Here is a 115,343-nt window from a genome sequence, read left to right on the forward strand (position 1 = left end):
AATCACGGCCTGGATCGACGATCACTTCGACGAAGAAGTCGCATTTCTACAGCAGGTGGTGCAGCAGCCGACGGATACGCCGCCCGGCAACAACGCACCGCATGCGGAACTGGTAGCGCAACTGCTGCAGGCATATGGCTGGCAGGCGGAAAAACATGCCGTGCCAGCGGACCAGGTGGCGGCGTATGGCATGCAGAGCATCACCAACCTGATCGTGCGCCGGCCGTATGCGGCGGGCGGGCCGACGGTGGCGCTGAATGCGCATGGCGATGTGGTACCGCCCGGCGACAACTGGACCTATCCGCCGTATGGCGGCCAGATCGACGACGGCTATATCTACGGCCGCGCGACGGCCGTCTCGAAGGGCGACTTCGCCACCTATGTGTTTGCCGCGCGCGCGCTCGAAGCGCTGGGCGTTCCACTAAAGGGCCAACTGGAACTTCACTTCACCTATGACGAGGAATTCGGCGGTTTGCTGGGGCCGGGATGGCTGCTGGAACAGCAACTGACGAAGCCCGATTTTGTCATCGCCGCCGGTTTCAGCTATGGCATCGTCACCGCGCACAACGCCTGCCTTCAGCTGGAAATCACCGTGCACGGCAAGTCTGGTCACGGCTCCATGCCGGAGACGGGACATGACGCGCTGCAGGCGGCCAACAAGATCCTCAACGCCATCTATGGCCAGTTGCCGGAGCTGAAAAAGATCAAGTCCAAAGTGGCAGGCATCGATTCGCCGACCATGCTGGTGGGACGCATCGACGGCGGCACGAATACCAATGTGGTGCCGGGCAAGGTCGTCATGAAGATGGACCGTCGCATGATTCCAGAAGAAGATCCGGTGGCGGTAGAAGCGCAGGTGCGTGCGCTGATCGAAGACGCCGTGCGCGGCGAAGCGGGCATCCGCATCGAGATCCGCCGCCTGCTGCTGTCGCATGCGCTGCGGCCCTTGCCCGGCTCAGAGCAACTGGTCGAGAGCCTGCAAAAGAATGCGCAATCCATCCTGGGCGAAACCATCCCCTCCGTCGGCACGCCGCTGTATGCGGATGCGCGCCTGTACGGCGAACGGGGCATCCCCGCCGTACTGTATGGCGCTGGCCCGCGCACAGTGCCCGAGTCGAACGCAAAGAAGGCCGATGAGCGCCTGGCGCTGGACGATTTGCGCAAGGCCAGCAAGATCGTCGCCCTGACCCTGCTTGACTTCTTGGGCGAAAAATAGGGCAGGGCGCTTTGGCTTACAATGGGGCGAACACTCAAACTGTGAAGAATAGCCCCCATTGATTGAAGAGCCAAATTGAATACCCGTTTTCTCGAAGCGTTTGTCTGGGCTGCGCGGCTGGGCAGCTTTCGCACGGCGGCCGACAAGCTGCACATCACGCAGGCGGCCATTTCGAACCGCATCGCCTCGCTGGAGCAGGACTTCGGCACGCGCTTGTTCGACCGCGACGCGCGTGAAATCCGCCTGACTTTCGCCGGGCGCAACCTGCTTGTGTATGCCGAGCGCATGCTGGAACTGTGCCGCGACATGTATGCGGCCAATTCCTCGCCCGCGCAGATCACGGGTGAAGTACGCATCGGCGTCATTGAAACCATCGTGCATACCTGGCTGATTCCCTTCCTGCAGCGGGTGCAGGAACGCTATCCCGGCATCGAGATTCAATTGACCTCCGAATCGACGCGCCGCCTGCACGAACAGCTGCAGCAGGGCGAGCTCGATATCGCGCTGCAGACGGACATGCTGACGGGCGACCATATCCGCAGCTCGGGTAGCGGCGCCATCGCCATGGGCTGGGCTGGCAGGGCAGCCGATTGGCCCGATACGGGTGCGCCGTTCACGGTGGCGCAACTGGCGCAGCACCCCATCATCACCATGAACCGTGGCTCGCAGCCGCATTCCGCATTGAAGGCGCTGTGCCAGGACGAGGGCGTGCAGCTGGGCCGTGTCCATTGTGTCAGCTCGATTTCCGCCATCGTGCGCCTGGTAAAGGCCGGTTTCGGTATCGCCGTGCTGCCCCTGGCGCCCCTGCGCGAGGAAATTGAGCAGGGCAACATCGCCCTGATTCCCTGCGTGAGCAGCCTGGCGCCGCAGCGCATTGTCATCAGCTACAGCGAAGACATCACCACGGAGGCGATCCAGCTGGTGGCCATGCTGGCGTGCGAGGAGGCGGCCAGGTTCACCCTGGCGCTGGGCGAGGAGTATGGCGCCGGGACGCGGGCGTGACAATTAAGTTGCCGTTATCACCGCGACCCACAAGAAAAACTTATCAGTCGCGTTCAGAATAACCCGTTTGCCAAGTGATGGCGCGCCACCTATTCTGGGTTGGCACTCCTCTTACAACGCAGAACGGAACCATCATGACGACGTCCACCACCACCTTGCCAGGCATGCTGTTCGTCTGGACCAGCACAGACCCGGAACACGAACTCGATTTCAACCGCTGGTACGACCGCGAGCACGTGGAAGAGCGCGTGCGCATTCCCGGCTTCGTCAGCGGCACGCGCTACCAGAGTGTGCGCGGGCCCCGCAAATACCTGGGCCTGTACCGCACTGTGTCGCTAGCCGCTTTCCAGACAGCCGACTACTTCAAGGCCTTTGGCCAGCAGACCCCATGGTCGGTGGCGAATCTGCAGCGCATGGTGGATCCGATGCGCCGCGTCTGCGCCATCGAGGCGGAAACGGGCATGGGCACGGGCGCCTGGCTGGCCGTGCTGCGCCTGGGGGCGCCAGCCATCGGCCAGGACGCGCAAGCCGTGGCGGGCATGGCGGCGCTGGGCGCGACATTGCTGCAGATCGATGGCGTCATTGCCACCCGCTTGCTGACGCCCGACGCCGATCTGTCCGGTCCCCTGCCAGCGGAACGGAAGGAAGGCCGCGTGCTCGATCCGATCTTGCTGATCGATGCATCTTCCGAAAGCGCCGCCATGGCGGCGTCCAATGCAGCCAGCTCGGCGCTGGGCCTCGACGGGGAAGATGCGGCCATCCTGCAGCTGTCCTGGCAGTTGCGCGAGGCCGATTTGCACGCCGCCTGACGCGCAAGCGCGCATCTTGCCGGCACTGATAACACGAGACACGGGCCACGGCGCAGGGCAAAGCATCCTGCACCGGGCCTGCAATAAAACTGACGAGAGAGGTAGGCTATGACGACACACACCACGGCGCAGACCCATGCACACGCCAGCACTGCGGTACCGGGCGAAAAACCCAAGACGGGCCGCCTGGCCACGGCCAGCATGGTCGGCACGACCCTGGAATGGTATGACTTCACCGTCTACAACACCATGGCCGCGCTGATCTTCAACCATCTGTTCTTCCCTTCATTCGATCCGCTGACAGGTACCATCCTGGCCTTTTCCACGTATGCGGTTGGCTATATCTCGCGTCCCATCGGTGGCGTGATCTTTGGCCACCTGGGCGACAAGCTTGGACGTCGCTGGGTGCTGGTGGTGACCCTGATGCTGATGGGCGTGACGACGGGCCTGATGGGCCTCTTGCCCACGTATGCGACGGCCGGCATCTGGAGTCCGGTCCTGCTGGTGGCGCTGCGCTTCGTTCAGGGAATCGCGCTCGGTGGCGAATGGGCGGGTGCCGTACTGATCTCCGTCGAACACGGTGCGCCGGACAAGCGGGGCCGCAACGCGTCGTGGACGCAGGTGGGGCCATCGTTCGGCACCTTGCTGGCGACCGGCTGCATCGGCCTGATTACCTATCTGCTGCCGCATGAAGCGTTCATGGACTGGGGCTGGCGCATGCCGTTCATCGCCAGCCTGCTGCTGGTGGCCTTTGGCATGTGGATACGCAGCGGCATCGAGGAAACTCCGCTGTTCAAGGAACTCGACCAGCAGGACGCCAAGGCCGAAGCGCCGATCGGCGACGTGCTGCGCCTCTACTGGCGCCGTCTGCTGATCGCCGGCGGCGTGCGTATCGGCTCTGACGTGCTGTATGCGCTGGTGGTGGTGTTTACCCTGACGTATGTGACCACCGTGCTGCACCTGTCTTCGACCCTGGCTTTGAGCGCCATCATGATCGGCACTGCCTGTAATGCGCTGTCGGTGCCGCTGTTTGGCGCCCTGTCGGACAAGATTGGCCGCCGCCCCGTGTATGCGCTGGGCGCCATCCTGGGGCTGGTGTGGGCGTTTGCCTTCTTCACCCTGCTGGATACTGCCAGCCCTGCCGCCATCGTCACGGCTGTCGTCGTGGGCCTGATCATTCACGCCATCATGTACGGCCCGCAGGCGGCCTTCGTCATCGAGCAATTCCCTACCAAGGTGCGCTATGCGGGTTCCTCGCTGGCCTATACCCTGGCCGGCGTCATAGGCGGCGGTTTCGCGCCGCTCGTTATCGCCAGCCTGTACCGCTCTTATAACAGCACCATGGCCGTCTCGCTGTATGTGGCGGTGGCGCTCCTGATCACCGGCGCGGCAGTCTTTGCGGCGCGCGAAACGGGCCGCGGCCCCCTTGAGGAATAACATCATGACGACATTGAGTTTTCAACTGGCAGGCCACGGCCCCGTTACCTTCGACATCGATCAACTCATCATCGCCGGCTGGACGGGCCGCGACATGGCGATGGTCGAGCACCATATCGCCGAACTGGAAGCCATCGGCGTGGCACGCCCGAAAAGCGTGCCGACGTTTTACCGCGTGGCGGCGGCGCTGCTGTCGAGCGATTCCGCCATCGAAGTGCCGGGCCTGGACTCGTCCGGCGAGGCCGAATTCGTGCTGTTTTCCACGCAATACGGCCTGCTGGTAGGGATCGGCTCCGACCATACGGACCGCAAAGTGGAAAGCTATGGCGTGACGGTGTCGAAGCAGATGTGCGGCAAGCCCGTGGGCGATACCCTGTGGCGCTATGCCGACGTGGCCGGCCACTGGGACCAGTTGCAGATGCGTTCCTGGCGCGAGCGCGCAGGCGTACCGGCCCTGTACCAGGACGGCCCCGTGACGCGCATGCTGTCGCCGGAAGACCTGATCTTGCGCTACACGGGGCAAACGACCCTGCCCGTGGGCAGCGCCATGTTCTGCGGCACGCAGCCGATCATCGGCGAGATGGGCCATGGCGACGCGTTCGCGCTGGAGCTGTATGATCCAGCCTTGCAGCGCCGCCTGCAGCACCGCTATGCCGTGCAAACCCTGCCCGTGGAAGGATAAGACAATGAGCAAGCTGAGCAAGACCATCCGCGAACTGGCGGCCGACCTGGCCGCAGGCCGCATCACCAGCGTGGAACTGACGCAGCGCATGCTGGCGCGCGCCGAGGCGCACCAGGCCCAGGGCGGCCATGCCTATGTCAGCCTCGATGGCGAACAGGCGCTGGCCGAGGCGCGCGCCAGCGATGCGGCGCGCGCGGCCGGTATCGTTGCCTCGCCCCTGGCCGGCGTGCCCATCTCGATCAAGGACCTGTTCGACGTCAAGGGGCAAGTCAGCAGCGCCGCCTCGCTGGCGCTGGCCGATGCGCCGCCCGCCGATGCGGATGCGGGCGCCGTGGCACGCCTGCGCGCGGCCGGCGCCATCCTGCTGGGCCGCACCAACATGAGTGAATTCGCGTTTTCCGGCCTGGGCTTGAATCCCCATTACGGCACGCCGCGCAACCCGCATGACCGCGCACGCGTGGCGGGCGGCTCCACCTCGGGCGGCGCCGTGACGGTGGCCTTGGCGATGGCGGCCGGCGCGCTGGGCACGGACACGGGCGGCTCGATCCGCATCCCGTCCGCTTTTTGCGGCCTGACCGGTTTCAAGCCGACGGCGGCTTCCGTATCGCTGGCTGGCACGGTACCGCTGTCGCGCTCCCTCGATTCGGCCGGCCCCATCGCCCACAGTGTCGATTGCTGCGCCATCCTGTATGCGGCCTTGTCCGGCCAAAATATCTCCGATGGCGCGCCAGCCCTGAAAGGCTTGCGCTTCGGTTTTACGACTGATTACGTAGGCGCGAATGTCGAGCCGCAGGTGCAGCAGGCTTTTGAGCGCGCGCTGGAGAAGTTGCGCGCGGCCGGAGCGCAGGTGGAACAGTTCGATTTCCCGGAATTGCTGGAGCTTCCGACGATCAATGGCGGCGGTGGCCTGGTGGCGGCCGAAGCGTGGCACTGGCACAGGGTGTTGCTTGAAGAGAAGGGCGCGCAGTACGACCAGCGCGTGGCGGCGCGCATCCGCCGCGGCCAGCAGCAGGGCGCGTCTGACTACATCGATTTGCTCGATGCGCGCGCGCGCCTGATCTCCGTTGCAGAGCGGCGCCTGGCGCCATACGATGCCTGGCTGATGCCCAGCGTGGCCATCGTGGCTCCGCAGGTCGAGCCGCTGGACGCGGACGATGCCACCTTCTTCGCCACGAATGGCCTGGTGCTGCGCAATGCCAGCGTGATCAACTTCCTCGACGGCTGCGCCTTGTCCCTGCCTTGCCATGCGGATGGCGAACTGCCTGTGGGCCTGGGTATTTGTGCCCTGGCGGGCGCCGATGACAAGGTGCTGAAAATCGGTCGCGCCGTCGAGACGCTGCTGCAGGGGAGGGGAAAAGAATAGTGCTGCAGTGCAGGAAAATGCCAATTCTGTCATGATTGCTGGCATTATCATGAGATAGTCGCGCTTGCGCGCCGGCAAACTTCACACTGTGCACCGATACGACCTGATTAGCTGTCATGACTGCGGTGTGCTGTACCGCAAACGTCCGCTGCGTCCACGCGAGAAGGCGCGCTGCATCCGTTGCCGCTCGGTGCTATACCGGGGCGCCCACGCGCGGGGCGCATCGGCCGAATTGACCAAGGTGGTGGCCCTGACCCTGGGCGCCGCCCTGGTCTTCCTGATCGCGCAGTTTTTCCCCATCGTCGAACTCGACGTCAATGGCCTGACCTCCAGCGCCACCTTGCTCGGCTCCATCCGCGTGCTGTGGTCCGAGCAGATGCAGGTGGTGGCAACGATGGTCTTCCTGTTTACCATCCTCTTCCCTGCCATCGAACTGGGCTCCCTGCTGTATGTGGCGCTGGGCCTGCGCGGCGGCGTCAAGGTGCCGGGCTTTAACCGCGTGCTGCGCGCCGTGCAGACGGCGCGCGAATGGGGCATGACGGAGGTGCTGATGATCGGCATCCTCATTACCGTCGTCAAGATGACCAGTCTTGCCACCGTGCTGCCGCAACCGGGGCTATTCGCGTTTGGCGCGCTGACCCTGCTGCTGGCCATCGTCGTCTCATTTGACCCCAAGGCCCTGTGGAACCTGGGCGACGATCTGACGCGGCAAGCGCTGCCCGGCATCCGCTACAAGGCTTTCGCGCCGGGCGCGAAGGTGCTGCCCTGCCATGCCTGTGGCCTGGTGGCGCCGCCGCTGGGCAAGGGCAGGCATCTGGCGTGCGTGCGTTGCGGCACTGCCCTGCATGTGCGCAAACCGGACAGCATCAACCGCACCTGGGCCCTGCTGATCGCCGCCATGATCCTCTACATTCCCGCCAACCTGCTGCCCGTGATGGTGACGTATTCCCTGTTTGGCGCACAAAACGACACCATCATGAGCGGCGTGGTGCTGTTCTGGACCAGCGGTTCGAAAGGCCTGGCCATCATCATTTTCATCGCCAGCGTGGTCGTGCCCATGCTCAAGCTGGGCGTGCTGGCGCTGCTGGCCTTCACCGCGCAGCGGCGCTCGCGCTGGCGGCCGCGCCAGCGCACAATCTTGTACCGCATGGTCGAATTCATCGGCCGCTGGTCCATGCTTGACATCTTTGTCGTCACCCTGACGGTGGCGCTGGTGCGCTTCAAGTCGCTGGCCGTGATCACTGCCGGACCCGGCGCGCTGGCCTTTGGCGCCGTGGTGGTGCTGACCATGCTGGCGGCGATGCAGTTCGACCCGCGCCTGATCTGGGACCCCGTCGACGGGCAGGTGCCTGGTGAGGAAGAACCCGTGGTGGTGGCAAATACCGGAAACAATACAGTGATTGGAGAACAGCATGTCTGACAAAGAAGCAGGCGACCTTGCCGAAACGGGTGGCCGTCCATTGCCTGAACCCGATGTGGAACAGGGCAGCCGCTGGCTGCCGTCGCTGGTATGGCTCATTCCGCTGCTGGCCGCGCTGATCGGCGCCGGCCTGGCAGCCAAGTCCATCCTCGACCAGGGACCCACGGTGACAGTCAGCTTCAAGAGTGCAGAAGGACTGGAGCCAGGCAAGACCAAGGTCAAGTACAAGGATGTCGATATCGGCCAGGTGCGCGCCATTACCCTGGGCGACGACTTGAGCAAGGTGCTGGTGACGATCGACATGAGCAAGGAAGCACGCCGCTTTGCTACAGACGATTCGCGCTTCTGGGTGGTACGCCCGCAGATCGGCGCCAGCGGCGTGACAGGGCTGGGCACCTTGCTGTCGGGCGCCTACATCGGCGTCGACACGGGCAAGTCGGAGCAGAAGAAGGAGAACTTCGTCGGCATGGAGAGCCCTCCCGCCGTCGCAGGTGACCAGAAGGGCAAGCTGTACACCCTGCATGCGGACAGCCTCGGCTCTGTCGATGTCGGTTCGCCCCTGTTCTTCCACCGCCTGCGCGTGGGCAAGGTGGTCAGCTTCGCTCTGGACAAGGATGGCAACGGCATCACCATGTCGGTCTTCGTGAATGCGCCGTACGATCAATTCGTCGGCAAGAATGCGCGCTGGTGGCATGCCAGCGGCGTCGACGTGCGCCTCGATTCCAACGGTTTCAAGTTGAATACGCAGTCCTTGGCCGCCATGCTGGTGGGCGGCATCGCCTTCGAGGCGGAAAATGGCCGCAGGCCCCAAGAACCGGCGCCGGCCGGTACCAACTACCGTTTGGCAGCCGACGAGGCCAGCGCCATGCGCGAGCCCGATGGTGAAGCCATTACCACCGTATTCTATTTCGACCAGTCCCTGCGCGGCTTGCAGCCTGGCGCCACGGTGGACTTCCGCGGCATCGTGCTGGGTGAAGTGCGCTCGGTCGGCATCGAGTTCGATCCCGTGAAGAAGAACTTCCGCATGCCGGTCACCGTCAATCTGTATCCGGCGCGCCTGGGCATGCGCTTCAAGGCGGCCGTCGACGATGCGGAAGGCTCGGCCGGCCACCAGGTGCTCGAACGTATGGTCAGCCGCGGCTTGCGCGCCCAGCTGCGCACGGGCAACCTGCTCACCAGCCAGCTGTACATCGCGCTGGACTTCTTCCCGAAAGCGCCGAAGGTCGCGCTGGACTTGAATAGGTATCCGCTGGAAGTGCCCACCGTGCCCAATACCCTGGATGAGCTGCAGACGCAGATCGCCAGCATCGCCCGCAAGCTCGATCAGGTGCCGTACGCGGAGATCGGCAACAATTTGAACGCCACCATCAAGCAGGCCAATACCCTGTTCAAGCAGCTCGATGGCCAGGTGGTGCCGGAAATGCGCGATACCCTGACGGCGGCGAAACAAACCTTCGGCACGGCCGAACAAGTGCTGCAAAAGGATTCGCCGCTGCAGTCTGACGTGCGCCAGGCCTTGCAGCAGCTAACGCAAACCCTGCAATCGCTCAATGCCCTGTCGGATTACCTGGAACGGCATCCAGAGTCGCTGATCCGCGGTAAAAAAGGAGATGAAAAATGATGAAGCCTGTCCTTGTAAGCTTCGCCGCGCTGCTGGCGACCGTCCTGCTGGGTGCCTGCTCCACGCCCCAGTCCGAGCATTTCTATACGCTCGGCGGCGGCGTCGACGCGCTGCCGGCCAAACCCGTCAAATACTATGTCGAGGTGCTGGCCGTCAGCGTGCCGCAACAGGTGAGCCGCAATCAGTTCGTCGTGACGGCGCCATCGGGGCGCATCGAATTGCTGGAGCAGCAGCGCTGGGCGGGACCGCTGGCCGGGGAGATCGGCCAAGCCCTGTCGACGGCCGTGACCAGCGACCTGGGCGCCATTGATGTGTTCCGCACGCCGCATCCCGACAACCTGCCCGTGTATCGCATCAGCACCAATGTGCAGCGCTTCGAGTCCGTGATGGGCCGGTATGCGCTGATCGATGCCGTGTGGAGCGTGCGCCAGCTGGCCAGCAACAAGGTGGTCACTTGCCGCACGGTCGCCAATGAAAAGGTGGGTGAAGGCTACGATGAACTGGTGCTGGGTCACCGCCGTGCAGTCGGCCGCATCGCCACGGATGCGGCGGGCGTGGTGCGTGCTTTTGACAACGGCAACGCTGCCTGCCCGGCCGCGTGAGCCGCTTTCCGCTACCCAGTCCCGGCGGCCGCTGCTAAAATACGGCCATGGGAATGACCTTGTTCACGCGCCGCTTTGCCGCCTGGATCGCCTGCTTTGCGATCCTGCTGGCGGCGCTCGCGCCATCGATTTCCCAGGCTGTCGCCAACGCCAAGCAGGAATCCGGCTCCGGCTGGGCGGAAATCTGCTCAGTTGCCGGCATCCGTTTCGTCCAGGTCGACGATGATGGCGCCGCCGATGGCAAGTCCGGCGGCAAGGTCATGCAGATGGAGCATTGCGCCTTTTGTTCCACGCATGCGGGTTCCGTGGGCTTGCCGCCCAGTCCCGTGCTGCCGCTGCCCGTCGCCAGCGGCACGGCCATTTTTCCGGCCCTGTACTACCAGTCGCCGTCCCCGCTGTTCATCTGGTCTACCGCGCAATCGCGCGCGCCGCCCGCCCTCATTTAAGTCTTTGCATTTTTAGTGCTTGCCCTGCGCGCCTTCCAGTGCGACGGGCAGCATCCGCACACTTAAACGAGAATCACATGAACAAGAAATTATTGGTGCTGGCCATGGCCATCACCTTGGCCTACCCCTGCGCGCAGGCGCAATCCGATCACGCCATCGACACCGTCGTCGTTTCCGGCTCACGCGCGCAATCGTGGCTGTCCGAGACGCCGCAGGCCATCGGCGTCGTCAACGCCGCTGTCCTGGAGCGCGACAAGCCCAAGACCATGGGCGATATCCTCAACCGCATCGCCGGCGTGTACTGGAATGACTTGGGCAACGAGCAGCACAGCATGAGCATCCGCCAGCCCATAGGCACGAATGCCGTCTACCAGTACCTGGAAGACGGCATTCCCATCCGCCCGTTGGGCGTCTTCAATCACAACTCGCTCAACGAGATGAACATGGCGGGGGCCAGCGGCGTGGAAGTGGTGAAGGGCGCGGCCTCCTCGCTGTACGGCAGCAATGCCGTCGGTGGCGCCGTCAATTTCCTGACGGCTGGCGCCAGCGCCACGCCGACGGCCAAGGTGGGCGTGCGGCGCGACAACGTGGGCGGCTTCACCCGCTACGACACCTCCGCCAGCGATACCTGGGGCCCGCTGGGACTGCGCTTTTCCCATTACAGTTCGCGCCGTTCGCGCGACAACTGGCAAGAGTACAGCTACGGCGACAAGGATTCGTTTTCGCTGCGTGCCGACTATGCGCTCAGCCCCACCTCGCAGCTGCGCGCCACCATCGTCCACACGGATCTCGATGCGGCCATGACGGGCAGCCTGTTTGAAGACGACTACCGCAATGCCCCGGGCAAGAGCCTGAACACTTTCACTTACCGCAAGGACAAGACCACGCGCATGAATCTGGCGTGGGAGGGCGAGACGACGGCCCATGGCACGAGCACCGTCACCGTGTTTACGCGCAAGAACGACCATGGGCAGATTCCCGCGTATTCCATAGGCAGTTGCGCGGGCATGCTGTGCAAGGGCGTCATCAACAACAACCATGTCGATTCGCTGGGGCTGGACTTGAAACATCAGCAGGAATTCACGTGGCTGCGTTCGCGCCTGGTCGCCGGCGTATACGTGGACAAGAGCGATAATCCATTTGTCAGCGACAATCTGTCCATTGTGCGCGATACCGCCACGGGCCGCTATCTGCGCTATACGCTGGCCAATGCAAGCAATCCCCAGGGCGTGCGCGACTATCAGACGGACATCCTGAACACGGCCCTCTTCGCGCAGTGGGAGTTTTCTCCGCTGGCGGGTACGCGCGTGGTGCTGGGTGGACGCTCGGATGCCATCCGCTACGATTACCACAACAAGCTGGCGCCGGGCGGCAGCGTCAATTACGGCGCGCCCGACGAGTCGCGCAGCTTTTCGCACCTCAGCCCGAAGCTGGGCGCTACCTACGCCATCGGCCAGGCGGGCAGCGCGTATGCGAACGTCAGCCAGGGCTTTACCCCGCCCGAGGTCAGTCAGCTGTATGGCAAGACGGGCATCGCCGACCTGCAGCCGTCGGTCTACAACAACTATGAACTGGGCTTGCGCTGGGCCTTCCTGCAGGGCCGCTTGAAACTCGACGCGGCGCTGTACCGGCTCGACGGGCGCGACACCATCGTCAGCTATACACTCTCGCCGGGCAATAGCGAAAACCGCAATGCGGGCCGTACGCGCAGCGAAGGCCTGGAGCTGGGTCTGAACTACGACAGCGGTCCCTTCGACGTGCGCTTCGCCACGGCCATTTCGCGCCACCGCTACCTGCGCTACCAGGTGTCCGCCAGCCTCGATTACAGCGGGCGGACCATGCCGCAGGCGCCGCGCGACATCACCTCGTTCGAGATCGGCTACAAGCCCGTGGCCGGAGCCAGGTTGGCGCTCGAAGCCGTGCACCAGGGCCGCTACTGGATGAACAATGCCAACACGGTGGAGTACAAGGGCCACGCGCTGCTGAACCTGCGTGCCAGCTACCAGCTTGCGCGCGGGCTGGAAGCGTGGGCGCAGGTGCGCAACCTGGCCGATAAACGCTATGCCGATTCGGCCAGTAGCAGTTATGCGGGCACGGGCAGTTACGTGGCCAATACGCAGAACCAGTACACGCCCGGTGCGCCGCGCAGCGTGATGCTGGGCCTGGGCTACACCTTCAATGCACTGTGAGGATGGCCATGGACGACGCAAAATTTCTTATCGCTCGGCGTAAAAGCCTGTACTGGCGCATCCACTTCTGGGCTGCGCTGATCGCCTCGCCGTTTGCGCTGCTGGCCACCCTGACGGGCATTCTGTATGTGTTCACGCCGCAGATCGAGGCAAGGCTATACCAGCAACTTGACCATGTGGCGCCGCAAGCGTCCATGCTGCCGCTGGACGCCGCCGTGGCGGCAGCGGAAAAGGCGGCGCCGCGTGGCTGGACAGTGCAGCACGTGGTGCCCCCTTTTCAACAGGACGACGCGGTGCAGGTGGCGTTTGCGCCGCCCGGTGGCGCGCAGGATGAACATGCGGGCCATGGCGGCCATGCCGCGCCGGTCAAGCCGAAGTTCGGCCTGCCCGCGCAAGCCATCGTCGTGTATGTGAATCCGTATGATGCGCGCGTGCTGGGCAGCCTGGCCAGCAGTGAACGCTTCGGCAACTGGGCCAAGAAACTGCATTCTCGCCTGCTGCAAAACGATGGCTGGCGCTGGATGATCGAGCTGGCGGCCAGCTGGCTGATGGTGATGCTGGTGACGGGTGTGGTGCTGTGGTGGCCAAGCGGCGCGCAATCGGGCTTGCCCAAGCGGGGCGCGCGGGGCCGCAATGGCTGGCGCCAGTGGCATGCTTTTCTCGGCGTGGCGCTGGGCGTCATCAGCTTCGTCATCCTGACGACCGGGCTTACATGGAGCCAGCAGGCGGGGGGGCGCATCCGCATGCTGCGCGATATCAGCGGCCAGGCGCCGCCGCCCGTGCCGCGCGGTCTTCATTCAAGCGAAGATGCGGCCGGTGGTCCGCTCGACTGGCAAGGCGCCTGGCAAGTGGCGCGCAGTCACGCACCCGCCATTGCCGTGCAGCTGACGGCGCCGGCCAGCCAGGACGATGTGTGGCGCGCCACCATGGCCGACCGCAGCCAGCCCACCTTGCGCTTCGACCTGCAATTCGATGCCTATAGCGGCAAGCCGCTGTATTACGCCGGCTGGGATGCGCAGACGGCGTTCGGCAAGGCCACCGCCATCGGCATCCCGTTTCACCGGGGTGAATTCGGCTGGTGGAACCAGGCGCTGTTGCTCCTGTTTGGCGCCAGCGTGCTGTTCTCGCTGGTATCGGGCTGGGTGATGTTCTTCAAGCGGCGCCTGCCAGGCTCGCTGGGCTTGCCGAAGCTGCTGCCGGGCGCCTGGACCTCGCCCTCCGCGCTGGCCTGGCTGGCGGCGGCCGCCATGTGTGCGCTGATGCCATTGCTGCTCATTTCCGCGTGCATGCTGATGCTGCTGGAACTGCTCCTGGCAAAATGCGGTGCGCGTATCGGCAGGATGCGATTGCGCTAGAATAAGGGGCGCGGCCAGGCTCGTTGCCAAGGGCCGCCCCCTTGTACTGGTTGACGCATGTTATTCATCGACTTTCCCGCCTTGTCCGCACTGGCCGCCGCTTCGGCAGGTGTCACTCAAAAATGCAGCTGCTGCACGGTGCCGCTGGACGCCTGGCAGCGCCTTCCCACCTCGCTGGAGCTCGACCGTTTCGAGGAGGTCGGCACCCTGCGCGAAGACCCGTACGAGGAACCCACCTTCGCTGAATACCATCCCGATGGCACGCGCTACGATAGCGTCGACGCGCCCATCGCGCCGCGCTACTATCCCGCGAACCTGAGCCAGGTGGCCCGCTGCCTGAATTGCGGCCGCCACTACCTGCGCTACAACGAGGCGGGCGGCTATTTTACGGAGCTGCGCATCCGCGCGCTGCGCCCGGAATTGCTGGCCGACGTGCCGCTATAAGCGGTGAGGGCTACAGGCTTTCCTTGACGTGCGCGATGCCGTGTTCATCGTAGATGGAATACACGGCGGCGAGGATGTTTTCCAGTTCCGGCGAGCGGTCCATATGCCGCATGCTGAACAGGATGGGCGAGAACGCATGCTTGTCTTCCAGCTTGCGGTACACCACGTTCCTGTGATGCATGGCCTGCACGCTTTCCGGCACGATGGAAATGCCCTGGCCGGCTGCCACCAATCCCATGGAAATCTGCAGTTCGCGCACTTCCGTGACGGGGCCGGGCGTGACATTGCCCACACTGAACATGGTCAGCACCTGGTCGGCAAAGCTGGGGCGGGGCGCTTTCGGATACACGAGCAGGGTTTCATGGACCAGGTCAGTCAGGCGCAATCCGCCTTCTCCCTGGGCCAGCCGGTGCCCGGGCGGCAGGGCCACCACCAGCCGCTCTTCGCGCAGCAGGATGCGGCGGATGCTGGGGTCCTCGCTTTTCAATCGTCCGAAACCTACGTCGATGCGGCCTTCCTTCAGTGCCTTGAGCTGCTCCACCGTGGTCATTTCGTGCAGGGTCACGTCCACTTCTGGATGGCGCTCGCAATAGCGGTGCACGATATCGGGCAATTCCCCATACAGGGTCGAGGCAACAAAACCGATCGACAGGGTGCGTTCCAGCTTGCCCACGCGCTGCGTCATCGCCTTCAGGTCGCGCACCTGGTCGAGCAGCGGGCGCGCATGGGCGAGGAAAAACTCGCCCGCTTCCGTCAGCCGCAAGGGCCGCGAGCCTTTTTCGATCAGCTCCACGCCCAGGGTTTCTTCCAGTTGCTGCATCTGCCGGCTGAGCGGCGGCTGCGCGATATGCAGGCGCGCGGCGGCCCGCGTGAAGTTCCTTTCCTCTGCCACCGCCACGAAGTAGCGCAAGTGCCGTAATTCCATCTTCATACCTTTCAGGTATAGGTTTGATACCAACTCGGTGTTGGACGTGGGGACATTCGGGGCATATCGTGTCACCACTCCACAGAATTATACGGAATAAATATGATTCAAAATATCGAGACCTACCTGGTCGATGTGCCAACCATTCGTCCGCACCGGATGTCCGTCGCCATCATGAACACCCAGACCTTGGTGCTGGTGCGGCTGCGCTGCGCCGACGGCATCACCGGCTGGGGCGAAGCGACTACCATCGGCGGCTTGAGCTATGGCGGCGAAAGCCCGGAAAGCATCAAGACGAATATCGATACCTATATTGCGCCCCTGCTGGTCGGCATGGAAGCGAGCGAAGTCGCCAAGGCCATGGCCAAGGTGCGCAAGGTCATCCAGGGCAACCGTTTCGCCAAGTGCGCGATCGAGACGGCGCTGCTGGACGCACAGGCGCGCCGCCTGGATGTGCCGATGTCGGAATTGCTGGGCGGCCGGGTGCGCGATGCGCTGCCCGTGGCCTGGGTGCTGGCCAGCGGCGATACCGTGCGCGATATCGCCGAAGCGGAAAAAATGCTGGACTTGCGCCGCCACAGCATCTTCAAGCTGAAGATTGGCCTGCGCGACGTGATGGATGACGTGGCCCACGTACTGGAGATCAAGCGTGCGCTGGGCGAACGTGCCAGCGTGCGCGTCGATGTCAATCAGGCCTGGAGCGAGACGGACGCCGTGCGCGGCATCGCCGCGCTGGAAGCGGGCGGCATTGACCTGATCGAGCAGCCCGTCAAAGCGGGCAACCGCGCCGCGCTGGCGCGCCTGACGCAGCGCTTCGACGTGGCCATCATGGCGGACGAAGCCTTGCATGGTCCCGCCGACGCGCTGGCCCTGGCCCAGGCCGATGCGGCCGACGTGTATGCGGTGAAAATCACCCAGTCGGGCGGCTTGCTGCCCGCGCTGGAAGTGGCCACCGTGGCGCGCCTGGCTGGTGTCGGCCTGTATGGCGGCACCATGCTCGAAGGCGGCATCGGCACGGCCGCCACGGCCCACGTCTGCTCCACGTTCGCCGAACTGGCCTGGGGCACGGAACTGTTCGGGCCCCTGCTGCTGACGCAGGAAGTCTTGCGCGAACCGCTCGTGTACCGCGACTTCATGCTGCAAGTGCCGACTGGCCCGGGCCTGGGCGTCGAGATCGATATGGACAAGCTGCATGCCTTGCAGCGCCAATAGAGGAGAAAGCATGTTATTCCATGTACGCATGAACGTGAACCTGCCGTTGACGATGCCGGCCGAGCAGGCGGCGCAGCTAAAGCAGACGGAAAAGGAATTGGCGCAGCGCCTGCAGCAGGAGGGCAAATGGCGCCACTTGTGGCGCATCGCCGGGCAGTACGCCAACGTCAGCGTCTTTGACGTCGACAGCGTGGACGAGCTGCATCATTTACTGACCTCGCTCCCCCTGTTCCCCTACATGCAGATTGACGTGATGCCGCTGTGCCGCCATCCCTCGTCGGTCCGCGACGACGATTCCTGAACCGTACGCAGTACCTTCATCAAGGAGACATCTCATGCAACATTCCGACATTGATACCCTCGTCAAGAAGTGGATCGTGGAAGCGGCCGACCGGCCGGCCAACCCGCGCGTGCAGCAAGTGGTGCTGCGCCTTCTGGGCGACTTGTGCAAGGCCATCGATGACCTGGACCTGACGCCCAGCGAAGTATGGAGCGGCGTGTCCTATCTGTCGGCCGCCGGCGCGTCGAGTGAACTGGGCCTGCTGGCTGCTGGCTTGGGCCTCGAACACTTCCTCGACCTGCGGGCCGACGAAGCCGAAGCGAAAGCAGGCCTGGCCGGCGCCACGCCACGCACCATCGAAGGGCCGCTGTACGTGGCCGGGGCGCCGCGCAGCACGGGCTTTGCCCGGCTGGACGATGGCAGCGAGAGCGCGCACGCCGAAGTGCTCTTCATGCAGGGCACCGTGTTTGACGCCGACGGCAAGCCCGCTCCCGGCGCACTGGTCGAGGTCTGGCATGCTAACTTGCTGGGCAATTACTCCTTCTTCGATCACACGCAATCGCCGTTCAACCTGCGCCGCAGCATCCTCGCGGACCAGGATGGGCGCTACCAGTTCCGCAGCATTCTGCCGGTCGGTTACGGTTGCCCGCCCGAGGGCACCACGCAGCAGCTGCTCGATCTGCTGGGCCGGCACGGCCAGCGTCCTGCGCACATCCATTTCTTCATCAGTGCGGCGGGCCACCGCAAGCTGACGACGCAAATCAATATCGATGGCGACCATTACCTGTGGGACGACTTCGCCTTTGCCACGCGTGCAGGCCTGGTGCCACCCATCACGCGCATCGAGGACCCGGCGCAACTGGCGGCCCTGCAGCTGGAGCAGCCATTTTCCTCGATCGATTTTGATTTCCACCTGAGCCGAGACAGTGCGGCGCTGCCATCGGCCGAGGTTGAACGGCCACGTGCCGCAGCCTGAGGGAGACGCCATGTCCGAGTTTTTTACATCCGACGGTAGCGTCCTGCATTACCGCACCGATGGTGACCGCGCCCGGCCCTGCCTGATCCTGTCGAACTCCCTCGGCACGGACCTGTCCATGTGGCAGGCGCAGGTGACCGCGCTGGCTGGCGACTTCTTTGTCGTGCGCTATGACACGCGCTGCCATGGCCAGTCCACCGGCGCCGCGCCGTTCGGCATCGACCGGCTGGGGCTGGACGTGGTGGCGCTGCTCGACCACCTCGATATCGCCCGTGCGGCCTTCTGCGGCATTTCCATGGGCGGCTTGACGGGGCAGTGGCTGGGCATCCACCAGCAGCAGCGCCTGACGCAACTCGTGCTGGCGAATACGGCGGCGCGCATCGGTTCTGCTGACGTCTGGCTAGCGCGCGCGGAGCAAGTCCGGCGCGATGGCATGGCTGCGGTAGCCGATGGCGCCCCCGCACGCTGGTTCACGCCGCAGTTTCTCCAGCGCGAGCCGGACACGGTGGCGCGCATGATCGCCACTTTGCGCGGCCAGGATGCAGGCGGCTATGCGGCCTGCTGCGAGGCGCTGGCGCAAGCCGACTTGCGCGCCTCCGTTGGCACGATCACGGTGCCGACCCTGGTGATCGCCGGCGAGCACGATCCCGTGACGACGCTGGACGATGCGCGCTGGCTGCAGCAGCAGGTGGCAGGCAGCCGCCTGGCGAGCGTGCCCGCGTCGCATATCTCGAGTGTCGAGGCGGCGCAGGCTTTCACGGCGCAGCTGCGCGGCTTTTTAGTGCCGTAGGCAGGCCAGAATTTCGCTTTGCCCCTGAGCACCGCCGCCGGCCGGTCCGGCATGCGGCAGGGGGCTTTTTTGAAAAATAATAAGAAAAAAGCAGACTTGGAGTAGACGAATGGAAAACAGATTAATCATCATCGCGGCGGTCACGGTGGGCTATTTCGCCCTCATGTCGTACATTACCTACAGCGTGCGCAAGCACGCCAACAGCGCAGAGGGCATGACGGCGGGCGGGCGCAACTATCCCGCCTACCTGATCGGCGCGCTGCTGCTGTCCGAATTCATCGGCAGTTCCGTCAGCATCGGCACGGCGCAAAAAGGCTATGAGCTGGGCATTTCCGCCGCCTGGAACCTGGTGGCGCTGTCGCTGGGCTTCCTGCTGCTGGCCATCGTGCTGGTCAAAAAATACAAGGAAAGCGGGCAGTCGACGATTTCCGGCATCCTGGCGCAAACGTATGGCGAACCCGTGCGCTATGCCGCATCGGTACTCACCATCGTCGCGCTGGGCATCGTTGCCGTCGCCCTGTACGCGAGCGGCGGCGCCGTGCTGGCGGCCGTGTTGCATATCAATAAAACGGTCGCCATATTGCTGGTGGGCGCCATCACCGTGATTTATGTCAGCCTGGGCGGCATGCGCTCGGTGGTGTACACCAATTTCGCCCACTCCATCGTCAAATACCTGGGCGTGATCCTGGCGCTGGCGTATGCGCTGGAAGCGAGCGGCGGCATCGGCGCGTTGCAGGCGCAACTGCCGGCCAAGATGTTCAACTGGGTCGAGATCGGCTGGGGCCAGATCATCGCCTGGATGATAGGCGGCATCGGCTCCATCTTCGCCACGCAGTACGTGATCCAGGCCCTGGTCAGCACGGACAACCCGGCCGTGGCCAAGCGCGCCTGCTATTACGTGTCCTCGCTGATGATACCGTTTGGCCTGATGGCGGCCCTGATCGGCATGTGCAGCGCCGTGCTGTATCCGGGCATGAAGTCGATCGACGCCTTCCCGACATTAATTGCCCACATGCCGGCGTTTTCCGCCAGCATCATGATCGTGGGCCTGGCCGGCGCCCTGTTCGGCGGTATTTCCGCCACCACCCTGGCATCGGCCACCCTGGCCATGAAGGATTTTTATGATCCCTGGTACAACAAGTCGAAGAACGACGCGAAATCGCTGATGTTCCTGCGCATCGCCATCGTCGTGGCAGGCTTGCTGCCGCTGGTGCTGGCGCTGTATGCGGAAAAACTGCTGATGATCGCCTTCCTGGGCAAGGCCCTGCGCGCCACCCTGGCCGTGCTGGTGCTGATGGCCTTCTATGCGCCTAAATTCGGCACGCCGCGCGGCGCCTTCATTGGCGTGATCGTGTCGGTGATCGCCACCATAGGCTGGTTCCTGGCGGGCAATCCGTATGGCGTGGACAGTTCCTACCTGGCGCTGGCTGGCCCGCTGCTGACCATGGGCATCAGCCATTTGTTCAAGCCGGCGCAAACTTTGGCGAAGCCGGCATCGTCGCCGCGGCTGTAGCTTGCCCCAACCCTCAGACCAGCCCCGTCATGTAATAGATGGCAATGACGAGGAATACGGCCACCGTCTTGATGACGGTGATGCCGAAAATATCGCGGTAGGACTGGCGGTGCGTGAGGCCCGTGACGGCCAGCAGGGTGATCACGGCGCCATTGTGCGGCAAGGTATCCATGCCGCCGCTGGCCATCGCCACTACGCGGTGCATGACTTCGAGCGGAATGTGTGCCTGCTGCGCGGCCTGGATAAAACTGTCCGACATGGCGGCCAGCGCGATGCTCATGCCGCCCGAGGCCGAACCGGTAATGCCGGCCAGCGTCGTCACGGAAACGGCCGCGTTGACGAGGGGATCGGGCACGCTGCGCAAGGTGTTGCTGACGGCAAGAAAACCGGGCAGTGCCGCGATGACGCCGCCAAAGCCATACTCGGACGCCGTATTCATGGCGGCCAGCAAGGCGCCGCCCACGGCCGCCTTGGTGCCTTCTGCAAAGGCGGCGCGGATGCGCCCGAAGGCCGTCACGCACACGAGCAAGATGCCCAGCAACAAGGCGCCTTCCACGGCCCAGATGCCGGTGACGGAGGCTATCGACGTCGACACGGGCGCGTGCAAGCCTGGCAGGGCGTCGGCGGTGAGGACGTAACTGGCGCCATACCAGTGCGGGATCAGCCGGGTCAGCGCGTAATTGGCCACGCCGACGAGCAGCAGCGGCGCCACCGACAGGAGCGGATGGGGCAGGTCGCCCGAGCCGGCCTTGGCCTGTTCAGCCTCGGCGCCGTAGCCTTCGCCCGTCGCCATGACGGAACGGCGGCGCCACTCCAGGAAGGCCAGACCCATCATCACCGTCAGCACGGAACCTATCGTGCCCAGCCACGGTGCGGCCCAGCCGGTCGTGTTGAAGAAGGTGGTGGGGATGATGTTCTGGATTTGCGGCGTGCCAGGTAAAGTGTCCATGGTGAAGGAAAACGCGCCCAGGGCGATGGCACCCGGCATCAGCCGCTTGGGGATATTGCTCTGGCGGTACAGTTCGGCCGCGAACGGATAGACGGCAAACACCACCACGAACAGCGATACGCCGCCATAAGTCAGCGCCGCGCACACGGCAACGATGACGGCATTCGCGCGGGAACTGCCGATATAGCGAATGGCGGCCACGACGATCGACTGGGAAAAACCTGACAGTTCAATCAGCTTGCCAAACACGGCGCCCAGCAGAAAGACGGGGAAATACAGCTTGATGAAGCCCACCATCTTTTCCATAAAGATACCGCTGAAGACGGCCGGTACGGCAGACGGATCGGTGAGCAGCACGGCACCCAGTGCGGCGACTGGTGCAAACAGGATCACGCTGTAGCCGCGGTAGGCGGCCAGCATGAGGAAGGCCAGTGCGGCCAGAACTATCAGGAAAGACATCGGTCAGGCCCTTGCGCGATGGAAGTGTTTAATTAATCAATTGTTCAATTAATATCATACTTCTCGGCAACACGCCAACGCGTGGGTCAAGGATTGCGCGTTGTCGGCAGGTGTGCAGGCGCAGGCAGGGAATGTGGGGGCAGGCTAGTCGGGGTGAGAGGATTCGAACCTCCGCCCTCTGCGTCCCGAACGCAGCGCTCTACCAGGCTGAGCCACACCCCGCTTTTCTTTATTACAGCAGATGGCGGGGCGGGTTTCAAGCGACTGCATCAAGGCCTATTTCTTTTCCTGCTGGGCCTTTTTGATGTCCGCTTCGCTGACTTTTTTTGCCGGTGCATTTGTCGCCGGCGAAGTGGGGTTTTTCCGCGTGGCGTTGGCTTGCGCCATGACGGCGGCGCAGTCCGTGTCGGGGGCTTTGTCGACGTTGACCAACGGCAGCAGGGCGGCCAGCGGTGTGACGATGGTGGCCAGGGCCACGGCGGCGCCGGCCTTCAGGGCGAGCGGGCCTTTTTGCGGGCCTACGTCCGGGTTCTTGAACGTGCCTTTCGCGTACAGCGGCGTGCGCAGGGTGATGATGCGGGCGCCCTTGGTGCGCGGGCGCACGTCGAGGTCCAGGGTTTCGTGGGCCAGGTTGACGTTGCCCGTGACATTCACCACGGCCGTGTCCGTATCCAGCACGAAGCGTCGCACATCGGCCTGGCCATTCGTGACGGCGAAATCGCTGGCCAGGCAGTTCAGGTGCACCTGCTTGTCGCCGAAGATTTTCACGAAGACGGCATTGGCCAGGTTCAGGCCAGCCAGTTCCAGCATGAATTGGCTGACGGAGCCTTCGCTGACGGTGGCTGCCAGTTCCCCATTCGCGCTGGCCAGCATGGCCGAGACGGAATTGCCGTGGCCCGTGAGGGCCGCGTCGCCATACACTTCGCCGAAACTCGCTTGCATTGATTGCAGCTTGGGAAACAGTTCGCGAATTTTGAGGTGGCGCGCCGTCACCTTGGCTTGCGCGGCGATGGTCTTTTGACGGCCGTCGAGGGTGATATTCGAGGTGATGTCGCCACCGGCCATGCCGAAATTGAGCGGCGTCAAACTCAGCACCTTGTCTTTCATGTGGATATTGGCGACGACGTCGTTGAATGGAATGTCATGCGTGCGCACCAGTTTCTTGCCGGTAAATTTTACGTCGGCGTCGAGCGCATTCCATTTGGCCGTGTTGAACTGCTCCACGGGCAAGGCTTTATTGTCCGGTTGCACGGGTGCCTTGCCGCGCGCCTGTTTCTGCGCATTGCTGTCGGCGCCGATGGTGGGACCCAGGTCTTCCAGGCGCAACTGCTGCGACATCACTTCGCCGCGCAGCAAGGGGCGGGGCTGGCGCGGCAGATACTGCAGGGTGCCCGCCAGGTCGCTCTGGCCCACCTTGCCCTTGAAGTTCTGATATGTCCAGTTCCAGGTGGCGCCGTCCTTCTTGCCCAGCAATCGACCCTTGGTGGCATAGTCCGGCGTTTCCGGCAGCAGCACGCCCGTCAGCGGATACAGGTCGGCCATGCTGGCGCCGGCCAGGCTCAGCTGCAAATCGATGCCGGACAGAGAGCGCGGGTCCGTCAGGGTGCCATCGATGCTGGCCTTGTTCTTGCCCAGCACGGCGTGCGCCTGCACGGGATAGACCGTATTGTTGTCGGTCAGGGACAGCACGGCGCCCGCCTTCCCGCCGCCCGTCACGGGCGCCTTGCGGTAGCTGCCGCCCAAGGTGAAGTCGATGCCGTATTTTTCCACGGGCGCGCTGCCTGGCGCGTCACCCGGCGTGGCATCGGGCGCCGTCGAGCTGACCTTGGCGCGCACGTCAAGGGCGATGCCATCGTCCAGGTAACGGATGACGCCGTCGCCAAAGGCCATGCGCTGGATTTCCACCTCCCATGGCGATGGGCCGTTATCCTTCAAGGTCCAGCTATTGCTGCCATCGGCGCGCCGTTGCAGGGCAATGTTTGGCGCGTCGAGCGCCAGGTCCGTCAGCACCACCTTGTGCTGCAACAGGGCCAGCGGATGAATGCTCACGTCGATGCGTTTCGCGCTGGCCAGTTGCGGGCCGGCCGTGGCCCAATCCGGGTTGCTCATGCGCACGTCCTGCGCGCTGATGACAGGGCGGGGCACATAGCGGCGCCAGCCCGGCTCCGTCTTCAGGCCCTGCCGCCATTGCACCTGCAGATCGCCGCCGATGACGAATTCGCGGCCCGTGCTTTCCGATACCTTCTGGTTGATGTAGGGGCGGGCGCGATTCCAGTCGAAAGTCAGCACGAAGATGACGACGATGGCGATGAGGGCCAGCAGGGCGGCCAGGCTCCAGCCTAGGATTTTGAGCGGGGTTGAGCGTGTCATGGTGAGCCAATCGCAATGATTTTTTCATCAAGGTAGACCGATAGGCCATCACAGTCGGTGCGCTGGGTTACGTAAGGTACATAGCTAAGGCGTGTTGCTTGAAATGATTCCATAATTCGATTATTATTGAATTATGGAAAATGAAAAGACAATAGCTGACCGGCCGATACCGCTGACGAGTGCTTCCGCCATCGTGGCCCTGGCGGCGCTGGCGCAGGAATCGCGGCTGGCCGTGTTCCGCCTGCTGGTACAGACGGGGCCGGAAGGCATGGCTGCCACAAAAATCGCCGAAGCGCTGGCCATCGCGCCATCGTCACTGTCGTTTCACTTGAAGGAATTGGCGCACGCCGATCTGGTGACGGCGAGCAAGGCGGGCCGCTCCATCATCTACGCCGCCAACTATGCGGGCATGAACGGCTTGCTGGCCTTTTTGACCGAGAACTGCTGTGCCGGCAGCCCTTGCTGCCTGCCGGACAGCGGCAATGTACCCAACGAAAGCACACCATGACCATCACGATCTATCACAATACGGCTTGCGGCACCTCGCGCAACACCCTGGCCCTGATCCGCAACACGGGCGTCGAACCCGTCATCATCGATTACGTCAAGAACCCTCCATCGCGCGAGGAGCTGGTTGACCTGATCAAGCGTGCGGGTCTGTCCGTGCGCGCGGTGATGCGCGACAAGGGCGCCCTGTACGACGAGCTGGGCCTGGCCAATCCGGAGCTGAGCGATGCGGCCCTGCTGGACGCCATGCAAGCCCACCCTATTTTGATCAACCGTCCCATCGTCGTCACGGAACTGGGCGTGCGTCTGTGCCGGCCATCGGAAAAAGTGCTGGACATCCTGCCGCTGCCGCAGCAAGGCGCCTTTGCCAAGGAAGATGGCCAGGCCGTGGTGGGCGCCGACGGCAAGCCGGTGGCCTGAGATGGACGATTTGCCCAATGAGCTGGCCAATGATTTGCCCAACATCAGCGCCGCGCACCTGGATCTGCCCAGCCTGGACAAATTGGCGCCGCTCAACGTTTCCACGCATGCGCCGCGCATGTTGCTGCTGTACGGTTCCTTGCGCGAGCGCTCGTACAGCAAGCTGCTGACGCTGGAAGCGGAGCGCATCCTGCGCCATTTCGGGGCCGAGACGCGCGTGTTCGACCCGCACGGCTTGCCCATGGTCGATAGCGTGTCGCCCGAGCACCCGAAGGTGCAGGAATTGCGCGCGCTGTCGCTATGGTCGGAAGGCCAAGTGTGGTGCAGCCCCGAACGCCATGGCGCCGTCACTGGCGTGTTCAAATCGCAGATTGACTGGTTGCCGCTGGAAACGGGCAGTGTGCGCCCTACACAGGGCCGTACCCTGGCCGTCATGCAAGTGTCGGGTGGTTCGCAATCGTTCAATGCCGTCAACGGCTTGCGCGTGCTGGGACGCTGGATGCGCATGGTGACTATCCCGAACCAGTCTTCGGTCGCCAAGGCGTATCAGGAATTCGACGATGACGGCCGCATGAAGCCGTCGCCGTATTACGAGCGCCTGGTCGACGTGATGGAGGAGCTCTATAAATTTACCTTGCTGGTGCGCGACCGCCGCGATTATCTGGGCAGCCGATACAGCGAACGGCTGGAAGCGGAGCCGGCCATCGTGCAGGAATTGGCGGGCGCGGCCATGGAGCATGAGCGCAAGTAGGGACGCCATAAAAAAACGGCGCCAGTGGCGCCGTTTTGTATTGCACGTCGTAAGACGCGATCAGTGATTGCGGTCCACGGCAAACGAACACAGTTGCAGCATGGATTGCTTGTAGGCGCTGTCCGGCCAGCCAGCGATGGCATTGGCGGCGCGCTGGCCGGCGATTTCCGCCTGCTGGCGCGTGTAGTCGAGGGCGCCGCTGCTGGTGATGGCGGCCAGGATGGCGTCGAAATGCTGTTCGTCACCCTGTTCGATGCAGCTGCGCACCAGTTCGCGTTGCTCTGGCGTACCGTTTTCCATCAGCCAGATCAGCGGCATGGTCGGCTTGCCTTCGCGCAAGTCGTCGCCCACGTTCTTGCCGATTTCGGCGGCGTCGCCTGCATAGTCGAGTACGTCGTCGATCAGCTGGAAAGCCGTGCCCAGCGAGCGGCCGTATTCTGCTGCCGCTTCGATATCGTCTTCGCTGGCGCCGGCGATCAGGGCGCCCAGTTGCGCCGACGCTTCGAACAGCTTGGCTGTCTTCGAGCGGATGACATTCAGGTAGCTCTCTTGCGTCACGTCCGGGTCGTGCATGTTCAGCAACTGCAGCACTTCGCCTTCCGCGATCACGTTGGTGGCGTCGGAGAGGATTTGCATGACGCGCATATTATTCAGCGACACCATCAGCTGGAACGAGCGCGAGTGCAGGAAGTCGCCCACCAGTACCGAGGCGGCATTGCCGAACAGGGCGTTGGCCGTCTGGCGTCCGCGGCGCATCGACGATTCATCGACGACGTCGTCGTGCAGCAGGGTGGCGGTATGGATGAATTCAACCACCGCCGCCAGTTCATGGTGCGCAGTGCCGCGATAGGCGTGGGCATTGGCCACCAGCAAAATCAGCACGGGACGGATGCGTTTGCCACCTGCACTGATGATGTATTCAGCGATCTGGTTGATCAGAATCACATCGGAGTGCAGTTTTTGGCGGATCACCGTATTGACTGCGTCCATATCGGCGGCAATCGTTTGCACGATGGTGTTTTGGTTAACGTGTTTGTTAGCGTCAGACAAGGCGAACCTGCATTAGATTGTGGGTGCGGCGATTATACGACATGGCTTGCGCGCGCGTGATGTTTGCCTATGACTGTGGAGCAATTGTTTGACCTTGTTGGCACTGGCGCACGCTTTTCCGTCCGCCTGGCGCAAGCCTGACATGGTGGTCAGGTTGTCGACATACCACGATCATCGGTCTTTGTGAATAGTTTTTGACGCAATTTCTCAGTCCGTGTATAATCGCTGGTTCCCCCTGTTGTGCATGGCTTGCTTTTCATGGCAGTGGGACAAATTCTTTCAACATTTGATGAGGTTTCAAATCATGTACGCGGTCATAAAAACCGGTGGCAAACAATACAAAGTTGTCGCTGGCGAAAAACTTAAAGTAGAACAGATACCGGCAGACATTGGTTCCGAAATCACCATCGATCAAGTTCTCGCAGTAGGCGCGGGCGACACCATTAAATTTGGTGCGCCATTGGTCGAAGGTGCAACGGTACTGGTTACGGTTGTGGCGCATGGTCGCCATGATAAGGTCAAAATTTTCAAGATGCGTCGTCGTAAGCATTACCAAAAGCATCAAGGCCATCGCCAGAATTTTACCGAAATCCAAATCGTTTCGATCAACGGCTAATCGCCGCTGTTTGAATTAATCAGCTATCAAGGAGTCTTAAATGGCACATAAAAAAGGCGGCGGCACAACGCGAAACGGCCGTGATTCAGAATCAAAACGTCTGGGCGTTAAAGTCTACGGCGGCCAAGCTATCAATGCTGGCGGCATCATCATTCGTCAACGCGGCACCCCAGTGCGCGCTGGCGAAGGCGTAGGCATGGGCAAAGACCACACCTTGTTCGCGTTGATCGCGGGCAAAGTGAAGTTCGTTGTCAAAGGTGCTGGCTCGAAGCAATTCGTGACCGTTGTACCTAACGCAGCAGTACCAGCGTAATTCATCGCGGAGCGCCAGTTCGCTCCGCTGTGATCGCATGATGTAAGGCGCAAGCCTTCAATCGAAAGGCTCTGCCCAAGGTAGAGCCTTTTTAGTTTTATGGCGGCAAAATTATGAAGTTTATCGACGAAGCAAAAATCGAAGTCATCGCGGGCGATGGCGGCAACGGCTGCGCCTCTTTCTGCCGTGAAAAATTCAGGCCTTTCGGCGGTCCCGATGGCGGCGATGGCGGCAAGGGCGGCACCATTTGGGCAGTCGCCGACCGCAATATCAACACGCTCGTCGATTTCCGCTTCTCCAAAATGCACAAGGCTCGTAATGGCGAGCCTGGCCGTGGCGCAGATTGCTATGGCAAGGGCGCGGATGACATCCACCTGCGCATGCCTGTCGGCACCTTGATCATCGACAACGCGAGCGGCGAAATTCTGGCCGATTTGACCGAACACGGCCAGATCGAAATGCTGGCCAAGGGCGGCGAGGGCGGCTGGGGTAATATCCACTTCAAGTCCTCGACCAACCGCGCGCCACGCCAAAAAGGCGAGGGCAAGGAAGGCGAACGCCGCGAACTGCGCCTGGAACTGAAAGTACTGGCCGATGTGGGCCTGCTGGGCATGCCGAACGCCGGCAAGTCGACGTTTATTTCGGCCGTCTCTAACGCGCGCCCGAAAATTGCCGATTACCCATTTACCACCCTGCACCCGAACTTGGGTGTAGTGCGCGTGTCGCACGAGAAGAGCTTTGTGATCGCCGACATTCCCGGCTTGATCGAAGGCGCTTCCGAAGGCGCGGGCCTGGGCCATCAATTCCTGCGTCACTTGCAGCGCACGGGTCTGCTGTTGCACATCGTCGACCTGGCGCCGTTTGAAACCAACGTCGATCCTGTCAAGGAAGCCAAGGCGCTGGTCAAGGAACTGAAGAAATACGACGAGTCGCTGGTCGACAAGCCGCGCTGGCTGGTGTTGAACAAGCTCGACATGGTGCCGGAAGAAGACCGCAAGAAGCTGGTGAAGGACTTCCTCAAGCGTTTCGCCTGGAAAGGTCCCGTCTTCGAGATTTCCGCGCTGAACCATCAGGGTTGCCCGGAACTGGTGAATGCGATTTATCAACATCTGGAAGCGAAGAAACACAGCGAAAGCCGTGCCGAAGAAACGCAGATGACCGAAGAAGCACGCGGTATCTCGTCGATCGACCCGGATGATCCGCGTTTCAAGATCATCGACTAAGGCTGTATCCTGATGTCAGTACAGGCGGTCGCTGTCGCGTCCTCGCGCAAGCAAGCGTGGCAGCGCCGTGTATTGCATCTGATCGCGTATGCTTACGGGCTGAGCGCGGTCGCCTGCCTGCTGTTCGCCGATGAAATGGCGGCCGGCATGGGCATCTTCCTCAATGGCGTCAATGGCTACAGCCAGTTCTACGCCTCCCATGTCGGTGTCTGGGGCGCTACCGCGCTCCTGGCGCTGTTCGCAGCACGGCAGGGCGAACCGCCCATCCTCGGCGATATCACTGCAATGTTGGTCCTGGCGCAGCCCGCTGGCCGTTTGTACGCGGCCATCAGCTTCGGCTTGCCCCAGGGTTTTGTGTTGTTCATGTGCGCAATCGAGCTGCTGGCGGGGTTGGCCTTGCTGTGGCTGCGTCTTGCGCGCTGACGTCTATTAAGTGAAGAGCGCCGCCCCATGGATTCCGTGATTCAAAAAGCTACCCGCATTATCATCAAAGTCGGCTCTTCGCTGGTCACCAACGATGGCCGCGGACTCGATCATGTCGCCATTGCCCGCTGGGCTGCGCAGATTTCCGGCTTGCGCGCGATGGGCAAGGAAGTCGTGCTGGTCAGCTCCGGCGCCATCGCCGAAGGCATGTTACGCCTCGGTTTCGAGCAGCGCCCCACCGATATCCACGAATTGCAGGCGTGCGCCGCCGTCGGCCAGATGGGCCTGGCGCAAATCTATGAGAGCAGCTTCCGCGCCCACAGCCTCGGCACGGCGCAGGTGCTGCTGACCCACGCCGACCTGGCCGACCGCGAGCGCTATCTGAACGCCCGCTCCACCCTGACGACCCTGCTGCGCCTGGGCGTGGTGCCGATCATCAATGAAAACGACACTGTCGTCACCGATGAAATCAAGTTCGGCGACAACGATACCTTGGGCGCCCTGGTGGCCAACCTGATCGAGGCCGATGCCCTGGTCATCCTGACGGACCAGCACGGTCTGTTTTCGGCTGACCCGCGCAAGGACCCGAACGCTTACCTGATCACGCAGGGCATCGCCGGCGATCCGGCTCTGGAAGCGATGGCTGGCGGCGCCGGCAGCAGCCTGGGTCGTGGCGGCATGCTGACGAAAATCCTCGCTGCCAAGCGCGCCGCCAAGTCGGGTGCCCACACCATCATCGCCTGGGGCCGCGATAGCAACGTACTCAGCCGTCTAGCCCATGGCGAAGCGATCGGTACGGAGTTGCTGGCACAAACGGGGCAATTGACAGCGCGTAAGCAGTGGATGGCCGACCATCTGCATACGGCTGGTGCCGTCGTGCTGGACGCGGGCGCCGTGCAAAAGCTGCGCCAGGAAGGCAAGTCCCTGCTGCCGATCGGCGTGACGGGCGTGAACGGCGAATTCGGCCGCGGCGCCGTGATCACCTGCGTCGATGCAGCCGGCGTGCCCGTGGCGCGCGGCCTGTCCAACTACACGAGCGGCGAAGCGCGCCGCATCATGCGCAAGCCCTCCACCGAGATCGAGTCCATACTCGGCTACATGGAAGGCCATGAGCTGATTCATCGTGACAATATGGTCTTGCTATAGGTCGGATTAGGCCCGAAGGGCCGTAATCCGACAACACCCCAGGCAGCAACAATGTGTCGGGTTACGCCCTGCGGGCTAACCCGACCCACGCAGCAACGACATCGGCCTACACTCGGGCCGTTTTTTTTACCTATACCACGGCAGGCATCGGTGACTTGCTCTTGTAATCGCACAGGTCTGCAATCATGCAGTTCCAGCATTGCGGTTTGCGCGCCGTGCACGTGTAGCGGCCGTGCAGGATGAGCCAGTGGTGGGCGTCGTGCAGAAATTCCTTGGGTATGAATTTCAGCAGTTTTTGCTCGACGATATCGACGTTCTTGCCTGGTGCGATGCCTGTGCGGTTCGAGACGCGGAAGATATGCGTGTCGACCGCCATGGTTGGTTCGCCAAATGCCGTGTTCATGACCACATTTGCCGTCTTGCGGCCCACGCCGGGCAAGGCTTCCAGCGAGGCGCGGTCGCGCGGCACTTCGCCGCCGTGCTGATCGAGCAAGATCTGGCAGGTGGCGATGACGTTCTTGGCCTTGGTGCGGAACAGGCCGATGGTGCGGATATAGCTGGCCAGTTCGTCGACGCCCAGCGCCAGTATCCTGGCTGGCGTATTGGCGACCGGATACAGCAAGCGTGTTGCCTTGTTGACGGACACGTCCGTCGCCTGCGCCGACAGCAGCACGGCGATCAGCAGCTCGAACGGCGTTGTGTATTCGAGTTCCGTTTTCGGCGAAGGATTGGCAGCGCGGAAGCGCGTAAAGATTTCCAGGCGTTTGGCGGCGTTCATGCGTCTTTTTTCGGCGTGTTGGAGGCGGGCGGTTCGGTCTGGGCAGCGGCGCTGGCGGCGGCCTTGGCGCGCGCGCGCTCCATGGCGGCGGCGATGATGGCGCGCTTGCGCTCTTTTTCCGCTACTTCATCGGGCGTGACGGGCAATTCCTGCGTCACTTCCTGCATCTTGGCGACGGCCTTGGCGGCCAGGCGCGCGTCGTTGGCCTCGGCTTCGCGGCGCAGCCGCTGCGCGCGGAAATCGTGGCGCGTGCGGGCGTCGTCGGCGTCCATCTGGCTCCAGGCATCCCAGCCTGTGGCGTCGCCGCTGACGGGATACATCACGATGCAGTCGACGGGGCAGGGTGCCACGCACAGGTCGCAGCCCGTGCACAGGTCCGTGACGACCGTATGCATCTGCTTGGCGGCGCCGACGATGGCGTCCACGGGACAGGCCTGGATGCACAGGGTACAGCCGATACACAGCGATTCATCGATGTAAGCGACAGATCGCGGGCGTTCGAGGCCATTGACGGGATTGAGCGGAATGACTTTTTTGCCCAACAAGCCGGCCAGGCGTACGATGCCTTGTACGCCGCCCGGTGGGCACTGGTTGATGTCGGCGTTGCCGGCGGCAATCGCTTCCGCATACGGGCGGCAGCCGTTGTAGCCGCATTTGGTGCATTGCGTTTGCGGCAGCAAATCTTCGATCTGGTCGGCAAGTGAGGGAGAGGCGGGATGCGGCACGGTCATCTTCAATACGGTAAAACGTCATTATCGGCCATCTGGGCCGCATATAAGTAAAAACCTGTGTCGTGTAAGGGGATAGTGCGCCCCGGCTGGCTGTTGCAGGCGCGCCGCAATCGTATTTTATTTCCCTTGGGAATGTCAAAGTGCAAATAAACAACTTTGCAATTTCTTTTTTTTATGGGAGCATGATTTTTATCAAGGCAATGATAAAAAAAGCCGACCGCCAGACCTGTTGCCGCCCCCTACACTGTGAGGCGCACCAGGCCATAGGAGCAAAACATGCGTTTCCTCCGGACAGTTGGTTTGCCCTTCTGTTTGTTCATGCACTCTACGCTTGCCGTTGCGCACGGGCAGGCTAGCTCCCCCATGGCGGCGCCTGGCGCTGCCAGCTCGCGCATCGTTCGCTTCGCGGCGGAAGACTGGCCGCCCTTCATTTCCCATGGCCTGCCAGCCGATGGCATGTCGGGCGCCATGGTCAGCGCCGTCTTTGAGCGGCTTGGCTATACGGTCAGATATGAATATTTTCCCTGGAAGCGCGCCATGCAGTTTGGCCTTGCCAGTCCCCGATACGCCGGTTTCCTGGCCGTCTGGCGCACGCCCGAACGGGAAAAACTCTGTCACTTTTCTGTTCCTGTTGGTAACACGCAGGGCGTGCTGGCCTATCTGAAGGAGGATGGCGCGCCGGGTGCTACCCTGGCCGAGCTGGGCAAGCTGCGCATCGGCACCGTGGCCGGTTATTCGAATGGCGAGCAGTTCGATGGCATGGTGGCGCGCGGCGAGCTGAAGACGGAAGAGGGTTTGAACGACGCCACGAATCTGAAGAAACTGTTCATCAAGCGTTACCGCGTGATCGTCATCGAGCGCCACGTCCTGCAGCATTTGCTGATGGGACGCAACTTCAGCAAGGCCGAGCGCGAGCGTATCGCCATCATCGATACCGTGTTCAAGGAGCGCCCCGTGCATGTGTGCTTCAAGCGCGATGAGGAAGGTGGTGCACAGCAAAAACGCTTCAACGAGGCGGCGCGCGATATCGATACGGCCCGGCTGGAACGCGATTACTGGAAGCGGCTCGACCAGAGCCTGGCGAGCGCCCCAGCGACGCCCTGACACGGCGCGCCGCTGTTGTTAGTTGCCAAAACGAAATATCTAAATACGAAACCATTCGTTCTTGTTTGTTTATCCATCCTTTAGTCTGCAGCCACAGTGTTGACGACTTTGAAAGGATGTTTTCGTATGTTGGAACTGATAGCCAAGCAAGACCCCGCACCACGCCTGCGGCAACTGGCGCACGCCGTCTCGGTGGCCGTTCTGGCGCTGGCAGCGCCCGGCGCAAGCTATGCGCAGGCGGTGCCGGACGACGCTGGCGCGCTGGCTGGCGCCCCGCTCGACGCCGTCATCGTCACGGGCGCGCGTGGCACGGGGCGCACCGTGGCCAACAGCGCCGCGCCCATCGACGTGATCAGCGCGCAGCAGTTGCTGGCGACGGGAAAATTGAATCTGCTCGACGCGCTGGACACGGCCTTGCCGTCGTTTAACTTGCCGGCCCGCGTGCAGCCCGACCTGGGCAGCATCGTGCGCGCCGGCCAGCTGCGCAACCTCGACCCATCGCATACGCTGGTGTTGGTCAATGGCAAGCGCCGCCATACGACGGCCATCGTCAATGAGGATGGCTTTCCCGGTTCCGTCGCCACCGACCTGGCCTTGATACCCACGAGTGCCATTGCCAGCGTGGAAATCCTGCGCGACGGCGCCTCGGCCATCTACGGTTCCGACGCGATTGCCGGCGTCATCAACATCATCCTGAAATCCGATGACAAGGGCAGCTTCAGCGCGCAGCTCGGTTCCACCGACGATGGCGATGGCACGAACGGGTCCGTGCGCATCGATGGCGGCACGCGCCTGGGCGAGCATGGCTTTGCCCACTTCGGTGCCGAAGTCCAGCGCCAGGGCATCGCTGTGCGCAATTTCGGACTGAATCCCACTTATCTGTCGTATCCGGCCGTGCGCAACAGCGATGGCCAGCTGGTGAAATTGGGACCGAACAACAGCTTGCCGGCCGGCGCCTCGCCGAACCCGGCTGAAGCGAAACGCAACAGCAATCCGTGGCGCAATACGGGCGTGCCGCAGACCTCGACTGCGTCGCTCAGCGCCAACCTCGGCTATGACGTGTCGAGCGAGGTGCAACTGTACGGCTTCGGCACGTATGCCCACCGTAATGCCCGTTCGGCACAGAATTTCCGCCTGCCCAATACCATTTTCAATAACAACAAGGGCTTGCTGTCCGTGTATCCCGACGGATTCACACCCTATGAAACGACGAGCGAAAACGATGTTGCGCTGACGGGCGGTATCAAGGGCGAAACGGCGGGCTGGAGTTGGGATGTCAGCAGCACCTACGGCCGCGACGATATCGATGTGGGCGTGGAGCACTCGGCCAATTACTCGCTCAATTATCCCGGTGGCAAGACCGATTTTGACATCGGCAATCAGCGCTACAGCCGCTCGACCACCAACGCCGACGTGCGCCGTCCCGTGCCGCTGGGGCTGAGCGAGCCGGCGGACCTCAGCGTCGGCCTCGAGTATTCGCATGAAACGCAGCAACGCAGCCCGGGCGAGCCCGCTTCCTGGCAGGGCAGCGGCTCGTCGGCGCTGGCCGGCTACCTGCCTGTCGATGCGTCCGACACGGCGCGGCACAGCTATGCGGCGTATATCGGACTGGGGGCCAAGCTGACGCCGCAATTGCTGCTCGACACGGCCCTGCGTGCCGAAAAGTATTCGGATTTCGGCAGCAAGACCACGGGCCGCTTGTCCGCCCGTTATGACGTCACGCCCGCTGTCGCCGTGCGCGGCACCGTCAGCAACGGTTTCCACGCGCCCAGCCTGGTGACGCAATCGTATTCGAATACGTCCGATCATGCGGGCGTGCCGTACACCCTGGCGCAGCCGAATTCTGCCGCCGCGCGGGCCCTGGGCGCGCAGCCGTTGAAACCGGAAAAATCGACGAATCTGTCGGCTGGCCTGACTTTCAATCCTACGCCCACCCTGCGCTTTGCCGTTGATGCGTATCAAATCAAGGTCAGCGACCGCCTGGGCGTGTCGTCGAACATCGGCATCGACCGCAGCTCGGGCGTGGCGCTTGACGGCAGTGGCCGCCCGCTGACGGCGGCGCAAGCGAGTGTTATTGAAAACCTGCTGCGCTCGGCAGGCTTGACGGTGGGCAATGGTCTGGTGGCGCATTATTTTGCCAATGTGGGCGACACGCGCACGCGCGGCATCGATTTCACGGCGGAAGATGTCTTGCGCTTGGCCGATGGCAAGCTGCGCTGGACGGCGGCCGCAAATATCAACCACACGAGCCTGGTGGGCAAGGCCGACCTTCCCGCCGTACTGCAAGGCTTGCCGAACATCGGCACCCTGAGCAAATCGGCCGAGTACGACTTGCTGTACCGGGCACCGCGCGACAAGGAAATTCTCACCGTGGCGTATGAAAAAGCGGGCTGGGCCCTAAACGTGCGCGAGACGCGCTACGGCAAGCTCAAGCGCCTGAACGCCATCACGGGCGGTGATTATCAGCTGAAGGCTGCCTTCGTGACGGATGTCAGCGTCGGCTACGACATCAGCAAGCGTATCAACGTGACGGTGGGCGCCAACAATGTCTTCGACCAGAGGCCCAGCCAGGTACCGCGCGAAGCGCGCAGCGCGTCGAATCTGGCGCAGTACACGGGCGCATACGACAACTCGGGACCATTGGGCGTTCTCGGTGCGTATTACTACGCCCGCGCCAGCGTGGCTTTCTGATTTTCCACATCCCCCTACCTACCATCAAGAACAGGAAATCTTCTATGTCTGACAATAATCAACACGCGGCCATTGATCTGGAATGGGCCAATCTCCTCTCGCCGCAACGCCGCACGGTCTTGCGCGGCGGTGGCCTGGTGGCGGCGCTGGCCGCTTCGGGACTGGCTGGTTCGGCACTGGCGCAGGATGGCGCAGTCAAACGCGTAAAAGACGTTAAACCAGCGGCGCCCGGCAAGAGTCCGTGGGGCGAGCATACGGATACGGCACCCACGCCGCGTCCCGCCAGCGTGCGTCCCGGCGAGGAAACCTTGCCGTCAACACCGCGTGCCTATACGGATATCGAGAGTTATCACGCGCATATCTATTTTGATGAAGACAGCTATCAGAAGGCGGCGCTGATACGCAAGTGGGCGGCCGAGCGCTTCCAGATCGAATTGGGCGACTGGAACCTGGAGCCACGCGGCCCACACGTGACGCCCTCGTTTTACTTTGGCTTCACCAATGATCTATTGCCCGTGATTGTGCCGTGGCTGCAGTTGAACAGCCTGGGCCTGACGATATTGATCCACCCGAATACGGAAGATCCGCGCGCCGACCATTTGTATTACGCGCTGTGGGTGAACCGTTCGCAGCCCGTGAATGCCTATGCGATGAAGAAGCCGGGGCCGGGTGAGCCGAGAGTCGAGCAAATCTTCGTCAATACGCGCCCGACAGTGAAAATCGAGCGCGCATGAGCTGGGCATAAAAAAAACGGCACGCCAGGGTAGCCTGGCGTGCCGTTTTGCTTGAAACAAAGCCTATCAGCCGTGTTTCTGGATGAATTCACCGATTTTCGGGCAAATGATCTCGCGCCAGCGGCGGCCCGAGAAGATGCCGTAGTGGCCGCATTTCGGCGCCACGAAGTCTTGCTGCATCTCGGCAGGGATACCGGAACACAAGTCATGCGCCGCCTGCGTCTGGCCGGCGCCGGAAATATCGTCCAGTTCGCCTTCCACGGTGAACAGCGCCACATTCGTGATGTCTTGCGGACGCACCAGCTGGCCGCCCACTTTCCACGTGCCCATCGGCAGGCTGAATTCCTGGAAAACCGTTTTAATAGTTTCCAGGTAGTACTCGGCCGGCATGTCCAGCACGGCGTTGTACTCGTTGTAGAACTGGCGGTGGCCTTCCGCCGGTTCGTCGTCGCCCGTCACCAGGTGCATGTAGAACTCGCGGTGGCTTTGTGCATGGCGGCCCGGGTTCATGGCGATGAAACCGGCATGCTGCAGGAAGCCTGGATACACCTTGCGGCCAAAGCCGGGATAGTTCGGCGGCACCGCGTAGATCACGGTGTTTTCAAACCACGAGAATTTCTTTTCCGTCGCCAGGTTGTTTACCTGCGTAGGCGAGCGGCGCGGATCGATGGGGCCGCCCATCATGGTCATGGTTTTCGGCATGTGCGGATCTTTGGCCGTCGCCATCAGCGAGATGGCAGCCAGCACAGGCACGGTCGGTTGACAGACGGAAATCACATGCAGGTCCGGCGCCAGCAGACGGATGAACTCTTGCACATAATAAATGTAGTCGTCCAGGTGGAACGGGCCCTCCGTCAGCGGTACCATGCGCGCGTCCGTCCAGTCGGTGACGTAGACATCGTGCTCGGCCAGCAAGCCACGCACGGTATCGCGCAGCAGGGTCGAGTGGTGACCGGACAGGGGGGCAACCAGCAAAACTTTAGGCTGTTGCAAGCCAGTGGCTTCTTTTTTGAAGTGAATCAGGCGGCAAAACGGTTTTGTGACGACAACGTGTTCGCTGATGTCGACGCTCTCACCCTGGACGAGCACGGATTTGATGTCGAATTGCGGTTTTTCGTAGTCTTTGCCAAGGCGGTACATCAGCTCGTAGCCGGCTGCGATGCGTTGCGAAAACGGAGTGTGGGCCAGTGGGGAAACCGGGTTGGTAAATAACTTGGAGGACATGTCTGCCCATTGCATCACCGGAGTGAGGAAAGAGCGTTGCAGTTCGTGCAGTTGGTAAAGCATATAGAGTCCTTGTTTAATTCCAAGCGCCAATATCGGCTCAAATATCATAATCCAATTCTACGATATTTGTTGAGGACAAAATGTGCTTTACCACGCATAGGATCACAGTTTGCGCAATGATGTGACAGCGCGCCACACTTGCGTGGATAGACCTGCAACGATGTTTTAAAAGCAAAAAAAGCAGCGTTTCCGCTGCTTTTTGTACATTTATTTGCCGCTATGCCCCTGCGGGGAGGGCGATCCCAGCCGGAACGACCGCCGCAACTGCCGTGTGCTTAGCGCACCAGCATGTCGAGCTTGTCCTTGACGTCCTTGTATTGCTCGGCTTCCGGCAAGGCAGCCTTCGTCTTGGTGATCGAAGGCCAGTTGCGGGCCAGATCGACGTTGATCTTGATGAAGGCTTGCTGGTCGCCCGGCACGTCTTCTTCCGCGAAAATCGCGTTCACCGGGCACTCTGCCACGCAGACGGCGCAGTCAATACATTCGTCCGGATCGATTGCCAGGAAGTTCGGGCCTTCCCGGAAACAATCTACCGGGCAGACATCGACGCAGTCGGTGTAGCGACAGGCGATGCAGGATTCGGTGACAACGTGGGTCATAACAGTCCTATCAATTTGGGGGAGGTGCTGTAGCGCCTGCAGGAACTTCGGCGGCGCATACTAAAGCAAAGCATTGTATTTTAAGGCAATTCGCTATTTCTCACAAATCCCGCTTATATACAATACATATAAGCAAATTCATTTTTACGCGTTGCCGTTGCCGCGCAGAGAGCGCATTTCAGCGACTATCCGGGACGTTGCCATGAAGAACGCGGCAAGAAAGCGACAGTCGCCCGATACGGCAGGGTGCAGGGCGTGCGGCGTGCTGTCTTGCCGTGTGGTGTTTTTGTTTTGCTCAAATCAAAACCGACACAAAATACATGCCAGAAAAATCAGGCGCCGGCACGTATTTTCGTCAGCAACTGTTGCCAACGTGCGTTTTCAGCGCTGCCATCCTCGGTAAACGTGATGGTGCGGCGCGCGGTAGGCGCCTCGACGGTGATCTGCCAATGGGGGATATCGGCGCCCAGCTGTTCGCCCGTGCCCTGCGGGTGCGTGAAAAAGCCGCTGCTGGCCAGTGCCGCTTCCAGCCCGGGGCCGGCCGGATGGGCTTGCGTATCGATGTCGTACTGTTCACTCAGGCCGGCAAAGCCGCCGCTGCTGCGGGCTGAAATTTTCATGGTACTCCTTGCTATCGATGGTGGTAGGACGCGCTATGGCCTGCCGCTAGTCCGGCAGGCCTGAAGCGGGCGTGCTGGTGCGCTGCCGGGCTGTCTATCGGTGGCCGTAACTGCGGCACCAGGCGGCCAGCGCGTCGCGCTCCGCTTCGAGCAATTGATCCGACTCGCTGTATTGCGCATGGTTCATGGTACCGCAGCAGGCGCGCCTGTCTTGCACTGCGCCCACTTCGTCGACGATATCGGGGGCAAAGCTCGTCTGGCCATCTTCTGTCATGGCATAGGCCTTGAACACTTCGCGCACGGTAAAGCTGTTGCGGATGAAATCGAGGTAGGCGCCATTGCCGTCGGCCCCGGCGATTGTCAGCATGTGGCCAGCCACGTCGGCAAACGTGGCGGCCTGCTCGGGCGACGCCACCAGGGCGCGCAGGACCAGGCTGCGCAGGTAGTCGCCGCAGCGGTGCAGCACGGCCGCATCGTCTTCCAGCTGGGGCTGGCGTTCGTGGGCAAAGATGTCGGCCAGGATGTCGTAGATGGCGCCCGTAAACACTTGCGAGATGGCGTGCACTTCCGTGCCTGCTTCCGACAATTTGATGTCATTGTCGGCATTGCGCAAGCCGTTCGGCCGGCCCAGGGCCAGGCCGAACTGCTCCGCCAGGTCGGCGAGAAATGTCTTGTCGTGCAGATCGGACTTGGTTTGCGCGATCACGGCTTCGACCTGGTCCAGCTGCGACAGGGCCAGGAAGATGGCCGTCAGGTCGCCGAACGATTCGTGCAAGCCGCCCGTTTGCGGTGGATTGTTGCTGAGGAGCCAATTGGGCTTGAGGCCATCGAGCACGGCGTGCCCCGTTTCATGCGAGACGATGTCGAGCGAGCGGCAGGTGTAGACGCGCTCGGTGGCGCCGCTGGGGATGAAGTCGCCGAACTTGAGGGCCTTGTCGCTGCGGCTGTAATACGCATTCATGACATTGGGTAAACCGTGCGGAAATACGCGCAGGGGCGCCGTGTTGCTGGCGCTATTCCATTGCCAGGGCAGCGGCGGCGCCGTGTCGTTGCGGGCCAGCGCGCGCTGGTACATGGTGAGCGTCATGCGCACGATGGCAAACGTGTGTACGGCATCGAACTGGTCGGTGTTGGGCGAGACGATGAAGTCGCCAAAGGCATTCGGGCTGACCTGCGCGATGCCCGGTTCGCCAAACGTGATGCGCGCGTCGCGCGGGCCTTGCAGGATCAGACCTGGCAGGAAGGACTTGCGCGTGCCCAGGTCGCTGACGGACGGGTCTTGCTTCCAGATCAGCACGCGCGAACCGACGGGCACGGCGGCCAGGTTGCGGACCGTTGCCTCGCTCAGGCGGGGCGGGCCTGGCTGCAGGGTCAGTTGCGCATTCTTGCGGTGCTGGCGGTACGGCGCCGAGGGGGTAGGGACATAGCCGACGGGCAAGGACACGCATTTGCTCAGTACGGCGTCGGCCGGCACGATGACTTTCTGGTCCATGGTAGCTCTCCAAGACACGCGCAACTGGAACTGGAATAGTCGTCCCGCTTCGGCGCGTCCGGTTTGATCCCGCGCAAACGATGCGCGGGAAGGACGGGCTTTTTTAGCCGTCCGGCGCCAGCTGCCGCCATGCCCGCCGTATGGCGGCTGGTATGATGCTGGCCGTATTGCCCGTTTTTATAATAAAAGGATCGTTTGATGGCGGATATAAATATAGTTCAGCAACATAAGCTGACAGCAGCAAAGGCGCGCGAAGCGGCACAGCAAGTGGCCGACAAGCTGGCCCAGGAATATGACCTGGTGTGTGCCTGGGATGGCGATGTGCTGCGCTTCGAGCGCAGCGGCGTCGATGGCTCGCTGACCCTGGAAAAAGAGCAGGCGCAACTGCAAATCAAGCTGGGCTTCATGCTCAGCGCCTTTGCTTCCACCATCGAAGGCAAGATTGCCGAGAAGATGCGCAAGGTGTTTACCGAGTCAGTTTGATGGCGTTTCACCCGCTTGTCTGGCGCCAAATTTGGTGCTAGGGAGCGTCTCGCAGTGATGGGCGAAAAGACGATGAAAACACGTCTCTTTTCGCCTTTTTTACGTCTGACTGTACGTTAGCGAACATTGCTATCACATTTCTACTTGGAAAGCTATTGGACTTTAGTGCCTTTTTGCGTTATACTTGAGTCATATTTACAACAGCTACACCGCGTTTCACCTTCTGCTTCGCAGTACTCTCCGCTCGCTGAGTGGTGAATAATTCTTCGGGTTTTACACCCGCATCCAGTTAAAAGTAGCTTGGTCGATTTTTTCGGTCAAATACATTTGGTGCCATGTATTTGCATGGCGCTAGCGTTGTTAAAAGTCCTGAACCACAGCCTCTTTTAGCACGCACACGGCACCCCGGCATCGGCTTTGGCCATCCGCTGGTCACACGCGTGTCACCCCCTGTTTACTGTCGCTCCCGTGCGCTTTTGCGCCGTGGCGTAGCCGACGCAACAGGGTTTGCTGATTCCCGCCGCAAGCTAGCAGCTTGCTGGGTTTCATTCCATTCGTCAAATCGAGGGAGAACCACATCGTGGCAAAACAAATCATTATCGACCATGTGTTCAAAGTGTTCGGCGACAAGCCAGAAGAAGCACTTGAACTCGTCCGTCAGGGCGCCAGCAAGCAGGATATTCTGGCCAAGACCGACTGCACCATCGGCGTTTTCGACGCCACCTTTACCATTGAGGCAGGCGAGATCTTCGTCATCATGGGCCTGTCCGGTTCGGGCAAGTCGACCCTGGTGCGCATGCTGAATCGCCTGATCGAGCCGACCGCCGGCCGCATTTTGATCGACGGCAACGACATCAATACCTTGCCGGACGCCCAGTTGCGCGCCCTGCGCCGCAAGGACATCAGCATGGTGTTCCAGTCGTTCGCGCTGCTGCCGCAAATTACCGTGCTAGACAACACTGCCTTCGGCATGGAACTGGCCGGCATGCCCAAGGCCGAGCGCCATGCGCTGGCCCAGCAAGCGCTGGAGCAGGTGGGCCTGGACGGCTACGGCGCCAGCTATCCTGACGAATTGTCGGGCGGCATGCAGCAGCGCGTGGGCCTGGCCCGTGCGCTGGCCTGCGATCCATCGATTTTGCTGATGGATGAAGCGTTTTCCGCCCTTGATCCGATTATTCGTACGGAAATGCAATCGGAACTGCTGCGTTTGCAGCAAATCAAGCGCCGCACCATCGTCTTCATTTCGCATGACCTCGACGAAGCCATGCGCATCGGCGACCGCGTTGCCATCATGAAGGACGGTCACGTGGTGCAAGTGGGCACGCCGGAAGAAATCCTGCGCAAACCGGCCAACGATTATGTGCGTAACTTCGTGCGCGGCGTCGATGCGGCGGCCGTCTTCAAGGCCAGCGATATCGCCCGCAAGAGCCAGATCGTGGTGTCGGAGTCGCCGAGCCGCGGCTCGCGCGCCGCGCTGTCGATGCTGGAAGAGCAGGATCGCGCCTTTGCGTATGTCGTCAATCCGCAGCGCAAGTTCCTCGGCGTCGTTTCGGCCGATTCCTTGCGCAGTGCGCTCGACGGCCATGTCGGCCCGCTGGGTCTGGCGCATGCCTATCTGCCCGACGTGCAGACCATCAATGCAGATGAGCCAGTCGCCGGCCTCTTTGGCCAGGTGGCGCAACTGCCTTACGCCGTCCCTGTGGTGGCCAATGACGGCAGCTTCCGCGGCGCCATCAGCAAGACAACTCTGCTGAAGTTCCTCGACCGCGATACGCCAGCCATTGCCGAGCCACAACAACAGAAAGGACAAGCATGAACCCAAGCACCGTTTCCACAGTAGAACCTGTTGTTGAACAGGCCGCCCACATCAATCCCTGGGCGCTGACGCCGCCCACCGACGCCAGCACCGCGTGGCTCGATGCCGCCGCGCCTGCCGTGCAGCCGGAACAGGCGAGCGGCTTTCACCTGACGCAGATTTTCGACGGCTCGCTGCCGCTGGAAAGCTGGATCAACCAGGGCCTGGGCTGGGTCGTGGCGCATTTCCGCCCCTTTTTCCAGGCCGTGCGTGCGCCGATCGACAGCGTGTTGTCCGGCGTGGAAGGCGTGCTGCTGGCCGCTCCGTCGCTGACGGTGATCGCCATCATCGGTTTGCTGGCATGGCAATTTACCAGCCGCACCCTGGCCATCGGCACCGTGCTGGCATTGCTGCTCGTCTCGATGCTGGGCATCTGGCCGGAAGCCATGACCACCCTGTCGCTGGTACTCACGTCGTTGGCGTTCTGTCTGGCCATCGGTTTGCCGTTGGGCATTTTCCTCGCCAGCAGCGACCGCGCGCAGAATATCCTGCGCCCCCTGCTCGACGCCATGCAGACGACGCCCGCCTTTGTTTATCTGGTGCCGGTGGTGATGCTGTTTGGTATCGGCAATGCGCCAGGCGTGATCGTGACGATCATCTTTGCCTTGCCGCCGCTGGTGCGCCTGACCAACCTGGGTATCCGCCAGGTGCGTCCTGACCTGATCGAAGCGGCCCGCGCGTATGGCGCCTCGCCGTGGCAGTTGCTGACCCGCGTGCAGTTTCCGCTGGCCATGCCGTCCATCATGGCCGGTATCAATCAGTCGCTGATGCTGTCGCTGTCGATGGTCGTGATCGCCTCGATGATCGCCGTCGGTGGTCTGGGTCAGATGGTACTGCGCGGTATTGGGCGCCTGGACATGGGTCTGGCAACCGTGGGTGGTCTGGGCATCGTGCTGCTGGCCATCACCCTGGACCGTTTGACGCAAGCGATGGGCCAGCCGCGCCGTGGCGTGCGCCACTGGTATCAGACGGGGCCTGCCGGTTTCGTGCTGCGCCTGGTGCGCGGCAACGCTGCCAAGGCTGAAGCGAATGCCGCACAGCAAGCCACGCTTGCCAACGCACAATAAGAAAGAGAAAGGATACACATGCATCAAATTGACAATTTTAAAGTGACGCAAAAATCGCAACGCAAGTTCCAGTTGTTTTCCGCCCTGGCGATCGCCGCCCTGGCCCTGACCACCAGCCTGGCCATGGCGCAGACGCCGGCCGTGGCTGCCGATGCGCTGCCCGGCAAGGGCGTCAAGGTGCAGCCGCTGCAAAGCTCGATCGCGGAAGAAACCTTCCAGACCATGCTGGTCGACAAAGCCCTGGAAAAGCTGGGCTATGAAGTGCAGCCGATCAAGGAAGTGGAGTACCCGACCGCGCATATCGCCATCGCCAATGGCGACGCCACCTTCATGGCCGTGCACTGGGACCCCATGCACAAGGATTTTTATAACAATGCGGGCGGCGACGCCAAGCTGTTGCGCACGGGCCAGTATGCCGGTCCGGCTGCGCAAGGTTATCTGATCGATAAGGCGACTGCGGAAAAGTACAACATCACGAATATCGACCAGTTGCGCGATCCCACCCTGGCCAAGCTGTTCGACCATGATGGCGACGGCAAGGCCGACTTGACGGGTTGTAATCCAGGCTGGGGCTGCGAAGCGCTGATCGAGAACCACATGGATGCGTACAAATTGCGCAAGACGGTGACGCACGTGCAGGGCAGCTATGCGGCCCTGATCGCCGATACCCTGGGCCGCTACAAGCGTGGCGAGCCGATCCTCTACTACACGTGGACGCCGTACTGGGTCAGTGGCGTTCTGGTGCCGGGCAAGGACGTGGTCTGGCTGAAAGTGCCATTCTCGGCCAATCCGGACAAGGTGAATACCCGCCTCGACGATGGCAGCGATTACGGTTTTGCCGTCAACACGGCGCGCATCGTGTCCAACAAGGCCTGGGCGGAGAAAAATCCGGCCGCAGCCAAGCTGTTCGAGGTGATGCAACTGCCGGTGGCCGATATCAATGCGCAGAACGAGCGCATGCGCCGCGGCGAAAACACGCAGGCCGATATCGCGCGCCATACGGCTGGCTGGATCAAGTTCCACCAGCAGACGTTTGACGGCTGGATCGCGCAAGCGCTGGCGGCGGCAAAAAAGTAAGTTTGCAGCTGGGATAGGCGTAAAAAAAAGTGGCTACCGATTTGGTAGCCACTTTTGCGTTAACGGCCTGTTTTGGTGGTTTTTGGTGAGTTTTCAGCCGTTTTCGGCCAGTTTCAGGTGCAAAATGGGGAAAGGCTTGCCGAACGGGTCGAGTTCGGAACGGCTATCCTCGATAAAGCCCAGATGGCGATAAAAGCCATGGCCTTGCGTGTTGTGCTCGTTGACATCGACGGCCGTGGCTCCCAGGCTGGCGATCGCGTACTGGAGCAGCGCGCGGCCGGCGCCGCTGCCGCGCTGGTCGGGATGCACGAACAGCATCTCGATCTTGGCGTGTTCGACGCACAGGAAGGCATAGGCGACGCCGTCATCGGCGCGCAGCACGTGCAGCAGGCGTTCGGCTGTCACTCTGGCCAGCTCGTCGCTCACGAAGGGCATCAGGAAGGCGATATCGCTGTCGTCGAGGAAATCGTGGGTGGCGCGTACGGACAGGTGCCAGACGTCGAACAATCGGGACAGGTCGGCGGCATGTGCCAGGGAAACCCTGGAAATTGGTGATGGTGTCATGCAGAAATTATACTGCCCCGGCAGGTGCCGGGGCAGGGGAGGGAAGATCAGTCCTTCAAGTCTTCGATCAAGTCGATGTATTGCTGTTGCGCCTCTTCTTTCGAGGTGCCGGCCAGAGCTGCCCATGCGTCGAACTTGGCGCGGTTGACGAAGTCGGTCATGCCGGGACGCTCGCCCGTGGCGTCGCCGCTTGAGGCTTGCTTGAACAAGGCGTAGATTTTCAACAAGGTCATATTGTCCGGACGCTCGGACAGTGTCTTGGAATCGAGCTGCGCTTGTTCGAATTGCTCTTGTAAACTCATGATGGCTCCTGTGTGCTGATGGAATCGCTGGAAAAGTGCGGCAGGCCCGGCGGAGTGGCCACCGTGCGTGCTGCAGTGCCTGACATCATAGTGAAAAAAGGGCGCCGTGCATTAGAGGGGATACTCAAAACAAAAGCGCCGCCGCTCGATGTAGAGGGGCGGCGCCTGGCGCGGACTTGCGAGCGCGGTGCTTCTTCTTATGGAGCCAGCTTATACGCCCAGCAGTTCAACGTCGAAAATCAGGGTGGCGTTCGGTGGAATCGCGCCGCCGGCGCCGCGTGCGCCGTAGCCCAGTGCTGCCGGGATGATCAGTTGGCGCTTGCCGCCCACTTTCATGCCTTGCACGCCTTCGTCCCAGCCTTGAATGACGCGGCCTGCGCCCAGCGGGAATTCAAATGGGTCGTTGCGGTCCTTGCTCGAGTCAAATTTCGAACCGGCGCTGCCGTCGTCGTTTTGCAGCCAGCCCGTGTAATGCACGACAACATTGTTGCCGGCTTGCGCTTCAGCGCCTTCGCCGACGACGGTATCGATGTATTGCAGGCCGGAAGCGGTAGTGATGGTGGTCATGATAATCCTTGTGTAGGCGATGAAAGCTTCAGATTGTAGAGCAATGAGTTGCAAAGCGCCATTCCAGGCGCGGCGCAGGGAAAATGGGGGAATTACGGCGAAGTGTGGTTGCCGGTCGCATTTAAGGGGGGATTTCATACAAAAAATACAGTGTTCCACGTAAAATGCCTGTTTTGTATTTAACAGTGATTTCTTCCATGTTCCGCAGTCTACGCCGCCTTGTTTTTTCCTCGCTGTGCCTGGTTTCCGCAATGTCTACGGCGCAAGCCGAAGTGGTGGTGGTGCTCAATTCCCGTGATGCTACGGTGCAACTGCTGGACCAGAAAACCTATGCTCCCCTATCTACCTTTGCCGTCGGCAAGGAACCGCATCATCTGATGGAAACGCCGGACGGCAAGTCGCTGATCGTCGCCAGTTCCGTCGGCAACGAGCTGATTTTCCTCGACCCCGTCTCGGGCCAGATTCAGCGCCGCATCAGCAATATCCTCGACCCCTACCAGATCGGCTTTTCGCCGGACCAGAAATGGTTCATCTCGAACTCGCTGCGCCTGGACCGCATCGACCTGTACCGCTACGACGGCAAGAACCTGACCCTGGCCAAGCGCATCGCGCTGCCGAAGCTGCCCAGTCATATGGCGTTCACGGCCGACAGCACCATGGCCTTTATTACCCAGCAGGGCAGCAACCAGGTCAGCGCCATCGATCTGGCCACGCAAACCGTCAAATGGACCATGTCCGTGGGTCCCGCGCCGGCCGGCATCACCATGACGCCCGATGGCAAACATTTGCTGGTGGGCATCATGGGCAGCGATTATGTGGAAGTAATCGACTGGCGCACGCAAAAGACCGTCAAGCGCATCAAGGCGGGCGCCGGTACGCATAATTTCCGCGCGCTCGGTGACAACCGCATGACGTTTGTCTCGAACCGCGTCTCGAACACCATCAACATCATCGACCAGCAAACCCTGGAAAACGTGGGCACCATCAATGTGCCAGGCGGCCCGGACTGCATGGAAATCACGCCCGATGGCAAGACCATGTGGGTGACCTTGCGCTGGATCAAGAAAGTGGCCGTGATCGATTTGACCACGCGCAAGGTGATCAAGATGATACCGGTGGGCCGCTCGCCCCATGGCGTGTATTTCGCCACCCATTCGCCGCGCATGTGATGATGAAGCGTCTTATTCTGACTGGCGGCTTGCCCGCCGTGCTGCTGTGCGCCAGCGCCATGCTGTCGACCGCGCATGCCGCCGCCGCATTTGCTACCCCTACGGCCACGCCGGCCGCCTGCAAGGGCACCATCTACATGACCTTCGACACGGGCAGCCAGTCGCAAGCGCAACTGATCGCCGACGTGCTGAATAAACGCCATGTGAAGGCAACCTTCTTCCTGGCCAATGAAAAGACCACCCGCGGCGACTATTCGCTCGATGCCTCGTGGGCGCCGTACTGGAAAGACAGGGTCGCCGAAGGCCATGCATTCGGCACGCATACGTTTGACCACGTGTACTGGAAGAAGGATCTGGACCATGGCTTGATCCAGGTCAAGCCCCAGTTTGGCAAGGATGGCGGCAAGCTCGCGTCCTTCACCGACAAGCAGTTCTGCGAGGAATTACGCCGGGTCGATACGCGCTTCCAGGAGTTGACCGGGCACAAGCTTGATCCGTTCTGGCGCGCGCCGGGCGGCTACACCTCGCCGCGCACCCTGGCGGCCGGCAGCGCCTGCGGCTACCAGCATGCAGGCTGGGCGCCGGCGGGCTACTCGGGCGACGAGCTGCCCAGCGACAAGTATCCGAATGCCATGCTGCTGAAAAAAGCGCTGGCAAACTTGCGCAGCGGCGACATTTTCATTTCGCACATGGGCATCTGGTCACGCAAAGACCCTTGGGCGCCCGCCAACCTGGATGCTTTGATATCCGGCTTGCAAGACAAGGGTTTCTGTTTTGCCACGCTGCGCGAGCATCCTGCCTACGCGCAAAAGAAGGGCCAGCCATGATTGCCGCCGACATCAGCGCCATCGTGCAACCGGCTATCGACGCCGTGGTCGATGCCTTTGGCGTGGCGCAAGGCTGGCTGTTCCAGACTGTGGTGAATCCCCTCGTGTATCACCTGGGCTTTGGCGAATTCACGGAAGAGGCTTTCGAGGGCACGGAGTGGCTGCTGATCGGCCTGTGCGAACTGGTGCTGCTGTTTCTCGTGCTGCGCCCGCTCGAAGCCCTGATTCCCGCGCAAAAGATCACCGACCCGCGCGCCCGCCGGAACGATTTCATCTATACCGTGCTGCACCGCATCGGCCTGTTTTCCGTGCTGGTCTTCTTCACGCTCGATCCGCTGATGGATGCCTTGGCGGGCGCTTTGCGTTTCGATAATATCCATCCCCTGAACCTGGAATCGCTGTTGCCTGGCATCAGTCCCTTCCTCAGTTTTATCATTTATTTTGTCATACTGGACTTCGTCGACTATTGCTACCATCGTGCCTCGCACCATGTCGGCTGGTGGTGGGGCTTGCACAGTTTGCATCACAGCCAGCAAAACATGAACTTGTGGAGCGACGACCGCAATCACTTGCTCGATGACTTCTTGCGCGACGTGGTGATGGCCCTGGTGGCGCTCGGTATCGGCGTGCCGCCGGGCCAGTACGTGCTGCTGGTCTCTATTTCGCGCATTCTGCAAAGCTTGCAGCACGCGAATGTGAGGATACACTTCGGCCGCATCGGCGAGCGGCTGCTGATCTCGCCCCGTTTCCACCGCACGCATCACGCGATCGGCGTGGGGCACGAGTCGAAAGGCAAGGGCAGCATGGGGGGTTGCAACTTCGGCGTGGTCTTGCCGATTTGGGATATGCTGCTGGGCACCGCGAATTTCTCGGCGGGCTACGCGCGCACAGGCGTGCGCGACCAGCTGGCCCGCATCGACAGCCATGGCGTGGGCCGGCCTGGACGAAACTATGGCCGAGGTTTCTGGCAGCAGCAATGGCTGGGCCTGCGCCGTATGGTGGAATTTGCAAGAATTAAACGAAAAGGACGCCGTTGATGCGTAATGTGTTGAATTCGTATGGCCGCGCCTTGCTGTCGCAATTGCACGGCAAGATACTGCTGCTGAGCGTCGCGCCGTTCATCCTGTCGCTGATACTGTGGGGTGCACTGCTGTATGTGGGCCTGCAACCGCTGATCGACAGCCTGCACGCGTTGTTCACGCAGTACGATTTCTTCCGCACCAGTGGCCAGGTGCTGGCCACTTTCGGCCTGGGCATGCTGAAAGCCGTGATCGTGCCCCTGATCGCCATGTTCATGTTGCTGCCGCTGATGATATTGACGGCGCTCATTTTCATGGGACTGTTCGCCATGCCGGCCATCGGCCGCCATATTGGCGGGCGGCATTTTCCGCAGCTGGAAAAGAAACATGGCGGCAGCCTGCTTGGCAGCGTCGGCACCTCGCTGGCCACCTTTCTGTTGTTCATCGTCGTCTGGCTGCTCATGCTGCCCCTGTATGCGTTTCCGCCTGCCGCGCTGGTGGGGCAGGCCGTGCTGTGGGGTTGGCTGACCTACCGCGTGATGGCATATGACGCCATGGCCGACTACGCCAGCGTGGAAGAGCGCCACGCCATCATGCGCACGCAGCGCTGGCCCCTGCTGGCCATCGGCATGGTGTCTGGCGCGGCCGGCGCCGTGCCGGGCATGCTGTGGATGGGCGGCGTGATGTCAGTGGTGTTCTTCCCCTTCCTGGCGGCGTTCGCCATCTGGCTGTATGTACTGATCTTTATCTTTACGGGTCTGTGGTTCCAGTATTACTGCCTGGAAGCACTGTCGCGTTTGCGGGGCGTACGCGGCATGACCGACGTGGCGCCAGCGGACGCCTGACTTTAGTGAATCCTGACCTTTAATCGAATCGAACGAGGAAGTTCCATGGCTATCGGATTGATCATCATCGGCGACGAAATCCTGTCGGGCAAGCGTACTGACCAGCATTTCCCGAAAGTAGTAAGCATGCTCAAGCAGCGCGGCTTGCAGCTGAGCTGGGCGGAATACGTGGGCGATGAACCGGCCCGCCTGGTCGCCTTGCTCAAGCGCAGTTTTGCCAGCGGCGACATCGTCTTCAGCTTTGGCGGCATCGGCGCCACGCCGGACGACCATACGCGCCAGGCGGCGGCCGATGCATTGGGCTTGCCGCTGGTACTGCACCCGCAAGGCAAGCTCAATATCGAGCAGCGCATTACGGAAATGGGCGTAGAGGCGGGTGTGCCGGCCGATTTGAATTCGCCGGAAAACCTGCACCGCTTGAAAATGGCGGAATTTGTCGAAGGCGCCGAGCTGATTCCGAATCCGTACAACAAGATTGCCGGCTTTGCCGTGCGCGAACATTATTTCGTGCCGGGCTTTCCCGTCATGTCCTGGCCCATGATCGAATGGGTACTCGACACGCATTATGCGCATCTGTTCAATCAGGTGCCGCATGCGGAACATGCCTTGCTCGTGTATGAAACGGCCGAATCCCTGCTGACACCGCTGATGGTGCGCCTGGAAGCGGAGTTTCCGCTAATCAAGGTGTTCAGCCTGCCCAGCGTGGGCGATGCACAGACGCGCCGGCATATCGAACTGGGCGTCAAGGGCGAACCCACGCAGGCGGCGGCTGCCTTTGCGGACATGTGCGCCGCACTCGATACCTTGCAGGCGGAATACCACACCATCTGAGATGTTGCCCGCCCGGCGCCGGCGGCTTTTTCGCTTGTGTCCGGGCCGCCTTGCATCTTAGTACGCAGGCGACCGTTCCAAGACGTTGTTTTTTTGCGAAAATCTTCAATGAAGCAAGATTTTTGTGTGCGCTCGTCAGTCGTTTTCATGCCGATGTGGTGGAATGGTGAACAGGGACCTTGCGTGTCAAACGCGGGGTTGCCTGCCTGTGCAGCAACATGTTTTTTGATTCACTGGTATGGACATCATGTTAAGCAAGCTTTGTTGTGACCGGCCCTGGCTGGCCCTCGTCTTATCCTGCGCGGAGCGGTATCGCTACTGCATTTTCCACGCCGTCCAAACCCAACCTTACCCCAGCATCCCATGAAAGACACAGGCGTCAACCTGGCCGCGCAAGAGCGGCCCCCCTCTGATCCAGCTGCCGAGTCGCCGCCGCCGGCGATCCCGCCGAAGAAGCGCCGTTCGCGCATCTGGCCCATTTTTGCCATCATTTTGCTGGCGCTGATCGCCGGCGTGGCGTGGTTCGTCATGCGCGAAGTGCGTACGTCGGCCCTGCAGGCGGAGTTTTTCACGCGCCTGGATCGCCAGCTGACGTTCAAGGTCGAGCCTGGCCCTGCACTGGCGGGCGCCATCCGCTATCCGCAACACGGTCCGTATGACGAGCGGCTCGGCTATGCCAGCTTGCCGGATTTTATTAGCAAGCTCAATGCGCGCGACTATGCCGTCACGGCGCAGGCGCGCATGTCGCCGAAAATGGTGCAGCTGGTCGACAGGGGCATCTTTGCTACCTATCACGAGAAAAACCGCGCCGGACTGAGCATCCTCGATTGCCGCGCCGCGCCATTGTTCGCGGCCAGCTATCCCGAGCGCATGTTCGACAGCTTTGCCGAAGCGCCACCCGCGCTGGTGCAAAGCCTGCTGTTCATTGAAAATCGCGAATTGCTCGACCCGGGCACGCCCATGCGCAATCCCGCCGTGGAATGGGATCGCCTGAGCAAGGCGATTCTGGACAAGGCGCTGAACCTGTTCGGCGGCCATCGCGGCGGTGGCGGCAGCACCCTGGCCACGCAGATCGAAAAATACCGCCATTCGGAAGATGGGCGCACCAGTTCCATGCAGGACAAGCTGCTGCAGATGCTGTCGGCCAGCTTGCGCTCCTACCAGGATGGTGAAAACACCATGGAAGCGCGGCGCAAGATCGTCCTCAATTACCTGAATACCGTGCCGCTGTCGGCAAAAAGCGGTTTTGGCGAGGTCAACGGCATCGGCGATGGCATGTGGGTCTGGTATGGCCGCCCGTTTGCCGAAGTGAAAGCCTTGCTCAAGGGTAATATGGAGCAGCCGGATAGTGCGCTGGCCTACAAACAGGCGCTGAGCCTGCTGATCGCGCAGCGCCGTCCATCGCATTACCTGGTGGCCGGTGGTGCCGATCTGGAAGAGTTGACCAACAGCCATTTGCGCCTGCTGGCGCAAGCGGGCGTGATTTCGCCGCAGCTGCGCAATGCGGCCATCGCCGAAAAGCTGCGCCCGTCGACGGCATCGGGCGTGCAATCGGAAGCATCGACCTCGTTCGTCACGCGCAAGGCCTCGAATGCCGTGCGCAACCACTTGGCCAGCATGCTCGGTGATCCGCGCTTGTACAACCTCGACCGCCTCGACCTGAAAGTGGTCAGCACGCTCGATGCGCAGGCGCAAAACGCCGTGACCAAGGTCTTGCGCGAGCTGCGCGACCCGGAAGTGGCGAAAGCGGCCGGCCTGACGGGCAAGGGCATGCTGGGCAATGGCGACCCTGCCAACGTCGTCTACAGTTTTACCCTGCTGCAAAAAGGCGAGCAAGCGAACTTGCTGCGCGTGCAAACTGACAATTTTGACCAGCCGCTCGACATCAACGAAGGCGCCAAGCTGGACCTGGGCTCTACGGCCAAGCTGCGCACCCTGGTCACGTATCTGGACATCATCGATCAGTTGCACCAGCGCTACAGCGGCATGGGCGCCGCCGAACTGGGCAAGATCGCCGTCGATCCGAAGGACATGCTGTCGCAGTGGGGCATTGCCTACTTGAAACCATTGCCGCTCGGCGAGGCGCGCAACTTGCCCGCCATGCTGGCGGCCGCCATGGAACGCAAATATTCGGGCAATCCTGGCGAAGGTTTCTTCACGGGCGGTGGCTTGCATCATTTCGGCAACTTCTCCAAGCTTGACGACAGCCGCATCATGACGGTGCAGCAGGCGCTGCGCCAGTCGACCAACCTGGTGTTCGTGCGCCTGATGCGCGATGTGGCCCGCTACTACATGTTCTCGCGTCCCGATTCCTCGGCCTCGCTGCTGGCGGACGCGGACGATCCGCGCCGGGCCCAGTACCTGAGCCGTTTTGCCGACAAGGAAGGGCGCGAGTTCCTGCACCGCTTCTATCAGAAGTACCGCGGCAAGAGCGTCGACGAGCAGGAAAAGATTTTGCTGGCCAGCATACGCCCGACCCCCGTGCGCCTGGCAAATATCTTCCGCACCGTCAATCCGAAGGGCACGGTGGCGGAATTTGGCGATTTCCTTAACGCCAACTTGCCGTCGCAAAACGAAGTGCCGCCCGAGCGCGTGGCCAAGATGTACCAGCAGTATGCGATGGAAAACTGGTCGCTGGCTGACCGCGGTTATCTGGCCAATGTGCATCCGCTGGAATTGTGGATGGTGGCGTATCTGCGCCAGCACGAAGGTTCCACCCTGTCGCAGATGGTGGCGGCCAGCGAAAAGGAACGCCAGGAAGTCTATAAATGGCTGTTCAATACGCACCGCAAGCATGCGCAGGACCGCCGCATCGCCAATTTGCTGGAAGTGGAAGGTTTCCTGGAAATCCACCGCCAGTGGAAGAAGATGGGCTATCCGTTTGATTCGCTGGTGCCGTCCTACGCGACCACCCTGGGCGCGTCCGCCGACCGTCCCGCCGCGCTGGCCGAGTTGATGGGCATCATCATCAACGATGGCGTGCGCAAACCGAGCGTGCGCATCGATTCCATGCATTTCGCCGCCAACACGCCGTATGACACCATGGTCAAGCGGGGCACCAAGGTAGAGGCGGAACAAGTGCTGTCGCCGGACGTGGCCAAGGCCGTCGCCAAGGCCATCCGCGAAGTGGTGTCGGACGGTACTGCGAAGCGGGCGAAGACGGCGTTTGTCGGCGCCGACGGCGTGCCCATCCCGATGGGCGGCAAGACGGGTACGGGCGACCAGCGCTTCGACGTGTATGGCGCCGGTGGCCGCCTGATTGAGTCGCGCTATGTGAACCGTTCGGCCACGTTCGTCTTCAATATCGGCGAGCGCTTCTATGGCAGCATGACGGCGTATGTGCGGGGGCCGGAATCGAAGAACTACGATTTCACCAGCGCCTTGCCGGTGCAATTGCTGGTGTCCCTGGCACCGAGCCTGATGCCGCTGATCGAGCCGCCCGCGCCTGCGGAAGGCGTGGCCAAGCAATGTACGAATTAAGGCGTGCTTGCAGCTGAGAGCCGGCCCTCGCGGGCCGGTTTTTTTTGCTGAGAAGAAAGTAGCTATGGAAAGAACGCAGCAAATCTTTGCGCAATATCACCGCTTTGACGATGGCGCACTCGTATCATTCGAGCCAATGTACGGACCGCAAGGCGTGCAAGCCGTGCGCATCGTGTTGTACGCACGAAATCATGGATTGGAAGGCAATGTCTGGCGCCAGGTCGCCATCACAGTGGGCGAGGTGCGGGAAGTGCTGCTCAGGACGCCAGGCAACTTCATCAACCGCATCTGCTGCGGCGTGAAGTTGCTGCGTTTCGGCGATGTCTGGTGCGTCGATGTCGACGGCACCTACACGCACGATGATCCCGCTACACTGGACGAAGTGCGCCGCGATGGCGATTGCTATGTCATCGGCGGCACGGTCGAAGCTATGGAACTCGATTAGCCGGCAAATACGGCGGTTTTATCTGCCAGGCGTGCGTGATACGCGGCGATGGCGGGGGTGTCGGGGCGCTGCATCGGCGCCATCAGCCAGCGCTTGACGGACAGGCCCAGCACGATATCGGCCAGCGTGAATTGTTCGCCGCAGACGAAGGCGCCCGTGCGCTGCAGCTGCTGCTCAAGGATGGCCATCATCTTGTTCCATCCGGCAATACCCACCGCCAGCTGCGCCGCATCCTGGTGCGCGGGGCTGTGGCGCACCAGCGACATGAAGGCGTAGCGCCAGCTGTTGTTGAGGTCACCCATTTGCCAATCCATCCATTTTTCCACTTCCGCGCGGGCGCGGGGATTACTGGGCAACAAGTCCTCGCGGCCCGCTTGCGCACACAGGTAGCGGCATATGGTGTTCGATTCCCACAGCACCAGGTCGCCGTCGAGCAGCACGGGCACCATGGCGTTCGGATTCAAGGCCAGGAAGGCCGGCTCGTCCGTCGCGCGAAAGCCGCTGCCCCAGTCTTCGCGTTCGTACGGCAGGTCGAGTTCCTCGCAGGTCCACAGGACTTTGCGGACGTTGATCGAGGCGGCTTTTCCAAGAATTTTCAGCATGCGGGGCTCCGGGGGGCAGGTGATCGATCTGCCACTGTAGCCGAAATGGCCACGCCGCGCCTATGAAAGTGCCTTGCATAGTTGGGCTTTTCTTGGCATCGTAGCCACCCATGAAACCTATGCGCCACCACATGTCCAAAATCCTCGCGTTCAGCCGCTTCTCCGTGCGCGATTTCCTCGCCACCGCCGGTCCCACCCTGCTGCTGGTGGGCGCGTTTTGCGCGCTCGCTTACTGGCTGGTCGACCCGGCGCCGCCGCGCCAGGTGAGCTTGTCGACGGGGCAAGACAATAGCGCGTATGAAGAATTCGGCAAGAAATATACGGCCACCCTGGCCAAGCACGGCATCAAGGTGACCTTGCAGCCATCGCTGGGCTCGCAGGATAACCTGCAGCGCCTCAATAGCGGCAAGACCGATATTGCCTTCGTGCAAAGCGGCTCGACGGAACACGCCGATGCCGAGCGCCATGGCCTCATATCCTTGGGCAGCTTGTTTACGGAGCCCGTCTGGCTGTTCCTGCGCGAAGACAAGGCGGTGACGGAACTGACGCAATTGAAGGGCATGAAGATCAACCTGGGGCCGGAAGGCACGGGCGTGCCCAGCCTGTTCCGGCAGTTGCTGTCCGTCAATGGTGTGGAAGCCAGCGAGTTGACGGTGAGCGACTTGCAGAACACGCCCGCCACGGTGGAACTGCTGGAAGGGCGCATCGATGGTCTCGTGTTCAGCTCGGCGCCGGAAGCGCCGCTGATCCAGATGCTGCTGCAAACGCCGGGTATCAAGCTGTTTGATTTTTCGCAAGCGGAAGCGTACACGCGGCGCCTGCCTTTCCTTACGCATGTCGTCTTGCCGCGCGGTATCGTCGACCTGGGTAAAAACATCCCCGCACAGGATTACCACCTGATCGCGCCGACCGCCACTTTAGTCGCGCGCGAAGACTTGCATCCTGCCCTGGTCGACCTGTTCGTACAGGCGGCGGCCCGCATTCATGGGGGCACGGGCTGGTTCCAGCAGCAGGGGCAGTTCCCGTCTGCGCGCTATACGGAAATTCCCGTGGCGCCCGAGGCGCTGAAATTCTACAAGGATGGCGCGCCTGTGCTGCAGCGCTACATGAGTTTCTGGCTGGCCAATTTCTTTGACCGCATGTGGGTGCTGGTGGTGGCGCTCGGTGCCTTGATCCTGCCCCTGTCGCGCGTGGTGCCGCCGCTGTACGTGTGGCGCATTCGCTCGCGCGTGTACCGCTGGTACGGCCAGCTGCGCACGGTGGAGCAGGCGCTGGAAGATGTGCCGCAAGAGCAGCGCGCGCAAGTGTATGCGGCGCAATTGAAGCGGCTGGACCAGATCGAGGAAATGGTCAATCAGATCTCGATTCCCCTGTCGTTTGCCGACGGCCTGTATGGCTTGCGCAGCCACATCAATTTCGTGCGCAAGCGCATATTGACCTTGATGGGCGAGCATCCGGCGCCCGAGGTGGGCGAGCCGGCCTGAAGCGTCAAGCCACGGTTGGCTCTGCATCCGGCCGCCGCGTAGTCGTCATTGACAGCTGTTCAGTTGTTCCTGGTGTCAGGCGCCCAGCCACGGCAGTCCCGCCTTGCACCAGCCACCGATCTGCTTGCGGTGGCCGTCCGCATCCTTGTCGCCCTCGAAGCCTTCGAGGATGTCGAAGCAATTCATATAGCCGTGTTCGGTGGCCAGCTTGGCCGCATGGCGCGAACGCACGCCGGAGCGGCACAGGAACAGCAGCACCTCGTCCTTGCCAGCCTGGGCTGCCAGTTGCGCGAGGAAGTCGGGATTCGGCACGCCACCCGGGTAGGTGGCCCACTGCACCGCACCATGCTGGGTATCGGCGAGGTCGACCCGGCCGACCCAGTCGCGCTCGGCATTCGTGCGCACATCGATGAGCTTGGCGGCAGCATCGAGTTGCAGCAAGTCGTACGCTTCCTGCGGCGTGACGGCGCCGGCATATGGCGTACCTTCATTGGCCCGGCTGCGGGCGGTGGTCAGGATGTCGGCGGCGGTAGTCATGGCGTCCTCGATGAAAGTGGAAAGGTGTGAACGATTATAGTGCGCCGTCCGCGCCCCGCAAACGGGAAGTCACGGTATACGGCGCATGCACCACAAGAAGGCATTTTTCAGGAATCGCCAAAAAATGCACGATAATGGTGCGTTATTCGTTTTTTGCACTTGCATAGTGCATTCTTGATTTGACGCAAACGCGCGGGAAAATCGCAGGCATGAAAACTTACACTGGGATGACCGGTTTTTGACCCAGGTGACCACATCCGTCCAGAAGCTGGCATGGAATCTGCTATGATCCTTATGAGTTTTGGTGGCACGCAATGTTTGCTTCGCTTCATCAGCCCAGACGCATTAAGGTCGGCTCACCCCACATTCATTTAGGAGATACGCATGGCAATGACAGCCGCAGAAGTCTTGAAGATGGTAGAAGAAAACGAAGTCAAATTCGTTGATTTCCGCTTTGCTGATACCCGTGGTAAAGAGCAGCACGTGACGGTTCCCGTGTCGCACTTCGACATGGACAAATTCGAGTCGGGCCACGCCTTTGACGGTTCTTCGATCGCTGGCTGGAAAGGCATTGAAGCGTCCGACATGATCTTGCTGCCGGATCCAAACACGGCCAATATCGACCCGTTCATGGAAGAAACCACGCTGTTCATGCAGTGCGACGTGATCGAACCGTCGGACGGCAAGGGCTATGACCGCGACCCGCGCTCGATCGCGAAACGCGCCGAAGCCTACCTGAAATCGTCGGGCATGGGCGACACCGCCTACTTTGGCCCTGAGCCAGAATTCTTCATCTTCGACAGCGTGCGCTGGAAGATCGACATGTCGGGCTGCTTCGTCAAGATCGGTTCGGACGAAGGTTCGTGGTCGACTGGCAAGGACATCGAAGGCGGCAACAGCGGCCACCGTCCTACCGTCAAGGGCGGCTACTTCCCGGTGCCACCAGTGGACAGCTTCCAGGACATGCGTTCGGAAATGTGCCTGATTCTGGAATCGCTGGGCATCCCGGTCGAGGTACATCATCACGAAGTCGCCGGCGCCGGTCAGAATGAAATCGGCACCAAGTTCTCGACCCTGGTCGAGCGCGCCGACTGGACGCAAAACCTGAAATACGTGGTGTGGAACGTGGCGCACAGCTATGGCAAGACCGCCACCTTCATGCCGAAACCTATCGTTGGCGACAACGGTTCGGGCATGCACGTGCATCAATCCGTATGGAAAGATGGCAAAAACCTGTTCGCTGGCGACGGCTATGCCGGCCTGTCCGATTTCGCCCTGTACTACATCGGCGGTATCATCAAGCACGCCAAGGCACTGAACGCAATTACCAACCCGGGCACCAACTCGTACAAGCGTCTGGTACCTGGCTACGAAGCTCCGGTGAAACTGGCGTACTCGGCGAAAAACCGTTCCGCCTCGATCCGTATCCCGCACGTAGCCAATCCAAAAGGCCGCCGCGTCGAAGCGCGTTTCCCGGATCCACTGGCGAACCCGTACCTGTGCTTCGCCGCACTGCTGATGGCTGGCCTGGACGGCGTTGCCAACAAGATCCATCCGGGCGAAGCCGCCTCGAAAGATCTGTACCATCTGCCGCCAGAAGAAGACGCACTGATCCCTACCGTGTGCGCTTCGCTGGAAGAAGCACTGGAAGCCCTGGACAAGGACCGCGAGTTCCTGACCCGTGGCGGCGTGTTCAGCGATTCCATGATCGATGCCTACCTGGAACTGAAAATGCAGGACGTACAGCGCATGCGCATGACCACGCATCCTGCCGAGTTCGACATGTACTACTCGCTGTAATGGCGCCATGCCGGCAACTTGCCGGTAGTGAATAAGAAACGCGGGTGAGGCGATCGGTCTTGCCCGCGTTTTTTTATGCGGCGCGCCAAGGCGGCGCCAGTGCAGTGTTGTATAGTCGGCCCAGGAACGATGCGGCATGTGCCGACAGGAGTGAAGATTGACCAAGCATTACAGAATGGCGCTGATGGCAGGATTGCTGGGCGCGGCGGCACAGGCGCACGGGCAGTTGTATGTGTGCGCCGATGCACAAGGACACAAGACGTACACGGACAAGCGTGCCGGCGCGCATTGCCAGTTGCTCGATTTGCCCGGCGCCATGACGGAGCCGCCACGCAAGACGGCGCCGCTGGCCGGTGCGCCTGCCCGGCCCGCCACGCAGGCGCTGGCCACGGCGGCGCCTGCCGCCGGCGCGTTTCCCAAGGTCGATGGCGCCGAGCAGCGCGCGCGCGACCTGGACCGGCGCCAGATCCTGCAGGACGAATTACGCAGCGAAGAGCAGAAACTGGTGGCCCAGCGCCTGGAATTGAACGCAGGACAAGCTGAGCGCCAGGGCAATGAGCGTAACTATGCGAAATACCAGGAACGGGTGGCGCAGTTGAAGGACAACATTAGCCGGACACAGCAAAACGTCGAGGCCCTGAAACGCGAGATCGCCAATATCCGATGATGAGACCATGACAATAGACAACCATTCCAGTCGTCCCGCCCACCTGGCCGGCCTTGATTTGCTGGCCTCGGCAGTGATCCTGCTCGATGGCGACGGGCGCATCAGCTATGCCAACGCGGCGGCGGAAAACCTGCTGGAAAGCTCGTTGAAAGCCCTGTCGCGGCAAAAGCTCACGGCGCTGTTCTTGAATCCCGACGAACTGGCCGGCATCTGTGCGCAGGCGCTCGAACATCAGTTTTCCGACTTGCGCCAGGACCTGAGCCTGGAGCGCCTGGGGCGCGAGCCGCTGCGCGTGCACAGCATCGTCAGCGCCCTCGACGCGTCGCGCGACGGCGTGCTGATCGAGCTGCGCGAAAACGTGCAGCAGTTAAAACTCGACCGCGAAGAACGCATCCTCGACCAGAGCCAGGTCAACAAGGAGCTGATCCGCAACCTGGCGCATGAAATCAAGAATCCGCTGGGCGGCATCCGCGGCGCGGCCCAGCTGCTGGAGCTGGAATTGCCGGCCCTGCATCTGAGCGAGTTGCGCGAATACACGCAAGTCATCATCAAGGAAGCGGACCGCCTGCAAACCCTGGTCGACCGCTTGCTGGCGCCGCACCGCCGCCCGCACATCGTGGGCGACGTGAATATCCACGAAGTGTGCGAGCGCGTGCGCAGCCTGATCCTGGCCGAATTTCCCAGTGGTCTCACCATTTCGCGCGATTACGACGCCTCGATCCCCGAGTTTCGCGGCGACAAGGAGCAATTGATACAAACCGTGCTCAACATCGCGCACAACGCGGCGCAAGCCCTGGCCGAGCGCATCGAGGCGGGCGATGCGGAGCTGATTTTCAAGACGCGCGTGGCCCGCCAGGTGACCCTGGCCAAGGTCCGCTACAACCTGGCATTAGACTTGCATATCATTGACAATGGACCGGGCATCGCACCCCAGATCCGCGACCGGATTTTCTACCCGCTGGTGTCGGGCAGGGAAGGCGGCAGTGGGCTGGGACTGACCTTGGCGCAAACCTTCGTGCAACAGCACCTGGGCGTGATCGAGTGCGAAAGCCGGCCTGGATACACCGATTTCAGGATCGTTCTACCCTTGCCATAAGCGAGGGGGTATCCCACCCATGAAATCCATTGCGGGACGCACACACTAATGAAGCCAATCTGGATAGTTGACGACGACGAATCAATCCGCTGGGTGCTGGAAAAAGCCCTGGCGCGGGAAAATCTCGTCACCAAGAGTTTTGCCAATGCGCGCGACGCCATCGCGGCACTGGAATTTGACACGCCGCAAGTGCTCGTGTCCGATATCCGCATGCCGGGCGCGTCCGGCCTGGAATTGTTGCAGACGGTCAAGTCGCGCTTTCCTGGCTTGCCGGTGATCATTATTACCGCCTTTTCCGACCTTGATTCGGCCGTCGCGTCCTTCCAGGGCGGCGCCTTCGAATACCTGGCCAAGCCGTTTGACATCGACAAGGCTGTCGAGCTGATCCGCCGCGCGCTGGAAGAAAGCCTGCGCGAGACCAGCGTCGAATCGGGCCCCTCGGAAACGCCGGAAATCCTCGGCCAGGCACCAGCCATGCAGGAAGTCTTCCGCGCCATCGGCCGCCTGTCGCAATCGAATGTGACGGTGCTCATCACGGGCGAATCCGGTTCCGGCAAGGAACTCGTGGCGCGCGCGCTGCACAAGCACAGTCCGCGTGCGGCGCAGCCCTTCATCGCCCTGAACACGGCGGCGATCCCCAAGGATTTGCTGGAATCCGAATTGTTCGGTCATGAGCGCGGGGCGTTTACGGGCGCCCAGACGACGCGCCGGGGCCGCTTCGAGCAGGCCGAGAACGGCACCCTGTTCCTCGATGAAATCGGCGACATGCCGTTCGACCTGCAGACGCGCTTGCTGCGCGTGCTGTCCGACGGGCATTTCTATCGCGTAGGCGGCCACCAGCCCATGAAGGCGAACGTGCGCGTCATTACAGCCACGCACCAGAACCTTGAGCAGCGCGTGCGCGACGGCCTGTTCCGTGAAGACCTGTATCACCGCCTGAATGTGATCCGGCTGCGCTTGCCCAGTTTGAGGGAGCGGCGCGAGGATATCCCCATCCTGGTGCGCCACTTCCTGGTGCAAAGCGCGCGCCAGCTGGGCGTGGAAGCCAAGCGCATGAGCGAACCGACGATGCAGTTTCTCAGCAGCCTCGATTTGCCCGGCAATGTGCGCCAGCTGGAAAACCTGTGCAACTGGATCACAGTGATGGCACCGGGGCAGACGGTGGAAATCAAGGACTTGCCGTTGGAACTGACGCAAGGGCAGGGCGATGGCGCCGCGCCGCTGGCGTCCGCTGACGTGGCGCCAGCGAATGCTGCTCATGCGCATGGTGGCCAAGTCTTCGAAGCGGCCGCGCCCGCCAATGGCGCGCCGCCGGGCTGGATCGGCTTGCTGGAATTGCAGGCGGCCGGCATGCTGGGCGCGGGGCAGCAGGAAGTCATGGCTGTGCTGGGGCGGCAATTCGAGTCGGCCCTGATCAAGACGGCGCTCAAGCATACCCACGGGCGCAAGAACGACGCCGCCGTACGCCTGGGCATAGGCCGCAACACCATCACCCGCAAGATCTCGGAACTGGGCATAGACGGCGCCAAGGACGATTGATGCATGGCCGGACGGGGACTCCCCCGTCCGCTTTTCCCCTCGGCGTCCCTTGCACGCCACAACACCCACAACAAAGGCGGGCGATAAGGTAAGCTGGCGCCTGCCGGACTGTTTCGTCTGGTCTTAACTTTCATTGTGGAACTGTATGCTGATTAACTGCGTGGCCTACCAGGATGGCAAAAAACTGGCCGACTTGCCGATTGACGATATCAGCGATTACGTCGAGCGCCCCGACTGTTTCGTCTGGGTGGCCTTGCTCGATGCCACGCCGGCCGAGCTGAAACAGATGCAGCACGAGTTTTGCCTGCATGAACTGGCCGTCGAGGATGCGCAGCGGGGCCATCAGCGTCCGAAGATCGAGGAATATGGCGACTCCCTGTTTGCCGTGGTAAAAACCGTGGAAATGGTCGAGAACGAACTGGTCATGGGCGAAGTCGACATTTTCGTTGGCGCCAATTATGTGCTCTCGTCGCGCAGCAACAGCTCGCAAGGTTTCCTCGGCGTGCGCGCGCGTGCCGAGCGCGAACCGCACCTGTTGCGCCAGGGCTCGGCCTTCGTGCTGTACGCGCTGATGGACGCCGTCGTCGACCGCTACTTTCCCGTGCTCGATGCACTCGAATCGGAGCTGGAGCTGATCGAGGACCGCATCTTCGACCGCGGCACCGAGCGCGACAATATCGAACGGCTGTACCAGTTGAAACGCAAGGTCATGGTTTTGCGCCACGTGGTGGCGCCCCTGATGGAGGCGGTGGGCAAGCTGCACGGCGGGCGCGTGCCGCCGCTGTGCCACGATACCCAGGAGTATTTCCGCGACGTGCACGACCACCTGGCGCGCATCAACGGCACGCTCGATACCATCCGCGACACCATCAGCACGGCGATCCAGGTGAATTTGTCGATGGTGGCCATCGATGAAAGCGAAGTGAACAAACAGTTGGCGGCCTGGGCGGCTATCTTCGCCGTGTTCACGGCGTTTGCCGGCGTGTGGGGCATGAACTTCAAGTTCATGCCCGAGCTGGATTGGCAATACGGCTATCCCGTGGCCGTGGGCCTGATGAGCTGTGTCTGCGGTTATATGTATTACTTGTTCAAGCGTTCCGGCTGGCTATAAAAAATTCCTGTGTATCTGTATTATTAAACAATAGTCAGGGGTACAATCGCGGCAGGTCCGCTCGGGCGGGCCATGGCTGAGGGTTGCCACGCCGGCAGGTTTGCTGGTGCTTCCAGTGTTGCGCAGGAGCATACATGAGTATTCCCTTGTTTGATGTGAATTCGCAAGAACCCCTGTTCGATCCCGAGCAGCGGCGCACCTTGGCGGAAGCGGCCCTGCGCTCGATCACAGCCTCGACGGCGCACGCCCGTGGCGACGACTTCCTGCGCATCCTCGTCAAGGACCTGGCCGAAGCGCTCGACGTGCACTATGTGATCGCCGGGCGTCTGGTGCGCATGGACGATGGCAGCGAAGGCATCCGCACCCTGGCCCTGTGGGGCGGCGACGGCTACCAGCCGAACATCGAATACAGCCTGCAGCACACGCCTTGCCAGGACGTGACCTGCCAGAGCATGTGTTTTCATGGCAGCGATATCCAGCGTCGCTTTCCATACGATAGTCTCCTGGTCGACATGCATGCGGAAAGCTATGTCGGCATGCCGCTGATCGATACCGAAGGCAAGACCCTGGGCATCCTGTCGGCCATCGACACGCGTCCCATCGATGAAAACAAGCGCTTGCTGGCCTTGCTGCTGCTGTCGATCTTCTCGGCCCGCAGCGCGGCCGAGCTGCAGCACCAGGAGCGCACCCAGCAGCTGGAAGAAATCGTGCGCGTGCGCACCGAATCGTTGCTGGCGGCGCAGGCCAACCTGATCGAGCAGGAACAGATGGCGGCCCTCGGCTCGCTGGTGGCCGGCGTGTCGCATGAAGTCAACACGCCCATCGGCGTGGCGCTGACGGCGGCGTCGAGCATGGGCAGTTACGCCGACCAGCTGGTGCAGCTGCTGGGCGGTGCCAAGGTCAGCCGGGCCGAATTGATCGACATTGCCGAAGCCTTGAAAGGCGCAGCCGCCTTGATCGAGCGCAACCTGGCGCGCGCCGCCGACCTGATCGGCAATTTCAAGCAGCTGGCCGTGGACCAGGTCAGTGAGTACGTGGCCGACCTGGCGCTGCACGACTATGTGCATGGCCTGGTGTCGGCGCACAGCCCGGAACTGCGCAAGGCGGCGCTGGGCGTGGAACTCGATATCGCGCCCGATTGCCAGGTGCGCCTGGCGGCTGGAAAACTGTCGCAAATCCTCTCTAACCTGCTGATGAACAGCGCCCGTCACGGCTATCCGCAGGGCGGACCAGGACGCATCACGATACGCGCGCGCATCGAGGCGGCCGCGGATGACGCGGCCGCGCGATGGCTGCTGCTGGAGTTTTCCGACGATGGCGTGGGCCTGGCGCCGGCCGTGCGCGAACATATGTTTGAACCGTTTTTCACCACCAAGCGGGGCCAGGGCGGCTCCGGCCTGGGCATGCACATCGTCTACACCATCGTACAGCAACTGGGCGGCCAGGTCAGCGCCATCGATCGCACGCCCGGCTGCCACATACAGATCAGGCTACCGCTGGCCAGCTGACCCAGGCGTGCTTCGTCAGGCCACAATTGTTTCCCTCTTAAACTATTTATCAAAATTGCATTGTTCGTCAAATATGCGCAGGCATATTTGTGAAAACGGGCGCGAGTGTTGTTTCTATGCATGAACTGGGAATTCAATTATTGACACTGAATTTACGTCATGTTTTGATGAAATGTATCAGCCTGTAACAAAGTATTAGTAGATTTGTAGCAGAGTTGGCAAGGTGCCGCAAGACACTCCCCAGCTGGTTCGGCGCATCTCGGTGGGGGTGTGGTTTTGAAGGCTGAGCTACACGAAGACTGATAGTTGGATTCGCAATGTATTAACCCTCATCTACACGATGACGGTTTTCTAAAATTTGCCTTATTCAAGGATATAACAATGCTTAAAGAAACCGTATTATCTCGCTCTGTGCGCCTGATGTTTTCAGGGATTGCCATTGGCGTGCTGGCTCAGCCAGTACTCGCACAAGAGACCGCACCTGCCTCTCCTACTGTACAACGGGTGGAGATCACCGGTTCGAATATTCGTCGCGCGCAAGCTGAAGGTGTTTCTCCAGTTCAAACCCTGAGCCGGGCAGATATCGAAAAATCGGGTAAATCGACGGTGGCGGAATTGCTTCAGACGCTGGCGGTCGACAACCAAGGGTCGGTTCCTACCAGCTTCGGCAATGGCTTTGCCGCCGGCGCATCGGGTATTTCCCTGCGCGGCCTGGGCACCGCTTCCACGCTGGTTCTGCTCAATGGCCGCCGCATCGCGCCTTACGGCCTGGCGGACGACGGCCAAAAGGTTTTTTCTGACCTGAATATCATTCCCGCCGATGCGGTAGAGCGCGTCGAGATTCTGAAGGATGGGGCTTCGGCAATTTACGGTTCCGACGCCATCGCTGGCGTGGTGAATATCATTCTGCGCAGTGATTTTCAGGGAACCACCCTGAAGGTCAGCTATGGACAGACGGGTTACAGCGATGGTGGCGATGTGCGCCTCGCCGTGACGCATGGCTTTGGCGATATCGTCGCTGACAAATACAACGTGGTCATGAGTGCCGAATATGGCAAGAAAAATGCCGTCTGGAACCGTGACCGCTCCGACCGAGGCTATATTGGCGCTTCGGACTTACGCAATTACGGTTTTGATGCACAACAGGCGCTCGGCGGTACGGGTGCCATTACGGGCAACAACGCTGCAGGCAGTGCGATCAACGGCAACGTGCGTAATCCGACGACGCTTGATTACTACAACCGCGGCAACCCGAACGGCGTCGGTTTCACGCGGACCTTTCCAGGCGCGGCCTGCTCCAACTTCACCAACCATCCGCAAGGCGACCCAGGCGGTGGTTGCCTGATTGACGCTCCGCAACTGTACAGCCAGATGCAGCCTAGCCAGGAAACGGGCAATGTCTTCCTGCGCGGCACTTTCCAGCTCAGTCAGGACGTCCAGGCTTATGCCGAAGCGAACTATTTCACCAGTCAATCCTCTTCGTCAACGACGCCGACCGGTATCAGCGGCAGCGTTGGCTACCCGGGCGGTCCGGTCAGCAATGCGGCCGTGGCCTTGGGCGCCAATCATCCTGACAATCCGTATTTTGGGACAGCCGCGCGCTTCCGCTACCTGGCGGCCGATCTCGGTCCTCGCGTCAGCAATATCGATTCGACGTTCACCCGCTTCGTCACTGGCCTGAAAGGCAGCGCCGCAGGATGGGATTTCGATACGGCCTTGCTGTATTCGCAGAACAAGGTGTCCAACGACCGCTCCGGCTATCTGCAGCGCGACGTGATGTTTGCACTGCTTAACCCGACAGCCGCGAATGTGGCCGCCGCGAGGAGCAATCCGGCATATGCAGCATTGCCAGCAGGCAGCTACTGGCGCATCGGCGAAAATGCAGGCTTGAATTCGGCTGCCTTGTACGCTGCGCTGGCACCGAAGATCTCCAACGATGCGACGACCAAAATGGCGCAGATCGACTTCAAGGCGTCGCGCGAGCTGATGGCCTTGCCAGGCGGCGCTCTCGGTATCGCCGTCGGTGCGGAATATCGTCACGAATCGACCGAACTGGCACCAACGGCGGGCACGGACAAGGGCAATATTGTCGGCCTGGGGTATTCGGCATACGAAGGCAGCCGCAGTGTTACGGCCGCTTATACGGAGCTGGTGGCGCCGGTATGGAAAGGCGTCGAGCTGTCGGGCGCCATCCGCGCCGACCATTTTTCCGATGTCGGCAATGCTTACACGCCGAAGGTCGGCTTGAAATGGAATCCGGTCAAGGAATTTGCCGTACGCGCTTCGTTCGCCAAGGGCTTCCGTGCACCTAGCGCGGCGGAAAACGGCAAGGGTGGCCTGGCTGCCTTCTCGTCGGCCAGCGATCCGCTGCGCTGCGCCTTGGGTGTGACCAGCGCCTGCTCGGCCGGTTCTATTGCCATCATTACCTCGCCGAACCCTGCTTTGTCTCCGGAAAAATCGAAGAGCTCGAATATCGGTTTCGTGTGGGATCCATTGCCTAAGACAAATCTGACGGTGGACTTCTGGCAGATCAAGCGTACCAACGAGATCAACCAGGAGCAGACGGACGCGGCGATTGCCGCCGGCCATGTGGCGCGCGATCCTTCGACCGCGCAGGCCGGTATTGCTGGCGACCCGGGTGCCATCACGGCAGTGCTGGCGAACTATGTGAACTCGGCCCAGACCAAGGTACGCGGCGTCGACCTGGACTTCCGTCAAGGCTTCGACCTGGGTGCAGGTTATGGCAAGCTGACTTTCGATGCGAAGTGGACGCACCTCTTCACGTTCACCCGCACGGAAAAGGACGGCTCCTCGCGTGACTTTGCTGGTACACACGGCAATTGCGACGTGAGTAACTGCATGGGAACGCCGGATAACCGTGTCAACCTGGGCCTGACCTGGGAGCTCAACAAGTTGCGTGTCTCGGCTGCGGCCAACTACCGCGGTGCTTTGAAAAACACCAACTTCAAGAACGATCCGGATGGTTGCGCCTTCCACTACGCCAACGGCGACGATGCGCCGGCAGGTTGCGAGCTCGCTTCGTTCACCAGCATTGACCTGAATGCCCGCTACAAGATCAACGAGAAGATGGAGTTGTTCGGTACGGTGCAGAACTTGTTCGACAAACGTGCTCCGCTCGATCCGCTGACCTATGGTGCGGTTTCCTACAATCCGCTGGATTTTGCTGGCGCCGTAGGCCGCTACTTCTCGGGAGGCTTGAAGTACACCTTCTAAGCGCATGATGGCGCCCCTTGGGGCGCCATCGACTACGCTGGATAACCGGCCGGGCCCGTCACGGGGCCCGGCTTTTTTTATGGCTGGCCGCCACGAGGGCGGCGGGTACGCGCCTGTCTAGTCGCGCGCCGCCATCGACAGCGCCACCGCTTCGGCCACCTTGATGCCGTCAACGGCCGCCGACAGGATGCCGCCCGCATAGCCGGCGCCTTCGCCGGCGGGGAACAGGCCCCGTGTGTTCAGGCTTTGCAGGTTGTCGTCGCGGCGCTTGATGCGGATCGGTGAAGAGGTGCGCGTTTCCACGCCCGTCAGCACGGCGTCGGCCTTGTAATAGCCCTTGATCTGCTTGTTGAATGCAGGAAACGCTTCGCGCAGGGCCGTGATGGCGTATTCGGGCAGCGACGGCGCCAGGTCCGTCAGGTGCACGGCCGGCTTGTACGAGGGCACCACGCTGCCAAATTCCGTCGAGGCGCGACCGGCGACGAAGTCGCCCACCAGCTGGCCAGGGGCATCGTAGTTGCTGCCGCCCAGGGCAAACGCGCGCTCTTCCAGGTCGCGCTGCAGGGCGATGCCGGCCAGCGGGTCGCCCGGATAGTCAGCTGGCGTGATGCCGACGACGATGGCGCTGTTGGCGTTGCGCTCGTTGCGCGAGTACTGGCTCATGCCGTTCGTCACCAGGCGGCCCGGTTCGGAGGCGGCGGCCACCACCGTGCCGCCCGGGCACATGCAGAAGCTGTAGACGGAGCGGCCATTGCTGGCGTGGTGCACCAGCTTGTAGTCAGCCGCACCCAGGATAGGGTGGCCGGCGCTGGGGCCGAAGCGGCAGCTGTCGATCAATGATTGCGGGTGTTCCACGCGGAAGCCGATCGAAAACGGTTTCGCTTCGATGTACACGCCGCGGCGGTGCAGCATTTCGAAAGTGTCGCGCGCGCTGTGGCCGATGGCCAGCACCACGTGGTTGCTGGCGATGGTCTCGCCATTGTCCAGCACCACGCCGCGCACCTGGCCGCCGTCGGCACCTGGCACGATGTCGAGATCGACCACTTTGCTGCTGAAACGGTATTCGCCGCCCAGCTGCTCGATATTGGCGCGCATTTCTTCCACCATCTTGACCAGGCGGAAAGTGCCGATGTGCGGCTTGCTCACATACATGATTTCCTCGGGCGCACCGGCCTTGACGAATTCCGTCAATACCTTGCGGCCGTAGTGCTTGGGGTCCTTGATCTGGCTGTACAGCTTGCCGTCCGAAAAGGTGCCGGCGCCGCCTTCGCCGAACTGCACATTCGATTCCGGGTTCAGTTCGCGCTTGCGCCAGAAGCCGAAGGTGTCGACCGTGCGTTCGCGCACTTGCTTGCCCCGTTCCAGGATGAGGGGGCGCAAACCCATCTGTGCCAGGATCAGCGCCACGAACAGGCCGCAAGGGCCCGTGCCGATGACGATGGGACGCGGTTCATTGGTGTGGCCGGCCAGCTGTTCGCCGCCGGCGACGAATTTGTAGTCGGTGTCGGGTGCTGGCATCAGGTGCACATCGTGCTGAAGGCGCGCCAGCACGGCCGCTTCATTCTTGACGTCAACATGCAGCGAGTAAATCAACACCACGGCGCTGCGCTTGCGCGCGTCGTAGCTGCGCTTGAAGACGGTAAAGCCGAGCAAATCGGCGGCGGCGATGCCCAGACGCGCCAGGATGGCGGCAGGCAGGGCTGCTTCGTCGTGTTCGAGGGGGAGTTTTACTTCGTTGAGTCGCAACATGATGTGTAGTCTTAAAAATTGCTGGGCTCCGTATCTAGCGGAGAGTCTGTGAGACGGCGCGTGCGCTGCCATCAGGACGCTATTTTACCTGCTGCGCAACCGTTGATGCGGCGGGGCCGGCCGTCCTGTGCTGCGATGGCAAGGCGCGGACCGTTGCGAATGATCCCGTATCGCTGGCGCTGCTCGAAAAATAGGATACCCGTTCCAGCGCTTTGTGACACGACGCTAAATGTGGCGCAACAGGAAACAAGTTATCGAGGCGAATAACAATCAAGGCAGGAGAATATTATTGCTAGCCGCGCTAATTGGAATGGAAATGCGCCTGCTGAAATGCGCCTGCTGAATATTGGAAGCAAGCCAGAAATGAGGGGGGCGGCAGGGGGATATTGAATCGAATGCGATTTAATTTGTTTCGGTGAGCCAATATATATTTGCGCATAATAAAAGACGCAAACTATTGTATTGAATAATTAATTCAATATGCATGAAATAAACGCAGTCGATATATTAACGTTCCTATGCTGGGTACACGTTATTTTGTTTCAAACCGATTAGTAATGTAGTACAAAAAATGGAGTTTTGATAGCTTTAGTTTATTTTGTTGTATTTTTCCAACGTACCGTTTTTTTCCTGGCGCCAACAGACCGGGTTTTTGGCAGCCGCATGCCAGGCAGGATGGCTGCGGGACTGCCTCTGCATGCTGTAACACATTGGTGCATCATGCAGGGCCCTGTGATAGGGAAAGCGAGGATTTTTGCCTGCGTTGGCTGTTGTTTCTTACGGCGCCAGGCAATCCCGTCCATTTTATTTTTTGGTCTGGATGCACCAAAAAGTGGCGCATCGAACACGGTTGTGTAGCTACTGCACTGCATTGGTGCAATTGCGATTTTTAATCGGTATTGCTGCGATTGTTTTGGCTGGGAATTCAGGCAGAAGCGCAAAAAAAAGTGTTGTTTCTTTGTTGAATGTATTTTTTGCTATTATTGACAGTGCAGCTATTGAAGTGTTTTCATGGCGGACTGTCATAGTAACGTTGCTGGTTCGCTCATAAAGCGATAAACGGTTGGAGACACTGCCGACGGCACGGAGGAAAGACATTAAACATAATTTTATGTTTACCAGAGCCTGACTAGATCAGTAGGTATTATTAAAATCGGAGAACTTATGCATCAACGCACCAAGATTGCAGTAGCAGTAGCGATGGCATTGAACGCACTTACCGCATTTGCCCAAGCGCAAGCTGAAGCCGAAGCTCCTCAGCGCGTCGAAATTACCGGCTCACGTATTCGCCAGGTCGACCTGGAAACGGCACAACCGGTCTCGAAGATTTCCGCACAGCAGATTCAGGCTACTGGCCTGGTCACGGTTGGCGACGTCTTGAATCAAATGACGTCGTCGGCTCCTCCTACCGGTTTCAGCAAGGGCTCGACCCTGACGTCGAACCTGGAAATGGGCGGTCAATACATCGACTTGCGCAACCTCGGCCCTGAGCGCCTGCTGGTGCTGGTCGACGGCAAGCGTTGGACGCAGTCCGTCAATGGTTATACCGATCTGTCGACCGTGCCTACGGCGATGATCGAGCGCATCGAAATTCTGAAAGATGGCGCGTCGGCGATCTACGGCTCGGATGCTATCGCAGGCGTGATCAACATCATCCTGAAAACCCGCATGACCGGTGGCGCTGTCAGCCTCTACAAGGGTATCAACGAAGGCGGCGACGGCAAATCCGAGGACTACTCGCTGACGTACGGCGCTGGCGATGAAAAAGCATCCATGATTTTCGGCATCAGCCACAGCGAACAGCGTGCCGTCTGGGCCCGTGATCGTGAAATCACCAAATACAGCCGTGGTCCTGGCCATCCAGATGCCGGTTTGGGTGGCGGCCCGTGGGGCGCGATCCGTTTGAAGAATGCAGATGGCGACTGGGGCGATCAAATGGTCCTCAATCACACTGGCGGCAAGTATGGTGACGGCGTGGGTGCCGATTCGCGTAATCCGGCCAACTACCACCCTGCCAGCGCCAGCATCAACGACGACAAATACAGCACCACCAATGACATGATGTTCCAGGCGCCGACGGCCCTGACGACCATCATCACCAAAGGTGAAATCGCCTTGCCGAAGGACCTGCGCCTGAAGACGACGGCAATGTATTCCGAGCGTACTTCGAGCACGCAAAATGGCGGCTACCCGCTGCAGTCGGCTACGCAAGAAGCGTTCCCTGTGTACATCGACAAAGACAGCTATTTCAACCCGTACGGCAGTTCCGTCGCTGGCGCGGGCAATGGCCAGGATCTGTACTTCAACCGCCGTACTGTAGAGCGTCCACGCATAACAGAAAACCGTAGCCAGACCCTGCATATTGATGCAGTGCTGGAAGGCGATTTCACATTGCGCGGTTTGCCGTGGAACTGGAGCGCAGGTTACAACCACAACTCCGTTGCGGGCAACATCAAGGGCACGGGCAACCTCAACTTGCTGAACCTGAAAAAGGCCCTCGGCCCATCGTTCAAGAATGCCAGCGGCGTCGTGCAGTGCGGTACGGCAGAGAACCCGATTGCCTTGGGTGCCTGCGTGCCGTTCAATGTCCTGGGCGGCCCGTCCGCTTCGAACAAGCAGGCGCTGGACTACGTGATGGCCACCGGTCAATCGACCTATGGCAGCACGATCAACAGCGCGACCGCTGACATGGCCGGTGAACTGTTCTCCCTGCCAGCTGGCGCAGTCGGCATCGCAGGTGGCCTGGAGCACCGTTCCGTGCGTGGCTTTGACCAGCCTGGCCAGTTTGAGCAATCGGGTTACTCGTCCGACCTGGCCGGTAATGCTACCTATGGTAACTACTCGGTCAAGGAAGCGTATCTGGAAGCAAACATTCCAGTATTGAAAGACAAGCCGTTTGCAAAATTGCTGTCCTTGAACGTGGCATCGCGCTACTCCGACTACAGCAACTTTGGCAGCACCACCAATAGCAAAGTCAGTTTCATGTGGAAACCGGTGGACGACTTCCTGGCACGTGGTACCTGGGCCGAGGGCTTCCGCGCTCCATCGCTGGGCGACACGTTTGGTGGCGGCACGCAGTCGTTCGATGAATACATGGACATCTGCGACAGCGTCAATGGCCAGCGTAACAATCCAACCGTGGCAGCGAACTGCCTTGCAGGTGGTGCGCCAGCCGGTTACCGTCAAGTTGATCAGTCGGGCAACCCAGTCGATGCAGGTGGCAATCAGTCGAACGTGGCATTCCAGGCAGGTGCTGGTAACGCCGCGCTGAAACCGGAAATCGCCAAGACTAAGACCTTGGGCTTCGTCTACAACCCATCGTTCATTCCTGGCCTGAACGCTTCGCTGGACTGGTTCAAAGTCAGCGTCAAGAACCGTATCACGGCAGTTGACGCCGATTTCGTGCTGGAACAGTGCTACCTGAAAAATGTGTCGTCGTATTGCGCGGTCATCAAGCGCGATCTCGCTGGTAACGTGATCAGCTTGGCTCGCGGCAATGCCAACCTGGGCGAATTGTCGACTGAAGGCGTCGACATCGGTCTGGGCTATCGTCTGCCACGCACCGCGTACGGCCAATTCAACATTCGTTCGGACTCGACCTGGGTCAAGTCGTTCAAGAGCAAGAGCTCGGATGAATCTGAATGGCAAGAATACAACGGTGAGTACAACTACAATCGCTTCAAGACGAATTTGACGGTTGACTGGAGCATGGGCAACTGGAGCGCCGCGGTTACCTCGCGTTATGCGAGCGGTGTGAAGGGCAAGTGCTACTCGCCTACGGAAGAGTGCAGCAATCCAGATGGCGATGCAAGCTTTGGCCGTTACAACAAAATGGGTTCGGTTACGTACACCGACTTGAGCGTTGGTTACAAAACGCCATGGAAAGGCCAGATCCTGGTCGGCGCCAACAATGTTTTCGACAAGGCTCCACGCATCACCTACAGCGGCAATTCGTCGGGCAGCTCGGTTGATCCTAATGCGCCTATCGATCGTTTCGTCTACGTGCGTTACAACCAGGCTTTCTAATCGGGCGCGCCGCAAGGCGCGTTGGCTGATAGTCTGAATACAACCCGCCAGGTTCGCCTGGCGGGTTTTTTTTGTCTCGACACGCCCCCCCGCAAGGCGCTCAGCGTCGCCAGCGCCGTCAATCCCGCAGTTTCCGTGCGCAGGATGCGCGGCCCCATAGCCAGGCCGATGGCGCCAGCTGCGATGGCGCCTTTTTCTTTCGTCTCGGTAAAGCCGCCTTCCGGCCCCACCATCACGGTGAGCGCTTGCGGCGGCTGGTAACGGGCCCAGTTGGCCAGCGACTGTTCCTTCTGCGGCGTCAGGATGGCGTGCCTGTGTAGATCATGCAGGCGCGTCCAGTCGTACAAGGCATCTCGGTATGACGCAGGCTCTGATGGCCGCTACTTCAGCAGACACTGGCATGCACGGTCTCTATATGGTGAGCCGAACAGGCGGGGATGACTGAGAAGTCAGGCCGCTTCTTTACCCAAATTTTTCTCCATCGGCGATCTCACCAGCATGCAGGGTAATCTTCCGGCCCTCAGTTCGGCAGGATTGCCGGAAAGCGGCCGCGCCGTGCCTCCTGTATCTGGCGTCGCCCGCGTTTGAGCGGCAGCCGATTTAACAATTCATTCTGGACGTCTTGATATTTGACGGCGAAACGGGTGAGTACAGTATTCCATTTCGATAGTTACCGTGTTATCCAACAAAAATATTGACTTTATCAATTTATTTGTATTTTGTTAGGCTTGGTTGGGAAATTTTGATGTGTAAGGCGCTACCCAGAACAAGCTGTTTTCATGACGTTTTCATTCGAGAGATAGCCGTGGCCGCCATGCTGGAAGACGGTCGGCATGGCGGTGCCGCGGCAGGCCAGTTTTGCCGCCCGGAGCAAGATAAATAGTTGAGTGAAATGAAAACATTGCTCAATTTAAATGTAAAAAAACAACAGAAAAAGAGTATTTGACAGTTTTTTCTGCAATCCCTTTAGGATTCGACAATGTTAATTGACAATATTTTTTCTGTTACAGATACTTACTTGTGTCAAAAATTTTGATACATAAAAAGTGCCACATGAGCCACTGTGATCCAGTTGCCTGGTGTTCATTAAAAATTACAAGTTGAGATTGCTAATACATGATGCTGAGTAAACCAAAATTAAGCCCTATCAGTAAGGCGGTGTTTTTTGCTTTGAGCGCCATTGCTGCCTCCGCCCACGCACAAAATACAGCAGGTACCGCAGAGCCGGTCATGCAACGTGTTGAAGTGACTGGTTCGAACATCAAGCGCATGGATAGCGAAACCGCCTCGCCGGTGACCGTAATGCGCCGTGATGAAATCAAGGCGACTGGCGCCAATACCGTGCGCCAGATTCTCGATACGCTGACCTCGTTCGACACGGGCGCGATCAAGGATGACGGCAACTCCACCAGCTTTGCACGCGGTGCGTCCGGCGCATCGATGCGTGGCCTGGGCACCGGCGCCACCCTGGTGCTGGTCAATGGCCGCCGCGTTTCCAATTATCCGTTCGCCAATGGCGCCAAAGATACCTTCGTCAACCTCGATTCCATTCCGGCCGACGTGATCGACCGCGTCGAGGTGCTCAAGGACGGCGCTTCCGCGATCTACGGTTCCGATGCCCTGGCTGGCGTGATCAACATCATCACCCGCAAGAGCTTCCAGGGCGTCAGCACCAGCGCCAACTATCAGCAGGGCATCGACCCTAACATCGGCAAGCAAACGACGGTTGGCCTGTTGGCTGGTTACGGCGATCTGGAAAAAGACCGCTACAACGTGTTCTTCAACGTCGAAGGTTACAAGCGTGAAGGCTACAAGCTCAGCAAGGTGCTGCGCGAGTATCCTGAGTGGCACAAAAAATATGTTTCCACCGCCTTCGGCGATCCTAGCCTGACTTCGTTCCCGGGCAACTTGAACGAAAGCGGCCGCAAGGTGCGTCAAGCAGTCAAAGGCTGTAGCACTTTCAATGCTGCCGGCCTGTGTGTGAGCGACTTGAACGGCATTAACCCGTCGTCGGATGGCGCCGAACGCGTCAATCTGTACAGCGCCTTGCACTTCAAGCTCAGCGACACCACGCGCGGTTTCGCGGAAGTGTCGTATTCGGAAACCCGCACCAATTACTCGCCGCTGCCATTCGGCATGGCTGCCGGTTCGCCATGGACCTGGTTCGACGGTAATGTGAAGAAATCGCAAACCGTGCAGAAACCTAAATTGCCGGCCAATTCCGCCTACAATCCGTATAACTTCCCGGTTGGCCTCGATTATCGCTTCATGGATTCCAACATGGATTGGACTTCGCCGGCAAAAGCGACGCAGTACCGTGTCATGGCCGGCCTGGAAGGCACGATCGGCGCCTATGACTGGGAAGCCACCATCGGGCGTACCGGCGGCGAGGGTACCCTGCGCAGCCGTGGCGCCCACCGTGACCGCCTGCCTGCCGCGATTGTCAGCGGCGAGTACAAGTTAGGTGGTGGCAACAGTGATGAGTTGTTGAACCGCATGTTCCCAGTCGCAGGTACCGATTCCCACCTGTCGACCAACTTCATCGATGCCAAGCTGTCTGGCGACCTGATGCCCCTGCCTGGCGGTCAATTGGCATTTGCTTTTGGCGCCGAGTTGCGTCAAGAAAAGATGTACATCAAGTCGGTCGATGCCGTGATGAATGCCGAGATCATCAATACAGGTTCCCTGTGGATCGATGGCCAGCGCAATCTGAGCGCCGCATTTCTGGAGCTGAACGCGCCCGTATTGAAAGGCCTGGAGTTGAACGGCGCGCTGCGTCTGGACAAGGCGCCAGGCTTTTCGGCCCACGTGTCGCCTAAATTTGCTGCGCGCTGGACGGTAACGCCGAAGCTGATGTTGCGCGGTACGTTAGCCGGTGGATTCCGCGCTCCGAATATCCCGGAATCGCTGGGTAAAGTGGGCGTGACCGGTTTTTACAACAGCCAGCTTGATCCAAAACGTTGCGCAACCGCAACCGCAATCCGCGATATCCTGAAAAAGGGCACTGCCAGCGACGTTTCCGATTCGTCTACGGCCTATAACTCGGGTTGCCTGACTTCGGTTCCGGTCATGATTTCGTCGAGCTCGACCTTGAAACCGGAAACCTCGCGCAGTCTGACCTTGGGCTTTGTGGCAGAACCGATCAAGAACGTCAGCGTCGCTGTCGATTACTTCAAGATCGAACGCCGGGACGAGATCGCCACGCGCGACGTAGCGTACGTGCTGGCCCGTGAAGATGTGCCTGGCTATGCGGAAAAACTGGCGCGCAATCCGATCAGCGACACCGATCGCCGTCTGGCAGCACGTGCCAACGAACTGTCGCCAGGCGCGAACCTCGCCTGGGGTACTGGTACCATTCAATCGCTGTTCCTGGGCTATGAAAACTTCGGCAAGACCGAGACGCAGGGCGTGGACATCGATGTGAACGGCCGCTTTTCGGCTGGCGAGTATGGTACCGTGACGATGGGTCTGGCGACCACGGTCAACCTGAAGCTGCGTTACTGGGACATCGACGCCAACCAATACCGTCCAAACACCGTCGGCTTGCGTGGCACCCCGCGTGTCGTGTCGGTATTCAGCACGGCATGGCGCAAAGGTCCGGTCACGGCTGGCGTGCGCGTCAACTACACGTCGGGAACGGCATTGAACAACGACGAGACGGATCAGGATACCTGGAATGAAGCCGGTTGCCGCGCTGCATTGAAAGGCGATAACCTGCCATGCCGCGTGGGTAGCGATGTGCGCACCGATCTGAACTTTGCATACACGGGCTTCAAAAACCTGCGTTTGCTGGCGAATATCAACAACGTCTTCGATGAACAGCGTCCAATCAATGTGCGTGACGGCTACACGCTGCGTCCACGTACCCTGAAACTGGGTGCCGAATACACGTTCTAATAGGAAAAGAAGGGCAGCGCCAGAACGGGCTGCCTGATGACCTGGTGCCGCTTACATGGTATGCGGCACTTCTGGCGCAGTGCGGGAAACCGCGCTGCGCTTTTTTTCGCTTATGCCATTTACATCCCGCCCCACAGTGCACTCAGCGTCGCCAGCGCCGTCAATCCCGCCGTTTCCGTGCGCAGGATGCGCGGCCCCATAGCCAGGCCGATGGCGCCAGCCGCGATGGCGGCTTTTTCTTCCGCCTCGGTAAAGCCGCCTTCCGGCCCCACCATCACCGTGATCGCTTGCGGCGGCTGGTGACGGGCCCAGTCGGCCAGCGACTGCTCCGCGCGCGGCGTCAAGATGATGCGCGTATTGTTATGATTCGGTAAATCTTGCTGGCGAATCCAGCTGTTGAAGTCTTGCAGCGGTGCCAGCTGGGCCAGGCGGTTGCGCCCGCATTGTTCCGAGGCGGAGACGATGATGCCTTGCCAATGCGCGAGTTTTTTCTCGGCCCGTTCGGCGGACAGGCGCACGACGCACCGCTGCGCCGACAGCGGCACGATGCCGGCTGCGCCCAGTTCAATGGCTTTTTCGATGATCCAGTCCATTTTGGATGCTTCCGGCAGCGCTTGCGCCAGGGTCACGGCATACGGCAGCTCCGCTTCGCGCGCCATGTGCGTCTGTATTTCAGCCGTCACGCTGCGCTTGGCGACCGCCACCAGGCTGGCTTGCACTTCGCCGCCTTCGCCATTGAACAGGGTGATGAGGTCGCCCGGCACCAGGCGCACGACCTGGATATGGTGGGCGACAGCCTCCGGCAGGGAAACGGTGGCACCGGCGACGAGTGGCTGGGGGCAGAAAAAACGCGGCATGCAAATCCTCAACGGGGGGTAAGTGGGGTGGAAAGACGTCAAAGTATAGCCATTTGGCGGGCCAGTACGCCGCAATTCTAATTTGCAGCCCCCCAGTCTGGTAAAATAGTTGACTACAGAAAGCAGCCGGCTTCCCTGCCCGCGCTGTTGCAAACGAATCCCAAACTCGCGACTGACCCACACCATCATGACAACTACGCTCCCGACTACCAAAATGGCCAATGCGATCCGCGCACTGGCAATGGACGCTGTACAAAAGGCCAACTCCGGCCATCCAGGCATGCCAATGGGCATGGCCGAGATCGCAGTTGCCCTGTGGAGTGGTCACTATCGCCACAATCCAGCGAATCCAAAATGGCAGAACCGCGACCGTTTCCTCCTGTCGAATGGCCACGGCTCGATGCTGCACTACGCGCTGCTGCACCTGACGGGTTACGAGCTGTCGATGGATGACATCAAGGCCTTCCGCCAGATGCATTCGAAAACCCCGGGCCACCCGGAAGTCGATGTCACGCCCGGCGTGGAAACGACCACCGGCCCGCTGGGCCAGGGTATCGCCAACGCCGTCGGCATGGCCCTGTCGGAGCAATTGCTGGCCGCTGAATTCAACAAGCCTGGCCACGACATCGTCAATCACTACACCTACGCCTTCGTCGGCGACGGTTGCCTGATGGAAGGTATTTCGCACGAAGTGTGCGCGCTGGCCGGCACCCTGGGCTTGAACAAGCTGATCGCCCTGTACGACGACAACGGCATTTCCATCGACGGCAAAGTCGAAGGCTGGTTTACGGACGACACCCCGGCCCGCTTCGAAGCGTACGGCTGGAACGTCATCCGCGCTGTCGACGGTCATGACGTTGCCGCCGTGGCTGCCGCCATCGCCGCCGCCAAGACCGCATCGAAGCCAACCTTGATCTGCTGCAAGACCATCATCGGCAAGGGTTCGCCAAACCTGCAAGGTGGCGACAAGGTCCACGGCGCCGCGCTGGGCGACAAGGAAATTGCTGCCGTGCGCGAATACATCGGCTGGGATGCCGCACCGTTCGAGATGCCGGCCGACGTGTACGCCGCCTGGGATGCGAAGAAACAAGGCGCCCTGCAGGAAGCGGACTGGAACGAGCGCTTTGGCGCCTACAGCCGCGAATTCCCGCAGCAAGCCGCTGAACTGACCCGCCGCATGCAGGGCGAGTTGCCGCAGGCATTCGAAGCGGCCCTGAGCGCCGCCATCGCTTCCTGCGTCGAGAAGAAAGAAAACATCGCCACCCGCAAGGCCAGCCAGAACGCCATCCAGGCACTGGCCTCGTCCTTGCCGGAATTTTTGGGCGGCTCGGCCGACCTGACCGGTTCGAACCTGACCAACTGGAAAGAATGCGTGGCCGTGCGTTCGGGCCAGCCAGGCAACCATATCAACTACGGCGTGCGCGAATTCGGCATGAGCGCCATCATGAACGGTATCACCCTGCACGGCGGCTACATCCCGTTCGGCGCCACCTTCCTGACGTTCTCCGACTACAGCCGCAATGCCCTGCGCATGGCTGCCCTGATGAAGCTGCGTTCGATCTTCGTGTTCACCCACGATTCGATCGGCCTGGGCGAAGACGGCCCGACGCACCAATCGGTCGAGCACGTCTCGTCGATGCGTCTGATCCCGAACCTGGACAACTGGCGTCCATGCGACACCGTCGAATCGGCTGCTGCCTGGGGCGCCGCCGTGCGCCGCAAGGATGGCCCGTCGACCCTGATCTTCTCGCGCCAGAACTTGCCGTACCAGGAGCGTAGCGCGGAACAGATCGACAACATCTTCCGCGGCGGCTATGTGCTGAACGACGTGGCGGACGCCAAGGCGATCCTGATCGCCACCGGTTCCGAAGTGGAACTGGCTGTTGCCGCCGCCAGCGCGCTGGCAGCCGAAGGCATCGCTGTGCGCGTGGTGTCGATGCCGTCGACCGACGTGTATGACCGCCAGGACGCCGCCTACAAGGCCAGCGTGCTGACCAAGGGCGTGCCGCGCGTGGCCATCGAGGCTGGCGTGACCAGCTTCTGGTACAAATACGTGGGCCTGGAAGGCGCCGTGGTGGGTATCGACACGTTCGGCGAATCGGCGCCTGCCGGCGTGCTGTTCAAGCATTTCGGCTTCACGGTCGAGAACGTCGTTGCCAAGGTGAAAGCCGTTATCGCTGGCTGATATTGATTTTTAACGGTCCTGGCGATGTTCTCGCCGGGGCCGTGCATGTACCTTCTTTTTTAATCAGGAGCAGAGTATGACGATCAAAGTTGCAATCAATGGCTACGGCCGCATCGGCCGTAATGTGTTGCGCGCTTTCTACGAAGGCGGCAAGAAACAGGATATCCAGATCGTTGCCATCAACGACCTGGGCGATGCCAAATCGAACGCCCACCTGACCCGCTACGACACCGCGCACGGCAAGTTCCCGGGCACGGTCACCGTCGAGGGCGACAACATGATCGTCAATGGCGATCCGATCCGCGTATTCGCACAGCGCAACCCGGCTGAAATCCCATGGGGCGAGCTGGGCGTGGACGTCGTGCTGGAATGCACGGGCTTCTTCACCACCAAAGAAAAAGCATCGGCTCACCTGAAGGGTGGCGCGAAAAAGGTCATCATCTCCGCACCAGGCGGCAAGGACGTGGACGCTACCGTTGTTTTCGGCGTCAACCACCAAGTGCTGAAATCGACCGACACCGTCATCTCGAACGCTTCGTGCACCACCAACTGCCTGGCACCGCTGGTCAAGCCACTCAACGACGCCATCGGCATCGAAACGGGCCTGATGACCACCGTGCACGCCTACACCAACGACCAGGTGCTGTCCGACGTGATGCATGAAGACCTGCGTCGCGCCCGTTCGGCCACCATGAGCATGATCCCGACCAAGACGGGCGCTGCTGCCGCCGTTGGCCTGGTCCTGCCTGAGCTGAATGGCAAGCTGGACGGCTTTGCCATCCGCGTGCCGACCATCAACGTTTCGCTGGTCGACCTGACCTTCATCGCCAAGCGCGACACCACCGTGGAAGAAGTCAACGCGCTGATGAAAGCCGCGTCGGAAGGCGCCCTGGAAGGCATCCTGACGTACCAGACGGAACCGCTGGTGTCGATCGACTTCAACCACAATCCGGCTTCGTCGAACTTCGATTCGACCCTGACCAAGGTATCGGGCCGTTTGGTGAAAGTATCGTCGTGGTACGACAACGAGTGGGGTTTCTCGAACCGCATGCTCGACACCACCGTCGCACTGATGTCGGCCAAGTAATTTTTTGACCGCAAAGAAAAAACGCCCTTCGGGGCGTTTTTTTTTCGTCTGTTGCCAGCCTATTCCTTGGGTTCGCACTGGTTGCGCCACTGCTCGCACGACGCCTCGACGCCCTGGTAGCACATGTTGAGGATGTAGTCGCAGTTTTCCGACGGAATCCACGCGCGCACGGCGGCCGTGCTGGAGAACGAAGCTGCGGCGCCGACGGCGATGGAAAAGACAAACAGGGCTTTTTTAATGGAAATCATTTTTCTCGCTTTCACAATTGGACAACGGTAGGGTGTCGAATCAAAAGGCCGCTACGGCAGGCATGGTGAACCGGCCAGGCGCAGAAAAATATTAGCATTAAAGTCAGATTGATATTGCCTTAAAGAAAAATATTTTTATCAACGTTGCGCATGCAGGCGGCGCCGGTAGAAGCGCCACAGCACGCGCAAGTCGCGCAGCACGGGCACGCCGGACAGCAGGGTCAGTACGCCGGCGAGCAGGATGGTGGCGGCCGGAAAGCCGATGTGCTTGAAGGCCAAGGCTCCGCTGACGCCGCCGATGAAGAAGCAGGCGATCAGCAGGCTGTGCGTTCTCAGTTTGCCGCGGTTGACCTTGACCATCCGGTCCGGCAGGTGGCGCCGGTTGTAATACGCCATCTTGCCCAGTTCGATGCCGATGTCGGTGGACAGGCCCGTCACGTGGGTGGTGCGGATGACGGCGCCGGAAATCTTGGTGATGATGGCGTTTTGCAAACCCATGACAAAGCACAGCAGCAAGATGGTGACGGGGCCCAGTATGTCGGGCATGGCCGCCAGGTAGTTACCCGCCAGGCCGAACAGCAGCAGCAAGGCCGCTTCCAGCAGCAGGCTGGCGGCAAACTGGCTGTGCAGCCGGCGCCGCTTGCCCCAGTTCACCATGATGGCCGTCACGGCCGCACCGCTGACGAAGGCCAGCCATGCGCCCAGCGCGGCCAGGGCCAGCGTGATATTGCCCAGCGCCAAGTCATCGGCCATGCCCGAGACGATGCCCGTCATGTGCGAGGTATAGCCGCCGATGGCGAGAAAGCCGCCCGCATTCACGGCGCCGGCCACCAGCGCCAGCACGCAGCCCAGCTGCAGATTGGCTTGCGTATCGCGCGCCGATCCGCTCAGGCGGGACAGGTAATGGAGCGGCATGCGGATGCGGTTTCCTCTTGCCGTGGCTTATTTATAGATGCCGGAACCGACGATCATATTGTCGACCCGTTCGATGTAGCCGGATTTCTGCTCGACCACCTTGGTCAGCGGATTGGGCCACTTGAAGTCTACCCAGCCGCGTCCTGCCGGCGTGCTGGCCGTGGCGATCAGCGACTTGATGACGGTCTTGCCTTCATTGTCCTTCAGGTCGATCAGGTTTTTGCCGACCATCTTGGGATTGTTGCCGTGCGCCAGGGTGACGCCATTCATGTCGTACACATAAATATACAGGTCGCGGTCATGGAAGCTGGTGTTGGCGGGATCGGCAATGGCAGCAAAGGCCTTTTCCTTGCCATCGGCCTTGATCATTGCCACGGCGCGCTTGGTCATGGCGATGGCTTCGTCCGCGCTGCCCTTGGGGGCAGCCCATGCCGCTGCCGGCATGGCGCAGATGATGAAACTGGCAACGAGGGCGTGGATGCCCGTTTTTACACTAGTCTTCATACGCTGTCTCCTGGATGATAGCAACCCCGGCGTGGCCTGTTGTACGGCACTACTCGGAAGTGGAATTGCCTGTACGTATCATACGCCGCCGCCGGGCTTATGCAATCGTTGCGGGAAAGATCGTGTGCCACAGGCGCATCACGTTATCCGCATGCACGCGGACTCTTTCCGGTTCCACCCGGGCCAGGTCTTGTCCCTGCAGGCGCAACTGGTGCTGCAGCTTGCGCAGCGCGCGGTAGGCGTCGGCGACCAGGGCGGCCAGCTGCGCGTCGATCAACCCCAGTTCGCCGCACAGGCGCAGCAGGGCGATATTGCCCGAGTTGGCCGTCAGCTGCGGATACTGCGCCGCATGCTGCAGCACCAGGTATTGCACCATGAACTCGATGTCGATCATGCCGCCCGAATCTTGTTTCAGATCAAAGCTGCCGGGGCGGGACGGGTGGGCATCCAGCATTTTCTTGCGCATGGCCACCACTTCGGCCTTGAGCGGGCCGTTTTCCGGGCGTTCCTTGCGCAAGATCGTGTCGCGGATGCGTTCGAAGTGCTTGCCGATGGCGACATCGCCAGCGCAAAAGCGCGCGCGCGTGAGCGCCTGGTGTTCCCACACCCAGGCCGCGCTGCCCTGGTAGCGCTCGAACGCCTGCACGCTGGAAACGAGCATGCCCGAGGCGCCATCGGGGCGCAGGGCGATGTCGATATCGAACAGGATGCCGGCCGAGGTGTGCGAGGTCATCCAGGTAATGAAACGCTGCGCCAGCTTGGCGTACAGGCCGGGCGCTTCCTGGTCGTCGTCGTCGAACAGGAAGATGACGTCCAGGTCGGAGACATAACCGAGTTCCTTGCCGCCCAGTTTGCCATATGCGATGACGGCGAACTTCGGCACTTCGCGGTGGCGTGTGGGCAAGGTCTGCCAGACGGCTTGCACGGTGGCGGCGACGATGATGTCGGCCAGCTGCGACAGGTAGTCGGCCAGCTTTTCCACGCTCAGGTCGCCCGCCAGGTCTTGCGCCAGGCACTGGAACAGCTGCGCGTGGTGGGTTTCGCGCAGGATATCCATCTGCCGCTCCGTGTCGCCTGGCGCGTCGTCGAGCTGGCGCTGCAGGTCCAGCGCCAGCGCGGCCGGGTCGGGCACCGTGTTGCGGATGCGTTCATCCAATAATTCGTCGAGCAGAATGGGGTGCTGCGTGAGGAAGGTGGCGGCCCAGCCGCTGGCGCACACCATGCGCACCACGCGTTCCAGTGTGTGTGGATACTCGGTTAACAATGACAGGTAGGCAGAGCGGCGCGCGATGGCTTCCAAAAAGTCGAGCAGCCGGCCCAGGGTGGCCAGCTGGCTGGCGTTACCATTGGAAACAGAGCAATCGGTGATCAGGGGCAGGGCGGAATTGACGAGGGCGACGAGGCGCGTGCGGCTCGCCTCGGGCAACGATTGCAAACGCGGCGCCTGCCACGTGGCCAGCAAACGCCGTGCGCAGGCGGCGGGCTCATGGAAGCCCAGTGCGGCAAAGCGCGCCTCGATGGCTTCCTGCTGGTCCGAGGCGGCGCAGTCGTTCGACGTTTGCGGGTCGATGCCCGTGTCGGCCGGCGGCGTGCCGCTGCTCTTGTCGCTGAACATCTCGTCGAATTGTCCTGCGACAAACACGCGGTGCGCTTCCAGCTGGGCCAGCAGGGTGGGCGTGTCGGGCAAGCCCATCATCTGCGCCACGGTGAGGCGGTCGGCCTCGTTGGCGGGCAGGGTGTGGGTTTGCGCATCGTCCAGGTATTGCAAGCGGTGTTCGAGGTTGCGCAGGAAAGTGTAGGAACCCAGCAACTGTTCCACGATGGCCGGTTCCAGCAAGCCCTTGTCCGCCACCGTGCGCAAGGTGGCGCGCGTGGAACGTTCGCGCAGCTCCGCATCGCGGCCACCACGTATCAATTGAAACACTTGCGCGAGGAATTCGATTTCGCGGATGCCGCCGCGGCCCAGCTTGACGTTGTTGCTGCGGTCCGGGTGCAGCCGCTCCTGGCGGTTGACCTCGGCGCGGATCTGGCCGTGCATGGTGCGGATGGCATCGATGACGCCAAAATCGAGGTAGCGGCGGAAGACGAAGGGCCGCACGATGGCGTCGAGCGAGGCAATGTCTTCCGGCTTGCCCGTCACGGCGCGTGCCTTGACCCAGGCATAGCGCTCCCATTCGCGGCCCTGCACGATCAGGTATTGCTCCACCATGCCCAGGCTGGCGGCCAGCGGGCCCGAGTTGCCGTTCGGGCGCAAGGCCATGTCCACGCGGAAAGTAAAGCCGTCTTGCGTGATCTCGGCCAGGGCGGCGATCAGTTTCTTGCCCATGCGAATGAAAAACTCATGATTGGACAGGCTGCGCTGGCCCGGCTGAGTGGCGACTGTATCGCCATCTTCCGGATAGACAAAGATCAGGTCGATATCCGACGAGACGTTCAGCTCGCCGCCGCCCTGCTTGCCCATCGCCAGCACCATCAAGGCCTGTTCCTCGCCCGATTCCTCGCCGACGGGCATGCCGTGCAGGGCCACCATCTCGGCCATGATGGCGTCCACATGCGTGCGGATGGCGAAATCGGCAAAGCCCGTCATGGCCGTGACGACCTCGTTCAAGTCCGCCTGGCCGCCCAGATCGCGCTCGATCAGGCCGCAGACGAGCAGGTTGCGCAGGCGGCGCATGGCGCGCTCGGCCGGCAGCGGGGGCGTGGCGGCGTTCGCCTGCTCAAGCAGCGCGGTGGAAAAATCGAGCCCGTCGAGCGGCGCGCGCACCAGTTGCGCTACTTGCGCGGCGCGCTCGGGGGCGGCGCCCAGCCAGCGCTGGTAGAAACGGGAGGCGGAGATCAAAGGCTGTGTGCTCATGGTGTTGGTAAGGGTCTCGTGAATGCTGCGTGCATGGTTCTTGTTTAACTTGGCTGCGAACGGCGGGGGATGCGGTAAAATTGTGCCGCTGGCGCGAATGCCGCCGGCAGGGCGTGCTCTTCCGGACGATGGTAAGGGAGGCTTTGCTCAGAAGCAAGCGCAAGGATGCAGGCGCGCACCACGAATGCAGACGATTTTTGCCATTATTTGACGCCGGGCCAGTTTATTAGCTTATTGATGCAAAAACCGCCAGAAGCAAGCGTGACAGAACATGTGCCATTGGCCCTGCGCTGGCAGAGGCTGCGTGCCGCCTATCGCATGGCCAACCTGGCCACCCACCATGTGTTGGGTTTTACCATCAAACTGGTGCTGCTCGCGTATTTCGCCTTCGCCGTGCTGTTTTTATTCCTGCGCTACGCCATCCTGCCGAATATCGATTACTACAAGGGTGATATCGAGCGGGCGGCCAGCCGCGCGCTGGGCAACCCTGTCAGCATCGCGCGTATTTATGCCTCGTGGCATGGCGTGCGGCCGAATCTTTTCCTGGGCGACGTGAGCCTGCGCGACCAGGCAGGCCGTCAGGCGCTGAGCCTGCCAAGTGTCTCGGCCACCGTGTCGTGGTGGAGCGTGCTCGGTTCCGTGCGTTTCGAGACCCTGGAAATCACGCGGCCCGACCTCGATGTGCGGCGCAGCACGGATGGCAAACTGTATGTGGCCGGCGTGCTGCTCGACAGCACCCAGGGCAGCGATGGCAAGGGCGCCGACTGGCTGCTGTCGCAGCATGAGATCATCATTCACGACGGCAAGGTGCGCTGGACGGATGAAGCGCGCGGTACGCCGGAGCTGGCTTTAAGCCAGGTCAACTTGTTGCTGCGCAACCGCTGGCGCAGCCACCGGCTGGGCTTGCAGGCCACGCCGCCCGCCAGCCTGGCCGCGCCTATCGATGTGCGCGCTCACTTCACGCATCCCCCTTTCAGCACGCGCATCTCGGATGTGTCCATGTGGAAGGGCGAGTTGTACGCCGACCTGAAAAACGCCGACCTGGCCGCCTGGCGCAGCTATCTCGACTATCCGTTTGAATTGAGCCAGGGCAAGGGCGCCCTGCGCGCCTGGCTGAGCCTGGATCACGCGCGCCTGGCCGGCTTCACGGCCGATGTGGGTTTGACGGATGTGCAGGCGCAACTGGGCGAGCATATCGCCCCGCTCGATTTGCTGTCCGTCAGCGGGCGCATTTCGGCAAAGGAAGAGCTGTCGGCGCAAGTGCCGGACGGCAAGCCAACCTTTGGCGCGAATGGACACCAGGTGGAGTTGACGAATTTCGCAGTGGAAACGCGCGATGGCCTCAGCTTGCCGCCCACGACCTTGTCCGAACGCTTTGTTGCCGCCACCAAACGCAAGCCGGCGCGCACGGAAATCACGGCCAAGTCCCTCGATTTGCAAACCCTGGCCGCGTTGGCCGACAAGCTGCCGCTGGGCGAGCAGCAGCGCCAGCGCCTCGACGCTCTGGCGCCGCGCGGACGGTTGCAGGATTTTTCAGCGCAATGGGAAGGCGACATGGCCACGCCCGCCAGCTACCGCCTGCGCGGCAAGCTCATCGACCTGGGCTTGAATGCGCAGCCGGCGCGCCTGGCCGTGGCGAAGACGGCGAGCAGCCCTGCACAGGCGGCCGCGCCAGCCGTTCCAGGCTTCGACCACCTGAGCGGCAGCATTGACGCCAATGACAAGGGCGGCAGCATCAGCATCGACGCCCAAGACCTGGTGCTGCAATTTCCCACCTACCTGAGCGAGCCGGCCTTGCCGTTCGAACAATTCGCCATGCAGGCGCGCTGGACCTTTGAAGCGGAGAATATGCTGCAAGTCGGGCTGGACAAGCTCGACTTCAATCAGCAAGGCTTGCGCGTCGCCCTGCAAGGCACGCACCGCATGCCGCTGGACGGCAAGAACCTGGGCCAGGTCGATTTGACGGGGACGATCGACAATTTCCAGATCAACACCATTGGCCGTTATCTGCCACTGCAAACGCCCGAGCACCTGCGCCACTGGCTGACGGGTGCGTTGGAAGGCGGCGTGGCGCGCGATGTCAGCCTGCGCCTGCGCGGCGAACTTGAGCACTTCCCCTTCAAGGCTGATACGCCTGCCCAGCGCAGCCGTGGCGACTTCCGTGTTGCCGGCAAGATCGAGAATGGCATCCTGAATTATGCGCCCGGGGAATTTGCGGAAAACGGACCGCTGGCGGGCAAGGCGCCCCTGTGGCCGCAGGCGGAAAAAATCAAGGGCAGCTTTATTTTCGAGCGGGCGCGCATGGAAATTCGCGGCGATACGGCCATGACGGGCGGCGTGGCCTTGACGAACGTCAAAGCCGTGATTCCCGACCTGACCGTATTCGACACCTTGCTCGACATCGACGGCAACGCGGCCGGTCCCATGCAGGAATTCCTCAAGTATGTGACGGCCAGCCCCGTGCTGGGCTGGATCGAACATTTCACGGATGAAACGACGGCGACGGGCAACGCCAGGCTGGCCCTCAAATTGCACTTGCCGATCGAGCGCATGCTGGAGTCGACCGTGCAGGGCAGCTTGCAACTGGCGGGCAATGACGTGGTGCTGTTCCATGACATGCCGCCCGTGCTGGGCACGCAGGGCAAGATCGAATTCAACGAAAAGGGCGTCAACCTGAATGGCTTGAACGGCAGCCTGCTGGGCGGGCCGCTGGCCATCTCGGGTGGCACGCAGGCGGACAATTCCATCCAGGTGAAAATCGCCGGCAACATGACCATCGATGGCTTGCGCAAGACGTATCCGGCACCGGTGCTGCAGCGCCTGGCGAAACATTTGAACGGCGGCGCGCGCTACAGCGGCCTGATCACGGCGCGCGACCATCAGGTGGTGGTCAATGTCGAGTCGCCGCTGGCGGGCCTGGGCCTGGATTTCCCCGCCCCCCTGAAAAAGCCGGCCGGCGATAGTCTGCCCGTGAAATTTACCCTGACGGGCAATGCGGCGAACGGCGCAGGCCTGCGCACGGACGATATCCGCATCGTGCTGGGGTCTGGCATCGCTGCCCGCTACCAGCGCCAGAAGCAGGGCAAGGATGCCTGGCGCCTGGTGCGCGGCGGCATCGGCGTGAACGTGCCGGCGCCGGAACCGGACAGCGGCATGATGCTCAACGTGAATATGAAAACGCTGGATGTGGATAGCTGGATCGCCGTCGGCAGCGAAATCGCCGGCAGCGCCACGGCGCCAGCCGAGGCGGGCGGCAGCGCCGACGACGCGCCCGATATCGCGCAATACGTGGTGCCGGACATGATGGCGGCGCGCGCCAGCGAACTGATGCTGGGCGAGCGCAAGCTGGAAAACGTGGTGGTCGGCGCCACGCATCAAAAGGATGTGTGGCAAGCCAATATTGACGCGAAACAAGTGTCGGGTTATGTGACGTGGCTGGAAACACCGTCCGGCCTGGGCAAGATGACGGCGCGCCTGTCCTCGCTGATTATTCCGGAATCGGCCGCCAACGATGTGAAAAATTTGCTGGAAGGCAAGAGCGGCGCCCAGTCGATCCCTTCGCTCGATATCATCGCCGAGCAATTTGAACTGTTCAACAAGAAGATCGGCCGGCTGGAGTTGCAGGCCTATAACACCATGGCGGCGGGCGGGCGCGAGTGGCGCGTGGGCAAACTGCAATTGTCGAATCCCGATGGCGCGCTGAGCGGCAATGGCAAATGGGTCATCAAGGATGGGCAAAGCACGACCAGCCTGCGTTTTGGCCTCGATATCGTCGATGCGGGCAAGTTGCTCGACCGCTTCGGCTTTGCCGACACGGTGCGTCGCGGCAAGGGGCGCCTGAGCGGCGACATCGCCTGGAACGGCTTGCCGTATTCGCTGGACATTCCTACCCTGTCGGGGCAGATCGAGATGAATGTGGAGTCGGGCCAGTTCCTCAAGCAGGATCCGGGCGCGGCCAAGCTGTTGGGCGTGCTCAGCCTGCAAGCCTTGCCCCGTTTGCTGAAACTCGATTTTCACGACGTGTTTTCCGAAGGCCTGGCCTTCGACGGCATCACGGCCAACGCCAGCATCAAACGGGGTGTGGTGACCACCGACAACCTCAAGATGCACGGCGTGGCGGCCACCGTACTGATGGATGGCACGGCCGACATCGCCAATGAAACGACGAATTTGCACGTGGTGGTGATCCCGGAATTTAACCTGGGCACGGGGCCGCTCGTGTATGCGCTGGCTGTCAATCCCGTCATCGGCCTGGGCAGTTTCCTGGCGCAATTGTTCCTGCGCGCGCCCGTGATGAAGGCGCTCACTTACCATATGCAGATCGCCGGCCCGTGGAAGTCGCCCGTCGTGACCAAGCTCGACGGTGGTAAATTGGAGCCTGTCGCTGTTCCTGCCGCTGCAGCGGCGGAGGCTGTGGCGAAATAAGCGTGGCGTTCGAATGGATAAGAGGTGGCAATGATGCATACAGTCGCAGCAATACAAATGATTTCCTCGCCGTCCGTGGAAGACAACCTGGCCACGGCGCGGCGCCTGGTGGCGCAGGCCGCCGCCGGTGGCGCGCAGCTGGTGGTGCTGCCCGAATACTGGGCCATCATGGGCCGGCAGGAAACGGACAAGCTGGCCCATGCGGAACAGCCCGGCAGCGGCCCTATCCAGGATGGCATGGCGCAGATGGCGCGCCAGCATGGCATCTGGCTGATCGGCGGCACCTTGCCACTGATCTCCGGCGAGGAGGGCAAGGTCTTGAATACCACGCTGGTGTACGACCCGCAAGGCGTGCCGGCCGGCCGCTACGACAAGATCCACCTGTTCGGTTTTACGCGCGGCACCGAGTCCTATAACGAATCGCGCACCATCGTGCCCGGTGCGCAAGTGCGCGCTATCGAGACGCCGTTCGGCCGCGTCGGCCTGTCCATCTGCTATGACCTGCGCTTTCCCGAGCTGTACCGCGCCATGGGCGATTGCGCGCTGATTGTCGTGCCGGCCGCGTTTACCCATACGACGGGCAGCGCCCATTGGGAAGTGCTGCTGCGTGCGCGCGCCATCGAAAACCAGTGCTATGTGCTGGCCTCGGCGCAGGGTGGCTTGCACCCGAACGGCCGGCGTACCTGGGGCCACAGCATGCTGATCGACCCGTGGGGAGAAGTGAAAGCCGTGTTGCCCGAAGGCGAGGGCGTGGTGAGCGGCGAAATCGACCTGCTGTTTTTGGCCGGCGTGCGCGAATCCTTGCCCGCTTTAGCCCACCGCACCATGTAAATGTAAAGAATAGATAGCCATGATCCCATTTGAACCCAATCTGTCCAGCCTGGCCGTGGCGCGCGAACTCCTGCTTACGCCGTTTGGCCTGGACGAAGACAAGCTGCTCAAGGCCCTGGGCACGATGTTTACACACAAGGTCGACTATGCCGACCTGTATTTCCAGTCGACCAAGAGCGAAGGCTGGAGCCTGGAAGAGGGCATCGTCAAGACGGGCAGTTTTTCCATCGACCAGGGCGTGGGCGTGCGCGCCGTGTCCGGCGACAAGACGGCCTTTGCGTATTCCGACGACATTTCCGAGCGGGCCTTGCTGGAAGCGGCGGCGGCCACGCGCACCATCGCACGCGCGGGTGCCGGCAGAGTCAAGATCGCGGGCCAGATGCTGGCGCAGGGCGGACGTTCCTTGTACCTGCCCAACGATCCGCTCGCCTCGCTGGACGCCACGGCCAAGGTGCAATTGCTTGAGCGCGTGGAAAAGATGGCACGGGCGAAAGATCCTCGCGTGGTGCAGGTAATGGCGGGCCTGGCGGGCGAATACGACGTGGTGCTGGTGCTGCGCAGCGACGGCGTGCTGGCGGCCGATATCCGCCCGCTGGTGCGCGTCTCGCTCACCGTCATCGCGGAACAGAATGGCCGCCGCGAAACGGGTTCGGCCGGTGGCGGCGGGCGTTTCAGCTATGACTATTTCAGCGATGCCGTGTTGGAACAATACGCGGCCGAGGCTGTCAATTCGGCACTGGTGAACCTGGAAGCGCGCCCCGCGCCAGCCGGTCCCATGACCATCGTGCTGGGACCGGGCTGGCCCGGCATCCTGTTGCATGAAGCCATCGGCCATGGCCTGGAAGGCGATTTTAACCGCAAGGGTTCGTCCGCATTTTCCGGACGCATCGGCGAACGCGTGGCCGCCAAGGGCGTCACCGTGGTCGATGACGGCACCCTGGCTGGCCGGCGTGGCTCCCTGAACATCGACGACGAGGGCAATCCGACGCAGTGCACGACCCTGATCGAGGATGGCATCCTGAAGGGCTACATTCAGGACACCATGAATGCGCGCCTGATGAAGATGCCCGTGACGGGCAATGCGCGCCGCGAATCGTTCGCCCACCTGCCCATGCCGCGCATGACGAACACTTATATGCTGGGCGGCGACCGGGACCCGGGTGAAATCCTCGCTTCCGTGAAGAACGGCTTGTATGCAGTCAACTTTGGCGGCGGTCAGGTCGATATTACAAACGGCAAGTTCGTCTTCTCGGCCAGCGAAGCGTACATGATCGAAAACGGCAAGCTCAGCTACCCGGTCAAGGGGGCGACCCTGATCGGCAATGGTCCGGACGTACTCAGCCGCGTCTCCATGATCGGCAACGACATGCGCCTGGACTCGGGTGTGGGCGTGTGCGGCAAGGAGGGGCAGAGCGTGCCCGTGGGCGTAGGGCAGCCGACCTTGCGCCTGGATGGCATCACGGTTGGCGGCACGGCTTGAATCAGGGGCCAACCCCAAACACCTGCGCCTTAAAAGTGGTGGTGAAAATGGAGCGGCAGTTGTAGCGTAAATCATGCGATGCTCCTGGAGGTCAGGCCGGAAAGGGCGGGCCGCCCTGAAGTCCTGGCCGTGTGGCCTGGGCGGCATTCGATCTGCATCAGTAGTGCGTCGCTTGCCACTGTCAAAAAAGGGCTGGCGTGGAGAGTGCGCCACGGCGGCCACAGCGTTGCCAGCCAGCCGAGGCGTATCGACAGCGCGCAACTTTTTATACTTTTTTACGCACTTTGCAGTGTAAAACGGCGGCGGCATGCGGCTTTGCCGACAAATATGCTTGCCAACCCTTGCAATTTAGGTTTATAGTCGTTCATCACTTATGGATGACTCGCATGTTCGCTCGCCACTTTTTTACCGCTTATTTTTACTTTAGCAATTCCAACCCAAAGGCGGTGGAGTAGCGGTCGGTTCACGTAGCAGCAAAAAACGAGATCCCAGCAAATTCTAAAAAACCGCCACTGATGGCGGTTTTTTTTTACCCAGATGTTTTACCCTTCCTTAAATTTTGGAGAAAATGATGCCCCGCACCGATGATTTGCGAATTCGCGAAATGAAGGAATTGACCCCGCCGTCCCACCTGATCCGCGAATTCGCCTGCTCGGAGCAAGCCGAACAGACTGCTGCCAGCGCCCGTATCGCCCTGCACCGTATCTTGCATGGCCAGGATGACCGTCTGATGGTGGTGATCGGGCCTTGCTCCATCCACGATACCAAGGCGGCGATGGAATATGCGCGCCTGCTGGTCAAGGAGCGCGCGCGTTTCGCGGGCGAACTGGAAATCGTCATGCGCGTCTACTTCGAAAAACCGCGCACCACGGTGGGCTGGAAGGGCCTGATCAACGACCCGTACATGGACAACAGCTTCCGCATTAACGATGGCTTGCGCATGGCGCGCGAACTGTTGCGCGATATCAATGAGCTGGGCTTGCCGGCCGGCACCGAGTTCCTCGACGTGATCAGCCCGCAATACATTGCCGACCTGATCAGCTGGGGCGCTATCGGCGCGCGCACCACGGAGTCGCAGGTGCACCGCGAGCTGGCCTCGGGACTGTCGTGTCCCGTCGGCTTCAAGAATGGCACGGACGGCAATGTGAAAATCGCCGTGGAAGCCATCAAGGCCGCCTCGCAGCCGCACCATTTTCTTTCCGTCACGAAGGGCGGCCACTCGGCCATCGTCTCGACCAACGGCAACGAGGATTGCCATATCATTTTGCGCGGTGGCAAGACGCCCAACTATGATGCTGCCAGCGTGGACGAGGCCTGCAAGGCCATCGCCGCGCAGGGCCTGGCGGCGCGTCTGATGATCGACGCCTCGCATGCGAACAGCTCGAAAAAACCGGAAAACCAGATCCCCGTGTGTGCCGACATCGCCAGCCAGGTGGCAGGTGGCGATGGCCGCATCGTCGGCGTCATGGTGGAATCGCACCTGGTGGCGGGGCGCCAGGATTTGATCCCGGGCAAGGAATTGATCTATGGCCAGTCCGTCACGGATGGCTGCATCGACTGGAGCGCCAGTGTGGCCGTGCTGGAAAACCTGGCGGCGGCCGTCAAGCAACGCCGCCTGCAGGGCGACGCGGAATGAAATGACGTGGCGCGCAGCATGAAAAAAAGCCCGGAAAGCTAAGCTTTCCGGGCTTTTTTACTTCATTCAAGACGCCTGACAGAAGCGTGGCGAGCGGCAACGAGTTGCGGCCGAGACGCGGAACTGTGCTTGAGCACAGTGAGCATCGCAGGCTGCAAATCGCGACGCGCAGTAGCTTGTGTCAGGTGTACTTAGAACTTGTAGGTAGCGCGCACGTAGAAAGTACGGCCCAGCGGATCAGTGTAACGCGGATCGTAGCCGGACTGGAAGGTGCCGATCTGGTTACTGAACGGTGGATCTTCGTTCAGCAGATTTTTTACGCCCACGGTGACTTCGGTATTCTTGAAGCCGGAGTACGCGCCCGACAGCGACCATACCGAGTAAGCCTTGACGCTTTGCTCGAATTGCGGATCGACATAGTTCTGGTCGCGGTAGCCGCTCATGTACTTGTTGGACAGCGTGGCATTCCACTTGTCCATATTCCATTGCAGGGAGGCATTGTGTCTCCAGCGGAATACCGGTGCATTGTCGCCATACACGCCCACGTTTTGCACGAATTCGCCGCCGCGTTCGTTCTGGTACTCATACTTCTGTACCCAGGTGCCGTCAAAGGCGAACGTGAAGTTGCCATACTGGCTACGTGGCAATTTCCAGTTCAGGCCCAGGTCGATGCCCGAGGTGTGCATTTCGCCCAGGTTGCCCAGGGTGGCCAGCACATAATCGAGCTTGCCATCAGCGGTATAGATGAAGTTGTTCTGATACTTGGCGTAGTTGTCGAACAGGGTCTGTTCGGCCACGGTGCCGATCTTGTCGCGCAGCTTGATCTGGAAGTAATCGAGCGAGACGGTCAGCGACTTGGTAGGCTCGATGACGATACCGGCGCTGAAGGTTTTCGATTTTTCCGGGCCGACGTCCGGATTGCCACCCGAGCGGATGTACTGCTGCGCGCCGCAGGCGACATTGCTGTTGGCGCCAGGAATCGGTACGCCGCCTGGGCACAGGCGTGGATCGTCGTACTTGTTGGCCGTGAAGGTCTTGGTTTGCGGACCATGCAGGTCATACAGTGTTGGCGCGCGGAAGCCAGTGTTGTAGGAGCTGCGCAGCAGCACCTGGCTCGTTGGCTGCCAGCGCACGCCGACTTTCGGATTGAAGCTGCCGCCGACGTCGTTATAGTGGTCATAACGGGCTGCCAGCGACAGTTCCAGGTCTTTCACGACAGGAATGCTCAGTTCCGAGAAGATGGCGCTGATATTGCGGCTGCCCGACTGGTTCTGCGCTTCGGCGTAGCCGGAGCTCGATGCCTGGCCGGCCAGATCCCGGTTCACGTTGTATTCGGCCTTGTCGTTGCGGAATTCCGTACCGACGGCGAAACCGACGGCGCCAGCCGGCAGGTTGAACAGCTCGCGGCTTACCTTGGCGTCGACCGCGGTGCTGGTCATCTTCGCGCTCAGGTATTCGCCTTTCAGGACGGAATCCTTCAGGTATGCCGCGCCGGCGGCGCTCTGCTCGCCGAACGGGTTCAGGATGCCATTGCCGATGCCGTCGATGATGCGCTGGTCATTCAGGTAGCCGCCCGTGAAGGCGCTGGTGGCCTTGCTGACGGAGTAGCTGAGGCCGACGTTGTAGTCCCACGCACCCAGGACGCCTTCGGAAGCCAGTACCAGGCGGTCCGAGGTGCTGGTGTCGAAGCCGCTGCGCTGGCCCGACGCCACCGGACGCCAGCTGATGTCCAGCGGCTCGCCCGACAGGCCCGCCACGGCTGGTACACCGCCGCTGCCGCCTGGATAGTAAGGGGAACTCGACGACATGAGGATGCCGATGTTCGACATCGGCGGCGGCGAGATGCGCGCCTCGTTGGTGCTGCGCGAGTGCAGGTATTCGATGGTGGCCAGGTGATCCTGGTTCAGCTTGAAGCTGGCCTTGCCCAGGAAGGATTCCTGCTGGGTTTTCGGGATGGCCTGGATGAATGGTGTGACATCCATGGCGCAGGTGCTCTTGCCCGAAGTATTCTTGTACAGGTTCTCGCCCACGCAACCGCCGGCGAAGGCCGGGTTGCCGATCAGGCCATTGCCCGTGTCGTAGAAGTTGGCAGGGAAGGTGGTGCCGCTCAGGTTATCCACACCCTTGCTCGGGATGTAGCCGCTCTTCGAGAAGGAACGGTCGGCCGTGCTCAGTGCCGCCTGGCGATGTACGTCGACCACGCCGAAGACGTTGAAGCCATCTTTGTTCAGATCGCCGTAGCCGCCGGACAGGTTCAGGCGCGACTCGTCGCCGCCACCCGCTTTTTGTGGCTCGTAATGTTCGACCGTGACGGAGCCGCCCTTGACGGAACGCTTGGTGATGAAGTTGATCACGCCGCCGATGGCGTCGGTACCGTAGATGGCGGAAGCGCCGTCGCGCAGCACTTCAACGCGTTCCAGGGCCGAGATCGGAATGATGTTCAGGTCGACGGACGAACCGTTGAATGGGTGGCTGGCAATACGGCGGCCGTTCAGCAGGACCAGGGTCTTGTCGCCGCCGATGCCGCGCAGGTCGGCGACGGACTGGCCGCCCGTACCGGAGCCGACGGATTGCGAGCTGCTTTGCGAACTCTGATTCATGGAAATGGTGGACAGGACTTCCTGTGCCGTCGTCAAGCCTTGCTTGGCGAAATCATCGGCCTTGATCGAGGTGATCGGCAGCGCTGTCTCCGATGCCAGGCGCTTGATGCTCGAACCTGTGACTTCCACGCGTTGCATGGCGCCATCCGTTGTTTCTTGCGCATACGCGGCGTGCATGCTCAGGGCCATGCCGCCTGCAAACATCAGGCGCAGCGACCGCGATATTACATTTTCTATCATCATCTGAAATTCCTTGTTATTGTGATAAAGGCGGCAATTATTTTGAAATAACTTGTTGCTTGCCAACAATTTATTTGCCTTTTTGAAAATCCACCAATGAAAATTCTGTAAATTTTCTGGGCCCTCATCAAAACATTCACCATTCAGATTGTCAATTTCGTGCAGACTTTTTGGACGAAATGCAACATATTGCTATTTTTTTTGCATTACTTCAGGAATAAAGTATCGCCAACCCTTGTCAGGCGCGGTCAGGCGCGTAAAATAAAACGGCGCTCAGCATACCTGCTGGCGCCGTCCTTCGTGCTGCAGGCAAACGCTTGCCAGCGCTGCCCCGTTTATCTCTGTTTCAGCCCATCTCCCTTAGAACGTATAGCTGCCGCGCAGGTAGTAGGCGCGCCCGATCGGGTCCGTGTAGCGTGGGTCATAGCCTTTCTGGAACAGGGTGCCCTGGTTCGAGAACGGTGGTTCCTTGTCGAACAGGTTCTTCACGCCGGCAGTCAGCAGCAAGCCTTTCCATACGTAGCTACCCGACACGTTCAGCAGGCTGTAGGAGGGCACATCGTGCCGGTACTGCGGATCGACCTGGTTCTGGTCCGTGTAGCCGGACTTGAACGATTGCGACACGGTGGCGCCCCAGTTGCCCAAGCGCCAGTTGAGGGCCGCCGTGTGTTTCCAGCGGAACACAGGATTGTTATCTGCATAGCGGCCCACGTTGGCAATGAATTCGCCACCGCGCTCATTCTGGTAGTCATACTTGTGGGTCCAGGTGCCATCGACCGACACGCTGAAATCGCCGTAGGTGCCGCGCCCCAGGCGTGCATTCAGGCTGACGTCGATACCGTCGGTTTTCACTTCGCCGAGGTTGTCGTTCAAGTCCAGGATGGCGAAAGGCGAACCGTCGGGATTGCGCAGGAACAAGGCCTTGTATTTTTCGTAGTTACCGTAGATGGATTGTTCGGGCAGGGACGAAATCTTGTCCTTCAGATGGATGTTCCAGTAATCGATGGCGACGGTGACTTCCTTGACCGGTTCGAGCACCAGGCCGAAGGCGAAGGTGGTGGATTTTTCCGGTTTCAACTTTTCATTCCCGCCTTGCAGCTTGAATTGCTGCAAGTCGCAATCGCGCAGAGGATTGGCGCCCGGCTGTGGCACGCCGCCCGGGCAGAGGATGGGATCGTCGTAGGAATCGTTGGTATCGTTCTTCGACGGCGGCGCATTCTTTTCAAACAGGGTGGGAGCGCGGAAACCCGTGCTGGCCGAGCCGCGCAGCACCAGCGCGTTGCTGGCCTGATAGCGCAGGGCCAGCTTGGGGTTGGTGGTGCTGCCCACGTCGCTGTAATGGTCGAAGCGTGCCGCCAGCTGTACTTCCAGATCCTTGATCAGCGGCAAGTTGACTTCGCCGAAAACGGCCTGGATCGTGCGCGAACCGCTCTTCGACAGAGAACCGGACAGGCCGGAACTGGTGGCCTGGCTGGCGATATCGCGGTTGACATTGAAGTCGGCTTTTTCACGCCGCAGTTCACCGCCCAGTGCGATCGCCAGCGGGCCGCCGGCCAGCTGCATCAGTTCGCGGCTGCCCTTGATGTCGAAGCCCGTGGTGGTGACCTTGGCATTCTGTACCTCGCCGCGCAGGGCGGTGCTGTCCAGGTAAGCCTTGCCGGCCGTGTCCTGCATGCCGAAGGGATTCAGGATGCCATTGAGCACACCGGCCGCAAACGAGGCATCCTGCACATAGCCGCCCGTAAATTTCTCGGACGACTTGCTGATGGCGTGGCTCAGGCCTGTCTTGTAGTCCCATCCGGCCAGCTCGCCTTCGAGGGCCAGCACCAGGCGGTCCGCCTTGCCGTCCGAATCGATCTGCCGCTGGCCCGCTTCCACGGGCCGCCAGTTGACGCTCAGGGGCTGTCCCGACAAGCCCGGCTGGGCCGGCACGCCGCCCGCATTGCCCGGATAGTATTTGCTGGTATTGGGCAAGATCAAGCCCGTTTGCGGCGGCGGCGCCGTGCGTGCTTTTACCTTGTTTTCCGAGTGCAGATATTCCACGGTGGCCAGGTGGCCGCCGCCCAGCTTGAAGGCGCCCTTGCCGAAGACAGCCACCTGTTCCTGCGCCGGCAGGTCGTCGATCTGCCGCGTGTAGTCCTGGCGGCAGGTGCCGTTGGCCGCCGCTACCGACAGGGGCTGGTTGCAGCCCGTGGCCGCGTACGGATTGCCGGCCAGGCCCTTGCCGCCGTTGGCCGCGGCATCGAAGTAGTTGCCGGGGAAGGTGGTGCCGCTGGTGAGGGACAGGCCCCGCTCGGGAATGATGCCGGTCTTGGAAAAATCGCGGTCCTGCGACGTGAGTACATTTTGCTTGTGGTAATCGACCACGCCGAAAATATTGTAGCCGTCCGTGTCGAGCTTGCCGAAGCCCGTCGACAGATTGATGCGGTGCTCGCCGCCGCCCTTGTGTTCGGGCGCGACCGCCTCGGCGGTAATGTTGGTGACATTGATCGAGCGCTTGGTGATGAAGTTGATGACGCCGCCGATGGCGTCCGTGCCGTAGATGGCCGAGGCGCCGTCGCGCAGCACTTCGACGCGCTCCAGGGCAGCGATGGGAATGATGTTCAGGTCGACGCTGGCGCCGTCATACGGATGGTTGGCGATGCGCCGGCCATTGAGCAGCACCAGGGTCTTGTCGCCGCCCAGGCCGCGCAAGTCGGCGCTGGCCTGGCCGCCCGTGGGCAGGCCGCTGGTGTTGCCGCCGACGGCGTTGCCGCTGCCCATGCTGGAGGAATTCGAGGGTATCTTGCTGAGCACTTCCTGTGCCGTGGTCAAGCCCTGCTTGGCAAAATCTTCGGCCTTGAAGATGGAGAGGGGGGTGGCTGTTTCCGACACCAGCCGCTTGATGGAAGAGCCGGTGACTTCAACGCGCTGCATGGTGCTCGTATCGCTGACTTCTTGCGCCAGCGCCTGCTGGCTGAGCAGGCCCGCGGCAAGGCCGCTGGCGCAGATCAAACGGATGGAATGGGACAAGCGTGTTTCTCTGATCATGTTCAAGACTCCTGAAAAAGCGGTTGGCTAAAAGGGCAAGAACGGCCGCGCCGGTTGGCGCACCGAGAACATTGAAAAGTATGTATATCTTTTCAACTGACCAACTGTAATGATCCACAAAAGTCCTTGTCAACATGGCAAATGGCTTTGTGTGCTTAAACAACGTAGTACGTCATCGGGAGTGATTTAAAACAAAGTAGGCGCATTTTGTGCGGCATTAATGAAGATAGCGGCCGTGCCCAGTGCTGGCGTCGGGTGCGCAAAATAAAACGCCCGCTGCGGAGCAACGGGCGTTGGTGTGGGTGGCATGGCGATAGTGACTGGCGCCTGCCGGATGCACAGGCTGCACTTGGCAGCCTGTGCTGGGGCTTAGAAGAACTTGTAGCTGGCGCCCAGTTTGAAGTAGCGGCCGATGGCGCCGCTGGCATCCATCGGGTTGTAGCTCATGCCACCGTAGGTCAGGGGGTCGAGCGGCGCGATCTTGTCGGTCACGTTGTTGATCGAGGCAAACAATTGCAACTGTTTGTTGACGTTCCAACGGCTCGACAGGTCGAGCGTGGTGAACGAGGCGATCTTGCAACCGTTCGGCGCGGACGTGCCATCGGCCAGCTTGGAGGCGCAAGGCTTGCCTTCAAACAGGATATTCTTCATGTCCGAACGATAGTTCAGCACGCCGCTGACATTCCAGTTGCCCAGATCCCACGAGCCGGTGAGATTGATCTTGTCCTTCGGCGTACCGGCGCAGTTGGAGGTATCGCAGTTGCCATGCGTGCCAGCGAACTGGTAGCTCACGGTGGACGATTCGGCCCGCACCCACGAGGCGATGTGGGTCCAGGTCAGGCCAAACGTGGCGCGGCCGTAGTCGCCCAGGCGCACCCGCTGCTTGATGTCCAGGTCGATACCCTTGATCTCCGTAAAGCTGGAGTTGCGGTACGGTGCCTTGGTGATCAGCAAAGTGCCCGTGTTCGGCGTGACGACGCCATTGATGGTCAGGTTGTTGTCGGCGCGGATCGCGGTCGGCAGGGCGGCAGCTTCGTTGTACGGCAGCGGGTTGATCTCGTTTTCACGCTTGATCTTCCAGCCGTCCAGCGACAGGCTGGTATCGTTGAACGGATCCCACACCAGGCCCAGGGTGTAGCCCTTGGACTTTTCCGGCTTGAGGTTAGGGTCGCCAATCTTGACGGCAGCCACTTGCAGTTCGCAGTCGCTCGCATTGGCGCCCGGCAAACGCGTGCCGCCCGGGCAGCGCACGGGATCGCTGACCGTCGAGGTGCCCGTTGATTGCGAATTGGCATTGCTTTCCGCAGGTCCCGGTGCGCGGAAGCCTTCCGAATACGTACCGCGTACGGCAAAGGTTTTCAGCGGCGTCCACTTGGCGCCCAGTTTCGGCGTGGTCGACGAGAAACGGTCGTATTTGTCGTAACGCAAGGCGCCCGACAGTTCCACCGTCTTGATGACGGGCGCCAGCACCTCGAGGAAGACGGCCGAGACTTTGCTGTCGCCCTTGGCTGCCACATAGCTGGAGTTAATGGAACCGTTTTCCGTGCCCGACAGCGATGGATTGTCGAGCTTGTCGCGGCGGTGTTCCGCTCCCACGGCCAGGCCCAGGGCACCGCCCGGCAACTGCATCAGCTCGCGCGAAGCCTTGAAGTCGATGATGTCGAGCTTGGTGGTCGAATCGGAGGTGGCGTTCGTCACCATGGCCGCGTACAGCGAGGCCGGATTCTTGCCTGCCTGTGCGCCGATATAGTATGGGAAATACTTGCTGTTCGGATTGCCCAGGGCATCCTTGACGACGGCCATGTTGAGCATGTTGCTGTAGTCGAGGTGCAGCTTCGATTCCGAATGCGTATAGCCGGCGTCGTAGTCCCAGCCCATGGCGTTGCCTTTGACGCCGAGCACGATGCGGTTGAATTCATTGTTGGCCTGGCGTGTGCTGGCGCCCACGTCGAAGGCCTGGTAGCGCACGCGCACCGGCACGCCATACGGATTTTGCGGGTGGCCAGCGGCCAGCACAATGGTGGTGCCGGCGCCGGAACCGTAGTTGATGACGCCAGTCGGGCTGCCGGCGTTCGGCGGGAAGGCGATGGTCGGCGTGATCGATGGCGGTATCAGGGTAAATGCCGTATCGCGCTTCGAGTAGCCCGCTTCCGCGTACACCTGGGTATCGGCATTGACTTGCCAGGTACCGCGTGTGTACAGGTTGATCGATTCGATCTTCGGCTGCATGGAGCGGAACTGGTCGTGATGCCACAGGCAGCCGCCCTTCGGATCTTGCGGCGAAGATACGGACAAGGTGGAGCAGCCGGGCAGGGAGACATAGTTGTTGGTGACGGGATCGCGGATCAGGCCTGTCGGCGAGGCATTCGCATCGTTGTTGCCGTTGATGTAGCCGCCGGCGAACTGGGTGTTGATCGCATAGCCGTACGGACGCAGGTCGGCCTTGCCGATCCATTTGCGGCCGGCACGCTCATTGTTCATCAGCATGTCCGATTTGGTGTATTCGGCATTGACGACGACGTTGAATTTATCCGTATCCAGATTACCCTTGCCGAAGGTCAGCGAGGCGCGGTGTTGCTTGGCATCGCTGTCGCCGGAGATGCCCGTATCGCCTTTCAGGGTCAGGCCTTCGAAGTCTTTGCGCAGGATGATGTTGACCACGCCGGCGATGGCGTCCGCGCCGTAGGTGGAGGAAGCACCGTCCTTGAGGATTTCGATGCGTTCGACGATCTGCATCGGCACGGTGGAGAGGTCGGTGAAGCTCTTCTGGCCGTCATCGGCACGCGCAAACGGGGCCATGCGGCGGCCATTGAGCAGCACCAGGGTCGAGGTGGCGCCCAGGCCGCGCAGCGAGATGGCCGTGGAACCGGCGGCAAAACCGTTGCCGAATCCCGTTGGCAGGGAGCCTGCGCCATCGGCGGTCAGGGTTTGCAGGTATTCGGCCACGGTGGCCTTGCCCGACTTCATCAAGTCATCGCGGGTAATGACCTGTACCGGTGACGCGGTCTCTGCCGTCGCCCGTTTGATGCTCGATCCTGTAATTTCCACACGTTGGACATTGGCGTCTTGCGCCATTGCCGGCGCAGCCATCATGCCTAGGCTAACCGCTGCTACGCTACCCGAAAAAATCAGGCGTACGGAGCGGGACATAACTGTTTCCATCATCATTCTCAAAAACTCCGAAAGTAAGTTCGGCTGGCCGTTTTGCGACACAACCTCGCTAGGATAAAAAAGATTGCTGCGTTGGCAATCGCTGTGGGACGAACGGCATACTGTGCGTTGCCGTGATTGATAAGACCATTTGCCGAGAAACCTTGTCAACGTGTAAATGTGACATTTCGGGATGGAAACAACAGTGTTTTTTATAATGTTCAGGTATTTCATTATTGACAATTATTTTTATGTTGCGCCGCGCCATGCGTTTTCCGTCCCTCGATAAAAAGTGCGCCCATTCACGGACGTAAGGGTTTCTACCAATGGGCATTTGTCCGGCATTGCTCAGGTGATGTTGCGTTGCGGAAAATTTCCCCGTTGGCGCGGGTGCTTGTTGCTGCGCACGCCAGAAGTGCCGCGGCTTTTCGCCCGGCATGCAAAATATGCGTTATCGTTACGCGTTTTCCAGCGCGTCAAACCACCGGCGCTGCTGGCTGCTAACAAGGCATAGATCTTGCAGAGATGGACTGGTTTTGGCGGTGGAATCCTGTATCCCAGGGGGAAGCCAGTACAAGCGCACCAATACGGTGCGACAGATAATCGAGATGAAGGGTATTACATGAAGTCACCATGGATGCGGCGCATGGCGCTGCTCGCCTGCCTGGCCACCCTGCCGCTGGCGGCCACTGCCGTTGCTGCGGATGCCGCCCCTGCGGCCGCGCCGGTCAAAACCTTGCGCTATATCTTGCCGGCCGCCGAGACGGGCTTTGATCCGGCTACCGCGCGCGACCTGTATTCGAACCACATCACGCAGGCTGTCTTCGACACCCTGTACACCTATGATTACCTGGCGCGCCCCGTGAAGGTGGTGCCCGGCGCGGCGGCTGCGATGCCGGAAGTATCAGCCGACGGCAAGACCTACACCATCCGCCTGAAAAAAGGCATCCTGTTTACGCCCGACGCCGCGTTTGGCGGCAAGCGCCGCGAACTGACCATGGCCGACTATGTGTATTCGTGGAAGCGACTGTTCGACCCGCGCCTGGCCTCGCCCCACACCTGGCTGTTCGAAGGCAAGGTGGTCGGCCTCGATGACTTGGCGAAGGACGCGGCCAAGTCGAACAAGCTCGACTTCAACAAGAAGGTAGCCGGCCTGGAAATCCTCGACCCGTATACCTTGCGCATCACGCTGGCCAAGACCGATTTCAATTTCCCCATGATCCTTGCCTACGTGCCGACGGCTGCCGTGGCGCGTGAAGTGGTGGAGAAGTACGGCGACGTGAAGGGCGAAGTGGGATCGAATCCCGTCGGCACCGGCTATTACACGCTCGGTGAATGGACGCGCGGCAACCGCATCGTTCTCAATCGCAACCCCCAGCATTTGCCGGAAACCTGGAATTTCATGGCCGGCGACGACCCAGACGACCAGCGCATCGTGCGCCAGATGCAGGGCAAGCGCATTCCCGCCATCGACCGCATCGAAATTTCCGTGATGATCGAAGACCAGTCGCGCTGGCTGTCCTTCCAGAGCGGCGGCACGGACGTGTTCTGGCTCGATGGCCCGCTGGCGCCGAAAGCGCTGCTGAACGGCAAGCTGCGTCCAGAGCTGGCGGAGAAGGGCGTACAACTGTCGCGCCTGTTGGACCCGGAAATCAGTTATTACTACTGGAACATGGAAGACCCCACCCTCGGCGGCTTCAGCAAGGAAAAGATTGCCCTGCGCCGTGCGATTGCCATGGCGCACAATATCGATGAAGAAATCCGCATCATCTGGAATGGCCAGGCCAAACGTCTCGACTATCCGATACCGCCCGGCGTCGTCGGCTACGATCCCCACTACAAGAGCCTGCTGCAATACGATCCCGTGCTGGCGAACAAATTGCTCGACAAATTCGGTTACAAGAAGGGCGCAGATGGCTGGCGAACCTTGCCGGACGGCAAGCCGCTGCTGATCCGCTACGCTTCGCGCAACGAAGCCAATGGCGTGCTGCAGGCGGAAATGTGGCGCAAGACGTATAACTCGCTGGGCATCCGCATGGAAAACGACCGCATGATCTTTTCCGACATTCTAAAGACGGAAAAGCAGTGCAAGATGCAGACGCGCACGGCGCCGTGGCTGGCCGACTATCCGGACGGCGACAACTTCATGCAGCTGTTCTATGGTCCGAATACGCACCAGAACAACAACGGCTGCTACCAGGACCCGGAATACGATAAATGGTATGCAGCCAGCCAGGCCATGCCGGCCAGTCCCGAGCGCGATGAGCTGTTCCACAAGATGGCGCGCCGCCTGGAAGTGAACGCGGGCGCCCTGATCGGCTATGCGCGCTACCGCAACATGCTGGCGCAAAAGTCGGTACTCGGCTACAAGAAGCACCCGATCCTGTTCCAGGAATGGGCGTACATGGATATCGACAGCAGCAGTGCGCCAGTGGCGCCTGCTGCTGATTCGGCTAAAAAATAAGCGCGGCCGCTTATAACACCATATACGACAAGGAATCATTATGTTTGCTTATATCCTGCGCCGCTTGTGGCAGATGCTGCCCACCATGCTGGGCGTCGTCCTGCTGGTCTTCATCCTGTTTAACTGGGTGGGCGGTGACCCCGCCTACATTTTGGCCGGCAAGATGTCGAGTGCGGAAAGCATTGCCAACATCCGCCGCCAGCTCGGTGTCGACCAGCCGTACTACGTGCAGCTGTGGATCTTCATCAAGCAGATCGTCACGTTTGACTTCGGCCAGAGCTGGGCCACGGGGGAATCCGTGTCGCATATCATCACTTCGCGCCTGGGCCCGTCGATGATGGTGCTGATCCCGCTGACCGTGCTGGAAACGTTTTTTGGCGTGGCGCTGGCGCTGGCCATCGCTTTCGTGCGCGGTTCGCTGACGGACCGCGCCGTCATGATCGCCTGCACGGTGGGCATGTCGATTTCCATTCTCGTCTACATCATCGTCTTCCAGTATGGCTTTGCCTACAAGCTGGGCCTGTTCCCCGTGCAGGGCTGGGGTGACAGCTTCTGGGAAAACCTGCTGCGCTATTCGACCTTGCCCATTTTGATCGGCCTGGCCGTCTCCATTGCGCCCACCCTGCGCCTGTTCCGCACTTTCGTGCTGGACGAGGCCAACCAGGATTACGTGCGCACGGCGCGCGCCAAGGGCTTGAAGGAAGGCCGCATCATGTGGGTGCACGTGCTGCGCAACGCCGGCATTCCCATCATTACCTATGTGATGTCGAACTTGCCGGCCCTGCTGATCGGTGCTTTCCTGCTGGAACGCTTCTTCGGCATTCCCGGCATCGGGCGTGAAGTGATTCTGGCGGTCGAGCGCAGCGACTTTCCGGTGATCAAGGCGATCACCGTGTATGTTGCCGCCGCCACCATGCTCTTCAACCTGCTCACCGACCTGCTGTACCAGGCGGTCGATCCTCGCGTACAACTGAAGTAGAAAGAGACGATGTCGAAACCTCATACATCGCCCGGCCTGTGGGCCCTGGCGTGGCGCCGTTTGCGCGGCGACAAGATTGCAATGGTATCGCTGGCCGTGGTCGGCGCGTTTTTCCTGCTGGTGCTGGCGTCCGCCAGTGGCCTGGTAGCCTCGAACTGGGAAGATGAAGTGGCCGTCAGCTATGCGCCGCCCACCTTCATCGGTGCCGACAAGGACGCGTCCGCGTCCGGTGATGGCGCCATTCCCCTGCCGGACGAGCGCAGCGCACCGACACAAGTCAATGTGCTCGACCCGCTGGCCGACGATATCGCCGAACTGCGCGCCCAGATGGGCAGCAATCCGTCGGCTGGCGTGGAAATGTACGGCGTCACCGACCCGCTGGCCGACGACTTGACGGCCTTGCGCGCCGGCATGGGCAAGACGAAGAAGTTGATCGCGCACAAGGCGGCAACCTTGCCGTTCGGCGCCGACAAGTGGGGCCACGACATTGTCCAGAAAACCATCAAGGGCGGCGAAACGTCGATCGTGGTGGGCCTGGTGGCAGCCTTGCTGGCCGTGGTGCTGGGCACCTTGTTTGGCGCCGTGTCCGGTTACTTTGGCGGCATCGTCGATGATTTCTTCAACTGGTTCTACAGTATTTTCACATCGATTCCGTCCATTCTGATGATACTCACCGTGGCGGCCGTGCTGCAGCAAAAGGGCGTGCTGACCATCGTGCTGATCCTGGGCTTGACGGGCTGGACGGGGCCGTACCGTTTGATCCGCGCCGAATACATCAAGCACAAGGCACGCGAATACGTGATGGCGGCCGACGCCATCGGCGCCTCGCACTGGCGCAAGATGTTTTCCCACATCTTCCCCAACGTGAGCCACGTGGCGCTGGTGCAAATGTCAATTCTGGTGGTGGGCTTCATCAAGGCCGAAGTGATTTTGAGCTTCCTCGGCTTTGGCGTGCCGGTGGGCACCGTGTCGTGGGGCAGCATGCTCAACGAGGCACAAAATGAACTGATCCTGGGCAAATGGTGGCAGCTGACCGCCGCCGCCACGGCGATGGCCGTGCTGGTGACGGCGTTCTCGCTGTTTACCGATGCCTTGCGCGATGCGCTCGACCCCAAAGTGAAATAGGAGTTGCTCATGGACCAGAATAACCTGTTGGAAGTGCGCGACCTGCGCGTCACCTTCCGCCTGGACAAGAAAACCACGTTTGAAGCCGTCAAGGGCATCTCGTTCAACGTGCCGCGCAACTGTACCGTCGCGCTGGTAGGCGAGTCGGGCAGCGGCAAGTCCGTCAGCTCGCTGGCCGTGATGGGCTTGTTGCCGCCAGATAACACCATCATCGATCCCGCGTCCAGCATCCATTTCGGCGGGCGCGACCTGCTCAAACTGTCGATCGCCGAGCGCCGCACCATGTGCGGCAAGGATATTTCGATGATCTTCCAGGAGCCGATGTCGTCGCTGAACCCCGTGTTTACCGTCGGGTTCCAGATCGCTGAAGTGTTGCGCCAGCACATGGGCATGAACCGCAAGCAGGCGCGCGCGCGTACCCTGGAGTTGCTCGACGAAGTGGGCATACCCGATCCCGCCACCAAGATCGACGCCTACCCGAGCCAGATGTCGGGCGGCCAGCAGCAGCGCGTGATGATCGCCATGGCGATTGCCTGCGAACCGAAACTCCTGATCGCGGACGAACCGACGACGGCGCTGGACGTGACGATCCAGAAGCAGATCATGGACTTGATCGCGGCGCTGCAAAAGAAACATCAAATGTCCGTGCTTTTCATTACCCACGACCTGGGCCTGGTGGGAGAAATTGCCGACCAGGTCATCGTCATGCGCCACGGCGAAGTGCGCGAGACGGGCGAGGTGCGCCAGGTGTTCGAGGCGCCGCAGGACAGCTACACCAAAGCGTTGCTGCATTGCCGCCCCTCGCTGGATGAGCGCCCGTGGCGCTTGCCCGTGATTGCCGACTACATGGAAGGCAAGGCGGGCCCCGGCGTGGAAGTGAAACAGCGCACGCGCGGCACGCGCGGCTATACGCCGGGCGACGAGCCCGTGCTGGTGGTGAATAATCTGAGCAAGAGTTTTTATACGCGTGCAGGCCTGTTCGGCAAGCGCGAATTCCAGGCAGTCAAGGACGTGTCATTTACCTTGCCACGCGGGAAGACCTTGGGCGTGGTGGGCGAATCCGGTTCCGGCAAGACGACGGTGGGTCTGACCCTGCTGCGCCTGCATCAGGCCACGGGCGGCACGGCCATGTTCCATGGCAAGGATCTCATTGCCATGCCGAACAAGGAATACCTGCCGTATAAACGCCGCATCCAGATCATCTTCCAGAATCCGTATGCCTCGCTCAATCCCCGTTTTACGGTGGGACAGATCCTGCTCGAACCGATGCGCATCCACAAGATTGGCGCGAATGACCAGGAACGCATCGCCAAGGCTTACTGGCTGTTGGAGAAGGTGGGATTGCCGGAACAGGCTTTCCACCGCTATCCGCACGAGTTTTCCGGCGGCCAACGCCAGCGCATCGCCATTGCCCGCTGCCTCACCATGCAGCCGGAAATTCTGGTGTGCGACGAATCCGTGTCGGCGCTGGACGTGTCGGTGCAGGCGCAAGTACTCAACCTGTTGCAGGATTTGCAGGATGAATTTGGCTTGTCGTACATCTTCATTTCGCACGATTTGTCTGTGGTCAAATACATCGCCGACCAGGTGATGGTGATGCACAAGGGGCAAGTGGTGGAACTGGCCGATTCGGATGAGCTGTACCGCAATCCCGTGCATCCGTACACGCGCACCCTGCTCAGCGCCATACCCAAGGGCGTGCAGTTGTAAGGGGCTTTTTACGGTAAGATAGCGGCCATGCCCAACCTCATTTACCTGCTCGAACATTACGGTGTCCTGATTGTCTTTGGCATCGTGCTGGTGGAGCAGCTCGGTCTGCCGATTCCCGCCTTTCCCATCCTGGTGGTGGCGGGAGCGATGGCCGTCGATGGCGACATGAATGGGGGACTGGTGCTGGCCGCCGCGCTGGGCGCTTGCCTGATCAGCGACTTCACGTGGTTCCGCGCGGGCCGCCATTTCGGCAAGCGTATCCTGCGGCTGCTGTGCCGCATCTCGCTGTCGCCCGATTACTGCGTCAGCCAGACGGAAGACAAATTCAAGCGCTGGGGGCCGAAAGCCCTGATCGTCTCCAAGTTCGTGCCGGGATTCAATACTGTGGCCGCACCGATGTCGGGAGCGCTGGGCACGCCGCCGGGCCAGTTCTTCCTGTACGCGGGCCTGGGCGCCTTGCTGTGGAGCGGCACGGGCATCGTCGTCGGCGTGATTTTCCATTCCAGCGTGCAGCAGGTGCTCGACTTGCTCAGCACCATGGGTAGCACGGCCTTGCTGATGCTGGCCACCTTGCTGGGCTTGTTCCTGCTGTATAAATTCCTCGAGCGCCGGCGTTTCCGCCAGGCCTTGCAGATCGAACGTATCGGCATCGATGAATTACTCGAACTCATAGAGCAGGGCGAGGAGCCGCTGATGGTCGACGCGCGCAGCGCCACGGCGCAGGCTCTGGAGCCGGCCGTGCCGGGCGCCTTGTTCTTCAATGGCAAGGAACCCGTGCCCGCCATGATCGCCATGGACAAGGACCGCCACATCATCGTGTATTGCAGCTGTCCCAACGACGTGACGGCCGCGCAAGTGGCCAAGCTGTTGCACCAGCACGGCTTTCACCGGGCCAAGCCCCTGCATGGCGGCCTCGATGCGTGGAATGCCGCCTACCGCTCGGACCAGCCGGCGCCCGCCAGCCTGCTGGGCGAAGGCTTGCCTTCCTGATCCCGCTGCCCCTGGCAAGCAAGCTTGGCAGCAAACATAGGCAGAAAAAAACCGGTAGTAATAATACGAAAACACCATCGCCGTGCCGACGGGATGGTAGCGCCACACCTGCGCCGCCCCGTACAAAGCGGCTTTGCGCAAACTCCGGCATACTCTGCTTTCAAGGGGTTTCCTGCTGCTGTGCAGCATGCTTTTCGCATTCCTGTCGAGTGCAAGTACTTACTATAAATCATTGTTTTTGAGTGATTTTTCCCCTGCCTGTTGCATTTGGAGTGGAACTACCAATAAAGGCTGGATTTGATGTACTTAAACTACAAACTTTGCTTGCCTCCGGGCGCATTCATCCTTTAAGCTTGGCGTCCCATGCGTCCCACTTCATCATTTAAAATCATGAGCGCTTCGTCTTCACCCGTATTGCCGACTTCCGCCTTTGCCGATGGACCGCGCCTGCTGGCCGACGTGGGCGGCACCAATGCCCGTTTCGCCCTGGAAGTGGCCGCAGGCCACATCACCCTGGTGGAAGTGCTGCCCTGTGCCGATTACCCGAGTCTGTCTGCCGCCCTGCAAGCCTACCTGGCCCTGCCGCACATCGCTGCTGCCGGCGGGCAAGCCGTGCGCCATGCCATGATCGCCATCGCCAACCCGGTCGACGGCGATTTCCTCAGCATGACGAACCACCACTGGTCGTTCTCGATCCGCGCCATGCGCGAGGAGTGCGGTTTCACGACCCTGGACGTGGTCAACGATTTCACGGCCCTGGCGCGCGCCTTGCCGCAGCTGTCCAGCGAACAGAAGCATCAGATTGGCGCCGGCACGGCCCGTCCAAACACGGCCATCGGCCTGATCGGCGCCGGCACGGGCCTGGGCGTGTCGGGCCTGATTCCGTCGAACGGCGGCTGGATCGCCCTGCAAAGCGAAGGCGGCCACGTCAGCTTCGCGCCGTCGAATGAAACGGAAGTGAGCATTCTGCAATTTGCCTGGCGCGAATATGAGCACGTCTCGGCCGAACGCCTGATTTCAGGTGATGGCCTGGAACTGATCTACCGCGCCCTGGCCGACCGCGCAGGCGTGCCGGCGGAAGACTTGCCTGCGGCGGAAATCACGCGCCGCGCGCTGGCCGGTGAATCCCAGCTGTGCGACGACGTCATTGAAGCGTTCTGCTGCATGCTTGGCACGGTGGCGGGCAACGTCGCCGTCACCCTGGGCGCGCTGGGCGGTATTTATATCGGCGGCGGCATCGTGCCACGCCTGGGGCCGCGCTTCGACCGCTCCGGTTTCCGCGCCCGCTTCGAGCGCAAGGGCCGCTTCGCCAATTATGTGTCGCAAGTGCCGACCTTTGTCATCACCGCGCAGTATCCAGCTTTCCTGGGTGCATCGGCCATTCTCTCGGAGAAACTCGCCTCCCTGTGATGCGGGCAGCGGGCGATGTGTCGCGCCATGACCGGGTAAAACGCGTGTTTTGCCCGGTTTTGCGCTTTTCCGCTTTTTATCAGGTACAATTGGCATCGTTGGATGAAACGACGACTGTCGCTCTCCTGTATGGCTGAATCTTCGCCACGGAAAAGCAGCTGCTCCGGAGTTCGTTTCATTGCTGGTTATTTAAGGCCAGCACCATGGATGGCAGGACTTTCACTGCATCCGCTTTAGTCCCGCTTTGCGCGCATCGGCCAAGGCGTCGGAAAAACAGCCTCAACTAGTAACCCAGCACGGCGTCATCATCGATGTCTGCCCTCTGTTACGTTGAAATGAACGTTTTTGATTTCTTTCTCTGCATACGAATTGCAACACACATCCGCACAGAATTGCTATGAATACAATTGAGGCTAAAAAAGTCCTCGAAACCGCGTTGCTGTGCGCTCGTGAGTCGCTGACGATCCACAGCCTGAAAAAGCTGTTCGTCGATGCGGACGAGAATGGTCGCGTGCGTGGTGTCGGCGTTGGTGCCGACACGATCAAGCAATTGCTGGAAGAGTTGCGGCAGGAGTGGGAAGGGCGCGGCATTGAGATCGTCAGTCTGGCTTCTGGCTGGCGCTTTCAAAGCCGCCCGGAAATGAAGATGTATCTCGATCGCATGACGCCCGAGCGGCCGCCTAAGTATTCGCGGGCGACCCTGGAAACCCTGGCCATCATTGCCTACCGCCAGCCGGTGACGCGCGGCGATATCGAGGAAATCCGCGGTGTTGCCGTCAATTCGCAGACGATCAAGATGCTGGAAGACCGTGGCTGGGTCGATGCCATCGGTTACCGCGACGTGGTGGGCCGGCCGGCCTTGCTGGCCACCACCAAGCAGTTTTTGGATGACCTGGGTTTGCATTCGCTGTCCCAGCTGCCGCCTTTGCAGCAAATCAGTGAAATGCAGGGCAACGGGCTCGAAGCCCTGGAAGCGGCCCTGCAAGAAAATTTTGACAAGGCAAGCAATGAGCTTGTCCCCCAGCTTGGTGCAGGTAGCAATACGGCTGTGACAGATGTAGATGTGACAGCAAGCCTTGATGCCGGCCCCGATGCTTCGCCCACGGACGAAGCCTACACTCACGACCCTGCGCCAGAACTAACGGTTGACGCTGCGCCAGGTCAGCACAGCCAAGAAACGAAGAATGAATAATCCGAACACACCCGAGACAGTAACCGCCAGCGACGAAGCCATCGTTGTCAAGCCCAAGCGCCGCACCAAGGCCCAGATCGAAGCTGATGCGGCTGCCGCCGTTGCAACTGCTGCAGCCGGCGACAGCGTCGCTGCCAAGCCGAAGCGCCGTACGAAAGCCGACGTGGCCGCCGACGCGCCTGTCGCTGACGCCGCCGTAGAAGCTGCACCTGCCGTCAAGAAAACCCGCGCCAAGCCAGCCCTGAAGGCCGTGGCCGACGCCGCGGAAGCCGCTGCCGAGGCGGTTGCCGCCCCGGCGCCGCGTCCGCCGCGCGCCCGCGCCGCCGCCAAGGCCGCTGCCGCCGTCGCTGAAACAGCGCCGGAAGCCGTGGCTGACAAGCCGGCCGAAGCACGCCCTACCCGTGGTCCGCGCCAGATGCGTGGCGTGCAAGCGGAACGCGCACTGCGCCAGCCGCCGCGCGCCGAAGCGCCGCAGGCAGCCGAAGCAGTTGCTGCAGCGCCTGCCGCAGAGCAAGCAGCTGCGCCTGTCGCCGATGTGTTCGATGCCGAAGGTAACCTCGTTTCCGGCCCGCGCCTGCCGCGCGGTCCGCGCAGCGACGTGCCGGGTGCTGGCAAGAATGCCGGCAAGAGCCGCAAAAAGGGCAAGGGCCGCCAGGCTGCGCCCGGCAAGCTCAGCGACGCTGACGCCGTGTTCTCGTTTGTCACCTCCGACGCGTTCGACAGCGAAGAAGGCGGCACGGGCCGCGTGCAGAAAGTGGCCGTGCGTCGCGACCTGACGTCCGACGACGATGCGCCGAAGCTGCACAAGGTGCTGGCCGAAGCCGGTCTCGGTTCGCGCCGCGACATGGAAGACCTGATCATTTCGGGCCGCGTGTCCGTGAATGGCGAGCCAGCCCACATTGGCCAGCGCATCCTGCCGAGCGACCACGTGCGCATCAATGGCAAGTTGATCCAGCGCCGCGTCAGCAAGAAGCCGCCACGCGTGCTGGTGTACCACAAGCCGGCCGGCGAAATCGTCAGCCATAATGACCCGGACGGCCGTCCATCCGTGTTTGACCGCCTGCCGACCATGAAAGCCGGCAAGTGGCTGGCCGTTGGCCGCCTG

Annotated in this window: 89 protein-coding genes and 1 tRNA gene (2 of these 90 only partly in view); 64 read left to right on the top strand and 26 right to left on the bottom strand. The window is 61.1% G+C overall.

The genetic code is table 11. The features are described 5' to 3' along the window. The 13 genes from CLU92_RS24675 to CLU92_RS24735 form a co-directional block, all read left to right on the top strand. On the top strand, positions 1-1,216 hold the 3' portion of the coding sequence (locus CLU92_RS24675; protein WP_101484011.1) for an ArgE/DapE family deacylase. 20 nt of this gene lie to the left of the window's left edge; the window shows 1,216 of its 1,236 coding nt (coding positions 21-1,236); its start codon lies off the left edge, out of view; it ends in the stop codon at positions 1,214-1,216. A gap of 75 nt (positions 1,217-1,291) precedes the next feature. Beyond that, positions 1,292-2,218 (top strand): LysR family transcriptional regulator, encoded by a 927-nt coding sequence (locus CLU92_RS24680; protein WP_101484012.1) that lies wholly within the window; start codon positions 1,292-1,294, stop codon positions 2,216-2,218. A 134-nt stretch (positions 2,219-2,352) separates the two neighbouring features. Next, the gene (locus CLU92_RS24685) at positions 2,353-3,027 is read left to right on the top strand and encodes a DUF4286 family protein (RefSeq protein WP_101484013.1); all 675 of its coding nucleotides are present in this window, start codon (positions 2,353-2,355) and stop codon (positions 3,025-3,027) included. Between the two features lie 108 nt (positions 3,028-3,135). After that, the gene (locus CLU92_RS24690) at positions 3,136-4,464 is read left to right on the top strand and encodes an MFS transporter (RefSeq protein ID WP_101484014.1); all 1,329 of its coding nucleotides are present in this window, start codon (positions 3,136-3,138) and stop codon (positions 4,462-4,464) included. Between the two features lie 4 nt (positions 4,465-4,468). Then, entirely contained in the window at positions 4,469-5,146 is a 678-nt protein-coding gene (locus CLU92_RS24695; RefSeq protein ID WP_101484015.1) for a DUF2848 domain-containing protein, read from the top strand. 4 nt (positions 5,147-5,150) lie between these two features. After that, positions 5,151-6,509 (top strand): amidase, encoded by a 1,359-nt coding sequence (locus CLU92_RS24700; RefSeq protein WP_101484016.1) that lies wholly within the window; start codon positions 5,151-5,153, stop codon positions 6,507-6,509. Between the two features lie 127 nt (positions 6,510-6,636). Further along, entirely contained in the window at positions 6,637-7,929 is a 1,293-nt protein-coding gene (locus tag CLU92_RS24705) for a paraquat-inducible protein A (RefSeq protein WP_373918702.1), read from the top strand. Then, entirely contained in the window at positions 7,922-9,550 is a 1,629-nt protein-coding gene (locus CLU92_RS24710) for an intermembrane transport protein PqiB (protein ID WP_101484017.1), read from the top strand. The genes CLU92_RS24705 and CLU92_RS24710 overlap by 8 nt, the downstream gene beginning before the upstream one ends. After that, positions 9,547-10,152 (top strand): membrane integrity-associated transporter subunit PqiC, encoded by a 606-nt coding sequence (locus CLU92_RS24715; RefSeq protein WP_243858444.1) that lies wholly within the window; start codon positions 9,547-9,549, stop codon positions 10,150-10,152. The genes CLU92_RS24710 and CLU92_RS24715 overlap by 4 nt, the downstream gene beginning before the upstream one ends. Positions 10,153-10,199: 47 nt before the next feature. Beyond that, positions 10,200-10,598, top strand: a complete 399-nt coding sequence (locus CLU92_RS24720) for a DUF2946 domain-containing protein (protein ID WP_243858441.1) — start codon at positions 10,200-10,202, stop codon at positions 10,596-10,598. Positions 10,599-10,675: 77 nt separating this feature from the next. Continuing rightward, entirely contained in the window at positions 10,676-12,787 is a 2,112-nt protein-coding gene (locus tag CLU92_RS24725; protein ID WP_257561729.1) for a TonB-dependent receptor, read from the top strand. An 8-nt stretch (positions 12,788-12,795) separates the two neighbouring features. Then, on the top strand, positions 12,796-14,142 hold the full coding sequence (locus CLU92_RS24730) for a PepSY domain-containing protein (protein WP_101484876.1): 1,347 nt from the start codon (positions 12,796-12,798) through the stop codon (positions 14,140-14,142). A 57-nt stretch (positions 14,143-14,199) separates the two neighbouring features. Then, positions 14,200-14,586 (top strand): hypothetical protein, encoded by a 387-nt coding sequence (locus tag CLU92_RS24735; RefSeq protein ID WP_101484020.1) that lies wholly within the window; start codon positions 14,200-14,202, stop codon positions 14,584-14,586. Between the two features lie 10 nt (positions 14,587-14,596). Here the strand turns inward: CLU92_RS24735 and CLU92_RS24740 are convergent, their stop codons facing one another. Continuing rightward, positions 14,597-15,511, bottom strand: coding sequence for a LysR family transcriptional regulator (locus tag CLU92_RS24740; RefSeq protein ID WP_101484877.1), 915 nt, complete (start codon positions 15,509-15,511; stop codon positions 14,597-14,599). Positions 15,512-15,613: 102 nt separating this feature from the next. Between CLU92_RS24740 and CLU92_RS24745 the strand changes: the two genes are divergently transcribed. The 5 genes from CLU92_RS24745 (at position 15,614) to CLU92_RS24765 (ending at position 20,282) form a co-directional block, all read left to right on the top strand. Then, positions 15,614-16,723 carry a muconate/chloromuconate family cycloisomerase gene (locus tag CLU92_RS24745; protein ID WP_101484021.1) on the top strand — a complete coding sequence of 370 codons (1,110 nt, stop codon included), beginning with the start codon at positions 15,614-15,616 and terminating at the stop codon, positions 16,721-16,723. A gap of 10 nt (positions 16,724-16,733) precedes the next feature. Continuing rightward, complete coding sequence (catC, locus tag CLU92_RS24750) at positions 16,734-17,024, top strand: muconolactone Delta-isomerase (protein WP_101484022.1); 291 nt, start codon at positions 16,734-16,736, stop codon at positions 17,022-17,024. Between the two features lie 34 nt (positions 17,025-17,058). Further along, positions 17,059-17,979 (top strand): catechol 1,2-dioxygenase, encoded by a 921-nt coding sequence (catA, locus tag CLU92_RS24755; RefSeq protein ID WP_101484023.1) that lies wholly within the window; start codon positions 17,059-17,061, stop codon positions 17,977-17,979. 10 nt (positions 17,980-17,989) lie between these two features. Next, positions 17,990-18,769, top strand: coding sequence for a 3-oxoadipate enol-lactonase (gene pcaD, locus CLU92_RS24760; RefSeq protein WP_101484024.1), 780 nt, complete (start codon positions 17,990-17,992; stop codon positions 18,767-18,769). Between the two features lie 109 nt (positions 18,770-18,878). Then, positions 18,879-20,282 (top strand): sodium:solute symporter family protein, encoded by a 1,404-nt coding sequence (locus CLU92_RS24765; protein WP_101484025.1) that lies wholly within the window; start codon positions 18,879-18,881, stop codon positions 20,280-20,282. 13 nt (positions 20,283-20,295) lie between these two features. Here the strand turns inward: CLU92_RS24765 and CLU92_RS24770 are convergent, their stop codons facing one another. The 3 genes from CLU92_RS24770 to CLU92_RS24780 form a co-directional block, all read right to left on the bottom strand. Further along, positions 20,296-21,690 carry a GntP family permease gene (locus CLU92_RS24770; protein WP_101484026.1) on the bottom strand — a complete coding sequence of 465 codons (1,395 nt, stop codon included), beginning with the start codon at positions 21,688-21,690 and terminating at the stop codon, positions 20,296-20,298. 148 nt (positions 21,691-21,838) lie between these two features. Next, a tRNA-Pro gene (locus CLU92_RS24775) sits at positions 21,839-21,912 on the bottom strand. 54 nt (positions 21,913-21,966) lie between these two features. Next, positions 21,967-24,060 carry an AsmA family protein gene (locus CLU92_RS24780; protein WP_101484027.1) on the bottom strand — a complete coding sequence of 698 codons (2,094 nt, stop codon included), beginning with the start codon at positions 24,058-24,060 and terminating at the stop codon, positions 21,967-21,969. A 133-nt stretch (positions 24,061-24,193) separates the two neighbouring features. Between CLU92_RS24780 and CLU92_RS24785 the strand changes: the two genes are divergently transcribed. Genes CLU92_RS24785 through arsH form a run of 3 tightly spaced genes read left to right on the top strand, consistent with a single transcriptional unit; the run spans position 24,194 to position 25,738 of the window. After that, the gene (locus CLU92_RS24785) at positions 24,194-24,568 is read left to right on the top strand and encodes a helix-turn-helix transcriptional regulator (protein WP_243858437.1); all 375 of its coding nucleotides are present in this window, start codon (positions 24,194-24,196) and stop codon (positions 24,566-24,568) included. After that, entirely contained in the window at positions 24,565-24,987 is a 423-nt protein-coding gene (arsC, locus tag CLU92_RS24790; RefSeq protein WP_101484028.1) for an arsenate reductase (glutaredoxin), read from the top strand. Before CLU92_RS24785 ends, arsC begins: the two co-directional genes overlap by 4 nt. A gap of 22 nt (positions 24,988-25,009) precedes the next feature. Next, positions 25,010-25,738: an arsenical resistance protein ArsH gene (gene arsH / locus CLU92_RS24795; RefSeq protein WP_101484879.1), complete on the top strand. Its 729-nt coding sequence runs from the start codon at positions 25,010-25,012 to the stop codon at positions 25,736-25,738. Positions 25,739-25,798: 60 nt separating this feature from the next. Here arsH and ispB read toward each other — a convergent pair whose 3' ends face one another. Continuing rightward, positions 25,799-26,788 (bottom strand): octaprenyl diphosphate synthase, encoded by a 990-nt coding sequence (gene ispB, locus CLU92_RS24800; protein WP_101484029.1) that lies wholly within the window; start codon positions 26,786-26,788, stop codon positions 25,799-25,801. 304 nt (positions 26,789-27,092) lie between these two features. Between ispB and rplU the strand changes: the two genes are divergently transcribed. The 5 genes from rplU to proB all read left to right on the top strand — a co-directional run bounded on the left by rplU (position 27,093) and on the right by proB (position 30,509). Further along, entirely contained in the window at positions 27,093-27,404 is a 312-nt protein-coding gene (gene rplU, locus CLU92_RS24805; protein ID WP_038500602.1) for a 50S ribosomal protein L21, read from the top strand. Positions 27,405-27,444: 40 nt separating this feature from the next. Next, entirely contained in the window at positions 27,445-27,717 is a 273-nt protein-coding gene (rpmA, locus tag CLU92_RS24810; protein ID WP_010395157.1) for a 50S ribosomal protein L27, read from the top strand. Between the two features lie 113 nt (positions 27,718-27,830). Next, positions 27,831-28,940, top strand: coding sequence for a GTPase ObgE (gene obgE, locus CLU92_RS24815; protein ID WP_101484030.1), 1,110 nt, complete (start codon positions 27,831-27,833; stop codon positions 28,938-28,940). 12 nt (positions 28,941-28,952) lie between these two features. After that, positions 28,953-29,363, top strand: a complete 411-nt coding sequence (locus CLU92_RS24820) for a hypothetical protein (RefSeq protein ID WP_101484031.1) — start codon at positions 28,953-28,955, stop codon at positions 29,361-29,363. Positions 29,364-29,390: 27 nt separating this feature from the next. Beyond that, positions 29,391-30,509 (top strand): glutamate 5-kinase, encoded by a 1,119-nt coding sequence (proB, locus tag CLU92_RS24825; RefSeq protein WP_101484032.1) that lies wholly within the window; start codon positions 29,391-29,393, stop codon positions 30,507-30,509. A 130-nt stretch (positions 30,510-30,639) separates the two neighbouring features. Here proB and nth read toward each other — a convergent pair whose 3' ends face one another. Further along, a complete protein-coding gene (gene nth, locus CLU92_RS24830; RefSeq protein ID WP_101484033.1) occupies positions 30,640-31,287 on the bottom strand; it encodes an endonuclease III in 648 nt (215 codons plus the stop codon). Continuing rightward, on the bottom strand, positions 31,284-32,018 hold the full coding sequence (gene rsxB, locus CLU92_RS24835; RefSeq protein ID WP_101484034.1) for an electron transport complex subunit RsxB: 735 nt from the start codon (positions 32,016-32,018) through the stop codon (positions 31,284-31,286). The genes nth and rsxB overlap by 4 nt, the downstream gene beginning before the upstream one ends. A 363-nt stretch (positions 32,019-32,381) precedes the next feature. On the opposite strand from rsxB, the gene CLU92_RS24840 reads away from it, so the two are divergent. From CLU92_RS24840 to CLU92_RS24850, 3 genes are all read left to right on the top strand, one after another. Beyond that, on the top strand, positions 32,382-33,122 hold the full coding sequence (locus tag CLU92_RS24840) for an ABC transporter substrate-binding protein (RefSeq protein WP_101484035.1): 741 nt from the start codon (positions 32,382-32,384) through the stop codon (positions 33,120-33,122). A gap of 126 nt (positions 33,123-33,248) precedes the next feature. Next, a complete protein-coding gene (locus CLU92_RS24845; RefSeq protein WP_101484036.1) occupies positions 33,249-35,813 on the top strand; it encodes a TonB-dependent siderophore receptor in 2,565 nt (854 codons plus the stop codon). Positions 35,814-35,857: 44 nt separating this feature from the next. Next, positions 35,858-36,547, top strand: a complete 690-nt coding sequence (locus CLU92_RS24850; RefSeq protein WP_101484037.1) for a DOPA 4,5-dioxygenase family protein — start codon at positions 35,858-35,860, stop codon at positions 36,545-36,547. Positions 36,548-36,613: 66 nt separating this feature from the next. Here the strand turns inward: CLU92_RS24850 and CLU92_RS24855 are convergent, their stop codons facing one another. The 4 genes from CLU92_RS24855 to CLU92_RS24870 all read right to left on the bottom strand — a co-directional run bounded on the left by CLU92_RS24855 (position 36,614) and on the right by CLU92_RS24870 (position 40,545). Beyond that, entirely contained in the window at positions 36,614-37,834 is a 1,221-nt protein-coding gene (locus tag CLU92_RS24855) for a polyhydroxyalkanoate depolymerase (protein WP_101484038.1), read from the bottom strand. 275 nt (positions 37,835-38,109) lie between these two features. Further along, positions 38,110-38,433 carry a ferredoxin FdxA gene (fdxA, locus tag CLU92_RS24860; protein ID WP_010395176.1) on the bottom strand — a complete coding sequence of 108 codons (324 nt, stop codon included), beginning with the start codon at positions 38,431-38,433 and terminating at the stop codon, positions 38,110-38,112. Positions 38,434-38,765: 332 nt separating this feature from the next. Beyond that, entirely contained in the window at positions 38,766-39,053 is a 288-nt protein-coding gene (locus tag CLU92_RS24865; protein WP_101484039.1) for a protealysin inhibitor emfourin, read from the bottom strand. A 94-nt stretch (positions 39,054-39,147) separates the two neighbouring features. Then, complete coding sequence (locus CLU92_RS24870) at positions 39,148-40,545, bottom strand: hypothetical protein (protein WP_101484040.1); 1,398 nt, start codon at positions 40,543-40,545, stop codon at positions 39,148-39,150. A 198-nt stretch (positions 40,546-40,743) separates the two neighbouring features. Here CLU92_RS24870 and CLU92_RS24875 point away from each other — a divergent pair, with 198 nt between their 5' ends. The 4 genes from CLU92_RS24875 (at position 40,744) to proX (ending at position 45,027) form a co-directional block, all read left to right on the top strand. Continuing rightward, positions 40,744-41,028, top strand: coding sequence for a polyhydroxyalkanoic acid system family protein (locus CLU92_RS24875; protein ID WP_101484041.1), 285 nt, complete (start codon positions 40,744-40,746; stop codon positions 41,026-41,028). Positions 41,029-41,608: 580 nt separating this feature from the next. Next, positions 41,609-42,844 (top strand): glycine betaine/L-proline ABC transporter ATP-binding protein ProV, encoded by a 1,236-nt coding sequence (proV, locus tag CLU92_RS24880; protein WP_101484880.1) that lies wholly within the window; start codon positions 41,609-41,611, stop codon positions 42,842-42,844. Further along, positions 42,841-43,950: a glycine betaine/L-proline ABC transporter permease ProW gene (gene proW / locus CLU92_RS24885; protein ID WP_101484042.1), complete on the top strand. Its 1,110-nt coding sequence runs from the start codon at positions 42,841-42,843 to the stop codon at positions 43,948-43,950. Before proV ends, proW begins: the two co-directional genes overlap by 4 nt. Before the next feature lie 18 nt (positions 43,951-43,968). Continuing rightward, positions 43,969-45,027 (top strand): glycine betaine/L-proline ABC transporter substrate-binding protein ProX, encoded by a 1,059-nt coding sequence (gene proX, locus CLU92_RS24890; RefSeq protein WP_101484043.1) that lies wholly within the window; start codon positions 43,969-43,971, stop codon positions 45,025-45,027. Positions 45,028-45,120: 93 nt separating this feature from the next. Here proX and CLU92_RS24895 read toward each other — a convergent pair whose 3' ends face one another. From CLU92_RS24895 to CLU92_RS24905, 3 genes are all read right to left on the bottom strand, one after another. Then, positions 45,121-45,591: a GNAT family N-acetyltransferase gene (locus CLU92_RS24895; RefSeq protein ID WP_101484044.1), complete on the bottom strand. Its 471-nt coding sequence runs from the start codon at positions 45,589-45,591 to the stop codon at positions 45,121-45,123. Positions 45,592-45,638: 47 nt separating this feature from the next. Further along, positions 45,639-45,893, bottom strand: a complete 255-nt coding sequence (locus CLU92_RS24900; RefSeq protein WP_034782468.1) for an acyl-CoA-binding protein — start codon at positions 45,891-45,893, stop codon at positions 45,639-45,641. A 210-nt stretch (positions 45,894-46,103) separates the two neighbouring features. Then, positions 46,104-46,460: an FKBP-type peptidyl-prolyl cis-trans isomerase gene (locus CLU92_RS24905; RefSeq protein ID WP_101484045.1), complete on the bottom strand. Its 357-nt coding sequence runs from the start codon at positions 46,458-46,460 to the stop codon at positions 46,104-46,106. Positions 46,461-46,711: 251 nt separating this feature from the next. On the opposite strand from CLU92_RS24905, the gene CLU92_RS24910 reads away from it, so the two are divergent. The 7 genes from CLU92_RS24910 to CLU92_RS24940 all read left to right on the top strand — a co-directional run bounded on the left by CLU92_RS24910 (position 46,712) and on the right by CLU92_RS24940 (position 55,076). Then, the gene (locus CLU92_RS24910; protein WP_373918729.1) at positions 46,712-47,629 is read left to right on the top strand and encodes a beta-propeller fold lactonase family protein; all 918 of its coding nucleotides are present in this window, start codon (positions 46,712-46,714) and stop codon (positions 47,627-47,629) included. A 2-nt stretch (positions 47,630-47,631) separates the two neighbouring features. Then, a complete protein-coding gene (locus CLU92_RS24915; protein WP_101484881.1) occupies positions 47,632-48,456 on the top strand; it encodes a polysaccharide deacetylase family protein in 825 nt (274 codons plus the stop codon). Beyond that, the gene (locus tag CLU92_RS24920; protein ID WP_101484047.1) at positions 48,453-49,493 is read left to right on the top strand and encodes a sterol desaturase family protein; all 1,041 of its coding nucleotides are present in this window, start codon (positions 48,453-48,455) and stop codon (positions 49,491-49,493) included. The genes CLU92_RS24915 and CLU92_RS24920 overlap by 4 nt, the downstream gene beginning before the upstream one ends. After that, on the top strand, positions 49,493-50,320 hold the full coding sequence (locus CLU92_RS24925) for an EI24 domain-containing protein (RefSeq protein WP_101484048.1): 828 nt from the start codon (positions 49,493-49,495) through the stop codon (positions 50,318-50,320). Before CLU92_RS24920 ends, CLU92_RS24925 begins: the two co-directional genes overlap by 1 nt. A 45-nt stretch (positions 50,321-50,365) precedes the next feature. After that, positions 50,366-51,151: a molybdopterin-binding protein gene (locus CLU92_RS24930; protein WP_101484049.1), complete on the top strand. Its 786-nt coding sequence runs from the start codon at positions 50,366-50,368 to the stop codon at positions 51,149-51,151. Between the two features lie 363 nt (positions 51,152-51,514). Next, positions 51,515-54,631 (top strand): transglycosylase domain-containing protein, encoded by a 3,117-nt coding sequence (locus CLU92_RS24935; RefSeq protein ID WP_101484050.1) that lies wholly within the window; start codon positions 51,515-51,517, stop codon positions 54,629-54,631. 64 nt (positions 54,632-54,695) lie between these two features. Beyond that, positions 54,696-55,076, top strand: coding sequence for a hypothetical protein (locus tag CLU92_RS24940; RefSeq protein ID WP_101484051.1), 381 nt, complete (start codon positions 54,696-54,698; stop codon positions 55,074-55,076). Here the strand turns inward: CLU92_RS24940 and CLU92_RS24945 are convergent. Beyond that, positions 55,073-55,678: a glutathione S-transferase family protein gene (locus CLU92_RS24945; RefSeq protein ID WP_101484052.1), complete on the bottom strand. Its 606-nt coding sequence runs from the start codon at positions 55,676-55,678 to the stop codon at positions 55,073-55,075. The genes CLU92_RS24940 and CLU92_RS24945 overlap by 4 nt on opposite strands. A 131-nt stretch (positions 55,679-55,809) precedes the next feature. On the opposite strand from CLU92_RS24945, the gene CLU92_RS24950 reads away from it, so the two are divergent. After that, complete coding sequence (locus CLU92_RS24950; protein WP_101484882.1) at positions 55,810-57,162, top strand: TAXI family TRAP transporter solute-binding subunit; 1,353 nt, start codon at positions 55,810-55,812, stop codon at positions 57,160-57,162. A 75-nt stretch (positions 57,163-57,237) separates the two neighbouring features. Here the strand turns inward: CLU92_RS24950 and CLU92_RS24955 are convergent, their stop codons facing one another. Next, positions 57,238-57,699, bottom strand: a complete 462-nt coding sequence (locus CLU92_RS24955) for a rhodanese-like domain-containing protein (RefSeq protein ID WP_101484053.1) — start codon at positions 57,697-57,699, stop codon at positions 57,238-57,240. 384 nt (positions 57,700-58,083) lie between these two features. Here CLU92_RS24955 and glnA point away from each other — a divergent pair, with 384 nt between their 5' ends. From glnA to CLU92_RS24990, 7 genes are all read left to right on the top strand, one after another. Then, entirely contained in the window at positions 58,084-59,499 is a 1,416-nt protein-coding gene (glnA, locus tag CLU92_RS24960) for a type I glutamate--ammonia ligase (RefSeq protein ID WP_070219258.1), read from the top strand. A gap of 157 nt (positions 59,500-59,656) precedes the next feature. Beyond that, positions 59,657-60,166 (top strand): DUF4124 domain-containing protein, encoded by a 510-nt coding sequence (locus CLU92_RS24965; RefSeq protein ID WP_306821375.1) that lies wholly within the window; start codon positions 59,657-59,659, stop codon positions 60,164-60,166. Positions 60,167-60,173: 7 nt separating this feature from the next. Next, complete coding sequence (gene glnL, locus CLU92_RS24970; protein ID WP_101484054.1) at positions 60,174-61,262, top strand: nitrogen regulation protein NR(II); 1,089 nt, start codon at positions 60,174-60,176, stop codon at positions 61,260-61,262. 48 nt (positions 61,263-61,310) lie between these two features. Beyond that, positions 61,311-62,801 carry a nitrogen regulation protein NR(I) gene (gene ntrC / locus CLU92_RS24975; protein WP_101484055.1) on the top strand — a complete coding sequence of 497 codons (1,491 nt, stop codon included), beginning with the start codon at positions 61,311-61,313 and terminating at the stop codon, positions 62,799-62,801. 145 nt (positions 62,802-62,946) lie between these two features. Next, positions 62,947-63,912, top strand: coding sequence for a magnesium/cobalt transporter CorA (gene corA, locus CLU92_RS24980; protein WP_101484056.1), 966 nt, complete (start codon positions 62,947-62,949; stop codon positions 63,910-63,912). Positions 63,913-64,046: 134 nt separating this feature from the next. Next, complete coding sequence (locus CLU92_RS24985) at positions 64,047-65,420, top strand: GAF domain-containing sensor histidine kinase (RefSeq protein ID WP_101484057.1); 1,374 nt, start codon at positions 64,047-64,049, stop codon at positions 65,418-65,420. A 381-nt stretch (positions 65,421-65,801) separates the two neighbouring features. Then, positions 65,802-68,654 carry a TonB-dependent receptor gene (locus CLU92_RS24990; RefSeq protein WP_101484058.1) on the top strand — a complete coding sequence of 951 codons (2,853 nt, stop codon included), beginning with the start codon at positions 65,802-65,804 and terminating at the stop codon, positions 68,652-68,654. Between the two features lie 117 nt (positions 68,655-68,771). Here CLU92_RS24990 and CLU92_RS24995 read toward each other — a convergent pair whose 3' ends face one another. Further along, positions 68,772-70,403: an NAD(P)/FAD-dependent oxidoreductase gene (locus CLU92_RS24995; RefSeq protein ID WP_101484059.1), complete on the bottom strand. Its 1,632-nt coding sequence runs from the start codon at positions 70,401-70,403 to the stop codon at positions 68,772-68,774. Positions 70,404-71,567: 1,164 nt separating this feature from the next. Between CLU92_RS24995 and CLU92_RS25000 the strand changes: the two genes are divergently transcribed. Then, positions 71,568-74,429, top strand: coding sequence for a TonB-dependent receptor domain-containing protein (locus tag CLU92_RS25000; protein ID WP_101484060.1), 2,862 nt, complete (start codon positions 71,568-71,570; stop codon positions 74,427-74,429). Here CLU92_RS25000 and CLU92_RS25005 read toward each other — a convergent pair. Further along, the gene (locus tag CLU92_RS25005; protein WP_257561774.1) at positions 74,426-74,776 is read right to left on the bottom strand and encodes an RsmE family RNA methyltransferase; all 351 of its coding nucleotides are present in this window, start codon (positions 74,774-74,776) and stop codon (positions 74,426-74,428) included. The two genes, CLU92_RS25000 and CLU92_RS25005, sit on opposite strands and share 4 nt — an antisense overlap. An 883-nt stretch (positions 74,777-75,659) precedes the next feature. On the opposite strand from CLU92_RS25005, the gene CLU92_RS25010 reads away from it, so the two are divergent. Beyond that, positions 75,660-78,326 (top strand): TonB-dependent receptor domain-containing protein, encoded by a 2,667-nt coding sequence (locus CLU92_RS25010; protein WP_180338579.1) that lies wholly within the window; start codon positions 75,660-75,662, stop codon positions 78,324-78,326. Between the two features lie 119 nt (positions 78,327-78,445). Here the strand turns inward: CLU92_RS25010 and CLU92_RS25015 are convergent, their stop codons facing one another. Then, a complete protein-coding gene (locus CLU92_RS25015; protein ID WP_101484062.1) occupies positions 78,446-79,183 on the bottom strand; it encodes a 16S rRNA (uracil(1498)-N(3))-methyltransferase in 738 nt (245 codons plus the stop codon). A 187-nt stretch (positions 79,184-79,370) separates the two neighbouring features. On the opposite strand from CLU92_RS25015, the gene tkt reads away from it, so the two are divergent. After that, on the top strand, positions 79,371-81,368 hold the full coding sequence (gene tkt, locus CLU92_RS25020; protein ID WP_101484063.1) for a transketolase: 1,998 nt from the start codon (positions 79,371-79,373) through the stop codon (positions 81,366-81,368). 76 nt (positions 81,369-81,444) lie between these two features. Beyond that, a complete protein-coding gene (gap, locus tag CLU92_RS25025) occupies positions 81,445-82,455 on the top strand; it encodes a type I glyceraldehyde-3-phosphate dehydrogenase (protein WP_101484064.1) in 1,011 nt (336 codons plus the stop codon). A 59-nt stretch (positions 82,456-82,514) separates the two neighbouring features. On the opposite strand, the gene CLU92_RS25030 is transcribed toward gap, so the two are convergent. The 4 genes from CLU92_RS25030 to glnE all read right to left on the bottom strand — a co-directional run bounded on the left by CLU92_RS25030 (position 82,515) and on the right by glnE (position 86,976). Then, complete coding sequence (locus CLU92_RS25030) at positions 82,515-82,703, bottom strand: hypothetical protein (RefSeq protein WP_101484065.1); 189 nt, start codon at positions 82,701-82,703, stop codon at positions 82,515-82,517. A 138-nt stretch (positions 82,704-82,841) separates the two neighbouring features. Further along, positions 82,842-83,618 carry a YoaK family protein gene (locus CLU92_RS25035; RefSeq protein ID WP_101484066.1) on the bottom strand — a complete coding sequence of 259 codons (777 nt, stop codon included), beginning with the start codon at positions 83,616-83,618 and terminating at the stop codon, positions 82,842-82,844. 27 nt (positions 83,619-83,645) lie between these two features. After that, entirely contained in the window at positions 83,646-84,122 is a 477-nt protein-coding gene (locus CLU92_RS25040; RefSeq protein ID WP_101484067.1) for a cache domain-containing protein, read from the bottom strand. Positions 84,123-84,219: 97 nt separating this feature from the next. Continuing rightward, on the bottom strand, positions 84,220-86,976 hold the full coding sequence (gene glnE / locus CLU92_RS25045; RefSeq protein WP_101484068.1) for a bifunctional [glutamate--ammonia ligase]-adenylyl-L-tyrosine phosphorylase/[glutamate--ammonia-ligase] adenylyltransferase: 2,757 nt from the start codon (positions 86,974-86,976) through the stop codon (positions 84,220-84,222). A gap of 261 nt (positions 86,977-87,237) precedes the next feature. Here glnE and CLU92_RS25050 point away from each other — a divergent pair, with 261 nt between their 5' ends. The 4 genes from CLU92_RS25050 (at position 87,238) to aroG (ending at position 95,348) form a co-directional block, all read left to right on the top strand. Continuing rightward, positions 87,238-91,401, top strand: a complete 4,164-nt coding sequence (locus CLU92_RS25050) for a YhdP family protein (protein ID WP_306821376.1) — start codon at positions 87,238-87,240, stop codon at positions 91,399-91,401. A 30-nt stretch (positions 91,402-91,431) separates the two neighbouring features. After that, complete coding sequence (locus CLU92_RS25055) at positions 91,432-92,232, top strand: carbon-nitrogen hydrolase family protein (RefSeq protein ID WP_101484069.1); 801 nt, start codon at positions 91,432-91,434, stop codon at positions 92,230-92,232. A gap of 19 nt (positions 92,233-92,251) precedes the next feature. Beyond that, complete coding sequence (gene tldD / locus CLU92_RS25060; protein ID WP_101484070.1) at positions 92,252-93,712, top strand: metalloprotease TldD; 1,461 nt, start codon at positions 92,252-92,254, stop codon at positions 93,710-93,712. Positions 93,713-94,283: 571 nt separating this feature from the next. After that, positions 94,284-95,348 carry a 3-deoxy-7-phosphoheptulonate synthase AroG gene (gene aroG, locus CLU92_RS25065; protein WP_086146852.1) on the top strand — a complete coding sequence of 355 codons (1,065 nt, stop codon included), beginning with the start codon at positions 94,284-94,286 and terminating at the stop codon, positions 95,346-95,348. Positions 95,349-95,539: 191 nt separating this feature from the next. Here aroG and CLU92_RS25070 read toward each other — a convergent pair whose 3' ends face one another. The 3 genes from CLU92_RS25070 to CLU92_RS25080 form a co-directional block, all read right to left on the bottom strand. Next, on the bottom strand, positions 95,540-98,191 hold the full coding sequence (locus tag CLU92_RS25070; protein ID WP_166674923.1) for a TonB-dependent receptor: 2,652 nt from the start codon (positions 98,189-98,191) through the stop codon (positions 95,540-95,542). A 357-nt stretch (positions 98,192-98,548) separates the two neighbouring features. Next, complete coding sequence (locus tag CLU92_RS25075; protein ID WP_101484071.1) at positions 98,549-101,218, bottom strand: TonB-dependent receptor; 2,670 nt, start codon at positions 101,216-101,218, stop codon at positions 98,549-98,551. Positions 101,219-101,587: 369 nt separating this feature from the next. Continuing rightward, positions 101,588-104,368, bottom strand: coding sequence for a TonB-dependent receptor (locus CLU92_RS25080; RefSeq protein ID WP_101484072.1), 2,781 nt, complete (start codon positions 104,366-104,368; stop codon positions 101,588-101,590). 622 nt (positions 104,369-104,990) lie between these two features. On the opposite strand from CLU92_RS25080, the gene CLU92_RS25085 reads away from it, so the two are divergent. The 8 genes from CLU92_RS25085 to rluB all read left to right on the top strand — a co-directional run. Next, positions 104,991-106,832, top strand: a complete 1,842-nt coding sequence (locus tag CLU92_RS25085; protein WP_166674922.1) for an ABC transporter substrate-binding protein — start codon at positions 104,991-104,993, stop codon at positions 106,830-106,832. A 40-nt stretch (positions 106,833-106,872) separates the two neighbouring features. Further along, entirely contained in the window at positions 106,873-107,811 is a 939-nt protein-coding gene (locus CLU92_RS25090) for an ABC transporter permease (RefSeq protein ID WP_034782513.1), read from the top strand. Positions 107,812-107,820: 9 nt separating this feature from the next. Further along, a complete protein-coding gene (locus tag CLU92_RS25095) occupies positions 107,821-108,936 on the top strand; it encodes an ABC transporter permease (protein ID WP_101484074.1) in 1,116 nt (371 codons plus the stop codon). A 9-nt stretch (positions 108,937-108,945) separates the two neighbouring features. Beyond that, positions 108,946-110,646 carry an ABC transporter ATP-binding protein gene (locus tag CLU92_RS25100; protein WP_101484075.1) on the top strand — a complete coding sequence of 567 codons (1,701 nt, stop codon included), beginning with the start codon at positions 108,946-108,948 and terminating at the stop codon, positions 110,644-110,646. Between the two features lie 27 nt (positions 110,647-110,673). After that, the gene (locus tag CLU92_RS25105) at positions 110,674-111,636 is read left to right on the top strand and encodes a VTT domain-containing protein (protein WP_101484076.1); all 963 of its coding nucleotides are present in this window, start codon (positions 110,674-110,676) and stop codon (positions 111,634-111,636) included. Positions 111,637-112,026: 390 nt separating this feature from the next. Beyond that, complete coding sequence (locus CLU92_RS25110) at positions 112,027-113,046, top strand: glucokinase (protein WP_101484077.1); 1,020 nt, start codon at positions 112,027-112,029, stop codon at positions 113,044-113,046. A gap of 397 nt (positions 113,047-113,443) precedes the next feature. Further along, on the top strand, positions 113,444-114,238 hold the full coding sequence (gene scpB, locus CLU92_RS25115) for an SMC-Scp complex subunit ScpB (RefSeq protein WP_034782524.1): 795 nt from the start codon (positions 113,444-113,446) through the stop codon (positions 114,236-114,238). Further along, positions 114,231-115,343 carry the 5' portion of a 23S rRNA pseudouridine(2605) synthase RluB gene (gene rluB, locus CLU92_RS25120; protein WP_101484078.1) on the top strand. Its footprint extends 972 nt past the window's final position, so 1,113 of the gene's 2,085 nt are visible here — the first part of the coding sequence; it begins with the start codon at positions 114,231-114,233; its stop codon lies beyond the right edge, outside the window. The genes scpB and rluB overlap by 8 nt, the downstream gene beginning before the upstream one ends.

The organism is Janthinobacterium sp. 61 (genome assembly GCF_002846335.1).
In the GTDB taxonomy this organism is placed as follows: domain Bacteria; phylum Pseudomonadota; class Gammaproteobacteria; order Burkholderiales; family Burkholderiaceae_D; genus Janthinobacterium.

Bases quoted from the DNA above. Each gene is read 5' to 3' on its own strand.
- rsxB (WP_101484034.1), bottom strand. From the start codon at position 32,018: ATGACCGTGCCGCATCCCGCCTCTCCCTCACTTGCCGACCAGATCGAA.
- rpmA (WP_010395157.1), top strand. From the start codon at position 27,445: ATGGCACATAAAAAAGGCGGCGGCACAACGCGAAACGGCCGTGATTCA.
- CLU92_RS25015 (WP_101484062.1), bottom strand. From the start codon at position 79,183: ATGCCGCGTTTTTTCTGCCCCCAGCCACTCGTCGCCGGTGCCACCGTT.
- CLU92_RS24685 (WP_101484013.1), top strand. From the start codon at position 2,353: ATGACGACGTCCACCACCACCTTGCCAGGCATGCTGTTCGTCTGGACC.
- CLU92_RS25105 (WP_101484076.1), top strand. From the start codon at position 110,674: ATGCCCAACCTCATTTACCTGCTCGAACATTACGGTGTCCTGATTGTC.
- CLU92_RS24695 (WP_101484015.1), top strand. From the start codon at position 4,469: ATGACGACATTGAGTTTTCAACTGGCAGGCCACGGCCCCGTTACCTTC.
- glnL (WP_101484054.1), top strand. From the start codon at position 60,174: ATGACAATAGACAACCATTCCAGTCGTCCCGCCCACCTGGCCGGCCTT.
- catA (WP_101484023.1), top strand. From the start codon at position 17,059: ATGCAACATTCCGACATTGATACCCTCGTCAAGAAGTGGATCGTGGAA.
- CLU92_RS24955 (WP_101484053.1), bottom strand. From the start codon at position 57,699: ATGACTACCGCCGCCGACATCCTGACCACCGCCCGCAGCCGGGCCAAT.
- CLU92_RS24875 (WP_101484041.1), top strand. From the start codon at position 40,744: ATGGCGGATATAAATATAGTTCAGCAACATAAGCTGACAGCAGCAAAG.
- CLU92_RS24770 (WP_101484026.1), bottom strand. From the start codon at position 21,690: ATGTCTTTCCTGATAGTTCTGGCCGCACTGGCCTTCCTCATGCTGGCC.
- CLU92_RS24895 (WP_101484044.1), bottom strand. From the start codon at position 45,591: ATGACACCATCACCAATTTCCAGGGTTTCCCTGGCACATGCCGCCGAC.
- CLU92_RS25100 (WP_101484075.1), top strand. From the start codon at position 108,946: ATGGACCAGAATAACCTGTTGGAAGTGCGCGACCTGCGCGTCACCTTC.
- CLU92_RS25070 (WP_166674923.1), bottom strand. From the start codon at position 98,191: ATGATGATAGAAAATGTAATATCGCGGTCGCTGCGCCTGATGTTTGCA.
- proB (WP_101484032.1), top strand. From the start codon at position 29,391: ATGGATTCCGTGATTCAAAAAGCTACCCGCATTATCATCAAAGTCGGC.
- CLU92_RS24900 (WP_034782468.1), bottom strand. From the start codon at position 45,893: ATGAGTTTACAAGAGCAATTCGAACAAGCGCAGCTCGATTCCAAGACA.
- CLU92_RS24950 (WP_101484882.1), top strand. From the start codon at position 55,810: ATGTCCAAAATCCTCGCGTTCAGCCGCTTCTCCGTGCGCGATTTCCTC.
- CLU92_RS25010 (WP_180338579.1), top strand. From the start codon at position 75,660: ATGCAACGTGTTGAAGTGACTGGTTCGAACATCAAGCGCATGGATAGC.
- tkt (WP_101484063.1), top strand. From the start codon at position 79,371: ATGACAACTACGCTCCCGACTACCAAAATGGCCAATGCGATCCGCGCA.
- CLU92_RS25040 (WP_101484067.1), bottom strand. From the start codon at position 84,122: ATGAAGACTAGTGTAAAAACGGGCATCCACGCCCTCGTTGCCAGTTTC.
- CLU92_RS24855 (WP_101484038.1), bottom strand. From the start codon at position 37,834: ATGCTTTACCAACTGCACGAACTGCAACGCTCTTTCCTCACTCCGGTG.
- scpB (WP_034782524.1), top strand. From the start codon at position 113,444: ATGAATACAATTGAGGCTAAAAAAGTCCTCGAAACCGCGTTGCTGTGC.
- CLU92_RS24735 (WP_101484020.1), top strand. From the start codon at position 14,200: ATGTTATTCATCGACTTTCCCGCCTTGTCCGCACTGGCCGCCGCTTCG.
- CLU92_RS25035 (WP_101484066.1), bottom strand. From the start codon at position 83,618: ATGCCGCTCCATTACCTGTCCCGCCTGAGCGGATCGGCGCGCGATACG.
- CLU92_RS24940 (WP_101484051.1), top strand. From the start codon at position 54,696: ATGGAAAGAACGCAGCAAATCTTTGCGCAATATCACCGCTTTGACGAT.
- CLU92_RS24840 (WP_101484035.1), top strand. From the start codon at position 32,382: ATGGCGGCGCCTGGCGCTGCCAGCTCGCGCATCGTTCGCTTCGCGGCG.
- CLU92_RS24765 (WP_101484025.1), top strand. From the start codon at position 18,879: ATGGAAAACAGATTAATCATCATCGCGGCGGTCACGGTGGGCTATTTC.
- obgE (WP_101484030.1), top strand. From the start codon at position 27,831: ATGAAGTTTATCGACGAAGCAAAAATCGAAGTCATCGCGGGCGATGGC.
- CLU92_RS25075 (WP_101484071.1), bottom strand. From the start codon at position 101,218: ATGATCAGAGAAACACGCTTGTCCCATTCCATCCGTTTGATCTGCGCC.
- proX (WP_101484043.1), top strand. From the start codon at position 43,969: ATGCATCAAATTGACAATTTTAAAGTGACGCAAAAATCGCAACGCAAG.
- arsC (WP_101484028.1), top strand. From the start codon at position 24,565: ATGACCATCACGATCTATCACAATACGGCTTGCGGCACCTCGCGCAAC.
- CLU92_RS24745 (WP_101484021.1), top strand. From the start codon at position 15,614: ATGATTCAAAATATCGAGACCTACCTGGTCGATGTGCCAACCATTCGT.
- CLU92_RS24785 (WP_243858437.1), top strand. From the start codon at position 24,194: ATGGAAAATGAAAAGACAATAGCTGACCGGCCGATACCGCTGACGAGT.
- tldD (WP_101484070.1), top strand. From the start codon at position 92,252: ATGATCCCATTTGAACCCAATCTGTCCAGCCTGGCCGTGGCGCGCGAA.
- CLU92_RS24820 (WP_101484031.1), top strand. From the start codon at position 28,953: ATGTCAGTACAGGCGGTCGCTGTCGCGTCCTCGCGCAAGCAAGCGTGG.
- glnE (WP_101484068.1), bottom strand. From the start codon at position 86,976: ATGAGCACACAGCCTTTGATCTCCGCCTCCCGTTTCTACCAGCGCTGG.
- CLU92_RS24710 (WP_101484017.1), top strand. From the start codon at position 7,922: ATGTCTGACAAAGAAGCAGGCGACCTTGCCGAAACGGGTGGCCGTCCA.
- CLU92_RS25090 (WP_034782513.1), top strand. From the start codon at position 106,873: ATGTTTGCTTATATCCTGCGCCGCTTGTGGCAGATGCTGCCCACCATG.
- CLU92_RS25095 (WP_101484074.1), top strand. From the start codon at position 107,821: ATGTCGAAACCTCATACATCGCCCGGCCTGTGGGCCCTGGCGTGGCGC.
- CLU92_RS24870 (WP_101484040.1), bottom strand. From the start codon at position 40,545: ATGGACCAGAAAGTCATCGTGCCGGCCGACGCCGTACTGAGCAAATGC.
- CLU92_RS24915 (WP_101484881.1), top strand. From the start codon at position 47,632: ATGAAGCGTCTTATTCTGACTGGCGGCTTGCCCGCCGTGCTGCTGTGC.
- CLU92_RS24850 (WP_101484037.1), top strand. From the start codon at position 35,858: ATGTCTGACAATAATCAACACGCGGCCATTGATCTGGAATGGGCCAAT.
- fdxA (WP_010395176.1), bottom strand. From the start codon at position 38,433: ATGACCCACGTTGTCACCGAATCCTGCATCGCCTGTCGCTACACCGAC.
- gap (WP_101484064.1), top strand. From the start codon at position 81,445: ATGACGATCAAAGTTGCAATCAATGGCTACGGCCGCATCGGCCGTAAT.
- pcaD (WP_101484024.1), top strand. From the start codon at position 17,990: ATGTCCGAGTTTTTTACATCCGACGGTAGCGTCCTGCATTACCGCACC.
- CLU92_RS25110 (WP_101484077.1), top strand. From the start codon at position 112,027: ATGAGCGCTTCGTCTTCACCCGTATTGCCGACTTCCGCCTTTGCCGAT.
- CLU92_RS24905 (WP_101484045.1), bottom strand. From the start codon at position 46,460: ATGACCACCATCACTACCGCTTCCGGCCTGCAATACATCGATACCGTC.
- CLU92_RS24780 (WP_101484027.1), bottom strand. From the start codon at position 24,060: ATGACACGCTCAACCCCGCTCAAAATCCTAGGCTGGAGCCTGGCCGCC.
- corA (WP_101484056.1), top strand. From the start codon at position 62,947: ATGCTGATTAACTGCGTGGCCTACCAGGATGGCAAAAAACTGGCCGAC.
- CLU92_RS24945 (WP_101484052.1), bottom strand. From the start codon at position 55,678: ATGCTGAAAATTCTTGGAAAAGCCGCCTCGATCAACGTCCGCAAAGTC.
- catC (WP_101484022.1), top strand. From the start codon at position 16,734: ATGTTATTCCATGTACGCATGAACGTGAACCTGCCGTTGACGATGCCG.
- CLU92_RS24925 (WP_101484048.1), top strand. From the start codon at position 49,493: ATGCGTAATGTGTTGAATTCGTATGGCCGCGCCTTGCTGTCGCAATTG.
- ntrC (WP_101484055.1), top strand. From the start codon at position 61,311: ATGAAGCCAATCTGGATAGTTGACGACGACGAATCAATCCGCTGGGTG.
- CLU92_RS24990 (WP_101484058.1), top strand. From the start codon at position 65,802: ATGCTTAAAGAAACCGTATTATCTCGCTCTGTGCGCCTGATGTTTTCA.
- CLU92_RS24720 (WP_243858441.1), top strand. From the start codon at position 10,200: ATGGGAATGACCTTGTTCACGCGCCGCTTTGCCGCCTGGATCGCCTGC.
- CLU92_RS25030 (WP_101484065.1), bottom strand. From the start codon at position 82,703: ATGATTTCCATTAAAAAAGCCCTGTTTGTCTTTTCCATCGCCGTCGGC.
- nth (WP_101484033.1), bottom strand. From the start codon at position 31,287: ATGAACGCCGCCAAACGCCTGGAAATCTTTACGCGCTTCCGCGCTGCC.
- CLU92_RS24930 (WP_101484049.1), top strand. From the start codon at position 50,366: ATGGCTATCGGATTGATCATCATCGGCGACGAAATCCTGTCGGGCAAG.
- aroG (WP_086146852.1), top strand. From the start codon at position 94,284: ATGCCCCGCACCGATGATTTGCGAATTCGCGAAATGAAGGAATTGACC.
- CLU92_RS24730 (WP_101484876.1), top strand. From the start codon at position 12,796: ATGGACGACGCAAAATTTCTTATCGCTCGGCGTAAAAGCCTGTACTGG.
- proW (WP_101484042.1), top strand. From the start codon at position 42,841: ATGAACCCAAGCACCGTTTCCACAGTAGAACCTGTTGTTGAACAGGCC.
- CLU92_RS24700 (WP_101484016.1), top strand. From the start codon at position 5,151: ATGAGCAAGCTGAGCAAGACCATCCGCGAACTGGCGGCCGACCTGGCC.
- CLU92_RS25055 (WP_101484069.1), top strand. From the start codon at position 91,432: ATGATGCATACAGTCGCAGCAATACAAATGATTTCCTCGCCGTCCGTG.
- CLU92_RS24920 (WP_101484047.1), top strand. From the start codon at position 48,453: ATGATTGCCGCCGACATCAGCGCCATCGTGCAACCGGCTATCGACGCC.
- CLU92_RS24935 (WP_101484050.1), top strand. From the start codon at position 51,515: ATGAAAGACACAGGCGTCAACCTGGCCGCGCAAGAGCGGCCCCCCTCT.
- CLU92_RS24985 (WP_101484057.1), top strand. From the start codon at position 64,047: ATGAGTATTCCCTTGTTTGATGTGAATTCGCAAGAACCCCTGTTCGAT.
- CLU92_RS24995 (WP_101484059.1), bottom strand. From the start codon at position 70,403: ATGTTGCGACTCAACGAAGTAAAACTCCCCCTCGAACACGACGAAGCA.
- CLU92_RS24910 (WP_373918729.1), top strand. From the start codon at position 46,712: ATGTCTACGGCGCAAGCCGAAGTGGTGGTGGTGCTCAATTCCCGTGAT.
- CLU92_RS24865 (WP_101484039.1), bottom strand. From the start codon at position 39,053: ATGAAAATTTCAGCCCGCAGCAGCGGCGGCTTTGCCGGCCTGAGTGAA.
- CLU92_RS25085 (WP_166674922.1), top strand. From the start codon at position 104,991: ATGAAGTCACCATGGATGCGGCGCATGGCGCTGCTCGCCTGCCTGGCC.
- CLU92_RS24725 (WP_257561729.1), top strand. From the start codon at position 10,676: ATGAACAAGAAATTATTGGTGCTGGCCATGGCCATCACCTTGGCCTAC.
- CLU92_RS24690 (WP_101484014.1), top strand. From the start codon at position 3,136: ATGACGACACACACCACGGCGCAGACCCATGCACACGCCAGCACTGCG.
- glnA (WP_070219258.1), top strand. From the start codon at position 58,084: ATGGCAATGACAGCCGCAGAAGTCTTGAAGATGGTAGAAGAAAACGAA.
- CLU92_RS24715 (WP_243858444.1), top strand. From the start codon at position 9,547: ATGATGAAGCCTGTCCTTGTAAGCTTCGCCGCGCTGCTGGCGACCGTC.
- CLU92_RS24740 (WP_101484877.1), bottom strand. From the start codon at position 15,511: ATGGAATTACGGCACTTGCGCTACTTCGTGGCGGTGGCAGAGGAAAGG.
- rplU (WP_038500602.1), top strand. From the start codon at position 27,093: ATGTACGCGGTCATAAAAACCGGTGGCAAACAATACAAAGTTGTCGCT.
- CLU92_RS25000 (WP_101484060.1), top strand. From the start codon at position 71,568: ATGCATCAACGCACCAAGATTGCAGTAGCAGTAGCGATGGCATTGAAC.
- CLU92_RS25080 (WP_101484072.1), bottom strand. From the start codon at position 104,368: ATGTCCCGCTCCGTACGCCTGATTTTTTCGGGTAGCGTAGCAGCGGTT.
- CLU92_RS24845 (WP_101484036.1), top strand. From the start codon at position 33,249: ATGTTGGAACTGATAGCCAAGCAAGACCCCGCACCACGCCTGCGGCAA.